Raw genomic sequence first — 112392 nt, 5'->3', positions numbered from 1 at the left:
GAAATGAAGCCCAGAACCAGAAGAAAGAGAGGAACTGCCATGAAGAAACTTGCCGCAACCACGCTCCTGCTCGCCGGCCTTGCCGCGGGCGCCGAAGCTGCCGACCCGGTTATCTACACCACCAATCCGGTGCCGGCCGTCGAAGCCGCGCAGGCCGTCATCAAGGACAAGGCCGGCCTGACGACGGGCATCATCACCGGCGGCAGCGGCGTGCTGCTGCGCCGCATCGAGGCGGAAAAGGCCGCCCCGCAGGGCGATGTCTTCTGGTCGTCCTCGGCCAACACGATGGGCGCCTTCAAGGACGTGCTGGAGCCCTATTCCTCGCCGGAGCTTTCCGCCGTTCCCGCGGATCTGCGCGTTGCCGACGACTATTTCCAGCCGGCGAACCTCCATGTCGTGACCGTGATGGTCAATACTGACCAGCTCGACGGCGCGCCCGCGCCCGCCGACTGGAAGGATCTTGCCGATCCCGCATGGAAGGGCCGCATCATCCTGCCCGATCCGGCAAATAGCTCGACCGGCTACACGATCGTCTGGGGTCTTTCCAAGCTCCTCGACGCGGAGACCTACAAGGCGCTCGTCGCAAACCTCGTCGTCTCCTCGTCGTCCTCGGCCGTGCCGAAGGGCGTCGCGATGGGCGAATATGCCGCCGGCATCACCTTCGAGACGAACAGCTACAGCTATGTGGATGGCGGCCAGACGGAGATCAGCATCGTCTATCCGTCGTCCGGCACTTTCACGACCCCGGAATATTCTGCTCTCGTCAAGGGCGCGCCGGCCGGCGACGATGCCAGGAAGGCCATCGACGCGCTGCTGTCCAAGGACTCGCAGATTGAGCTGCTGAAGGTCGCCTTCCGCCGCCCGAGCCGCACCGATATCAAGGTCTCCGACTACGTCAAGCTGCCGGAGCTTTCCTCGATCAAGGTCTTCAAGATCGATGAGGACGAGGCGGCGAAGAGCCGCGACGCCTTCCTCGCCGAATGGGCGGCCCTGCCGAAAGCCGGTTCGAGCGAATAACGGCCTCCCGCGCAGGCAAGCCGGCGGAGGTCCGCACTTCAAGGCGTCGGCTTTCCTGCGATCCGGGGCGGCGTGCCGGCAATTCTCCTGCCGCACGCCGCTTCGGTCTGTCGAATGCTACGCCGGCGGCGCCGCCAGCTTGCGGGCGATGTCGAAGAAGGCGTTCACCAGCTTGCCGTTGGCGCGCTCGCGCAGGCAGATGAGCGCTTCGTCCATCCGCATCTCGGGCGCGTCGATCTCGATCGGGATGAGGCGGTTGTCCTGCCCGAATTCCGCCGAGGAGACGAAGCCGACGCCGCCGCCGGCCGCCACGATCTCCCGCACGGCCTCGCGCCCTTCCGCCTCGATGAGCGGGACGAGCGGCACGCCGCATTGCGCCGCCATCATCTCCAGCTTCTGGCGGGTCTTCGAGCCCCGCTCGCGCATGACGAGGGGATGCTTTGCAAGCTCGGAGAACGAGAGCCGCCTTGCGTCGCCCAGCGGATAGTCGCGGCTGGTGAAGGCAATGATCGGCGTCGAGTTCAGCTTCAGGATATCGAAATCGCTGGATTGCGGCACCTCGCCGAGCACGCCGATATCGGCCTCGTAGGCATGCAGGCTGGTGATCACCGTTTCCGTATTGCCGGCGTCGATCGAGACCTGCACGGAAGGATAGGCGCGGCGGAAGGCGGCGAGGATGTGCAGGAGGTGATGGGCGGCGTCGGCGACGATGCGCAGCTTTCCAGCGCGCAGGGCCCGCGATTCCGACAGGAGGTCGAGCGCCTGCTGCTCGACGTCGAACATGCGGCGGGTGACCTCGAGAAGATGATGGCCCGCCTGGGTCAGCGTCACCTGCTTCTTGTTGCGGTTGAAGAGCAGGACATCGTATTCCTCCTCCAGCTTGCGCACCTGGTCCGACACCGCGGGCTGGGTGAGGAACAGCGCCTCGGCGGCGCGCGAAAAACCGCCATGGATCGCCACATTGTGAAAGGCGCGCAGTTGTACATAGCGCATGAGGACCGGCCTTCGATAAATTGAAGCTATGCGTTCATTAAGACGAACGATTTTGCTTATGTAAAGTGGCGGAGTCCATTTGAACCGTCCAGGCTTCCCGATAATCATAAATTCAATCGATAGATTGATACAAAAGAACGATTTTACATATATATCTTTCCGTCCCATTGTCGTCCCCGGATATGCCAAACGTGAGGACGGACCATGCCAACCACCGCTTCCGACAGGGCCAGCGCCCCCCTTGAGACGCCGCGACTCGGCGAGCCCTATCTTCTGACGCCCGGCCCGCTGACGACGGCCTATTCGGTCAAGGAGGCCATGCTCAGGGACTGGGGTTCCTGGGACGGCGACTTCCGCGCCATGACGGCGGAGCTGCGCGGCGAGCTGCTCGCCATCGCCGGCGACACGGCGGGTGAATTCGACTGCGTTCCCATGCAGGGCAGCGGCTCCTTCTCGGTGGAGGCCATGCTCGGCAGCTTCGTGCCGAAGGACGGCAAGGTGCTGGTGCTGAGCAACGGCGCCTATGGCAAGCGCATCGCCCAGACGCTTTCCTATCTCGGCCGCGCCCATGTGGTGATCGACAAGGGCGACTACATGCCGCCGCGCGGCACCGAGGTCGCCGCCGCGCTGGAAGCCGATCCGGCAATCAGCCATGTCGTCGTCGTCCATTGCGAGACCAGCTCGGGCATCCTCAATCCGCTGAAGGAGATCTCCGAGACCGTCTATGCGCATGGCCGCAAGCTGCTGGTCGATTCCATGAGCGCCTTCGGCGCGGTGCCGGCCGGCGTCAACGATTTCCGCTATGAGACGATCGTCTCCTCCGCCAACAAGTGCATCGAAGGCGTGCCCGGCTTCGGTTTCATCATCGCCCGCAAGAGCGAGCTGGAGGCCGCCAAGGGCCGCAGTCATTCGCTCAGCCTCGATGTCCATGCCCAGTGGGAACACATGAACAAGACCGGCCAGTGGCGCTTCACGCCGCCGACCCATGTCGTCGCCGCCTTCCTGGAGGCGCTGCGCATGCACCGCGCGGAAGGGGGCGTGGCGGCCCGCGGCGCGCGCTATGCCCACAACCGTGACGTCATGGTGGCGGGCATGCGCGAACTCGGTTTCGAGACGCTGCTCGCCGACCGGTGGCTCTCGCCGATCATCGTCACCTTCTTCAGCCCGGCCCATCCGGCCTTCGCCTTCGATCGCTTCTACGATCTCATGAAGGACAAGGGCTTCATCATCTATCCCGGCAAGCTGACGGTGGTGGACAGCTTCCGCGTCGGCTGCATCGGCCGCATGGACGAGCATGTCATGCGCCGCGTGGTGGAGGCCGCCCGCTCCTCGCTGGCCGAAATGGGTGTCGACAGCGCCGCCCCGCCGGCCATCGCCCTTGAAGAACGCAGCCGTCTCGCGGCCTGAAAGAGAATGGAAACCTCGATGAACCAGATGTCCAAGATCACCGTCACCGCCAACCGCCGCACCTATCCCTGGCCGAACGTCCCGGCCATCGCCATCTGCCTCGACGGCTGCGAGCCGGCCTATCTCGACGAAGCCATCAAGGCCGGCCTGATGCCGACGCTCGAGCGCATCCGCAAGACCGGCACGGAGCGCACCGCGCTCAGCGTCATCCCGAGCTTCACCAACCCGAACAACCTGTCCATCGCCACCGGCCGCCCGCCGGCGATCCACGGCATCTGCGGCAACTATCTCTACGAGCCCGCCACCGGCAAGGAAGTGATGATGAACGACCCGCGCTTCCTACGCGCGCCGACCATTTTCAAGGCCTTCTACGATGCCGGCGCCAAGGTGGCGGTGGTGACGGCGAAGGACAAGCTGCGCGCCCTTCTCGGCCATGGCCTGAAATTCGACGACGGCCGCGCGGTCTGCTTCTCCTCGGAAAAGTCCGACAAGTCGACCAAGGCGGAGCACGGTATCGAGAACGCCTCGGCCTGGCTCGGCCGGCCGGTTCCGGAAGTCTATTCGGCCGACCTCTCCGAATTCGTCTTCGCCGCTGGCGTGAAGCTCCTCAAGGAATTCCGCCCCGACGTCATGTACCTGACGACCACCGACTACGTGCAGCACAAATATGCGCCAGGCGTGCCGGAGGCCAATTCCTTCTACGAGATGTTCGACAGGTACCTGACAGAGCTCGACGCCCTCGGCGCGGCGATCATCGTCACCGCCGACCATGGCATGAAGCCGAAGCACAAGGCGGACGGCTCGCCGGACGTCATCTATGTGCAGGACCTGCTCGACGAATGGCTCGGCAAGGACGCCGCCCGCGTCATCCTGCCGATCACCGACCCCTATGTCGTCCATCACGGTGCGCTCGGCTCCTTCGCCACGGCCTATCTGCCCGAGATGGCGGACAAGGAGGAGATCATCGAGCGGCTGAAGGCGGTGGAGGGCATCGACGTCGTGCTCTCGCGCCCGGAAGCCTGCATCCGCTTCGAGCTGCCGGACGACCGCATCGGTGACATCGTCCTCGTCTCCTCGCAGAACAAGACGCTCGGCACCAGCGAGCACCGGCACGACCTTGCCGCGCTGAACGAGCCGCTGCGCTCGCATGGCGGACTCACCGAGCAGGCGGTGCCCTTCATCGCCAACCGCGTCCTGCCGGAACTCTCGTCAGCCGGCACGCTGCGCAATTTCGACGCCTTCTACTACGCACTCGTCGCGGCCGCCCAGCCGGCGCACTAGGGCATCCTGCGGCCGGGCGGAACCGTCCGGCCGCATCAGGGAACATAGAGCGTTGCCGCAAGAGGAGAAGCGGACGCGCTGCGAGGAGAAAGTCATGACGAAAGTGGAAACGACGTTCGCGATCCGCCATGAGCCCATGCGGATCGCCGGCAAGGCGGTCGATACCGAAGGGCGGATCGAGGTGCGCTATCCTTGGAACGATGCCGTCATCGGCACCGTTCCGGCGGGCCATGCCGAGCATGCGAGAAAGGCCTTCGAGATCGCCGCGGCCTACCAGCCGAAGCTGACGCGCTACGAGCGCCAGCGCATCCTCCTCAAGGCGGCCGAGCTGCTCGTCGCCCGCAAGGAGGAAGTCTCCGATCTCATCACGCTGGAACTCGGCATCTCCAAGCAGGATTCGCTCTACGAGGTGGGCCGCGCCTTCGACGTGCTGACGCTTTCGGGCCAGATGTGCATCCATGACGACGGGGAGATCTTCTCCTGCGACCTCACCCCGCACGGCAAGGCGCGCAAGATATTCACCACCCGCGAGCCGCTGACCGCCATCTCGGCGATCACGCCCTTCAACCATCCGCTCAACATGGTGGCGCACAAGGTGGCCCCGGCGATCGCGACCAACAATTGCGTCGTCCTCAAGCCGACCGAGCTGACGCCGATGACGGCGCTCGTCTTCGCCGACATCCTCTACGAGGCCGGGCTGCCGCCGGAAATGCTCTCCGTCGTCACCGGCTGGCCCGGCGATATCGGCATGGAGATGATTACCAATCCGAACTTCGACCTCATCACCTTCACCGGCTCCGTGCCGGTCGGAAAGCTGATCGCCGCCCATGCCCAATACAAGCGCCAGGTGCTGGAACTCGGCGGCAACGACCCGCTGATCATCCTCAACGATCTTTCGGACGACGACCTCGCCCGGGCGGCGGACCTGGCGGTGGCGGGCGCGACGAAGAATTCCGGCCAGCGCTGCACGGCCGTCAAGCGCATCCTCTGCCAGGAACGCGTCGCCGACCGCTTCGTGCCGCTGGTGCTGGAGCGGGCGAAGAAGCTGCGGTTCGGTGATCCGATGGATCGTACGACGGATCTCGGCACGGTCGTTCACGCCAGGGCGGCGGAGGTCTTCGAGCGCCGCGTGTACAAGGCGGCGGAGGAGGGGGCCGAGGTGCTCTACGATCCCGGCCGCAGAGGTGCGCTGCTCCCGCCGATCGTCGTCGACCGGGTTTCCCATGCGAGCGAGCTCGTCATGGAAGAGACCTTCGCGCCGATCATCCCGATCGTGCGCGCGCCCGACGACGACGACGCGCTGATCGCGCTCTCCAATTCCACCGCCTTCGGCCTTTCTTCCGGCGTCTGCACCAACGATTTCCGCCGCATGCAGAAATACATCGCGGGCCTCAAGGTCGGGACGGTGAACATCTGGGAAGTGCCGGGCTACCGCATCGAGATGAGCCCCTTCGGCGGCATCAAGGATTCGGGCAACGGCTACAAGGAAGGCGTCATCGAGGCGATGAAGAGCTTCACGAACGTGAAGACCTTCTCCCTCCCGTGGTGATCCGGGCCAGCCCCTGCGGGATCACCTTTTGCTGGGAGCCGTTTCGCGCGGCTCCCTTTTTTGCGTTTGCGGCAGGATTCTTTCCATCGTTTTTATTTTCCGAACGATAAGAATAATAAATTTTACTTACCGAAAACCCCTGCCAGAATGCCTCGTGAAGCCGATTGTAAACAAGGGTGACGACAGATCGCCCGCCGCGCTTCCCGGGTTTTTCCAGGTCTCCAGAGAGGATTTCAATCATGAACAGACGCATGCTTTTTATGCTTGCCGGCGCCATGTCCGCCGTGCTTCCGACCATTGCATTCGCCGAGACCGAACTGACGGTCTATACCGCCGTGGAGGCCGTCGACCTCGACCGCTACAAGGAGACCTTCGAGAAGGCCCATCCCGACATCAAGATCAACTGGGTGCGCGATTCCACCGGCGTCATGACGGCCAAGCTGCTCGCCGAGAAGGATAACCCGCAGGCCGACGTCGTCTGGGGCGTTGCCGCGACCTCGCTGCTCCTCCTCAAGACAGAGGGCATGCTGGAGCCCTACCAGCCGAAGGACGTCGAGGCGCTCGACAAGAAATTCGTCGACAAGGACACGCCGCCGAGCTGGGTCGGCATGGACGCCTATGTCGCCGCGCTCTGCTACAACACGGTGGAGGGCGAGAAGCTCGGTCTGACACCGCCGACGAGCTGGGAAGACCTCACCAAGCCGGAATACAAGGGCCATATCGTGATGCCGAACCCGGCCTCCTCGGGCACCGGCTTCCTCGACGTCTCCGGCTGGATGCAGATGTGGGGCGAGGAGAAGGCGTGGGGCTTCATGGACAAGCTGCACGAGAACATCTCCGCCTACACCCATTCCGGCTCCAAGCCCTGCAAGATGGCGGGCGCCGGCGAGGCGGTGATCGGCGTTTCCTTCGAATTCCCCGGCGCCAAGGCCAAGAGCGCCGGCGCGCCCATCGACATCATCTTCCCCTCGGAGGGCTCGGGCTGGGAAGCCGAGGCGACGGCCATCATCGCCGGCACGCCGAATCTCGAAGCCGCCAAGACGCTGGTCGACTGGTCGGTCACCAAGGAAGCCAACGAGATGTACAATGTCGGCTATGCCGTGGTCGCCTATCCGGGCGTCGCAAAACAGGTCGAGCACCTGCCGGCGGACATCTCCTCCAAGATGATCGACAACGACTTCGAATGGGCCGCCAACAATCGCAACGCGATCCTGAAGGAATGGCAGAAGCGCTACGACGCCAAGTCGGAGCCGAAGAGCTGACACCGCTCGGCCGGGCGGGGCGCCGTCGCGCTCCGCCCATCCCGTTCTCCTGAAATCCCTGAAGCCAGCGGAGCTTGCCGATGAGACATGCCCTGTCGATCGAACCGACGCCCACCAGCCCGTCCCGGGCTGCCGAACGTGCGGCGGACCAGCCGGCCCCTTATCTGGAGATAACGGATCTGTGGAAGGCCTATGGCGATTTCGTCGCGCTGCGCGACATCTCGCTGAGCATCGCGAAGGGCGAATTCATCTGTTTCCTCGGCCCCTCCGGCTGCGGCAAGACGACCCTGCTCAGGGCCATCGCCGGCCTCGACCTTCAGACCAAGGGCACCATCCTCCAAGACGGTCGCGACATCTCCACCCTGCCGGCCTCCAGCCGCGACTACGGCATCGTCTTCCAGTCCTACGCGCTCTTTCCGAACCTCACCATCGAGCAGAATATCGCCTTCGGCCTCGAGAACACCGGCCGCCCCAAGGCGGAGGTCGCTGCGCGGGTCGCCGAGTTGCTGGAGACGGTCGGCCTGTCGGCGCATGGCAAGAAGTATCCCGCCCAGCTCTCCGGCGGCCAGCAGCAGCGCATCGCGCTTGCCCGCGCCATCGCCATCTCGCCGGGTCTTCTCCTGCTCGACGAGCCGCTTTCGGCGCTCGACGCCAAGGTGCGCGTGCATCTTCGCCATGAGATCAAGGCGCTGCAGCGCAAGCTTGGCGTTACCACCATCATGGTGACGCACGACCAGGAGGAAGCGCTCGCCATGGCCGACCGCATCGTGGTGATGAACCACGGCGTCATCGAGCAGGTCGGCTCGCCCACCGAGATCTACCGCCATCCCGAAACCCTCTTCGTCGCCGACTTCATCGGCGAGACCAACCAGTTCCCGGCGAAGGTCGCCGCGGATGGCGAGGTTGAGATCGGCCATTCCGCCTTCCGCTGCCCGACGGGCGATTTTGCCCCCGGCGCGACCGCGACCGCCGTCGTGCGCCCCGTCGACATCATTCCGCACGGTGCCGACGCGCATGCGGCCAACGCCGTCGACCGGCCCTCGACGCCGCAGAACCTGATCGACGCCGAAGTCCGGGAAATGGAGTTCCTCGGCATGTTCTGGCGCACGCGGCTGACCGCGCCGCGGCTCGGCGAGCGCACGCTCGTCGCCGACTTCTCGGTCAATGCCGTGCGGCGTCTCAGCATCGAAACGGGCGGCGTCATCCAGGTGGAGATCCCGCGCGAGCGCCTGCTGCTCTATCCGAGGAGCGCATGACGATGAGCATCGCCCTCGAAACGCCCCATCTGCCGCTCGCCGGCAAGCGGCTGCGGCAGCAATCCTCCCGCGACGACCGCATCAAGCTCGGCTTCATGGCCGTCATCGGCCTCTACCTGATCGTCGCGCTCGGCGCGCCGCTCTTCGTCATGCTGTCGAAGTCGCTGTCGACCTACCGCTTCGACCTTGCGGCCTTCGAATTCCAGGTCAGCGACGAGACGGGGACCAACTGGGGGCCGGTCGTCAGCGCCGCGCAATTGAACGAGACGCTCGGCGCGGTGCCGGAAAGCGAGCTTTCCAGCAATTCCGACGGGCGGCTGGCGGCGACCAAGTTCTTCCCCGAATTCAAGTTCCGCAGCCCCGTGCACTACCGCATCCGCGGCACGACCGCCGATGCGGCCTTCCTCGTCGGCTCGACGCTGGAAAAGGGCACCGAATGGCGCGACTACGATTCCGGCACCTTCCGCCGCGTCGTGCTGCGCCCGGCACGCGGCCTCGGCCTCGATAACTTCGTGGCCTATTTCTCGACGCCGGCGCTCGCCCAGTCGATCTACAATTCGGTGCTGATGGCGGCCATCAGCACGGTCTTCACCGTCGCCATCGCCTTCGCGCTTGCCTATGGACTGACGCGGAGCTGCATGCCGCTGAAGGGCCTCTTCCGCGGCGTCCTGACGATCCCGATCCTCGTGCCCTCGCTGCTGCCGGGCATCGCGCTCGTCTATCTCTTCGGCAACCAGGGTGTCTTCAAGGACTGGCTGATGGGCTATTCCATCTATGGTCCGATCGGCATCGTCATCGGCTCGGTCTTCTTCACCCTGCCGCATGCCTTCCTGATCATCCTGACGGCGCTTTCCGTGGCCGATGCGCGCCACTACGAGGCCGCCGCCTCGCTGAAGGCCAGCAAGTGGCGCACCTTCACCACCGTCACCGTGCCCGGTGCGCGTTTCGGTCTCGTCTCGGCCGCCTTCGTCGTCTTCACGCTGGTCATCACCGATTTCGGCCTGCCCAAGGTGATCGGCGGGCAATATGGCATGCTCGCCGTCGACATCTACAAGCAGGTGATCGGCCAGCAGAATTTCGAGATGGGCGCGGTCGTCTCCGTCATCCTGCTCGTGCCGGCCATCCTCGCCTTCGCCGTCGACCGGCGCATGCAGAAGCGGCAGGTGGCGCTGCTGTCGGCCCGCGCCGTGCCCTATGCGCCGAAGCCCAATGCCCGCACGGATGCGATCTGCTTTGCCTTCGCCTGCCTCGTCAGCCTCTTCATCCTCGGCATGATCGCCATGTGCCAGATCGCCGCCCTGGTGAAATTCTGGCCCTACGACCTGACGCTGACGACGAAGAACTTCGCCTTCGACCTGATGGACGGCGGCGGCTGGGAAGCCTATGGCAACTCGATCAAGCTGGCTTTGCTGACGGCGCTGTTCGGCTCGCTCGTCGTCTTCGCCGGCGCCTATATGGTGGAGAAGGCGGACGGCTTCCGCCTCGGCCGCGGCCTCTTCCATTTCCTCGCGATGATGCCCATGGCGGTGCCGGGCATGGTGCTCGGCCTTGCCTATATCTTCTTCTTCAACAATCCGGCCAATCCGCTCCATCCCATCTACGGCACGATGGCGATCCTTGTCGTCTCCACGGTGACGCACTTCTATACCGTCGCGCACCTGACGGCGCTGACGGCGCTGAAACAGATGGATCCGGAATTCGAATCCGTCGCCGCCTCGCTGAAGCAGCCCTTCCACCGGCTGTTCTTCCGGGTCACGGTACCGGTCTGCCTGCCGGCGATCCTCAACATCGCGATCTATCTCTTCGTCAATGCGATGACGACGGTCTCGGCGGTGGTCTTCCTCTATTCCACCAACACCAAGCTCGCCTCGGTCGCCGTGCTCAACATGGACGATGCCGGCGACATCGCCCCGGCAGCCGCCATGGGCATGATGATCTTCTACACCAATGTCGCCGCCAAGCTTATCCACGCGCTGGTCGCCCGCGGCCTGCTGGCGCGGACCCAGGCATGGCGCTGACGCCGGCGTCGAAGGTTGCATGAAAAAGGCCCCTCTCCATCGCGGATGAGGGGCCTTTTCCTTGGGGATCTGTTTCAGGCGACGTGCCGTTCCTCGTCGCGGCGGCTTTCGGGAAGGGACCGCCGCTCCACTTCGGCAAGGCGCGTTCCCTGCGGCGTGCAGCCGTAGCGCTCGCGATAGGTGCGGGAGAAGTGCGAGGCGGTGGAAAAGCCGCAGGCCATGGCGATCTCGATGACGGGCAGCGACGAGGTGGCGAGCAGCAGATGCGCCCGTTCCAGCCGCAGGTCGAGATAGTAGCGCGCCGGGGTGCGGCCCATCTCGCGGCGGAAGAGGCGCTCCATCTGGCGGCGCGAAAGCCCGCTTGCCGGCGGCATGTCGGCGAGCCGCAGCGGTTCGGAAAGGTTGGCCTCCATCTGCTGGATGATGCGGATCAGCAGGGCATTGTCGATGCCGAGGCGGGCCTGCAGCGGCAGGCGCTGACGTTCGCCGGCTTCCCGCAACTGGCCGCAGAGCGCCACCTCGCAGATGCGGTTGGCGACGTCCTTGCCGAGGTCCTGCTCGATGATCTCAAGAAACATGTCGAAGGACGCATTGCCGCCGGCGCAGGTATGGAGATCGGCGTCGATCTCGAATGTCGTCTGGCGGGCCTTTGCGGCAGGAAAGCGCTCGGAGAAGTCCGGGAAATGCGCCCAGTGCACGGCGCAGCGCCGCTCGTCGAGAAGCCCGGCGCGGGCGAGCGGATAGAGCCCGCCGGCAAGGCCGGCCAGCGGGATGCGGCTGCGCCGGCAAAGCCGCAGCCACGCCTCCAGTGGCCGGTCGGGCGCGGGGATCGCGTTGCCGCCGCAGACCACGGCGAAGCGCGGCGCCATGCCCGGCCGGCAGAGCCATTCGCGCGCCTCGGCGAGGGAAAAGTCGGCGGCGACGCGCATGCCGCAGGCGGAACTTGCCGGCCGGCCATGCACCGTCACGACCTGCCAGTCGTAGACCGGTCGGCCGGCGACCTCGTTGGCGATGCGCAGGGCGTCGAGCGCTCCGGAGAAGGCATGCAGCGCGAAGCCGTCGACGAGACAGAAGATGAAACGGCTGCCGTCCATGCGTGCCTGTTGCATTGTCTCCTCCCGGTCGTGAAAAACGATTTAGGGCAGAATGGAAAGAATTATTACATAATGCAACATAAAAAGACATTCCGGCCGTGTGTTTTCGGCGAAATATGGTCTCGATTGTCACAATTCATCGCCCGAATGAGCCGGGCATGCACGGTCGATGTCGCGCCCGGCTTGTCAAAGCGACAAAAATGATCGCAGATATCGTCATGTCCGGTTCCCAGAACACCCGCGCCCTCGCTCCCCGCCGCCACGGCGAAATCCTGCGCCGCCTTGCGGCGGACGGCACGGTGAGCATCACCGAGCTTGCCGCTTTCTTCGACGTGTCGCGGCAGACGATCCGCCGCGACCTGAAGCTTCTCGCCGAGCGCGGCCAGCTCGACCTCGTGCATGGCGGGGCGACGCTGTTCGAGGCGACCGAGGCGGCCTTCACCGAGCGGCGCGAGGAAAATGCCGACGCCAAGGCGGCGATAGGCCGCGCCGCCGCCGGCCTGGTGCGCGACGGCATGGTCGTCTTCCTCGATTCCGGCACGACGACGCTCGCGGTGGCGCAAGCCCTTTCCGAGCGGAAAAACCTCACGATCTGCACCACTTCGCTATCTGTCGCGCTTTTGATGTGTCGGCAGCCGCAGGTGCGGGTGCACATGCTCGGCGGCGAGATCGACCCGGACGAGGAGGCCTCGGTCGGCATCGACGCACTGGAGGCGATCGCGCATTTCCGGGTCGATGTCGCCTTCCTTGGCGGCGGCGGCCTGTCACCGGACGGCGAGGTGACGGACTTCACCCGCAGCGGCGCGGAGCAGCGCTCGCGCATGGCCGAAACGGCAAACCGGGCCTATTTCGTGCTCGACAGCTCGAAATTCGGCCGGTTGACGCCGTTGCGCATTCCGCGCTTCGAGGCGGCAACCGGCGTGATCGTCGACCGCCGCCCGCCGGAGGCCATCGCCGAGGCGCTGGAGCGGAGGGGGCCGACCCTGATCGTTTCCATGTGACTAAATGTAATATTTTGTAACTTTCTGTCTTGTTCTTTGGCGATGTTTTGGTACCGTGCGGCCTTCCATGGTTTCGGGAGGTCGTTTCATGGCGCAGGAATTTCCAACACAGGCGCAGGTCGTCATCATCGGCGGCGGCATCATCGGCTGCTCGGTGGCCTATCACCTGACGAAGCTCGGCTGGCGGGACGTCGTCCTGCTGGAGCAGGGCCAGCTCAGCGGGGGCACCACCTGGCATGCCGCCGGCCTCGTCGGCCAGTTGCGCAGCCATGCCAACATGACGAGCCTCATCAAATATTCCACGCAGCTCTACAGCGAGCTGGAGGCGGAGACGGGGCTAGCCACCGGCTGGAAGAACTGCGGCTCGCTTTCCGTCGCCCGCAGCGCCGACCGGATGACCGTGCTGAAGCGCACCGCCGCCTCTGCCCGCGCGCAGGGCGTGGAGATCGAGGTGATCTCGCCGAAGGAGGCGCAGGACCTCTGGCCGGTCATGGCGATCGACGATCTTGCCGGCGCCGTCTGGCTGCCCGGCGACGGCAAGGCCAATCCGACCGACCTCACGCAGTCGCTCGCCAAGGGCGCGCGCAGCCGCGGCGCCCGCATCATCGAGCGGGTGCGCGTCACCGGCATCTCCACCGCGAACGGCGCGGTCACGGGCGTCGAGACGGATCGCGGGGCCATCGCCGCCGAGATCGTCGTCAACTGCGCCGGGCAATGGGCGCGCAAGGTGGGGCTGATGTGCGGTGTTCCGGTGCCGCTCCATTCGGCCGAGCACATGTATATCGTCACCGGCCGCATCGAGGGCGTGCATCCGGACCTTCCGGTGATGCGCGATCCCGACGGCTATATCTATTTCAAGGAGGAGGTCGGCGGCCTCGTCATGGGCGGCTTCGAGCCGGAAGCCAAGCCCTGGGGCATGGCGGGCATTCCCGACGACTTTGAATTCGCGCTCCTGCCGGACGACTGGGACCAGTTCGAGATTCTCATGCAGAGCGCCTTGCAGCGCGTGCCGCAGCTTGCGACCTCGGAAGTCAAGAAATTCTACAACGGCCCGGAAAGCTTCACGCCGGACAACAATTTCATCCTCGGCGAGGCGCCGGAGCTGAAGAATTTCTATGTCGGCGCCGGCTTCAATTCCATGGGCATCGCGAGCGCCGGCGGGGCGGGGCGGGCGCTGGCGGAATGGATCGTCAACGGCGCGCCGACCATGGACCTCTGGCCGGTCGACATCCGCCGCTTCGCAAACTTCAACAACAATCCGCGCTGGCTGCACGACCGCGTCAAGGAAACGCTCGGCCTGCACTATGCCATGCCCTGGCCGAACCGCGAACTGGACACGGCGCGCCCCTTCCGCCGCTCGCCGCTTTATGACCGGCTGACCGCCAGGGGCGCCTGCTTCGGCTCGAAGATGGGCTGGGAGCGCGCCAACTGGTTCGCCGCCGAGGGCGAGGCGCCGGTGACGGACTATGCCTTCGGCCGGCAGAACTGGCATGAGGCGGTGCGGCGCGAGATGAAGGCGACGCGCGAGGCCGCCGGCCTCTTCGACCAGACCTCCTTCGCCAAGCTGCTCGTGCAGGGCCGCGACGCCGCGATGGCGCTCAACCGCATCTGCGCCGCCGAGATCGATGTCGAGATCGGCCGCTCCGTCTATACAGGCATGTTGAACGAACGTGGCGGCTATGAAAGCGACCTGACGGTGATGCGCCTTGCCGCCGACCGCTTCCTCATCGTCACCGGCTCGGCGCAGGCCGTGCACGATGCGGACTGGATCCGCCGGAACATCCCCGCCGACGCCCATGTCACGCTCACCGACGTCACCTCGGCCTATGCGGTGCTGGCGCTGATGGGGCCGAAGTCGCGCGACATCCTCGGCCGGCTCACCTCCGCCGATCTTTCCAGCGAGGGTTTCCGCTTCGCCACCATCCGCGAGATCGATATCGGCTATGCCACGGCCTATGCCAACCGCATGACCTATGTCGGCGAGCTCGGCTGGGAGCTGATCGTGCCGACGGAATTCGCGGTCGGTGTCTACGAGGCGCTGCAGGAAGCCGGCCGGGACCTTGGGCTCGTCGATTGCGGCTACTATGCGCTGGAGGCGCTGCGCCTGGAGAAAGGCTACCGGGCGTGGAGCCGCGAGTTGACGCCGGATATCGACCCCTGTCAGGCCGGCCTTGCCTTCGCGGTCGCGCTGGACAAGCCCGGCGGCTTCATCGGCCGCGATGCCGTCGCCGCCGCAAAGGCGAGGGGAACGCCCTCGCGCCGCATCGTGCAGTTCACGGTGGACGATGCAGGGCCGATGCTATGGGGTGGCGAGCTGATCCTGCGCGACGGCAAGCCCGTCGGGGAGGTCCGCTCGGCAGCCTACGGGCATACGCTCGGCCGCTCGGTCGCGCTCGCCCTCATCGAGCATGCCGATGGCGTGGACAGGGCGTTTCTGGAGGGCGGCCGGTTCGAGGTCGAGCTTGCCGGTGAGCGCTTCGCCGTCACCGCCCATCTGGCGGCGGCGTACGATCCGAAGGGTCTGCGGGTCAAGGCATAGGCTTCGGGCGGGGTGCGCGCCACCCCGCCTTTCCTTCAGGCGAACCGCACATTGCTTTCCTGCGCCCGCAGGCGCGGATCGTGCGAGCGGATCTCGACGGGCTTTCCGTCCAGGATCTCGAAGCATCGCGCCAGCGTATCATCGGTGAGGCGCTGCATCGCCTCGGCGGTGAAGAACGCCAGATGCGGGAGGAGGATGGCGTCCGGGCGGCCGAAGAGCGGGCTCAGCGTATGCCCTGTCTTCGCCAGCGGCTCCTCCTCGTAGACGTCCAGCCCGACGCCGCCGAGACGGCCGGCCAGCATGGCCTCGACCAGTGCCGTCTCGTCGACCAGGGCCCCGCGCGAGACGTTGACCAGCACTGCCGACGGCTTCATGCAGGCAAGCGCCGCGCGGTCGATCATATGGCGCGTCGACGGGCTGAGCGCCATGTGCAGCGAGACGAAATCGCATTGTCGCAGCATGGCATGCAGGTCGTGCGCCTTCTCCACGCCGTGGCCGGCCATGGCGGACGCCTCGACATGCGGATCGAAGCCGAGGACCCGTGCCCGGACGCCGGCAGATACCATGCGCGCCATGCTGCGGCCGATCTTGCCCATGCCGATCAGCCCCACCGTCGCGCCCGCGATATCGCGGCCGAGCCAGCGGGGTTCCGGCCAGAGCCAGCCGTCGCGCTCCATCGCCCGGCCGATCTCGGGCAGGCGCCTGGCAAGGGCGATCATCAGGGCGAAGGCCGCCTCGGCCACGGTCTCCTGCGCATAATCCGGCACGTTGACGACGGGAATGCCCCGCGCCATGGCCGCCGGTATGTCGATGGCGTCGATGCCGACGCCATATTTGACGATGCCCTTCAGCCGCCGCGCCGCGGCGATGACGGGCGCGGTGATCGGCGTATAGCACATCAGGAGGAGATCGGCCTCCGCCACCTCCCGCATCAGTTCCTCCTGCGGAATGTCGGCCGGCAGGGTGACGAGGTCGACGCCCCGTGCCCGCAGGCCGGCGTCGATGTCGGGGCATTCGAGCTCCCGGTCCGTGCGGATGGCTTTCATGGGGTATTCTCTCGTGCTTCGTTGCATTCCGTCCTCCTCATCCCGCCAGGATCGCCGTTTCGACAATGGTCAGGGCCTGGTCGAGGTCCTCGCGCGCGATCACCATGGGTGGGGAGAGCGTCATGACGTTGCCCTGGCTGATCTTCAGGCTCAGCCCCGCCTCCAGGCAGCGATAATAGGCCCGTTCGGCGAGCCCGTTGTCCGGCGTGAAATCCGCGCGGTCCGATACGAGCTCAACTCCGAAGAGCAGGCCACGCCCGCGCACGTCGCCGACGGCGGGGCAGCGCTCCGCGAAGGTGCGAAGCCGCTCCATCGCGTAGTCGCCGAGTTCGGCGGCCCGCTCGGCAAGCCCTTCCTCGCGGATGATGGAGATCGTCGTGAGCGCCGCGCGGGTCGTCACCGGGTTCTTCTCATGGGTGTAGTGGCCGATGGCATAGTCACCCGCCACGTCGAGGTCCCGCCGGGCGACGACGCCGGCAATCGGCAGCACACCTCCGCCGAGCGCCTTGCCGAGCACAAGGATGTCGGGCACGACCTCGTCATGCTCGCAGGCGAAGAAACGGCCGGTCTTGCCGAGGCCCGTCGGAATCTCGTCGAAGATCAGCAAGGTCCCGTGACGGTTGCAGGCCTCGCGCACTGCCTTCCAGAAGCCCGGCGCCGGCGGATTGGGCGTCGCGCGCATCGGCTCGGCGACCAGCGCGGCGAAATCGCCCTCACGGCCAAGCACATAGGAGATCATGCCGGCGCAGGCCTTGGCGGAGCGTTCGAGATCGTCCTGGCCGTAGGCGCAGCGGCGGCTTGCCCAGGGCGCGACATGCTCGGCTCCCGGCAGGAGCGGCCCGGCGATGCCCGAGCGGAAGGTCGCCTCGCCGCCGACGCTCGACGCGCCGAAGCCCGCGCCGTGGAAGGCGTCCCAGAAGGAGAGTGTCTTGAAGCGCCCGGTCGCGGCGCGGGCGAGCCGCAGCGCGACCTCGATCGCATCGGAGCCGCCCGTCGTGAACAGCACCTTGCCGAGATCGCCGGGCGCCAGCCGGCCGAGCGTTTCCGCCAGCTCGACCGCCGGCTCGCAGGTGAAGCGGCGCGGTGCGAAGCTGAGTGTGTCGATCTGCTCCTTGATCGCCTGCCTCAGCCGCGGATGGCCGTAGCCGATATGGTGCACGCTGTTGCCATGGAAATCCATGTAGCGCCGGCCGGCGGTATCCTCGATCCAGATGCCTTCCGCCTTTGCGATGGCGCTGAGGCAGGGGCTGGAAAGGCTCTGGTGCAGGAAGGCGGCGGCGTCGCGCGAGACGAGGTCATGCGTTCGCCCGTCCCCGAGGCGCGCATTCCAGGCTCCGCGTGCGGCGGATGTATTGGCCTCGCCTTCCGTGTGAACCAGCGTGGATGCCGTGGTCTTCATCGCTATCTCCGATCCGTCTGCCTGCGACAGGAGAGCTATCGCATCGTTCGGTTTGCAAATAAAATCGATATTCTCGACAGCAATGAAGAATTCATCGATACTGTGGCCTCCACGAAAGGCTTTCATCCGCCATGCGCTATGTCCAGCTTCGGGCTTTCCATCATGTCGCCCTCGCCGGGAGCTTTTCCCAGGCGGCGCGCGACCTCTCCCTCACCCAGCCCGCCATTTCCGATCAGGTGCGCTGGCTCGAGGAGGAATATGACGTTCCGCTTTTCGTGCGCAAACGCCGGCAGCTCACGCTGACCCCGGCGGGCACGCGGCTGCTGGCGGCGACGCGCCGCCTGTTCGACGCGGAAGGCGAAGCCCTCGACGTGTTGCAGGAGGAACGCTCGCTGCGGGCGGGCGTGCTGCGCATCGCCGCCGATTCGGTAGATCACATATTGGATGTGCTCACGGTCTACCGGCAGCGGTTTCCCGGCATCCAGATCAGGATCGTCGGCGGCAATTCCAGCAGCATCGTCGAGGATCTGCTCGCCTATGACGTGGATATCGGCGTCCTCGGGGAGCTAGCCGACGAGCGGCCCTTCGAGGTCCTGTCGCTCAATGTCTCGCCGGTCGTGCTCTTCGTCGCGCGATCCCACCCGCTGGCGGGGCATGCGAGCCTGTCGCTGCAGGCGTTGAGTGCGTGGCCGCTGGTCATGCGGGAAGAGGGGTCGCGGACCCGGCTGATGGTGGAAAAGCTCGCCGCAGCGGAGGGCATCGCCCTTCGCTGCGCCATAGAGGCCGAGGGGCGCGAGGCCGTCCGGCGCATCGTCGCCGCCGGCGTCGGGGTCGGCATGGTCTCGCAGGCCGAGTTCGACAACGACCCGAGGCTGGTCAAGATCGCGCTCGAAGGCCAGCCGCTGACGATGCACGAGAAGCTGATCTGCCTGAAGGACCGCCGCAACGGCAAGGCGATCCAGGCCTTCTTCGCGACGGCCCGGAGACTGGCACAGGAATAGGTCCCGGTTTCAAGCGGTTGTAGTGGTGACGTCGATGAGCCAATCGCGAAAGGCCGTTACTTTCGGCAGCTTCGCCTTGCGCTGCGAAACGAGCAGCCAATAGGAACCGGCGGCCGGAAGCCGGGCGCGAAACGGCTCCACCAGTAGCCCGCTGGCCAGTTCCCGCTCCACCAGCGCGGCGCGGCCAAGCAGGACGCCCTTGCCCTCGACGGCTGCGCGGATCGCCATGATCGACTGGTCGAAGAACGAACCCGACGAGGTGTCGACGCCCCTGACCCCGGCATGCGCAAGCCAGGTGTCCCATTCCTCGGCATAACCGGGAACATGCAGCAGGTCACGGCCCCTGAGGTCCTCGGGAACGGCCAGCGCCTCGGCATAGGCCGGGCTGCAGACGGGGAAGGCCTCGTCCGCAAGCAACCGGGTGGCTTCGCATTTCGGCCATTGGCCCGCGCCGAAGGCAATCGTCGCATCGACCTTGTCCTCGCCCTGGTCGAGCGCCGTCAGCCTGAGGTCTATGTCGGGATGCCTTGCACGGAAGAGGTCGAGGCGGGGCGCGATCCACTGGCTGGCGAAGGATGTCGGCACGTGCACGACCAGCAGGTCGCGCGCGTTCCGTCCGGCGAACCTGCTGGTCGCCTCGTCGATCATGTCGAAGGCCTGGCCCAGATCCTCGGCATATCGCCGGCCCCGGTCGGTGAGCCGCACGCCATTGGCGTGGCGCTCGAAGAGGGGCTTGCCGAGTCTCAGTTCAAGCGCCCGAATGTGCTGCGAGACGGCCGAGGGTGTGACATTCAATGCCGCGGCGGCGGCGGCGAAACTGCCGAGGCGGGCGGCGGCCTCGAACGCGCGAAGCCAGTTCAGCGAGGGGCGCAGGGGAGACATGGCACCATTAGAAATACTTAAGCTTTCCCCAAGGTAATCGCGTTTGCGCGCGCAGGCAACAATGTCTCCTATGGCTTCAATCCGGCCTTTGGAGAAATCGCCATGAACGTTCACTGTCTGAATACCTATCGACCGGGCCACGGCCTTCCGGGCTCGTTCTATACCGATCCGGAGATATTCGCCGAGGAGCAGCGCCGCATTTTCCGCAACAGCTGGTTCTTTGCCGGTCACTCCATCGAGGTTGCCGGGCGGGGCGATTACCTGACGCTGGACGTTGGAGGTGTGCCGGTCGTTGTCGTCCGCGATCAGGACGGCGGGCTGCACGCCCACCACAATATCTGCCGTCACCGCGGCTCCCTCGTCTGCACGAAGGAAAAGGGCAAGGCTGCCCGCCTGGTTTGTCCCTATCATGCCTGGACTTACGGGCACGATGGCCGGCTGATCGGCGCGCCGATGATGGGAGAAGGGTTCGACAAGGAAGCGCATGGCCTGAAGCCGGCGCATGTGGGGGAATTCGACGGGCTGATCTTCGTCAACCTGTCCGAGACGCCGTCTCCGTTTCATGAACTGCGCGACCATCTTTCGCCGGTTCTCGCATCCCAGGGCATGACGCGGGCGAAGGTCGCCCTGATCCGCGACTACGATCTGGATGTGAACTGGAAGATCGTCGTGGAGAACAACCGCGAATGTTACCATTGCGAGGGCAATCATCACGGCTATGTCTCCGTGCAGTATGATACGGAGAACGACAATCCCGCTCTGAAGGGGGAGATCGCCGAGCGCCTGGGCGAGTGTCGCCGGCGCTGGGAAAGGGCCGGCCTCGACGTCGCGCGCGTCAACACCTCGTCCAACAACACGGCGGAATGGTTCCGCGCCAACCGGACCCCGGTCCGCAAGGGCATGGTGACGGAAAGCCCGGACGGTCAGCTCGTCTGCAAGGTGTTGATGGCCGGTTTCACCGACCCCGACATGGGAACGGCCCGCGCCAACACCAACATCAATTTCTGGTGCCATGCCAATTCCGACTATGCGCATACCGTGCGCATCACGCCGGTATCCCCGACCCGGACCATCGTGCGGGCCTATTGGCTGGTGGATGAAAACGCCGTCGAAGAGCGCGATTACGATCCCGAGGCGATTGCCGCCTTCCATCACCAGGTCATGTCCGAGGACTGGGATATCTGCCGCCGCCAGTGGCGCGGCGTCACCTCGCCCAGCTTCGAGCCGGGCCCCTATGCGCCGGACAAGGAGGCGAATGTCGACCGCTATGTGCGCTGGTATGTCGGGCGGATGAGCGCCTGACGCTCCCGCCCGCGCTCTCGATCACCGACAACAAGGTGGCGGCTTGCCCGCTGCCGGGAATTCAACGGGACCACGCGCAGTGCGGGTCGGCTTCGGAAAGACGGATATGTCAAAGCTTCCATCTCACGCCCGTATCGTCATCGTCGGCGGCGGCGCCATCGGCACCAGCATCGCCTATCACCTTGCCAAGGCGGGCGAGAAGGACGTCCTGCTCCTGGAAAAGCGTGCGCTGACGGCGGGCTCCACCTGGCATGCCGCCGGTCTCATGGGGCAGTTGCGCAGCAAGGTGAACCTGACGCGGCTGATGCAATACAGCGCCGACCTGTGCGCCAGGATCGGTGCGGAGACCGGTCAGGATGTCGGCTGGAAGAATGTCGGCAGCCTTCGGCTCGCCGCTTCCGATGCCCGCTGGGAGGAGTTGAAGCGGGCGCATACGGCCGCAAGAAGCTACGGTTTCGACATGGAGCTCGTCGGCCCGGACGAGGTCAAGCGCCTCTTTCCGCTTGTCGATACGAAGGGCTTGCGCGGCGCGACCTGGATCGCTTCCGACGGCCATGTGGATCCCTATTCGCTGACCCATGCCTATGCGAAGGGAGCCCGGGCAGGCGGCGTGCGCATCGTCGAGGGCGTCGCCGTCACCGGCTTCACGATCCGGGACCGGCGTATCACGGCGGTAAAAACGGCCGAAGGCGATGTCGGCTGCGAGATCGTCGTCAACGCCGCCGGGCTCTGGGCGCGGCAGCTCGGCGAACTGGCGGGCATCGATCTGCCGGTCACCGTGGTCGAGCATGAATATTTCGTGACCGAGAAGTCGCCGAAGGTGCCGGATGACCTGCCGACCTTGCGGGACCCGGACGCCAATTTCTACGTCAAGCCGGAACCGGGCGCGATGGCGATCGGCGGCTGGGAGAAACAGACGCGGGCCGCCTACGGGCTCGGCAAGCTGCCGCTGGATTTCGGCCAGGAACTGTTTACGGACGATCTGGAGCGCATCGCCGAGGTGATCGAAGGCGCTTCGAACCGTATCCCGCTGCTCGGCGAGCTTGGCGTGCGCTCCGTGGTCAATGGCCCCATCCCCATTTCGGCGGATGGCGAACCGGTCATGGGCCTTGCCGGCGGCTTCGAGAACTTCTTTGTCGCCTGCGGCTTTACATCCGGGATTGCCGCCTCGGGCGGAGCCGGCCGCGCCATGGCGAACTGGATTCTGGAGGGCGATCCGGGCATGGATCTGTGGGCCTTCGACCTGCGTCGCTTCGGCCACCCGCATGGCGGGCTCGCCTATCTGCGCGACAGCGCCATCGAGGCCTATTCCAAATATTATGCGATTGCGTGGCCGGAGGAGGAGCGCTCGGCCTGCCGGCCATTGCGGCGTTCGCCCCTCTACCAGACCCTGACAGCCGAGGGCGCCGTCAATGGCGCCAAGTTCGGCTGGGAGCGGCCCAACTATTTCCTGGCGCCCGGCGAGAACAGGCCGCCGCTGGAAACCTTCGAGCGGGCGCCCCACGCCGAGGTGATCGGCCGGGAGCACCGGGCGGTCCGCGAGCGCGTCGCGCTGATCGATCAGTCATCCTTCTCCAAGTTCGAGATTTCGGGGCCGGGAGCCCTTGCTTTCCTGCAATGGCTGGCGGCCGCGAATGTCGATCGTCGCGAGGACGCTGTCGTCTATACGCAGATGCTCAACAAGCGTGGCGGTATCGAGGCCGACCTGACCATCATGCGGCGGGGGGAAAGCCGCTTCCATGTCGTCACGGGCTCCGCCTTCGGCACGCGTGACGGAGACTGGATCCGCCGCCACATGCCCCGCGACGGATCCGTGACCATGCAGGACGTGACGGGTGCGTATGGGGTCATCAATCTCTGCGGGCCGCTGGCGCGCGATGTCCTAGCCGCCGTCACCGAGCACGATGTGTCGGATGCTGCCTTTGCCTACATGACATGCCGCGAGATCCGGATCGGATGGGCGCCGGTCTTCGCCGCCCGCGTGACCTATGTCGGCGAGCTCGGCTGGGAACTGCATGTGCCGAGCGAGTATCTTGCCTATGTCTACGAGATCCTGCGCGAAGCGGGAACGCCGCTGGGAATCGCCAATGTGGGGTACAAGGCGATTTCCAGCCTGCGCATGGAGAAACGCTACCTCTACTGGGGCGCCGACATCACGCCCGACGACACGCCGCTGGAGGCCGGGTTGGGCTTTGCGCTGTCGATGAAGAAGGGGGATTTCCAGGGCCGCGATGCCATCGCGGCGCAGAAGGAGCGTGGTATCGCGCGAAAGCTCGCCTGTTTCAGGCTCGACGATCCCCTGCCGGTCTATGGCGGCGAGGCGATGCTGGCGAACGGCCGTATCCTGGGAATGACCACCAGCGGCGACTTCGGCCACACCATCGGAGCCCCGCTCGTCTTCGGCTATCTCAAGGGGGAGGATATGGCATTGCGGGAGATCGAGGTCGAGGCGTTCGGTCGCCGCAGCAGGGCAACGGCGGTGGACCGTTGCGCCTACGATCCCGAAGGCAAGCGCATTCGGCTTTAAGGGCCTTGGCTGGGCATCCTGTCCAAGCCGGCTCGGTCCGGCCGTGCCGTTCGCAGACATTGCCCAGCCTATGCGAACGTCCAGTCTTTCGCCTGGCGACGGCTGTTCCAGTAGGTGGCGAAGCGGCCTCCGGCGGCGATCAGGTCGTCGCGGCTGCCCGCCTCGACGATGCGGCCGTGTTCCACGAAGAGGATGTGGTCGGCCTTCGCGATGGTCTCGATGCGATGTGCGACGACGAGGGCGGTGTGGTGGCCGAAGCGGGTGAGGGCGGTGGCGACGGCGACCTCGTTCAGCGTGTCGAGGCCGCTCGTCGCCTCGTCGAGCAGCAGGATCGGTGCGTTCTTGAGCAACGCGCGGGCGATGCTGACGCGCTGGCGCTCGCCGCCGGAAAGGTTGTTGCCGCCTTCGCCGACCGGCGCGTCCCAGCCGCCAAGGCGCTCGACGATCTCGTCGACGCAGGCCGCCGCTGCCGCCGCGCGCAGCGCCGCTTCATCGGCCTCGGGGCGGGCGAGACGGATGTTCTCGGCAATGCCGCCCTCGAAGAGCTGCACATTCTGGAAGACGACGGAGAGCTGGTCCATCAGGGTCGCGGGCTCATAGGCGCGCACGTCGTGGCCTGCGACGCGGATTTCTCCGGCGGAGACGTCGTGCAGGCGGGCGATCAGCGTGAGGATCGTGCTCTTGCCGGAACCGGACGGGCCGACCAGCGCGGTCATCCGGCCGGCCGGGACCGTGAAGGTAACCCCATTGAGGATCGGCGTGCCGTCGATGTTGAAATGCACATCGCGGAATTCGATGTCCGGGGTGCCGGGCGTGCTGTCCTGCGCGGGGACCGACTGGGCAGGGACGTCGAGCACGGCGAGGGTTCGCCCGGCGGCGGCGTGGGTGGATTCGAGCGCGGGGAAAAGCTCCGAGAGGGTATTCAGCGGCTCAAGAAAGCGGAGGACCACGACGATCAGTGCCACGGTGCGGGCGGCATCGACGGCGCCGTCCATATAGAGGAACGCCAGGACGGCCACCATGGCGATGAGCGTCGCCTGCATGGCGAGCGAGAAGAGTAGCATGCCGGGCAGGGCGAACCAGAGGACGCGCAGTCCACTGGATTTCTGGGCGTCGATAGCTGCTCCGAGTGGCGTACCCTCCATGCCGGTGCGGCCGGCGGCGCGCAGCACGATCTGGGCGTGGGCGAATTCCTCCGTGCGCTCGGCGGCCTCGCTGGAGGCGGCGGCGAAATCGGCCTCGGCGCGGCGCATCAGCCGCCCGCCGAGAAGGAGAGCGCCGAGCAGCATCGGTGCCGCGGCAAGCGCCGCAAGGCCGAGCGGCCAGGCGACGAAGAAAAGGCCGATGGCGATGGCGAAGGGCAGCGTGACGGCGATGGAGGCCTGTGTCGCCAGGTTGACCGAGCTTGCGAAGAGCTCCGGCACGGCGCCGGCGAGCGCGCGTTTGGCCTGCGATCGCTGCGTGGCACCGAACCAGCCGATCGGCACGGCGAGGAGATGATCGACGAGACGGGCGTTCATCGACGTCATCATGGCAAAGCCGAGATCGAAGGCGCGGATCACCAGAAAGCGCTCGAGCGCCCAGCCTGCGGCGACGCTTGCGGCAAGCAGGCCGAGCCAGGCAAGCGCGTCCTGCGGAACCGGCGAGAACAGCGCGCCGAGCAGCGGCACGAGGGCGAGGGCGGATGTCGCGCGCAATGCGGCCGCGACGACGACGAGAACGGCAAAGGGCGCGAGGCGCGGGCGGGTTTGCGGCGGCAGAAGGGCAGAGATGATCACGAGGCTTTCCTTTCGCCGGCCTGCCAGAGGTCGCGGTAGAGGCCGGGCTCGGCGATCAGCGCCGCATGGCGGCCCTGCTGCACGATGCGGCCGCGATCCATGACGACGATACGGTCGGCATGCACCACGGTGTGCAGCCGGTGTGCGACGACGAGGACCGTGCGCCTGCCGATGAGCGAGCCCAGCGCCTGCTGCACCAGATGTTCGGATTCCGGATCGGCGAAGGCGGTGGCCTCGTCGAGCACGAGGACCGGCGGATCGGCGATCAGCGCGCGGGCGATGGAAAGGCGCTGCGCCTCGCCGCCGGAGAGTTGGATATCCTCGCCGAGAATGCTGTCATAGCCTTTCGGCGCCTCTGCGATGCGCTCGTGGATATGGGCGGCACGGGCGGCCGCCTCGATTTCGCCTTGGCTCGCCTCGGGGCGGGCGAGCGCGATGTTTTCCCGGAGCGTTCCCCTGATCAGGCGTACATCCTGGAAGACGAAGCCGACGGTGCGTTGGAGGACCTGCGGGTTGACGTCGCGAATGTCGATTTCCGTCTCGCCCGCGATCAGCCGGATCGCGCCGCCCGTCACATCGTGGAAACGGCCCGGCAGGCCGGCAAGGGTGGACTTGCCCGCGCCGCTCGGGCCGACCAGCGCCGTCAGCGTGCCGGGCGCGAGCACGAGGTCGATGTCTTCGAGCACCGGCTTGCGCGGCCGGTAGCCGAAGCTGACATTCTTGAAGCGCAGGCCGAGCGGGCCCGGCGAGAGGGCGCGCAGCGAGCGGCTGCGATCGAGCTCCAGCTCCTCCAGCAGCGTGCCGATGCGGCTTGCCGCCTGCTTCGCCTCGCGCATCGGCACGAAGCCGTACATGACGGCGGTGATCTGCGTGCCGAAGGCGGTGCCGAGGAAGAGGAAGGGCAGGAGATCGGCGGGCGCCATGGCGCCGGAGAGGATGCGCCAGCAGCCGGCCGCCGTGATGAGCAGCAGGAAGGCCGGCGGCTGGATCGCAAGCTGCGAGGCGACCTTGCGGCCGGCCATCGGGCGCTGCCAGCCGTTGAGAAAGGCCGCCTGGCCGTTCAGCACCGTGCGCAACGCCCTGCCGTCGCCGCCGAAGACGCGCACGACGGGCAAGGCCTCGATGAAGGCGCTGGCCGCGGCATTGGCGCGCCTGGTCCAGTCGGCATGTTCCACCAGCTTGTCGGCGACGCCGCGCATCATGTGGGCGAAGAGGGCGACGAAGGCGATGAGCGGCAGGAAGAGCAGGCCGGCGAGCGCCGCATCCACGGTGAAGAGATAGACGATGACCGCGAGCGGCGTGACGATGCCGGCAACGACGTCGGGCACGGCATGGGTGACCATGTAATGCAACCGCCCGGCATCCTCCTGCACCGCCTGGTGCACGCTGGCGGTATTGCGGTCGGTGAACCAGCCGAGCGGCAGGCGGGCGAGCTTGGCGACGATCGAGCGGCGCAGCTCATGGCCGAAGCGGGCATCCACGGCATGTAGCCAGAACATCAGCACGGTCGAGAGCAGGGCGGCACCGCCGAAAAGGCCGAGCGCCCACAGGATCAGCGGCGTCAGCGTTTCCCGGCCGGCATCGCCCGCCAGCAGCCGGCGGCCGAGTTCGGCGAGCAGGACCAGCGGGGTGAGCTGCATCAGCGAGATGACGGCCTGCAGGGCGCCGGCGGCGCGCAGCTTCCAGCGCAGCGATGCGAGCAGTTCCTGCCCGCGCTGCGAGCGCCAGCGCGGCGCGGCCTTCCGAGGGGGCGCGGCGGGCGGTGGCGGAGCGGGTGCCGCCGCCTCTTCGCCCGCCTCCTTGCGCAGGCGCATCGCCTTGCCGCGGATCCAGTAGGCGGCGTGCTTGATGTCGGCGAGCGGGAAGCCGTGCACGCGGTTGAGGTTCGCGCGCAGGTCCTTGATCGCGGCGTTTTCCGCGGCAATCCAGGCATACCAGTTCGACCAGTCGCGGGCGGGCACGGCGGCGGCGAGCGCGCCGGTGCCTTCGCCGGTCCAGATCACCTCGGCGCCCGGATGGAAGGTGACGGGAATGTCCCGGTCCGCCGGCAGATGGGCCTGCAGGATGACGACGACGGCGGCGTCCGGCGGCAGGACGCCGAGGATGCCGTTGATGGCGGGGATGGCCGCGGGATCGCCCATCAGCAGGTAGCCTTCCGGGTTTTCCGGCGGCTCGAACTTGTGGAACATATAGTAGGACGCGTTGATCGTGTCGCCGGGCCTTGCCGCAGCCGCCCAGGCGGAGGCCGGCCCCATCGGCTCGTGCAGCACGAAATCGAAGCTGACCTCGCCGCGCGCCGGGTCCGGATCGACCAGCGTATAGCCGCGCTGGTGCACCTTGGCCGGATCGTCGGGATCGGGCGCCCAGAGGCGGACATAGCTTGCCGTCGGCGTCTCGCGCCCGTCGATCATGGTCGGGGCGGAAAAGCGGATGCGGCGGAAGCCGGGCGTGAGGTTCGTGGCCGAAACCACCGTCATGACGTGATCGGTGGCTCCGAGAGCCTTCATCATCGTCCGCTGGAAACGCGCGCCCATCAGCAGCCTCGCGAAAGAACGGAAAGATGCGGCCCGGCCGGCAAGACCGGGCCGCGCGAGAATGCTGCCGCGCTCCCTACCACTTGATTGTCGCCCCCAGGCCGACGACGCGGCCGCGGCCGATATAGGCGGCCGTCGTTCCCGGCGCGTAGGTGAAGGCGTAGGAGAGCGGGCGCTCGTCGAGCAGGTTTCGTCCGAAGGCGTAGACCTTCAGATTGTCCTTCTCCCAGCCGAGTTCCGCATTGACGATGTGGTAGGCCGCCATCTTCGCGCTGTTCTGGATGTCCGAATAGCGGGTGCCGACATACTGGTAGTTGGCGCCGACGAAGAATTCGCCGGCAAAGCCGAGCGCATCGGCTTCCGTCCGGTAGGTGACGCCGAGATTGGCGGAGAAGCCGGGCACCTGCGGCACCTTGTTGCCCTCCAGCGCCCCCGCGAGCGCCGATTGCGGCGTGACGTCGACGAGGCGGGAATTGATGAGCGCGCCGCCCACCGTGAAATCCAGCCCGTCGGCCACCGTGGCGGTCACGTTCGCTTCCACGCCGTAGCTCTCGAAGGCCTGGTTCGTCATGAAGGGCAGCAAGGTTCCCGGATCGAAACCCGTGAGCTGGCCGTCCTTCACGTCATTGTAGAAGATCGCGCCGCTGACGCGGATGGCATCGGTCAGCTCAGCCTTGGTGCCGATCTCGTAGGTCCATGACGTCGCCGGCAGGAAGGGCGTCGAGGGTAGGCCGAAGCCGGCATAGGCAGTCGTCTTCTCGAAGCCGCCGGAGGAATAGCCGCGCGCCACGGAGGCATAGCTCATGGCGCGGTCGTTCCATTTGTAGGAGAGCGCCATGCGGCCGGTCAGGTAGGTGTCGCTGAATGAATTGGTCTGCGCGAAGGCCGGGATGGTGCCGGGAAAGCCGTTGGAGACATAGTTGGCGTCGAGCGTCTGCCTGTCGTGGGCAAGGCGCAGGCCGCCCGAAAGGGTGAAGCGCTCGTCGAGCGGCACCGCCGCGTCGGCGAAGGCCGCGATCGTCTCGCTGTCGATGGCGTTGTCGAAGGTGCCGTTCAGCGTCGGCGAGTAGCTGCCGACATCCTGCACGCGATGGGTCGTGAAGTCCGATTTGAAATAGTTCGCGCCGACGACCCATTGCACGGCCGCGTCTTCATGCGAGTTGAGGCGGACCTCCTGGTTGAAGATGCGCTCGTGGTCGTCGAAGACCACCTTCTGCGCGTTGGGGTCGTTGAAGAAGGACGGCGGCAGGCCGGTGGCGTTGGAGAAGATGAAGGCGTCGGTGAAGTCGCCGGTATTGTGCAGCTTGATGTCCTGGTAGCTCGTCGTCGAGGTCAGGATGAAGGGCTCGAATTCCTTGGTGAGCTTGATCGAGCCGTGCGCGATCTGCTGGCGGTTGACCGGCGTGGTGTCCGCGCCGCTGATCGGGAAGTCGGGCGATTCCAGCAGGAGGAAGGCAGAGTTGTGCCGGGTGTCCCTGGAAAAGCCGCCGGTGATATCGATGGTGAAGCTGTCGTCCGGCGTGATGCGCAGCGTACCGCGCGCCGCGCCGAGCTTCGCGCTGCCCTCGTCCTTGCCGGTGATCGGGTTCGGAATGTCGCCATCGAACTTCTGGAAACGCAGCGTCGCGCGGCCGGCAACGAGGTCGTCGATCAGCCAGCCACCCGTCGTGCCCTCGATGAAGGCATGGCCATCGGAACCGATCTCGGTACTGACGATGGTTTCCTTCGTCCCGTCGGCCGGCTTGCTCACCACATTGATCGCGCCGGCGAAGGCGTTGCGACCGAAGGTCGTGCCCTGCGGGCCGCGCAGCACCTCGATCTGTTCGACATCGAGGAAGGGCGCGCCGATCGCCGAGAGCGTCGTCGGAACGCCGTCGACGGAAAGGCCGATCACGCTGTCGAGCGAGTTCATCGCCGAGCCGAGCGTCGAGAGACCGCGCATGGTCATGTAGCTTTCGCCGAAGCGGCCGAAATCCATGAAATTCGTGCCCGGCGTCTGGCGGGCGACGTCGCCGACCGGGTCGAGCGAGGAGGGTTTCACGTTTTCCGGGCCGAGGATCGTCGTTGCGACGGGCAGGGAGGCGTCGTCCTGCGGGCGCTTGGTGCCCGTGACGACGACCGCTTCGAGCGTCGTCGTTTCCTGTGCCTCCTGAGCGGCGGCCGGTTCGCCCGCCGCCACCGCGATGCCAAGAGCCGCGAGCGCCGTGGTGGAGATCAGCCGTGCGCGCGAGATGGTGTTCATATGCCTTGCCCCCTGGTCATGATGAGCGTCACAAATAGCGGGTCAGGTATTCTTGAGGATATAACTCGACTTTCGCGCGACGCAGGCAAACATTCGCGAAACGCAATAGTTCGCGGCGCCGTCAGCCCGGCCGCATTCCCGTGGACTGGCGGCGTTCCGAGCGCGGCGGGTGGCCGTAATGCCTGCGATAGGCGGCGCTGAAGGCCGAGGGGCGGGAAAAGCCGACGCGGCGTCCGGCCTCGGCCACCGAAAGCCGGTATTCCTGCAGCAGGATCTTCGCCATCATCAGCCGCTGCTCGCGCACATGGGCGAAGATGGTGCGGCCGAACACCGCCTTGAAATTGGCCTGCAGGGTGGTGACGTTGATGCCGACGCGCCGGGCGAGCTCCAGCGTGGTCGGTGTGTTGACGAGATCGCCGTCGAGGATTTCGCGGGCATGGACCACCCGGTCGTATTCGCGCCTGCCGAGAAGCGCGACGAGGCGCCGCTCGTCCTTCAGCGCCTGCGCCACCTCGATCACATAGGCCAGCGCATTGCTTTCGAGGAACAGCCTGCCGAGCTGGCCGCCATAGGGATGTTCGAGGCAGAGCCGCGCGATCTCGCCGATACGCGGCGAATGGGTGATGGTCGCCGTGCGGAAACCACCCGTCGTGAGTTCTCGCAATGCGCTCACGCCATCGTCGTCGATGTCTTCCGCGAAACGTTCGAAGAAGGCGGGCTGGAGCACGAAGCCGGCGGTGCGAAAGTTGCGCCCGCGCTCCAGCGGCGTCGTGTAGCGGATGGGACGGTCGAAACCCATGAGATTGACCTGGTGCGGGAGGCGGACGAAGCTGCCGTGGCCCTCGACCTCGGTCCGCACGGGCTGGCCGGAAAGCATGATGCCGCAGACGAGGGCCGGCGCCATCTCGACGGCGAAGCCCTGGTCGCAGATATAGGTCACGTCGCCGGCGCTGAGCATCAGGCCCGGCTGTACTTCATGCGCCAAAAGGCGTCCCGTATAGATGGGGGTGTCCAGAACCTGTGGCGCCATTTCGACAGGCTCCACTCCGAGCGCGAATTCGGCGCCGAGCCGAACGAGGTCGCTCGGCGTCATGCCACCCGGCGGGATCAGGTTTTCCAGCGTCATGCGAATAGGGTCCGCCTTGCGTTGAGGTCGGAGCATATTAACTTGAGTAATTAAGTCAAATTTATAATCGAACGGCAGAGGTGGCCGCGCAGGCTGAATGTGAGCCCATTCCGATGATACCGGTCAGGCCGCCGTCAGCCGGTCGACGATCATGTCGGCGATGGGGATTGCCGAGGTGGCGGCCGGGGAGGGCGCATTGCAGACATGCAGCATCCGGTCCGTTCCGGCGAAGAGGAAGTCGTGGATGAGGGCGCCGTCGCGGCTTACCGCCTGGGCGCGGATGCCCGCCTCGTGCGGCAAGAGGTCGGAGAGCGTGAGGCCCGGGCAGTATTTCCGGCACTCTTCCAGATAGCCGGGCTTCCACAGCGAGTTCTTCAGCTCGGTCATTGCCGAGGCTCGGTTGGCGAGGACGGTCTTCCAGAAGCCGGGGAAGAGGGCATAGTCGGCCATGTCCGCAAGGTTGAGCGAGAGCTTCGGATAGCCTTCGCGGGCAAAGCCGATCACCGCATTGGGGCCGACCGTGACGCTGCCGTCGATCATGCGCGTCAGATGAACGCCGAGGAAGGGCAGGGCGGGATCGGGGACCGGGTAGATGAGGTGGCGGACGATATCGTTCTTTTCGGCCGGCAGGCGATAATATTCGCCGCGGAACGGCACGATGCGATGTTCGATGGAAAGGCCTGCAAGGACGGCGAGACGATCCGACTGCAGGCCGGCGCAGGCGACGAGCTTCCTTGCCTGCCAGCTTTCGCCCTCCGCGGCGATCTCGACCGCGTCGACCGCTTCGGAAATGCCGATGACCCGCGTCGAGAGCCTGACCTCGCCGCCGAGCGCGGCGATGCGCCGTCCCATGGCAAGGCAGATCTCGGCATAGCTGACGATGCCGGTGGAGGGCACGAACAGCGCGCCGCGACCGCTGATGTTCGGCTCGCGCTCCTTCAGCTCGCCTTCACTGATACGATGCACCTCGATGGTGTTTTCCTTCGAGCGCGCATGCAGCGCTTCCATGCGCTCCACCTCCAGATCGGAGGTGGCGACGAGCAGCTTGCCGCAGACATCGAAGCGGATGCCGTTTTCCGCACAGAAGGCCTTCGTCGCCTCCGCGCCCTTGCGGCAGAGCTCGGCCTTCAGGCTGCCCGGCGGATAGTAGATGCCCGCATGGATGACGCCGCTGTTGTGCCCTGTCTGGTGCCGGCCAAGCGCCGCCTCCTTTTCCAGAAGCAGGAGGCTGCTGCCCGGCCGCCGCTCCAGAAGCCGCATCGCCGTCGCCAGCCCGACGATCCCGCCGCCCACGACGCAATAATCGAAAACCATGTCCCCTCCCTCGATGGCTTCCTGCCGCCTATCAGGATTCGCCCCGCAATCGAAGATGCGACACCTGCGCGGATGACGGAAGCCGCGCCGATGGCTATAGCGCGCATGGACATAATTTCGCGCCGCCTCGGCCGTAGTGCGGCGCGTGTTTCCCGCCGGAAGATGGCTCCGGCGGAGAAAGTTTCGGGAGAAGACGCGATGCGGCTCTGGTTCATTCTCGCTCTGCTGGCGCTGGCATCCCCCGCCGTCGCCAAGGATCTGCGCGAGCCGCGGCTGACGATCGCGAAGGGCGGTTCGGGCCACCCGCAGGTCGCCCTGACATTCGACGCCTGCAGCGGGGGCGTCGACGAACGCATCCTGAAAACGCTCGTCGACAACCGCATCCCGGCCACGCTCTTCGTGACGCGGCGCTGGCTCGTCCGCAACGGTCCGACCGTCAAGCTGCTGGCCGCCCATCCGGACCTCTTCGAAATCGAGAACCACGGCAGCAACCACGTTCCGGCGGTGGTGGGCGACAAACCGGTCTTCGGCATCAAGCCCGCGGGAACCCTCGCGAATGTCAGGGCGGAGGTCGAGGGCGGCGCCAGCGCCATCACGGCGGACTTCGGCGTGCAGGCCGGCTGGTATCGGGACGCGACCGCGCGCTACAGCTCCGATGCGCTGGACCTGATCAAATCCATGGGCTTTCGCATCGGCGGCTACTCGCTGAGCGGCGATTACGGCGCCACGGTGCCGGCCGCCAAGGCGGAGAGGATCATCGGCAATGCGCGGGACGGCGATGTCATCATCGCGCATATCAACCAGCCGGGCCGGGCCTCGGGGGCGGGTGTCGCCAGGGGCGTCCTGGCGCTCAAGGCAAAGGGCTATGCCTTCCGCCGCCTCGATGAGGTCGAGACGAAAGAGGACGACCGCCGCTGACACGGTGGGACATCCGCCTGTCTCGATGATAGGCTGCGGATCGGCAGGCGGGTCGGGCGCGATGGAACGCGTCCGGGGCCGCTAGCATAGAACAGGGAGGCGAGCATGACCGATGCAAGGATGATGGCGCAGATGACCGGCAAGGAGGGCTTTATCGCGGCCCTCGACCAGAGCGGCGGGTCGACGCCCGGCGCCTTGCGGCTCTACGGCATCGCCGATTCCGACTATGACGGCGAGGAGGCGATGTTCCGCCTCATGCACGAGATGCGCGTGCGCATCATGACGGCGCCCGCCTTTTCGGGGGACAAGGTAATCGGCGCCATCCTCTTCGAGAAGACCATGGACGGGGAGGCCGGAGGCAAGCCGGTTCCCGCCTATCTCTGGCAGGATCGCGGCGTCGTGCCCTTCCTCAAGGTCGACAAGGGCCTTGCCGCCGAGGAGAACGGCGTCCAGGTGTTGAAGCCGATGCCCGAGCTCGACGCGTTGCTCGCCCGCGCGGTGAAGAAGGGCATCTTCGGCACCAAGATGCGCTCGGTGATCGGCCATGCCGACAAGGCCGGCATCGCGGCCGTCGTCCGGCAGCAGTTCGAGATCGGCCGGCAGATCCTTCGCCACGGCCTCGTGCCGATCATCGAGCCGGAGGTTTCGATCAAGAGCCCGAGCAAGGAGGAGGCCGAGGCCATCCTGCGCGACGAGATCGCAAGGGAACTCGATGCCCTGCCTGCGGGCGAACGGGTGATGCTCAAGCTGACCCTGCCGAGTGTCGCCGGCCTCTACGAGCCGCTGGCCGCCCACAAGTCTGTCGCCCGCGTCGTCGCGCTTTCCGGCGGCTACAGCCGCGCGGTCGCCTGCGAGAAGCTCAGCCGCAACCGCAACATGATCGCCAGCTTCTCCCGGGCCCTGACGGAAGACCTGCGCGTGACGATGAGCGATGCGGAATTCAACGCCAGCCTTGCCGGGACGATCGACGAAATCTACGCCGCGAGCGTCGTGAAGGTTTGAGCGCGGCCTGGTCGGGAGCGGGTATCGCTACCTGCTCCCGGCGGTCATTGGCGTTGAAGCGTTATCTGGCTGGTGACGACGGTCTTTCCCGAGGCGGGGTCGCGGTCGGAGGTGGTGAGCTTCAACCCCCGCGCGCCGGTCTGCGCGACGGTGAGGCTGGCGCGGCGGTCGCCGTTTATCGGCTTTGCCCACTGGATGGTGAGGGCGAGGCTGTTGCCCTTTCGCCGGCCGGAAAGCGAGGCGGGGCCGGAGCCCGCGCCGATATAGGAGCCGCGATAGGTTCCGCCCGAGGCCTTGAGGTCGACACCTACCGCGCGCGATACGACGAGCAGGCCACGGCAGCGCCCCTTGAGCGAGAGGGAACTCGGCGACGTGGTGGAGGTGAAGGTGCAGCTTATATTGATCGGCTGCCGGTTGGTGCGGAGCCTCACCTGCCCCTTGCCGACATACTGACCTTTCAGTCCACCGAGGAACTGCGCCTCGCTGGCCTGGGCCGGCGTGAAAAGCAGCGCCGCGGCGCAGCAGATGAGACATCCCGCATTGACGTGACGCATCGCCTTTCTCCGAACCGGTTTCAAGGCAATACAACCATCGAACCTGCACGAAGTTCCCTCCGGCGGAGGGTGCCGTGTCCGCTCGGCATCGAGTGCCACCGCTGCATCCCGATATATCAGGGCATCGGTTGAATTTCAGGAATGAACTTCAGGATTTATTACGATTCTTCCCCTTACCATAGATTGCATATGCAGTCTGAGACCTGTCCATGTTGAGAGTCGTTTCCTGCCTGGCCTATGAGCACGACTACACCTTCGTCGTCGCGGCAGCCGTCATTTGCATCATCGCCTCCGTAATGACCGTGCGATTGTTCGACCGCGCCGGCCGCCTGCCCGCCGGGCGGCAGCTCTGGTGGATCGTTCTTTCCGGCATTGCCGGCGGTGCCGCGATCTGGACGACGCATTTCATCGCCATGCTGGGCTTCCAGATTCCCATAGCGCATACATTCGATCCCCTGATGACGGTCGGATCCCTGCTGATCGCCATCGCCTTCACCGCCGGCGGCTTCTGCCTGACGGTCGAACCGCCCCGCTGGCTGCCCGCCGAGGCCGGCGGCATCGTCGCGGGCATCGGCATCCTTGCCATGCATTTCACCGGGATGGCGGGGCTGGAAGGTTCCGCCCATATTGTGTGGGACGGCGGGCTTGTCGCAGCCTCGGCCCTCTTTGCCCTCGGCTTCGGAACCCTGACGGCCCATCTCCTGGCGCGGAAACGTTCGCGTGCGAGCCGCGTCACGGCAGTGTTCACGCTGGTGCTTGCGATCTGCGCCATGCATTTCACGGGCATGGGTGCGGCGACGATCGTGCCCGATCCGCTTGCCCCTTCCGCGTCGCACACCATTTCCAACGAGCTTCTCGCCGTGCTCGTCCTGTTGACGATGGCGATGGTCGCGGGGCTGATTTTCTATGTCATGGACACGCGTTATCAGCGCGACCTCATCGAAAACTTCCGCCATGCGGCCCGGCACGACCCGTTGACGGGCCTGCCGAACCGCGCCTATCTGTCGGAACATCTGCCTTTCGTCGTGAAACGGATCGGTGAGCAGGGCGGGCAGGCTGCCGTCGTCGTCATCGATCTCGACCGTTTCAAGGAAATCAACGACGTCCATGGCCACCATGCGGGGGATTACCTGTTGCAGGCGCTCGCCCGACGCTTCGCATTGCGGATGGGCAATGGTGAATTCGTCGCGCGCGTCGGCGGAGACGAGTTCATCGCGGTCAAGCATCCCGTCCAGGGCCGGAGCGACATCGACGCGTTCGTCCAGCGCCTCGTCGATTGCGTCCTCCAACCCGTCATACGCGGCGCGGACGCCTTGTCCGTCGGGGTGAGCGTGGGAATCAGCCTCTGCCCGGCCGATGCGGCGAGCGAGGAAGACCTGATCTGCCGGGCGGATCACGCGATGTACCGTGCCAAGCGTGCGGCGGGAAATGCGGTCCGCTATTACGAACCGTCGATGGACGAGGGCCGTCGCGCGCGCAGCGCGCTTGCCATGGAGCTGCGCCACGCCGTCGAGCGGGAAGAACTGGAGCTTCATTACCAGCCCCAGCTGGACCTGCGCACCGGCGCAGTGACAGGCTATGAGGCCTTGCTGCGCTGGCGGCACCGCGAACGGGGCCTGGTATCGCCATCCGAATTCATCCCGATCGCCGAGGAGACGGGGCTGATCGTGCCGATCGGCGAGTGGGTCCTGCGGACAGCCTGTGCGGACGCGGCTGGCTGGAACGTCACCCACCGGGTGGCCGTCAATATAGCGGCCGCCCAGCTCGCGCAGACGGATATCGCCGGGGACATTCACGAAATCCTGCTGTCCTGCGGGCTTTCCGCCGCTCGTCTCGAACTGGAGATCACCGAAGCGAGCCTTATCGAGGACCAGGCGCGCACGCTCCACGTCATTCGACGGCTGAAGGCGCTCGGCGTCACTATCGCCATGGACGACTTCGGAACCGGTTATTCGTCGCTGTCGACATTGCAGGTTTTCCCCTTCGACAAGGTCAAGATGGACCGCTCCTTCATCGAGAACGTGACGACCAACGCCGTCTCCGCGGCCATCGTCAAGGCGACGATCCTGCTTGCCGACAGTCTCGGCATGTCGGTGGTGGCGGAAGGCGTCGAACGGCAGGAACAGGCGGATTTCCTGCGGGCGGAAGGATGCCGCGAGGCGCAGGGTTTCCTTTACGGCCGGCCCCGCCCGATGTCGGAGCACCACCTCCTGCTCTGCGGATGACGGCGTCTTGCGAAGGACGTCGCGGATGGGAGCCCTTGCAGCAGCAGGGCTCCCGGTCGCGGTTCACGAGAGGCGCAGCAGGGTCTTGATCGCGCGCCGCTCGTCCATGGCGCGGTAGCCTTCGGCGACATCCTGCAGAGGTAGTTCCAGGTCGAAGACCTTGCCGGGGTTGATCTTGCGGGTCATGACCAGCTCGATCAGGTCCGGCAGGAAACGGCGCACGGGGGCCGGGCCGCCGAGCAGGTTCTTCTGGGCGAAGAACAGTTGCTGGCCGTCGATCTCCACGCCATGCGGCACACCGACGAAGCCGACCGAGCCGCCGGGGCGGGCGGAGGCGATTGCCTGCGACATCGATTCCTGCGTGCCGACGCATTCCAGCACCGATTCCGCGCCGACACCGTCCGTCAGGTCCCTGATGCGGGCGACGCCCTCGTCGCCGCGCTCGGAGACGATGTGCGTCGCGCCGAATTCGAGGGCGAGGTCCTGCCGGCTCTTGTGGCGGCTCATCGCGATGATCTTTTCGGCGCCCATTTGCCTCGCGGCCAGAACGCCCATCAGGCCGACCGCGCCGTCGCCGACGACGACGGCCGTGCCGCCCGGCCGCACGCGCGCGGCATCCGCCGCGTACCAGCCTGTGCCGAGCACGTCGGAGACCGCAAGCAGGCTCGGGATCAGGTCTTCGTCCGGCATATAGGGCGTCGCGACGAGGGTTCCGTCGGCAAGCGGCACGCGCAGCAGCGGCGCCTGCGCCCGCGTCATGAATTCACGGTTCTCGCAGGAGGACGGGAAGCCGAAGCGGCAATGCGGGCAGGTATTGTCCGAGCAGCAGAAAGAGCCGACGACGAACTGGCCGGGCTTGACGGTCTTCACCGCGCTGCCGACCTCGACCACCACGCCGCAATATTCATGGCCCATATGCATGGGGCCGTTCAGCGGCTGGAGGCCGCGATAGGGCCATAGGTCCGAGCCGCAGATGCAGGTGGCGGCAAGTTTCAGGATGGCGTCGGTGGGCTGGAGGATTTCCGGCTCCGCCACCTCTTCGCAGCGGATGTCGCCGGGGCTGTAAAGCACTGTTCCAAGCATGGGGTATTCCTTTCGCGTCGCGCCTGTCTCAGGCGCCGTATTCGGTGTCCGTGACATGTTCCAGCCAGTCGACGACCTTGCCGTCCTTGACCTCCTGGAGCGCGATATGGGTCATGGCGACATCCGGCGCTGCGCCGTGCCAGTGCCGTTCGCCGGGGGCGAACCAGACCACGTCGCCGGGCCGGATCTCCTCCATCGGGCCGCCTTCGCGCTGCACCCGGCCGAGGCCGGAAACGACGAGAAGGGTCTGACCGAGCGGATGGGTGTGCCACGCCGTCCTCGCTCCCGGCTCGAACGTCACCTGCGCGCCCTGCACCCGTTCGGCGTCGAAGGGATTGAAGAGCGGGTCGATGCGCACCGTGCCGGTGAACCATGCCTCCGGCCCCCTGGCGGATGAGCGCGATCCTGCGCGTGAGATATCCATGGTCATTCTCCTGTCTGTTATCGGATGATGTCGATCTGAAGCGGGAATTTTCCCCGCGCCAGCAAGGGTTCGAAGCTGCCGTCGATACGGCCGAGCCGGATCAGGCCGCGCGACCATTGGTATTCGCCGTAGAAGAGGGCGAGGTTACCCCAGGGGGCATAGTAGCAGACGTCGCCGGGGCGCTCGCCGGAAAAGCGGCCGCCGCCCGCTTCGGTGAGCTTGCGCGGCAGGTAGGCGATCTTCTCGTTATGGGCATAATCGTCGATCTGGAGATCATGGAGCGGGAGCATGGATGCGAAGTCGCGGACGGAGGAATTGTCCTCCAGCGCGGCGATCATCGTCCGGCCGGCAAAGGCGATGCGAATCTTCATGACGCGGTTTTTCCTGCATGGATGCGGATCGGGCGGCTTGTGATGCATCTTAGGTAGCAGCAGGCGATTGGGTTGATTAGCCGTTTTATTTCGTTTGAACTTATCGATGGAGACCATAAATGCGGTGGCGAGGCTCGAAATCGGGGCCGGATGTGCGGGGACTTTCAACGAATTTCTGCGGTTCCGCATGGTGGCGGAGACGGATCCCGGGGCTGTTCAACCGCAAGGCCAGCCCTAATTTAACGCCCATAATCCGGCTGATGGATGGCGAATGAGCCGGTGGTCGCTTTGAGCGGGACGATCCGGGTCGGGATTTTTTCTTGTCGGAACGTGGCGACCTTGTTCGTCCTCTGACCGAGTGGATCCGGCAATGGGGGAAGGCTTCAACCCGTGCCGGTGGCCGCTGGCAACGAACCGAGCGAAAGGAACCGACAATGTCAAAGAACGCTGTTTGCATCTGGTACGACAAGGACGCGGAAGACGCCGCACGCTTCTATGCGCAGGTCTTTCCCGACAGTGCGGTCACCGGTGTCTACCGTGCGCCGGGTGACTACCCCTCCGGCAAGGAGGGCGATGTGCTGATGGTCGAATTCACGGTTGCCGGCATCCCCTGCCTCGGGCTCAATGGCGGGCCGATCTTCAAGCATTCGGAGGCATTTTCCTTCCAGATTTCCACTGAAGACCAGGAAGAGACGGACCGCTACTGGAATGCCATCGTCGGCAATGGCGGGCAGGAAAGCGAATGCGGCTGGTGCAAGGACAGGTGGGGTATCTCCTGGCAGATCACACCGCGTGTCCTGATGGAGGCGATGGCGGCGGGGGGCGGCGAGGCGAAGCGCGCCTTCAGTGCCATGATGACGATGAAGAAGATCGACGTCGCCGCGATTGCAGCCGCCCGGCGCGGCTGAAGGCCGCCCCGCGGCAGCGCTTCAGACGACGCTGCGCAGCCACTCGGCAAACAGCGCGATCACGCGTTTGCGGGGATGGTCAGGCCGGTGCAGGAGATAGTAACCGAGACCCGGCAGCGAGAGTTCGTGCGCCTTCACCAGCTCGCCCACCTCGAGCTCCGGCGCGAGGACGACATCGCTGCAGATCGCCACGCCTTGACCGGCCAGCACCGCGGCGATGGCGTGTGCTTCCTCGCGGAAGCTGAGCCGGCAGGTCTCCGCGTCATGCGGCAGCCCCGGTTCCAGCGCGCGCGCCTTGCTCCACCAGTGGCGCCAGGTCGGAGTCTCGGGATCGATTTTCATCCAGTCATAGTGGATGCGCGGCAGGCGATAGATGTCGCGCGGCGTCGCGAGCGGTTTTCCAGCGGCAAGCAGATGGGGCCGGCAGACCGGAAAATAGGTGTCGCGAAACAGCTCCTGCCCGGCGCAACCATCCGGCATGCTCCGCGAATAGCGGATCGCGACGTCCGCCTCGCCGCTTTCGAGGCTCAGGGTTCGGTCCGTACCGATGATTTCGAGCGCGATCTCGGGCTGGGCCTCCTGCCACAGGGGAAGACGCGGTACGAGCCACCGGCTTGCGAAGGCATTCGGCGTGGTGACGCGCAGGACCTGGTGCGGCATCTCGCAGAGCGCCGCAAACGCCGCGGTGAAGGAGTCGAAGCCGCCGCGTAGCACGGGAAACAGCATGTTCCCTGCTTCGGTCAGGCGAAGGGGACGCGGCCGTCGGAAAAAAAGCGGCTGGGCGCAGATATCCTCCAGCAGACGGATCTGATGGCTGATGGCGGTGGGCGTGACGCCGAGTTCGACCGCCGCCAGCTGGAAGCTCAGGTGCCGGGCGGCGCTTTCGAAGGCTCGCAATGCGTTGAGGGGCGGCAGTTTCCTCATGGCGCGATCATAGATGAATTTATTTCATCCATCACCTGATTTCTTTGATTTTGCTAATGTTCGCCTCCCGTGAGAGCGTCCATCGAGCCAAGGATGGGAGAGCCAAGATGAGAGCCGACGCCCTGGAGCCTGCCGCAACTGTGGAAATGAGCCTGCCAGAGGAAACCCGGCTGCGTCGGGCACTTCGCGGTGAGCTGGTTCTCCGGGCAGATCCTGTCTACGAACGCGCACGGCAAGTCTGGAACGGTCTTGTCGACAAGCGGCCGGCTGCCATTGCCTATTGCGCCTGCGCGCAGGACGTGGTCGCGGCGCTTGCCGCGGCACGGGAGGGTGGCCTGTCGATTTCCGTGCGCAGCGGCGGACACAATGTTGCGGGAAAGTCGGTCTGCGAGGGTGGGCTCGTCATCGACCTCTCGCGGATGAAGAACAGGCTGGTGGAGGATAGCCGCCTCTTTGCTTCGGCCGAAGCGGGACTGACGCTCGCCGAATTCGATAGGGCCACGCAAGCCTGCGGCCTCGCGACGACCATGGGTGTCAACGGCGATACCGGCATTGCGGGCCTCACATTGGGCGGTGGCTTCGGCAAGCTCGGCCGGCGCTTCGGGCTCGCCTGCGACAATCTCCTTTCGGCACAGATCGTGACAGCCGACGGCAGGGTGCTCCATGCGAGCGCCGACGAGAACCCCGATCTCTTCTGGGGGCTGCGGGGCGGTGGCGGCAATTTCGGGATCGTCACCCGCTTCGACTATCGCCTTCATGCCATCGGCACCACGGTTCTTGCCGGCAGTGTCGTCTTCCCGGAGGCAAGGGCGCGGGAAGCCTTGAAATTCTATGACGAATTCGCCCGGAATGCGCCGGACGAACTCAGCCTCGATGCCGCGCTGTTCACGTCGGCGGGCGAACGGCTGTTCTCGATCTCCGTCTTCCATTCCGGCGTCCCGACACAGGCGGCGAGAGACATCGCGCCGCTTTTCGCCTATGCGCAGGGAAAATCCGTCAGCGCGCATGTCGAGCCGACGCCCTATCTCGCCGTGCAGTCGGCAGGCGACGCGGTGTTTCCGCGTGGCCGCCGCTATTCGTGGAAGGCCCAGTTCATGCGCGAGCTTACCGCGGACATGATCGACGCGCTCCTCGATGCCTACAGGAAGGCGCCGGGCGACAATGCCCTCCTTGTCCTGCAGCAGGTTGGAGGCGCAATCTCCCGCGTTCCCGTTGCCGCGACCGCCTATGCCGGCCGGGATGCCGAGTTCGACTGCTTCCCCATCGCGATATGGGACGACCCGGCTGCGGATGGCGAAAACCTCGCCTGGGTGCGCGACGTATGGACCGCCGTTCGTCCATTCTCGACGGGTGCGGTTTACGTCAACAACCTCGGAGACGAAGGACCGGAGCGCGTCAAGGCTGCTTATGGGCCCAACTACCGGAGGCTCGTCGAACTGAAGGACAAGTACGACCCTTCGAACCTGTTCTCGCTGAACCAGAACATCGCGCCCACCATGGCCGACCGACCGGAATGACCTTCGGCGTCGAACGACCGGATGACCCGGAGGCTAGCTCTCCAGGCCCAGCGGATCGGCGACGCGCGGCCAGATATCGAGCCGGGCCTTTCGGTAGGGCGTGGTCGCCGGGTCCGTCGGATAGGAGGTCGGGGCTGCGATATAGACGATCTCGGAGGAGACCGGCTGGAAGCCGGCATGGAAGTGGTTGGTCGACTTCACCAGCAGGAAGGCCTTTCCGGTAAAATCGACGCCCTGGTTGGAGAAGATGTCGGGCTCGTAGGTCTGGGTGCGGCTGGTGATCAGCACGATGTCGATGGTCGTGCCGACCGGGCGCACCACCGCCGTGCTGCCGAGCGTCACGCGGCTGTTGCGGAAGCTCTGCCAGCCGGCGTCGAAGACGCCCTCCACCGTGACGCGAAGGTCGAGCGGCTCGCCGCCCTCCGGCCCCGACTTGCCGCCGAAGCGCAGCGCCAGTTCCGCGCCTTGCCCGGCCGCATGGCAGAAGGAAACGGCGATCGGGTCCCAGATCGTCGCCACCGCGACATTCTCGAAGCCGCGCTCGATCATCCGGCGCAGGATGAAGGTCGCGTCACCCGCCACCCCGCCGCCGGGATTGTCCCAGACATCGGCGATGACGACGGGGCGGTCTGGCTGGGCGGTGCGAACCGCGAGCGCCCGATCGAGGCCGGCCTCCGTGTCCAGCATCGGCATGGCCGTCTCCCTGCGCAGGCGGTAGAGCTCATGGCCGAGCCTTTCCGCCAGCGCATCGCCCTTCGCCCTGTCGCCATCCGTGACGACGACGATGCGCGTGCCCATTTCCGGCACGTCCCCCGCCATGAAGCCGTGGATGACGGAAATCGACAGCACGCCGTCCTTGCCCTCCATGGCCTTCAGGTGATCGACGAAGGAGCGCATCGGTTCGCGGCTCGTCGGATAGATGGTGATCATGCGGCAGTCGAAGGTGGAGATGACGGGCCTGATCTCGCCCTTCAGGGTGCGCAGTGCGAGTTCCACGACATGCTCGCCGCGCTCCTCGAAATCCGTATGCGGAAATTCGAGGAAGGCGGCCATGATGTCGAGATTGGCGACACGCCTGGCGGTGAGGTGGCTGTGCGGGTCGAATTCCACGGCGATCAGCACGTCCGGCCCGACAAGCGCGCGGATGCGCGACAGGAAGTCTCCTTCCGGATCGTCATAACCCTGCGCCACCATCGCGCCGTGCAGGCCGAGCACGACGGCATCGACCGGCAGCGCGGCTTCGAGCTCGCCGACGATCCGGTCGCGCAGCGTCTCGTAGGTCTGGCGCTGGATGAGACCGGCGGGCTCGGCCCAGCAGGACGTGCCCTCGATGACGGTAAAGCCCTCCGCCCGGCCGCGCCGACGCAGGATCGGCACGACGGAAGAGCAGAGCGTCGGCGTATCCGGATGCTCGCCCGGGCCGGCATAGAAGGCGGCCTTGAAGGCATTCATGTCCGTCGGCACGGGGGAGAAGGTGTTGGTCTCGGTGGCAAGCGAGGCCGTGAAGATGCGCATGGTGACAGGTTCCGATGATATGGTCCCGGCTTCCGCCGGTTTCTTCTTGTTATTTATTTTCACTCATGCGACGGTTTGCAAGGGGTTTCTATGGGAATGGATGGCGAAAATGCCGAGATAGGAAATTTAATTTCACGCATGGCGTCGTATTGATGCGGTTTCCGCCTGTGCTATGACCGTTTGACACGTGAAATTCATTTTCAGGAAGGCGAGGGCGGCCTTGCCGGCGGAGATCGGATGGACCTCTTTCATGCATTGACGGACGAGGAGGGCGGCCTTTCGGGGTTGGACCGGACGCTTGCGGATTTCGTGCTGGAGAATGTCGATTTCGTCATGCATGCTTCCATCGGCGAGCTTGCCGGCCTGGCCGGCGTCTCGCCGCCGACCGTGACGCGCTTCTGCCGGCGGCTCGGATGCAGGGGCTTTCCGGATTTCAAGGTGCAGCTCGCGCGGCTGGCCTCCGTCGGCCTGCGTTATGTCCGGCCGGAAGTCCTGACCGAAACGCCGCAGGAGGTCGCCGACGACGTGCTGGCGAATGCGCAGGCCGCGCTCTACCAGTTGCACCGCCAGATCGACCTTGCCGCGCTCGAAAAGGCGGCCGGCCTGTTGCGCGGGGCGGATTTTATCCTCGCCTTCGGGGCGAGCGGCAATTCGTCGATGGTGGTCAACGAGCTGCACAACCGGCTGTTCCGGCTTGGCTGCCGCATCTGCGCCTCGAACGACCACAACATGAATGCGATGCTTTCCGCCGCCGCCCGGCCGGGCACGGTGGTCTTCGCCTCGTCCTTCACGGGGCGCGACACGGCCCTCGTCCACTGCCTCGACCTGGCGAGGCAGCGCGGTATTCCCACCGTCGTCGTCACCCAGAGCCATTCGCCGGTCGCCGAAGCGGCGGACGTGGTGATCGCGGTCGACCTGCCGGAGGGGACCAACGTCTTCCGGCCGACCTCGACGCGCTATGCCTATCTCGCCGTCGTCGACATGCTGGCGAACCTCGTCGCCTATGCCGACAGGCCGAAGGCGCTGAAGACCCTGCGCGCCATCAAGGAAGAACTCGTCAGCCACCGCGACGGCGACGACCGCCAGCCGCTCGGCGACTAGAAACTCAACGGTGCGAGGCCCAGGGCACGAGCCGCCGCTCGATCTGGCGCGCGATGGCTTCCAGCAGGATCGCCACCAGCGCGATGACGACAATGCCGGCGATCACGACATCGGTGACGAGGAACTGTGCCGCCGACTGGATCATGAAGCCGATGCCGCTCGTCGCCGCGACGAGTTCGGCCGCCACCAGTGTCGTCCAGCCCGCGCCGAGCGCGATGCGTATGCCGGTGAGGATCGAGGGGACCGCGCTCGGCAGCACCACGCCGGACAAAACCTGCCGCCGGCTCGCGCCGAGGGAACGGGCGGCGTTGACGTGATCCCTCGAGACCCCGCGCACGCCGGCCGACGTCGACAGGATGATCGAGGGCAGCATGGAAAGCGCGATGACGGTGATCTTCGAGGCCTCGCCGATGCCAACCCAGATGATGATGAGCGGCAGATAGGCCAGCGGCGGCAGCGGGCGCAGAAACTCCACCACCGGGTCGAGGATGCCGCGGCCGATCCGGCTCGTGCCGATGGCAAGGCCGGCCGGGATGCCGATCGCGATGGAGGCGGCGAGCGCGCCGAAGATGCGGGTGAGGCTGGCGCCGAGATGCTCGGCGAGGGTCGCATCGACGAAGCCGGTGACGACGAGATTGTAGATCGCGACCACCACCTGCCGGGGCGAGGGCAGGAAGACCGGCGAGACCAGCGCATAGGCGGCGGCCAGCGCCCAGAGCCCGACGAGCACGGCGACGGTGATCGCGGAGATGGCCGCGACGGGCAGCGGTCGCCGCTCGGCGCGCTCGCAGGGCGGGTCCTTCGCCGGAACCTCGGGCAGGGGCGTGACGTCGGTGGAGAGGGTCATGCGGCAAGCTCCTCGTCTGCGCCGGAATGGATGAGGCCGGTGAGGCCGGCATGCATGCGTTTGAAGAGGGGCGATGCCTTTACGGCGGATACCGAGGCGCCGTTCAGCACCTCCGCATTGAAGCCCGCCTCGATCTCGGCCGTCAGGCGTCCCGGATTGGGCGAGAGCACGACGATGCGCGTGCCGAGCAGCAGGGCCTCCTCGATGCTGTGCGTGATCAGGATGGCGCCCGCGCCGCTTTCGGCCTTTATGCGCAGGAGGAATTCCTGCATGCGCGTTCGGGTCAGCGCGTCCAGCGCGCCGAGCGGTTCGTCGAGCAGGAGAAAGCGCGGCTCCGCCGCCAGCGCCCGCGCAATGCCGACGCGCTGGCGCATGCCGCCGGAAAGCTCCCAGACGCGCCGGTCGCCGGCCTCCGTAAGCCCGACGCGGGCAAGAAGCGCATCGGCCCGCGCCCGGCGCTCGGCAAGCGGAATGCCCCTCAGCTTGAGCGGGAAGGCGATGTTGTCGCGCGCGTCGAGCCAGGGATAGAGCGCATCGTCCTGGAAGACGACCGCGCGGTCGGCGCCGGGGCCGCGCACCGGCTCGCCGTCGAGCGCGATAGTGCCGGCGCTCGGCGCGATGAAGCCGGCCGCAAGGTTGAGCAGGCTTGTCTTGCCCGAGCCGGAGCGCCCGATGATGGCGACCAGCTCGTCCGAAGCGACCTGCAGGTTGATGCCGTCGAGGACGAGCTTTTCGCCCGCGCTGCCCCGGCCCGGCCTTGCCGGGTAGCGCAGCGCGACGTTGCGGAATGTCAGGATGCTCATGGGCCCTCCAAGATTAATGCCGTGGTGGCAGTCGATGGCCCGGCAGCGCCTTCGCGCCACCGGGCCCGTCCGCCGCAAAGGTTCAGGCGTCAGTAGGCGAGCTTCGCCGCGTCCGTCACCCAGCGGGTGGAGACGTAGGGCGAATAGTCGGAAAGGGCCGCGGGGATCTTGCCCTGTTCCAGCAGGAAGGCCGAGGTGTCGGCGACCGCCTTCACCGTGCCCCCGCCGAGCAGCTTTTCGCCGGCCTGTTCCTCGAGCGTCGGGAAGATGTAGCCCTTCAGCAGCGCCGGCACCTCGTCCTGCTTGGCGCCGGTGAGGCGGGCGATCTTCTCGGCTTCCGGCGAGGTGGCGTTCCAGGCATCGGGATCGGCGCGATAGGCGGCCGTCGCATCGCCCGTCACCTTGACGAAGGCGGTCACGACGTCCGGGTGTTCCTCGGCGAATTTCTTGCTAACGATCCAGGCGTCGAAGGTCGGTCCGCCCCAATCCGCGACGTCGGCGGAGGTCGCGAGGACCTTGCCGCCCTTCTTCAGCTGGGCGAGCACCGGATCCCAGACATAGGCACCGTCGATGTCGCCGCGTTCCCAGGCCGCCGCGATTTCCGGTGGGCGCAGGTTGAGGATCTCGACCGATTTCGGATCGACGTTCCAGTGCTTCAGCGCGGTCAGCAGGCTGTAATGGGCGGTCGAGACGAAGGGCGTCGCGATCTTCTTGCCGGCAAGGTCCTCCGGCTTGTCGATGGATTTCACCGCGAGCGCTTCCGCCTCGCTGATGAGGCCGACGACGAAGATCGTCTCGATGGGAAGCTCGCGGCTGGCGGTGGCGGCAAGCGGCGAGGAGCCGACATAGCCGATATCGAGCGAGCCGGAGGCGATAGCGGCGATCACATCCGCGCCGCCGTCGAATTTCTGCCAGTTGATCTTCGCGCCGGTCGCCTTCTCATAGGTGCCGTCGGCCTGCGGAACGCGGGACGGCTCGACGATCGGCTGGTAGCCGATGTTGAGTGTCACGTCCGCGGCATGCGCCGCGCCGAGGGAAGCCGCCATGGCAAGGGCGGCGGTCGCGGCGAGCAGGGCTCTGCGGGTAATGGTCATGGTCCTCTCCTCAAGTTGCCGTCGCCCGAAATCTCCGCGGGCCGGTTTCTCAAACCTATATAATCAATAAATTTAGTAGAGAAATTTTCACCTCAATTTACCGGCCGTGCGGCAATTGCTTTTGCGTTTCGGACGGAATGATCGAAATGACGACTCCCCGGGCTGCTCTCTGCGTGCCGGTGAGATCGGCCGGATCTGCATCACGATATGTTTCAGCGGGGAACGACCGCCCGCCGTTTCGGTTGACTCCGCGCAAGCGAATGAACGCCTGCATTTGAAACCCAGGAGAAGCATTATGCCGAGCCAAGGCGGAACCCATGAACAGCATGTGAAGGCTGGCCAGCAGAGCCACAAGAACGAGGACCGCAAGGTCGAGGCCTCCGGCAAGCACGACCAGAACGACGGTCAGCGCGGCGGCAAGGGCAACTTCGCGGAAGACCGTGAACGGGCCTCGGAAGCCGGCCGCAAGGGCGGCAAGCACTAACCTTCAACTCCAGAGGGTCCGCCGCCGCAAGGTGGCGGGCCTTTTGGCGCCTATGTGCCAAACCCGGTGCGAATCGATGCGAAAAGCGGCGCTACGCCGCAGATGAAAGCCATTTGCCGCCGGAGGGCATCGAAAATGATGCCTATTGGGCACGTTCAAGGCCAAAATGGCCGGAAAACGGCGGTCTGGGGGCTGAAATTCCTTGGTATTTGCCGCTCTGATAAATTATACCGTTTTTATATGTTTTTCGCACTTCGGTGCCTAGAATGAGCCGGAATCACCCGTCATGGGTGAGCCGATCGATCTTCCCGAAGACGACGGATGAAATCGCCGGGCGCCAGCGTGCGTCCACGCTGCCGCACATGCCGATGGAAAGCAGGCCGAAATGCTGACGAAAAAGGGAAAATACGGGTTGAAGGCGCTGGTCGACCTGGCGCGCCTCGCCCCGGGCGAAACGGCTTTCGTCAGCGAGATCGCGCTACGCAACAACATTCCGAAGAAGTTTCTCGACACCATCCTTCTCGAACTGCGCAATGCCGGCATGCTGCGCTCGAAGAAGGGGCCGGGCGGCGGCTATTCCCTGTCCCATCCCGCCTCGGAAATCCGCATCGGCCACGCCATCCGCGTCCTCGACGGGCCGCTGGCGCCGATCCGTTGCGCAAGCCGCACGGCCTATGAGGCCTGCGAGGACTGCGCCGATCCGGAAGGCTGTCAGGTCCGGCGCGCCATGACCGAGGTGCGCGACGCCATCGCTTCCATCCTCGATACGATGACGCTCGAACAGTTCGTCGCCGTGCCGGGTGCCGCCGCGATGATCGAGGAAGAAGAACTGGAAAAGCGGGTCGGCTGACCCGCCGCCTTACGGATCCAGTTCGGGATAGTGGCGGAAGAGGTCGCTCTCGTTGGGCGCAAGGCGCCTGTCGCTGGCGAGATAGGCCGCGATCCTCGGCAGTTTCTCCACCCTTTTGCAGACCGCGTCGATCTTGCCGTATTTCGGCCCGAGCCGCTTCATGAGGTTCGGAAAGGCATAGGTCAGGCCACTCATCGCCTGGAAAAGCGAAAGATCCGCATAGGTGAGATGGCTACCGACCAGATGCGCCGGCCCTTCGGGGTTGCGCGCGAGGATCGTCTCGAACCAGTCGAGGAATTTGGGAACGCGCTCCTTGCGGAATTCCTCCGCCCGCCGAAGCGATTCCGGCTTCTGCTCCTCGTAATATCGTCCCGCGCCGATGGGGTGGTGCACGTCATGCCCTTCCAGCACGAAATCGGCGATGGTCAACTGGATCTGATGCGTCCATAGCCGGAGGCGCTCGTCCTTCGGCGCGAGGTCCAGCCTGTCGCCGAGATAGAGAAGGATCGCCGCCACCTGTCCGACGACCAGCGAACCGTCTTTCAGGAAGGGCGGGGCGAAGGACGGCGTCGCAAGCTTCCTGCCGACCTCCGCGATCACATGGTCGCCTTCCTCCCGGGCGACGTCGCGGTAGGGCGCCCCGGCCGCTTCCAGCGCCAGGCGGATATATTCGCCGCGGCCCTGGATGCCGGTCCAGTAATAGAGTTCGTAGGTCATGGCGCAGGAATGCGGCAGCGGGCTTTCGGTTCCACCTTGTCGCCTCAGACCTCGACCGGTCGTGCCGTCTGCTCGGTCACGCCGAAGACGTGGCGGTAGCGGGCGATTTCCGCCGGATCGCCGGTCGCCTTGACCGGATTGTCGGAGAGCTTGACCGCGGGGCGGCCGTTAGCGCTCGTCACCTTGCAGACCAGCGAGATCGGATCGAGCCCGTGGCCGCCATCGGGATCGCAACCGCGGAAGTCGTTGGTGAGGTTGGTGCCCCAGCCGAAGCTCATGCGCACGCGGCCGTGGAAGTGCCGGTAGGTTTCCTCGATGGTGTCGACATCCATGCCGTCGGAGAAGATCAGCAGCTTTTCGCGCGGATCGCGTCCCCTGGCGCGCCACCAGTCGATGATCTGCTCGCCGCCCTCGATCGGCGGCGCACTATCGGGGCGGAAGCCCGTCCAGTCCGCCACCCAGTCCGGTGCATTGGCGAGGAAGGCGGTGGTGCCGAAGGCGTCGGGCAGGGCGATGAGGAGGTTGCCGTTATAATGCTGTTGCCACTCCTCCAGCACCCGGTATGGCGCGTGAGCGAGCGCGTCGTCGCCTTCGGCGAGCGCGGCGGCGACCATCGGCAGCTCATGCGCATTGGTGCCGATGGCCTCGAGATCGGCATCCATGGCGAGGAGCACGTTCGACGTGCCGATGAAGCGGTCGCCGAGCCCTTCCTTGAGGGCGTCCACGCACCAGCGCTGCCACAGGAAGCCGTGCCGGCGGCGGGTGCCGAAGTCGGAGATGACGAGGTCCGGCAACTGGCGCAGCCGCTCCACTTTCTCCCATAGCCGCGCCTTGGCGCGGGCATAGAGCACGTCGAGTGCGAAGCGACCGCGATCGCGCATCGCCGCGCGCGACTTCAATTCGTTGATGATGGCAAGGGCGGGGATTTCCCACATGGTCGTGTGCGTCCACGGCCCGTCGAAATGCAGCTCGTACTGGCCGTCGACCTTGCGCAGCTCGTATTCCGGCAACTGGAAGGTCGAGAGCCAGGCGATGAAATCCGGCCCGAACATGCGCGCCTTGCCGTAGAAGCTGTTGCCGGCGAGCCAGATCAGCTCCTTCTTGGTGAAGCGAACGCCGCGGGCATGGTCGAGCTGGGCGCGAAGCTCGCCTTCGTCGATGATGTCGGCGAGCCGCACGCTCGTCGTGCGGTTGATCAGCGAGAAGGTGGCATTCACGTCCGGATGGAGCTGCCGGATCATCTGGAGCATCAGCAGCTTGTAAAAGTCCGTATCGAGCAGGCTGCGGACGATCGGGTCGAGGCGGAAATTGTGATCGTAGGTGCGGGTCGCGATATCGTTGACGGCCATGCCGGCTCCTGGCGATGGGACTGGGCTTGCCGGCTGGGAGGGACCGGCGGGTTCGCGCCAACCTCGTTGATCGACGCCCCGATTGCAAGCCGCAGGCCGCTTCATCCGCCGGATGTGCAAAGGAAAACGGCCCGGAGATGTCTCCGGGCCGTTCGTATCGAGTGCCGATCAGGCCGCGTCCGGCCGGTGTACCGTCTTCACTTCAAGGAAGTCCTCGAGGCCGAACATGCCGCCTTCGCGGCCGTTGCCGGACTGCTTGAAGCCGCCGAACGGGCTGCCGTAGCGGTGCGGGCCGCCATTGATGTGCACCATGCCGGCGCGAAGGCGGGCGGCGACGCGCTCGGCGCGGTCCGGATTGCCCGTCTGCACATAGGCGGCAAGGCCATAGGCGGTGTCGTTGGCTATCGCGATGGCTTCCTCTTCCGTGTCGAAGGGAATGATCGCGAGAACCGGGCCGAACACCTCTTCACGCGCGATGCGCATGTTGTTGTTCACATCGGCGAAGATCGTCGGCTTGACGAAATAGCCGGTTTCGAAGCCATCGGGCTTGCCGGGGCCGCCGACGAGAAGCCGCGCGCCTTCGGCAACGCCCGCCTCGATCAGCGCCTGCACGCGACCGAACTGGATGTGCGAGACGAGCGGGCCGATATGGCCGCCTTCCTCTTCCGGGTTGCCGACGGTGGCTTCCTTGCCGGTGCGCTCGGCGATCTCGACAACCTTATCGTAGACCGAGCGCTCGACAAGCATGCGGGTCGGTGCGTCGCAGGACTGGCCGGAATTGTTGAAGCATTCCAGCACGCTGCCGGCGACGCGGTCTTCCAGGTCCGCGTCGGCGAAGACGATGTTCGGCGACTTGCCGCCGAGTTCCAGCGTCACGCGCTTGACCGTGTCGGCCGCGTCCTTGCTGACGGCGATGCCGGCGCGGGTGGAGCCGGTGAACGACATCATATCGACGTCCTTGTGCTTGGAAAGCGCCGCGCCGCATTCGATGCCGTCGCCGTTGACGAGGTTGAACGTGCCCGCCGGGAAGCCCGCCTCATGCACCATCTCGGCATAGAGCATGGCGTTGAGCGGCGTGAATTCGGAGGGCTTCAGCACGCAGGTCGAACCCGTCGCCAGCGCCGGAACCACCTTCAGCGCGATCTGGTTGATCGGCCAGTTCCAGGGCGTGATGAGACCGCATACGCCAATGGGCTCGCGGCGCACGACGTCGCCGTTCGGCAGCACTTCGCGGCTCTTGAGGCGCTTCAGCGCATCGATGAAGCCCTGGAGGTGGCCGACGCCGACATCCGCCTGCTGCTCTGTGCTCATGCTGATCGGCGCGCCGAGTTCGAGCGTGATGGTACGGGCCATCTCGTCATAGCGGCGCTTGTAGATTTCCAGCAGCTTTTCGAGCAAGGCGAGGCGCTCGTCCACGCTGGTCTGGCTGTAGGTCGCAAAAGCCTTCCTGGCGGCGGCGACGGCGCGGTCGATATCGGCGGCGGTGCCCATGGTGATGACCGCGACCGGCTTTTCCGTCGCCGGGTTGATGACCTGGAGGTCATTGGGCTTCAGCGGATCGACCCACTGGCCGTCGATGTAGAATTTGCGCTTGTCGAGCATGCTTTTCTCCCGTCACTTCTGTTTTTCGTCGAGCCAGGCCCTTATGAGCTGGCGATAGCGTTCCCCGCCGAAGCTTGGAAAATGGCCGCCATGCACCAGCCGCACCGGCAGGGTCAGGAGCCGTTCCATCGAGGCGATATAGTCCGTCAGGTCGGAATGGTAGGTGTCCTCGATCAGCGGGCCATCGTAGACGATGTCGCCCGAGAAGAGAATTTCGGTTGCCTTCTCGTAGAGCGCAATACCCCCTGGGGAGTGGCCCGGCGTGTGGATGACCTCGAACTGGCGGTCGCCTAGATCGATCAAGTCGCCATCTTCGAGGATGCGCGTCGCGGGGGCCTTCTTCACGGCGTAGCATTTCGAGCAATAGGGCTCGGGCGGCAGCGCGTCGAAGATCTCGTCGGTGACGTAAGGGTCGGCCAGCGTGTTCTCCCGCGTCGGATTGGCGAGAAGGCGGGCCTCGGCCGAATGCACCGCGCGGCACTCGAATTCGTGGTGGCAGCCGATATGGTCGAAATGCGTATGGCTCGCCACCGCGATCAGGTCGCGCTCCGTGACGAGCGGCACCCATTGCCGGAGCGAGACGACACCCATGCCGCTATCGACCAGCATGTCGCGGTCGCGCCCGCGGATGTGCCAGACGTTGCAGCGATAGAATTCCTGGATGTAGGGTTCGCAGATATAGGTCACGTCGTCATCGAGACGGCGAACGCTGTACCAATCCTCCGGCCGGATGCGTCGCATCGATTCTAAACTCCCGCCCCGTCCTGAAGCACGACGATGCTATCCGCCTTCAGCCGCAGGTCAAGCTCGGCGCCGACTTCGGGCGTCTCGGTCTGCGGCAGATGGGCGGTGAGCGTCGCGCCGTTGGCCGCGACATGGCAGCGATGATGCGTGCCGAAGAAGGCGCTGCCGGTGATGCGGCCGTGGCCGAGCGAGAGGGTGGGCACATCGGCATTGGCCGAGCGGAAATGCTCCGGGCGAATGCAGAGCGTCACATCGCTTCCGGCAATGGGGAAGCCGGAAACGAAGGTGGAGGCCGGCAGCACGGCGCGGCCCAGCGCGGTCTCCAGCTCGGCTTCGCCGGCGGCGGTGCGCACGACCTTCGCCGGCAGGAAATTGGCCTCGCCCATGAAGCCGGCGGAAAACAGCGAGCGCGGGCGCATATAGATCGAGGCCGGCGTGCCGACATCCTCGATACGGCCCTTGTTCATCACGACGATGCGGTCGGCGATCGCCATCGCCTCCTCCTGGTCGTGGGTGACGTGCACGAAGGTCGTGCCGACACGCTTCTGGATCGCCTTCAATTCGTCCTGCATCTGTCGGCGCAGCTTCAGGTCCAGCGCGCCGAGCGGCTCGTCGAGCAGCAGCACGTCGGGATCGACCGCCAGAGCGCGGGCGAGCGCCACGCGCTGGCGCTGGCCGCCCGAAAGCTCATGCGGCTTCTTGGCCGAGGACGCCCTCAGGCCGACGAGATCGAGATAGGAGAAGGCCTTCTCGTAGCGCTCCGCCTTGCCCATGCCGCGCATGCGCAGGCCGAAGCCGACATTGTCGCGCAGGCACATATGCGGGAAGAGCGCATAGTCCTGGAACATGGTGGTGGTCGGCCGCTTGGCCGGCGAGACATATGTCATGTCGCGCCCGCCGATGGAAACCGTGCCGGACGTCGGCTCGATGAAGCCGCCGAGGATGGAGAGCAGCGTGGTCTTGCCGCAGCCCGACGGACCGAGCAGCACGATGAACTCGCCGGCCGCGATATCGAGCGAGACATCGTCGAGCGCCCGGAACGCGCCGAAGTCCTTGGTGGCGTTCTTGATGGAAACGTCGGCGGTCATGAGGATTTCCCGGTTTTTCTGAAGACCGTGAGTTCCATGAGGATGAGGAACACGACGGAGATGAGGAAGACGACGCTGCCGATGGCGTTGGTCTTGGGGTCGAGGCCGGAGCGCAGCATGCTCCAGATCTCGACCGGCAGCGTCACGTCGAAGCGCGACAGCAGGAAGGCGACGATGAACTCGTCCCAGCTGAAGGTGACGGAGAGGAAGAAGGCGGCAAGGATCGACGGCAGCAGCATGGGCGCGGTGACGAGCAGCATGACCTGCCAGTCCTTCGCCCCGAGGTCGCGCGCCGCCCGCTCGATATTCACCTGATGCCCGCCCATCGAGGCGTAGATGATGGCAAAGCAGAGCGGCAGGTTGATCACCACATGGCCGATGCCGACCGTCAGGAGCGAAAGCCGCATGCCCGTCACGTTCAGCATGGAGAGGAGGCCGAGGCCGATGATCAGCGTGCTGACGGTCATCGGCGCGACGATGAGGCCGCGCAGAAGCGCGGAGGCCGGCAGCGTATAGCGCGCGAAGGCATAGGCGGCGAGGAAGCCGAGGATGCACGCGACCGCCGAGGAGATCACCGCCACCAGCAGCGAATTGCCGAGCGCCGCCATCAGCTTGCCGTCGGAGAACACCGCCTCGTACCAGCGCAGCGTCAGCCCGTTCAGCGGCGGCACTGGCAAGGTGCCGTCCTGGAAGGAGAAGAGCACCAGCACGACGACGGGCAGGAAGATGAAGAGATAGATGAGGCCGGCATAGAGCGCGGCGAGCGCGGTGGAAAGGTGCCGCATGGATCAGGTCCTTTCCATCTTCAGCCAGCGGGCGCAGACGATATAGGCGAGCGTGACGACCACCATCAGCACCAGCGAGAGCGCCGCGGCCATCGGGAAGTCTGCCCGTCGCCCGAGCTGCAGCATGATGACCTGTGGCAGCACAAGCTCGTTGTTGCCCCCGAGGATCTGCGGCGTGATGTAGTCGCCGATGCACAGGACGAAGGTCAGGAACGCGCCGACCATGATGCCCGGCAGCGTCAGCGGCAGCACGACATGCCAGAAGGTCTGGAAGGCGTTCGCCCCGAGATCCGCCGCAGCGCGGCGATAGTTCGGCGAAAGCTGGATGAGGTTGGCGTAGATCGTCAGTGTCAGCAGCATGACGAAGAAATGCACGAAGCCGATCACGGTGCCGGTGCGGTTGGCCGAAAGCTCCAGCGGTTCGGCGATGATGCCGATTGAGAGCAGCGCCTGGTTGACGACGCCGCCCTTGGAGAGCACCAGCAGCCAGGAATAGGAGCGTACCACATAGGAGGTCCAGAAGGGCAGGATCGCCATGACGAGGGCGAAGCGCTGCCATTTCTTCGGCACCCGCTCGGCGATGATCCAGGCAAGCGGATAGGCGAGCAGTACCGAGATGACTGTGACGGTCGCCGTGATCTCCAGCGAGACCACCAGCCCCTTGAAGAAATGCGCCTTGGCGAAGAAGGCGACGTAATTGTCGAGCGTCCAGGTCGCGACGATCTCGCGCCCCTGCCGCGTCCAGAAGCTGATCGCCACCATGTAGGCGAAGGGCACGAGGAAGAACAGCGCGGTCCAGAGCAGCCCCGGCAGGGCAAAGGCCCATGCCTTGCGGCGCTCCGCGCGTTCGAGGGCTGTGGCGGTCATGGGGTGGTTCTCCGTTCGCGCTTCGTGGGCGTGCCGTGCGGCTTCGCCCCTCATCCGCCTGCCGGCACCTTCTCCCCGCAGGCGGGGAGAAGGCATATGCCGTGCTGTATCCCACCCTTTGACAGTTCGCAGGGCAAGTCCCCTCTCCCCGCTTGCGGGGAGAGGGTTAGGGTGAGGGGCAACCGTGTGGAGCAATACGCGGGCGTGATGTCACGCCACAAACCTTACTGCTGCAGCATTTCCGTCCAGACATCCTGCATCGCCGCATCCATGTCGGTATCCGCCACCGGATAGAGCTGCGAATTCTTCAGGTATTCCGGCTGCTTGTCCCAGCGCAGCGCCGTCTTCTGCTGGTCGGTCAGGTGCTCGCCGGCCTTGGCATTGGAAGGCATGGCCCAGTAGCACGAGGACGTGGCAAGCCGTGCCTGCCCTTCGGGGCTCACGATATACTGCACGAATTTCAGCGCCAGATCCTGCTTTTCGGAGTTCTTGAACACGCCGATCGACTGCGCCCAGCGCAGCGCACCCTGTTTGGGGATCGTCCAGTCGAGGTTCGGCTTTTCCGCCGAGAGCCCGGCCGTCAGCCATTCGCCGCCACCGACGACGATATCCACTTCGCCGGTCGCCAGCGCCGTCTGCGAGGCGACGACGTCGCTCACCTGACGGGAGACCTTCTTCATCTCGAAGAGCTTTTCCTTGATTGCCGGCAGGTCGTCCTGCTTGAGATCGGCCGTCTTCTTGCCGATGGCGACGCCCGTCAGGCCGACCATGGGCAGATAGTAGTCATAGAGCGCGATGCGGCCCTTGTACTTGTCCGACCACATGACCGAGAGGTCTTCCATGTCGGCCGGGTCGACCTTCGTCTTGTCGTAGGAAATCGTGTTGTAGCCGAACTTCTCCGTGACGGCGTAGACCTTGCCGTCGCGGGTCGTCGTCGCGTCCATGCGCACCTCGGGGAAGAGGTCGCCGAGTGGCAGCTTGTCGGCCGGCATTTCGCCGAGAATGTCCATGTCGATGGCGCGCGGCACGTCGACGGCGTCGATGACCAGCACGTCCCAGTCGCCCGGGCGGGATTGTTCGATGATCGAGATCGCCGCGCCCGTACCCTCGTATTCCTTGAGGTTCACCTTGACGTTGTTGGCCTTCTCGAAGGGCTCGACCAGCGCCGGGTCGGTGTGGTCGCACCAGACGAGGGCGTTCAGCTCGTCCTGCGCCATCGCGCCGGCGGGCGAAAGGGCAATGGTGGCGGCGGTGGCAAGAAGCATGCGGCGGGCAAGGCCGCCGGAAACGGTTTTCGTCATCGTCTTTCCCTCTGGCTGAAGGCGCATGGCCTTGCGGATGGCGCTCGTCATGGCGCCTTGAGAAAAAGATTGAACGAGTTCATTTTTTAAGTCAATCTCATTTTTGAAGAGATTCAGCGGAGGGGCCGATGGCCGGATTGCGGGCAAAACAGAAGGCGGACAAGACGCGCCGCATCCTCGATGCCGCGGCCACGCTGTTTCGCCGCGAGGGCTACGACAACGCCCGCATCGAGGTCATCGCGGAGATGGCCGAGGTCTCCGTCGGCACGCTCTACAACTACTACCAGAACAAGGGCGACATCCTCGTCGCCACCGTCGCGATGGAAGTGAGCGAGGTGCTGGAAGGCGGCGCGCGCATCGTCGCGAGCCCCCCGCTCAACGTCGCCGAAGCGCTGCGCACGCTGATCGCGCAATATTACGACCACTCCCTCGTCTATCTCTCCAAGGAGATGTGGCGCACGGCGATGGCGATCTCCATCCAGCAACCCGAAACCCCGCTCTCCCGCCGCTATACCGAGCTCGACGGCCAGCTTTCCGCCCAGGTCGTGCGGCTCGTCGAGACGCTGCAGGCGCGCGGCGTCGTGCATGCGACCGTCGACGCCAAGGCCATGGGCGAGGTTTTCTTCAACAACCTCAACATGATGTTCATCGAGTTCTGCAAGGTCGATACCATGCCGCTCGAAGAACTGAAGGCGCGTGTCGAAGCCCAGCACGCGCCCATCGCCGCCCTCATCAGCACCGTCAAGATCGTCTGACCCCGGAAAAAGCATGACCGACACGCAAGCCGCCGTCCTCTCCGCCGCCGACGCCCTCGTTGCCGCCTTCGCCCGCCACGACCGCGACGCCTATTTCGCCGCCTTCGCCCCGCAGGCGACTTTCCTATTCTACAATCTCGACCGCCCCCTCGACGGCCGCGCCGCCTACGAGGCCGAATGGGCGCTCTGGGAGGAACGCGACGGCTTCCGCATCCACGCCTGCCGCTCCACCGACCGCCGCGTCCAGCTCCTCGGCGACGTCGCCATCTTCACCCACGCTGTCGAAACCGAACTTTCGGTGGGCGGCGAAAGGCTGACCAACAACGAACGCGAAACCATCGTCTTTTCCCGCGACCCCACCGGCCACTGGCTCGCCGTACACGAACACCTTTCGGCGGTGGCCTGAGTACATACACAGGTGTGTACGTTGCGCGGCTTTTGTGCTATTCCTCTGTCAAAGGAGCAGGCGATGCACAGAACCCGCGTTTTCAGGAACGGCAATTCCCAGGCGGTCCGCATCCCATCGGACCTCGCCTATGAGAATACCGAAGTCGAGATGGAGATCGAGCGCGTCGGCGACGAACTGCGTATCCGCCCGGCACGACGCTCGCTTGCCGGCGTTCTCGATCGCTTCGCGCGTTTCTCGCCGGATTTCATGGCCGAAGGACGCGGCGACCAGGAGCAGGCTGAGCGGGATACGCTCTGATGCCGCGCTACATGCTCGACACGAACATGTGTATCTATCTCATGAAGAACCAGCCGGAGCAGGTGGCGCGCCGTTTCGCGGCGTGTCAGGTCGGTGATGTCGCGATGTCCGCCATCACCTATGCCGAGCTGCAATACGGTGTCGCCGCTTCCAGCGATCCAGCGCGGGAGGGCAGGAATCTGAGCGATCTGGTCGAGCTCATTCCCGTCCTGCCGTTCGACCGGTTGGCGGGAGGCGCCTACGGGCCGGTGCGCATGGCGACGCGCGAGCGGAAGTCCGATCATCTCGACAAGCTCATCGCCGCCCACGCCATCGCCGCCGATGTCGTGCTTGTCACCAACAACCTTCGCGACTTCGCGGTCTATCCGGGCCTCCGGCTTGAGAATTGGCTCGATAGCTAGGCGCTAGCAGCACGCCTCTTCGCTTTTCCCGCTCGCCAGCTGCTCGAGGATCGGGCAGTCCGGCCGGTCGTCGCCGTGGCAGTGGGCGGAGAGGTGTTCCAGCGTGTGGACCATCTCCTGCAGCAGCTGCATCTTGGCCCGCATCTCGTCGATATGCTCGCTGGCGATGCGCTTGACGTCGGAGGAGGCGCGGGCGCGGTCCTGCCAGAGGGTGAGAAGGTCGCGGATCTGGGCGATGGAGAAGCCGAGGTCGCGCGCGCGGCGGATGAAGGAGAGCGTGGAGAGGTCCTTCGGGCCGTAGACACGGTAGCCGGAGCCCGTGCGGCCGGCCGCGCGGATGAGGCCGATCTGCTCGTAATGCCGGATCATCTTGGCGGTGACGCCCGTCGCCTCCGCCGCTTCGCCGATATTCATGCCGCACCTCCCTTGAAACGCTTCAGCCGCAGCGCGTTCGTAACCACGAAGACGCTGGAGAGCGCCATGGCGCCCGCCGCCAGCGCGGGCGAAAGCTGGATGCCGAAGGCCGGGTAGAACAGGCCGGCGGCGAGCGGAATGAGCGCGACATTGTAGCCGAAGGCCCAGAAGAGGTTCTGGCGGATGTTGCGCATCGTCGCCCGCGACAGGGCGATGCCGGTCGCAACCCCTCGCATGTCGCCGGCCATCAGCACCACGTCGGCGCTCTCGATGGCGACGTCCGTGCCGGTGCCGATGGCGATGCCCGTATCGGCGGCGGCCAGTGCCGGCGCATCGTTGATCCCGTCGCCGACGAAGGCGACCTTCTTCGCGCCATTGGCCGAAAGCTCGCGCACCGCGGCGACCTTTCCGTCCGGCAGCACCTCGGCCATCACCCTGGTAATGCCGAGCTTCGCCGCCACGGCCTCGGCGGTGCGGCGGTTGTCGCCGGTGATCATCGCCACCTCGATGCCGAGCGCCTTCAGGGCCGCGACCGCTGCCTTCGTCGTCGGCTTCACCGGGTCGGTGACGGCGAAGAGCGCGGCGAGCTTGCCGTCGATGGCGGCATAGAGAGGCGAGGCGCCCTCGGCGGCCAGTCGCTCGACATCCCCTGCAAAGGGAGCGACATCGAGGCCGCGCGCCTGCATGAAGCCGACCGAACCGGCCTCCACCCTGCGGCCGGAGACGTCTGCGGAAATGCCCTGTCCCGAGGTCGCCACGAAGCCGGACGCCGCCGGCAGGTCGATGCCCTCCGCCACGGCCGCCTCATGGATGGCCATCGCGATCGGATGCTCCGAATGCACCTCGGCGGCGGCGACCAAGGTGAGGACGTCGGCGCGGCCAAAGCCCGCCGCCGGCACGATCTCCGTCAGTGACGGATGGCCGAGCGTCAGCGTACCGGTCTTGTCGACGGCGACGATCTCGGTGCCTTCAAGCGTCTGGAGCGCCGTGCCCTGGCGGAAGAGCACGCCAAGCTCGGCGGCCCGCCCGGTGCCGGTGATGATGGAGGTGGGCGTCGCAAGCCCCATGGCGCAGGGGCAGGCGATGATCAGCACGGCGACGGCATTGACCAGCGCATGGGCGAGGACCAGGTCTGGTCCCAGCGCCAGCCAGAGGCCGAAGGTCACCAGTGCGACGGCGATGACCGCTGGCACGAACCATTGCGTCACGCGGTCGACCAGCGCCTGGATCGGCAGCTTCGCCGCCTGTGCGTCCTCCACCATGCGGATGATTTGCGAGAGCACGGTATCGGCGCCGACGCGGGTCGCGCGGAAGGTGAGGGAGCCGGTCGTGTTCACCGTGCCGCCCGTCACCATGTCGCCCGCCGTGCGCGCTACCGGCATCGGTTCGCCGGTGATCATGGATTCGTCGACATACGAGCTGCCGTCCGTCACCTCGCCATCGACCGGCACCTTTTCGCCCGGCCGCACCAGCACGATATCGCCGGGCACGACGCTTTCCAGCGGCACGTCCTCCGGCTTGCCGTCGCGCAGCACGCGGGCGGATTTGGCGCGCAGGCCGGCAAGGTGCCGGATCGCCTCGCCAGTGCGCCCCTTGGCGCGGGCCTCCAGATAACGCCCGGCAAGAATGAGGGTCACGATGACCGCGGCCGCCTCGAAATAGACATTGGCCGTGCCGCCTGGCAGCAGGCCCGGCGCGAAGGTTGCGACGGTGGAAAAGCTCCAGGCGGCGAAGGTGCCGATGACGACGAGCGAATTCATGTCCGGCGCAAGGCGCAACAAACTCGGAATGCCCTTGCGGAAGAAGCGCAGCCCCGGGCCGAGAAGCACCAGCGTCGCGAGCACGAACTGGATCACCCGGCTCGTCTGCATGCCGAGCGTTTCATGGATGTAGTGGCCGAAGGAGGGGAAGGCATGTGCCCCCATCTCCATGACGAAGAGCGGCGCCGTGAGCACGGCGGCGATCAGAAGATCGCGCCGCAGCGTCCTCGCCTCGGCGGCGCGCCGATCCTCCTCGGGCGCGGCGGCCGTTTCGCGAATGGCCTTGTAGCCGCTGCGCTCGATGGCGGCGGCCAGTTCCTCGAAGGACGTGACCCCCTTGGGAAAGCGCACGCGGGCACGCTCCTGCGCAAGGTTGGCGGTGGCCTCCAGCACGCCGGGCACGGCCTTCAGCGCCTTCTCGACGCGGCCGATGCAGGAGGCGCAGGTCATGCCCTCGACGGGAAATTCCAGCACCTCCTCCGCAACGCCATAACCCGCCTTGCGCACGGCATCGGCGACGGCCGCGATATCGGGCGTGCCGGCAAAGGTCACCTCGGCCTTTTCCGTCGCGAGATTGACGGCGGCGCCGGCAACGCCCGGCACCTTCTCTATGGCCTTCTCCACCCGGCGCACGCAGGAGGCGCAGGTCATGTCGGAGATGGAAAGCTTGATGGTCTGCCGGTCGGTTTCGGTGAGCATGGTGCACCTTTCATCCTAAGTCGGATAGATCGTGCACCTTCCCATCGTGTCAAGGTCAAGTGCCAACTTGACGCATCAGGCGTCAACCGGCGAATAGCCCTCGGCCGCGATGACGGAAGCGACGGCGGCGCGGTCGCCGGCATTCTCGACGGAGACGCGCTTTGCGGCAAGATCGATATCGACCCTGGCGGCAGGGTAGGCGGCAAGCACCGCGCCGGTGATCGTCCTGGCGCAGTGCCCGCAGGTCATGTCTTCAACGGTGAAGGCGAGGGTCTTGTCGTCGCTCATGGGCAATCTCCTGATGTTTGCGCCATGCTGAACCCTTCCCCTGTGGGAAGGTCAAGGCCGATTTCTTCACAACGCCGCTTAGCCGAAATTGGAGAGGCGTTCCCTTAGCCGCGAAATGGTCTCGACATCCGCATTGGCGAAGGCGAAGCGCAGGTAGCCCTCCTGCCGCTCGCCGAAATAGCTGCCCGGAAGGCAGAGAATGCCCGCCTCCTTGGCGAGCCTTTCCGCGACGCGCGCGGAGGGCGTACCCTCGAACGGATGGCCGATGAAGGCGAAATAGGCGCCGACCGCGCCGACGCGCCAGGCCGGGACGCCCGCCATGGTCGTCCGTAGCGCCTCGACGCGCCGGGCGATCTCGCGGCGATTCTCCTCGCGCCAGTCGGCCAGCAGCGGAAGGGCGGTGGCGACGGCGGCCTGGGCGGAGCGGGGCGGGCAGATCTGGAGATTGTCCATGATCTTCGCCACCTGTTCCACCACGGCGGGGCCGGCGGTGATGGCGCCGAGGCGGTGGCCGGGAATGCAGAAGGATTTCGAGAAGCTGTAGAGGCCGATCAGCGTCTCCTCCCAGCCCTTGCGGGCGAAGAGATCGTGCGGCCGGCCGGCGCCGATCGGCAGGAAATCGCGATAGGTCTCGTCGAGGATCAGCCAGATGCCGCGCGCCACGCAGAGGTCGTAGATCGCCGCGATCAGTTCCGGCGGATAGACCGCGCCCGTCGGGTTGTTCGGCGAGACGAGCGCGATGGCCCTGACATCCGGCGTGATGGCGGCGGCAAGCGTCTCGACGTCTGGCAGGAAGCCGTTCGCCGGGTCGCAGGGCGCAAAGCACGTCCTCACGCCGAGCATGGCGAGCGTGGTCTCCTGGTTGAAGTAATAGGGATCGGTCATCAGCACGGCATCACCCGCCCCGGCAATCGCCATGGCGGCGCAGATGAAGGCCTGGTTGCAGCCGGCGGTGATATGGACGTTGCCGGCGGCAAGAGTGGTGCCGTAGGTCTCGGACAGATGTGCGGCATAGGCCTTGCGCAGGCTCTCCTCACCTTCGATCGGCCCGTAGCCGGTATAGGCGCGCGAGGCGGCGTTCTCGCCGAGCAGGCGCAGCATCTCGGGATGCGGCGGATAGCCGGGCACGGCCTGCGACAGGTCGATCATCGGCCCGCTGCTGCCGTCATAGGCGGAGGCCCAGGCGAAGACCGAGGGGATCGGCGGGGCGGAAAGGTTTGCGACAAGCGGGTTGAAACGGGGCATGGTCTTCTCTGACGTTCAGGCGCGGGTTTTGCGCGGTTGGCTGGAAGCGGGCCGGCGCGGGGCCGGTGCCGAAAGGGGGCGATGGGCATCGGCCGCGCGGCCGCCGCGCCCGCGCATCGGCATGCGGGCGGAGGCCTGTGGCTCGGGAAGGGCCTCCTCGAGCGTGGCGAAGAGCCAGTCGATGAAGACCTTGACGATGGGCGTCTGGCGCGCCGCCTGCCGGCAGGCGACGTAGAAGGCATGGTTCGCCGGCACGGTGAGGCCAAAGGGTACGACGAGATCGCCGCGGGCGATCAGGCTGCTGGCGGTGATCGTGTCGCCGAGCGCGATGCCCTGGCCATGCAGCGCCGCCTCGGTGGAAAGGCGCGCATCACTCATGAAATGCTGCGGGCCGCGCGGCATGTCGATAGCGTCCGCCGCCGCAAGCCAGGTATTCCATTCGCGCCCGTCGTCGCCGTGGAACAGCGTATGGTCGGCAAGGTCGCGCACCGAGCGCAGCGGCCGGCTGTTGAGCAGCGTGGGGCTGGCGACGGGGAAGAGCTGCAGGTTCGACCAAAGCCGCGTCCAGCAGTCCGGCCAGTTGCCGTCGCCGTAGAGCACGCAGACATCCGTGTCGAGCGAGCGCAGGTGCTCGGGATCGTTGGAGGCGACCAGCTTGAGGCGCACGCCGGGATAATGCTCGGTGAAGGAGGGAAGGCGCGGGAGCAGCCAGAGCGAGAGGAGGGCGGGCACGCAGGCGATGGAAATGTCGCCGCGCGTTTCCGGTTGCTTCATCAGCGCGGTCGCCGCCGCGATCTCGCCGAAGGCGTTGGTGACGGCCGGCAGAAGCAGCGCGCCCTGCGGCGTCAGCTTCAGCCGCTTGCCGCCGCGCTCGAACAGCGCCGTTCCGAGCGCTTCCTCCAGCGCGCGGATCTGGTGGCTGATCGCGCCATGCGTGACGCTCAGCTCGCGCGCCGCGGCGGAGACGGAACCCCGGCGGACGGTGGCCTCGAAGGCGCGCAGGGGATTGAGCGGCGGCAGGCGCGAGGCCATGAAAGCGGGAAACCTGTTTCGTGAGTTTTTCTCACGGCAAACGCTATAACAATGCCAATTGCTTTTCCAGGCGTTTTATTACGATACTGGCAAAAACGAGGGCGAAGCCCTGGGGAACGATCGGGAGGCTCCGGCCGGATTGGGAATGCGCGGCGACGCTCCGCGCCGGCCGCATGCAGGTTTCTTCACGAAAATCCGACCCTGACGGCTTTCGGCCCTTCCGTGGCGCCGACGGCCTGACATAGAATGACGACAACGGGAACACTCCCGGCCGGATCGACCGGCCGGCCTATAAGGAGAAAGACGACCATGCGTGACATCCTCAAGACCAATGTCAGCCGCCGCGCCGTACTGGGTGCGGGCGTTGCCGGCGCTTCGCTGCTCGCCATGCCGGCGGTCCTTCGCGCGCAGGACAAGTCGCTGAAGGTCGGCGTCTACGGTGGCTACTTCAAGGATTCCTTCGACAAGAACATCTTCGCGGACTTCACCAAGGAAACGGGCATCGCCGTGGAATCGGTCGCCGAGCCGACCGGCGAGGCCTGGCTCGTCCAGCTCGAGCAGGCCGCCCGCGCCGGCCAGGCCCCCGCCGACGTCTCGATGATGTCGCAGGTCGCCATGCTCAAGGGCCAGTCGACCGAGCTCTGGGCGCCGCTCGACATGGCGAAGATCCCGAACGGATCGAACCTCATCGACCATTTCGTCAACAAGTATCCGGACGGCCGCGTCGCCGGCATCGGGGCGGTCGCCTGGTACATCACGCTCGTCACCAACACCAATGTCTATCCGGAAGCGCCGACCTCTTGGGCCGCGCTCTGGGATCCGGCGAATGCCGACAAGCTCGGCCTGCTCGCGCTCGTCTCCAACTCCTTCCTTCTGGAAGTGACGGCCAAGACCCATTTCGGCGGCACGAACGCGCTCGACACCGAGGAAGGCCAGATCAAGGCCTTCGAGAAGCTCGCCGAGGTGAAGCCGAACGTCCGTCTCTGGTATCGCGACGAGGCGCAGTTCGAGCAGTCGCTGAAATCGGGCGAAATCCCGATGGGCCAGTATTACCATGACGTGACGGGCCTTGCCGCCAAGGACGGCCAGCCGGTCCGCTCGACCTTCCCGAAGGAAGGCGGCATCATGGATTCGGGCTGCTGGGCGCTGTCGCGCGCCTCGCAGAAGACCGAGGAAGCCCACACCTTCATCAACTATATGTGCCAGCCGCAGATCCAGGCGATCCTGTCGCGCAAGGTCGGTACCGCGCCGACCGTCAAGCGGGACCTGCTCGACCTCTCGGCCGAGGAATTCGCCGCCGTGTCGTCCGATATCGAGCCGATCATTCCGCGCTACGATCTCTACACGACCAAGGCCGACTGGCTGAACCAGAAGTGGACGGAGATGATCGCCGGCTGATAAAAGCCTGCGATCGAAGAATGCCCGCCCGGCCGCCCGCATGCGATATGCCGGCGGCCGGGCGTCATCACAACGAACGCGCCGAGCGGAGAACCAATGTCCGGGCTGACCCTTCAGAACGTCACCAAGCAATTCGGCACGTTTACGGCCGTCAAGAACGTGCAGCTCACCGTGCCGCACGGTACCTTCGTCTGCCTTCTCGGCCCGTCCGGCTGCGGCAAGACCACGCTGATGCGCATGGTCGCCGGCCTCGACCTGCCGACGAGCGGCGAGATCCGGCTCGACGGCGCGGACATCACCCATGTCCCGACGCACAAGCGCGACCTCGGCATGGTCTTCCAGTCGCTGGCGCTCTTCCCGCATCTCACGGTTGGCGAGAACATCGCCTATTCGCTGCGCATCCGCGGCGTCGGCAAGGAGGAACAGAAGAAGCGCGTCGACGAGCTTCTGTCGATGATCCACCTCACGGGCTACGCCGACCGCCCCGTCGCGAAGCTCTCCGGCGGCCAGCGCCAGCGCGTCGCCATCGCCCGCGCGCTCGCCATCTCACCGAAGCTCTTCCTGCTCGACGAACCGCTCTCCGCGCTCGACGCCAAGCTGCGGGAGGCCATGCAGGTGGAACTGCGCCAGCTCCAGCAGCGCCTCGGCATCACCACCATCGTCGTCACCCACGACCAGCGCGAGGCCATGACCATGGCCGACACCGTGGTGGTGATGAACGGCGGCGAGATCCGCCAGGCCGCCCCGCCGGTCGAGATCTACCGCCGCCCGGCCGATACCTTCGTCGCCGACTTCATCGGCATGACGAACCTCATCGATTTTTCCGCGGATGCCTCCGGCGCCTCGGTTCTCGGCAGCCCGGTCGCCGGCCTTGCCCTCCCGGCCGGCCTTTCGTCCGGCATCCTTTCGGTTCGGCCCGAGGATGTGCGCCTGACTGCTCCCGGCAACGGCGCAATCACCGGCAAGGTCACCTTCATTCGCGATCTCGGCGGCACGATCGAGACCTTCGTGGAGGCCGGCGGCAAGCAGATCGTCGCCGTCTCCATGCCGAATGCCCGGCCTGACGTCGCCATCGGGCAGGAGGTCGGCATCGGGCTCGACCCGGCCGATTGCGTGGTGCTGAAGTCATGAGACGCGAGCCCCCGCAGAAACTCTCGGACTATGCGCCGCTGGTCTTTCCGGCGGGCATGCTGATCGTCTTCTTCGTCGTGCCTTTCGCGACGATGATCGCGGTCTCCTTCTTCAAGCGCGATCCGGCCGGCTTCTATTCGGCCGATTTCGTCTTCGACAACTACGCCCGCTTCCTCAGCCTGTTCTTCGGCAAGGTGCTCGGCTTCTCGCTGTTCCTGGCGATCGCCGTCGCCATCTGCTGCGTCGTTCTCGCGGTGCCCTTCACCTATCTCCTCTCGCGCGCCGGGCGGCGCGCGCAGGTGCTCTGGCTGGTGGCTCTGCTCTCGGTGCTGTCGCTGTCGGAGGTCATCATCGGCTTTGCCTGGTCGACGCTCTTCTCGCGCACGGCCGGCATCACCAACATCCTCGTCGCGCTCGGCATCCTGAAGGAGGCGGTGGCGCTGAACCCGAGCTTCGGCGCGGTGCTGACCGCCATGGTCTACCAGGCGCTGCCCTATACGGTGCTGGTGCTCTATCCCGCCCTCGTGCGGCTCGACCCGACGCTGACGGAGGCGGCGCGCACGCTCGGTGCCTCGCCCGTCAAGGCCTTCTTCACCGTCGTCGTGCCGGCGCTGCGCAACACTATCGTCGCGACCTTGATCATGGTCTTCATCTTCGCGCTCGGTTCCTACCTGCTGCCGCAGATCCTCGGCCGGCCGCAGCACTGGACGCTCTCGGTGCTCATCACCGACCAGGCGATCTACCAGTCGAACATGCCCTTCGCCGCCGCTATGGCCGTCTTCCTCGTGCTCGTCACGCTCGGCCTCGTCGCGCTCACCGTCTATGCCGGCCGCAAGGGGGAAGCTGCATGAACACGCTGCTGCAACGGCTCTATTTCTGCCTGGTCGGCCTGTTCCTTTCGCTGCCGATCATCGTCGTCGCCGGCGTCTCGGTGAACGAGAAGCAGACGCTCGCCTTCCCGCCGCAGGGCTTTTCGCTCGGCTGGTACGGCGAGATCTTCGCCAATGTCGAATGGCGCAACGCCCTTTTCGCCTCGATCACGCTCGCCGCGCTCTCCGCCGCCGTGGCGCTCCTGATCGCGCTGCCGCTCGCCTGGTTCCTGTGGCGGCGCGATGCGCCCTGGGCGAATATCTTCCAGCTTCTCGGCATCGCGCCCTTCACGCTGCCGCCGGTCATCACCGCGCTTGGCCTCCTCACCTTCTGGGCGACGACGGGCTTCTACGGTCAGCCGGCGACCGCTGTCATCAGCCATGCCATCTTCTTCGTGACGCTGCCGCTGGTGACGCTCTCGCTCGGCTTCTCCTCCATCGACCGCTCGCTGGTGGAGGCGGCCGCGACGATGGGGGCGGACGACCGCACGATCTTCCGCACGGTGGTCCTGCCGCTGATCCTGCCCTATCTGATATCCGGCTATGCCTTCGCCTTCGTCCTGTCGCTCAACGAGTATATCGTGGCCTACATGACGATCGGCTTCACGATGGAGACGCTGCCGATCAAGATCTTCAACGCGCTGCGCTATGGCTACACACCGACGATGGCCTCGGTCACGATCCTCTTCGTGGCGATCGCCGCCACCATTTTCGGTCTCGTCGCGCGCTTCGGCGATCTGCCCAAGCTGCTCGGCGCCATGTCGTCGCGGGATTAGGACGAAACCCATGCGGATAGCCGCCCTCCAGATGCATGCCATCGCCGGCGATGACGAAGCCAACATCCAGCGCATCGCGGCCGCGGCTGCCGATGCGGCCTCCGCCGGCGCCAAGCTACTGATCGTGCCGGAGCTTGCTGTCACCGGCTACGGCGCGGGCGATGCGGCCTTCGCGCGGCTCGCCTCGCCGGCGACGGGCGACGTGGCGACGCGGCTGAGCGCCATCGCGCAGGAGAACAGGCTTGCCATCGTGGCGGGCTTCGCCGAGCGGGAAGGCTCGCATGTCTATAACAGCGCGCTCTTCACCGACGGCATCGGCACCAATGCCGTCTATCGCAAGTCCCATCTTTACGGCGATTACGAGCGGCATGCCTTCCGGCCCGGCGTGCCGGCCTCCGTCATGGTGGAGCTCGGCGGCGTCCGGCTCGGCATGCTGATCTGCTACGACGTGGAATTCCCCGAGAACGTCCGCCGCCTGGCGCTTGCCGGCGCCGAGCTCGTCATCGTGCCGACCGCCCTGCCAAAGGGCGCTGCCGGCACCTTCATCGCGGGCCACATGATCCAGGTCCGCGCCTTCGAGAACCAGGTCTTCGTTGCCTATATCAACCATTGCGGCGCCGACGACCGCTTCAGCTATGCCGGCCTCTCGCGCATCGCCGCCCCGGACGGCATGCTGCTCGCCGAGGCCCCGGCGGAGGGCGAGACCCTGCTCTTCGCGGAAATCCGCCCTGAGGACTACGCAGTGTCGCGGGCGGAAAACACCTATCTGGTCGATCTCGGCCGGACGGGATGACAAGCCGCCCCGCCCGGGCCCGGTTCGGTCAGGCCTGGTAGGTGATGCGCCCGTCGCACATGGTCGTGACCGGGCGGATGGCGGCGAGGTCTGCGAAATCGGCGGCCTCCACATCGGCCGAAAGCACGACGATGTCGGCGAGATAGCCGGGCTTCAGCACGCCCTTGCGGTCCTCCATGAACTCCACCCAGGCGCTGGTCCGCGTATAGGCGGCGAGCGTCTCGTGCAGCGAAAGCCGCTGATCCTGCATGCCCTCCTTCCAGACGGTGCGCGTCATGGCGCACTGGATGCAGTGCATTGGATCGAGCGGCGAGACCGGCCAGTCGGTGGCGAACACGATGGGCGCGCCGGCATCGGTGAGCGTGCGCCAGGCGAAGGCATGGGGCCAGCGTTCCTCGCCGATATAGGACAGGTAAGGCTCCAGCGGCAGGCCGGCACTGCCCGGCGGGTGCGTCGGCTGCATGGAGGCGATGGTGCCGAGTTCCTTGAAGCGCGGAACGTCGTCCGGATGCACGACCTCGATATGCTCGATGCGGTTGCGGCTGTCGCGCCTGCCATTGGCCTCGATGGCGGCCTCGTAGCCGTTCAGCACCATGCGCACCGCGCCGTCGCCGATGGCGTGGACGGCGACCGGCAGGCCGAGCCTGTCGGCGTCGATGGCGATCTCGTCGAAATGCGCCTGCGAGAACAGCGGCTCGCCCTTCCAGCCGGGCTGGTGGCTGTAGTCGTCGACGAAGACGGCGGTGCCCGATTCCGTCACGCCGTCCATGAAGAGCTTGACGAAATCCGAGCGCAGGCGATCCGTATTGAAGCGCTCGCGCCACGCCGCCGCCTTGGCTTCGAGGTCCGAGAGCGGCATGAAGTTCTTCATGTGGAAGGGCATGCGCACCCGCACGGGTAGGCCCGCCGTCTTCTCGATCTCGTCCAGCATTTCGAGCTGGTAGAGGCTGCCATCCATGTTCTGCAGCGAGGTGATGCCGAGCGAGGCGACATAGGCGAGACCTTCCCTGATGATCTCGATGTCGGCTGCCCGTTCCTCCGCCGTTACATGGTCGGGATCGCCGCCGGTACCGACGCCGAGCATCTCGCGCGCGCCGGTTTCGCCGAGCGCGGAGACCGGGCGGATGGCGTTGCTTTCGCGCAGCTCGCCATTGGCAAGCCCGTCCTCGCCCATGACGATCTCGTTGCCGATGCCGACGTCGCGGCCTTCGAGGATGCCGCCCATCTTCAGCGCCAGCGTGTTCGCCCAGGCGGTGTGATGATCCGGCGCGAAGATCAGCACGGCCCGGTCCGGCAGGATGCGGTCGAGATGGTGGCGCGTCACGCGCTCGTCGTCGGACAGGATCGTGTAGTCGGCATGCTGGGCGATCAGCAGGTCGCGCTGCGGATAGTCCGCCGCATAGGCCTTCAGCGCCTTGTCGAGGGCGTCGAAGCCCTTGACGCCCATCAGCGACAGTTCGCGCAGCTCGGCCGAGCCGCCGAAAATGTGCATATGCGCTTCGTTGAAGCCCGGCAGAACGGTCGCGCCCTTGGCGTCGATCACGTGGGTATCGGGGCCGGAATAGGCGTCGATCTCGGCCTCGGACCCGACGGCCAGGATGCGGTTTCCCGATATGGCGACGGCAGCGGCGCGCGGGTTCGCCTCGTCCATCGTCAGCACCCGCGCATTGCGGATAATGAAGCTTGCTTCGGCCTGCATGTGCGTTCCTCAGACAGCCCGGCGGCAGAGCGCGCGGAAGAAAGTGAAGATGTCCTGGTTCTCCTCGTCGCCGAGCGGTTCGGGCTGGGAGGAGAGCTTGACGATGACGGTTTCCGTGCTCGGATCGACATAGAGCCACTGGCCGTGGATGCCGATGGCGCAGAAGGCCCCATCCGCTTCGCCGGACTGGTACCACTGGCTGCGGTAGCGTCCGTTGGGCAGGTCGACATTGCGGCCCTGCTGCCAGGCCTCCCGGTCGCCGTTTTCCTGCATGTCGCGGATCCAGCCCTCCGGAACGACCTGCCGGCCGTTGCGGACACCGTGATTGCGCAGGAGCTCGCCGAGGCGCGCGAGGTCGCGCGCCGTCATGGAGACGCCGCCGGCCGTGCGCGGCGTGCCGATGGCATCCACCGTGATATCGGCATTGCCCCTGGCGCCCATCGGCTTCCACAGCAGATCGGACGTAAGATCGCAGAAGCGGGCGCCCGTCGCGCGCTCGATGACGACGCCGAGCAGGTCGGCGTTCGGGGAGGCATAGTAGAAGGGGCCGCCATGCGGCCGCTCGGCCTTCTGCAGCGTCAGGAGGAAGGAGGCGAGCGTCTCCGGCTCGGCGTCCTTCATCGGCGGGTTCCACAGCATGGCGCGGCGGTAGCGCGCAAAGGCGCCATAGGGATCGAGATAGGCCTCCTCGAAATCGAGGCTGACGCGCATGTCGAGCACGTCGCGATAGGTGCAGTCGCCGTAGACGCTGCCCTTGGCCTCCGGCAGGTAGTCCGTCACCGGTCGGTCGGGATCGATGAGGCCCTGCGCTTCCAGGATGCCCGAGAGGACGGCGGTCAGCGACTTGGAAATGGAGAAGACGAGATGCGGCGCATTGGGATCGGCATGCGGCGCGTAATATTCCGCGACGATCTCGCCCCGGCGCATCATGACGAAGGCGTCCGTCTGCGCGAATTCGAGGAAGGCGCGCGCAGTCGAGGCCCCGGCAAGGCCGGTCTCCATCGCCATGTCGAGGAAGAAGCCGCTGGCAAGCGGCACTTCGGCCGCCGCGTTCTCCGCGGCGATCACCGCGGTCGGCACGAAGTCGCGCACGTTCTGGAAGGTCCAGCGGCTGTAGGGGGCGGTGCGCCAGTTGGCGAGGGTCACATCGGCGCGGGCAAAGCCGTGCCTGTCCTTGAAGGTCCTGATCATGAAAAATTCAGCCGAAGCGCGGGAAGGCCGAAGCCTTCCCGCCCGGGGCTGTCCTCGTATATTGCGCGGCCTTGCCGCTTACTTCTGCAGTTCGGTCCAGATCTTCGTGTAAAGCTGCTGCGTCTCCGGCTCGCAGGTCGCGAGGAATTCGCCGGCCTTCTCGAATTCAGGCGGCACGACCAGTTCGGGCGCCGACTGCATTTCCGCCGGCAGGAACTTTTCCGAGCCCTTGATGCCGTTGGCATATTTGGCGAAGGCCGAGATCAGCGCCGCGTTCTCCGGCTCCATGATGAAGTTCATGAAGAGCTTGGCATTTTCGGTGTTCTTCGCGTCCTTTAGCAGCGCGACACTGTCCATGAAATAGGGAAAGCCTTCCTTCGGATAGCCGAACTTGATGTCCGGGTTCTTCAGGCGCGAGCGCATGATGGCGCCGTTCCAGTAATAGACCCCGGCATAGTCGCCGGCCGGCAGCTTCTCCGTCACGCTGTAGTCCATGGCGAGCCACTTGGCCTTCGCCTCGACCAGCTTGTCGCGGACCTTGCGCAGGACCTCCTTGTCCATGGTGCACCAGTCGCCGCCGAAATACTTGATCGTGGCGAAGAGCACGTCGTTCATTTCCGGCGCGACATTGAGCTTGCCGACCAGTTCCGGCGGCGGATCGAGGAAGATCGCCGAGGTGTTGATGTCGCCCTTGTAGACGGAGGTGTTGACGCCGATGCCCGTCAGGCCCCACTGCCACGGAACGGTGTAATGGCGGCCCGGATCCCACGGAACGTCGACCCAGCGCTCGTCGACATTCTTGAAGTTCTCCATCTGGTCTGGACGGGCTTCCTGCAGGAGGCCTTCCTTCACCCAGATCTGCACGTAGTTGGCCGAGGGCACGACGAGGTCGAAGCCATGGCCGCCGGCGCGGACCTTGGCGAGTGCCGTGTCGTTGGAATCGTAGTCGGTGACCGTGACCTTCACGTCGTACTTGGCTTCGAACTTCTTGACGAGTTCCGGGTTGGTGTAATCACCCCAGTTGTAGATGTTGAGCTCGCCGGCAGCCGAGGCGGCGTTCGCAAGGGCAAGCAGGCCGACCGCCGCCATCGCCGTCGTCGTCATCCATTTCGTTTTCATTTCCGTTCCTCTCTGTGGTTTGTCCGATGCTTATTGCTTTTTTCTGTTGATGAAGAAGAAGACCACGACCAGCGCCGTGGAGAGCGCAAGGAAGACCGTGGCAATCGCGTTGATCTCGGGCGAGGTCTCGCGCCGGAGCTGCCCCAGCATGTAGGTCGGCAACGTGTCCTGGCCACCGGACTTTACGAATTCGGTGATGACGACGTCGTCGAGCGAGATGACGAAGGCCAGCATGAAGCCCGCGATGATCGCCGGCCGCAGCAGCGGCAGGGTGACATAGCGGAAGGTCTTCCACGGCGTCGCGTAGAGATCGGCCGCCGCCCGCTCCAGCGTCAGGTCCATGCTTTCGAGGCGGGCGCGGATCGGCAGGTAGGCGAAGGGAATGCAGAAGGCGGTGTGAGCGGCAATCAGGTAGCCGAGGCCGGAATAGCCGGTCCAGACCTTGATGCGCGAGAAGACGATCAGCAGCGCGACCGCCGTGACGATCTCCGGCACCATGAGCGGCTGGTTGATGAGCGCATATTTGAAAGTGAGGCCGCGATAGGGCTGCGTTCGCGTCGTCGCGAGCGCGGCCATGGTCGCGGCGACCGTCGCAAGGAGCGCGGCCCATACGGCGATGACCATCGAGCGGACGGCGGCGTCCTGCACGGCGGCGTTCCGCCATGCCGCCACGAACCAGCGCGTCGAAAACCCGTCCCAGCGGGAAAGCGACTCCGCCCCGTTGAAGGAGTAGATGACCAGCGCGGCGATCGGCAGGTAGAGCGCGAAGAAGGTGAAGAGGGTGATGAGCCCGAAGCCGGGCTGGGCACGGACGTCGAAACGCGATCTAAGCATGACCGGCTCCTCCGCGCGAGGCGTTGCGGACATAGACGATGAGCGCGACCATGACGAGAGCCATCAGCGTGATGGACATCGCCGCGCCGAGCGGCCAGTTGCGGCCCGAGCCGAACTGCATCTCGATCAGGTTGCCCAGCATCATGTTCTTGCCTCCACCCAGCACGCGCGGAATGACATAGGCGCCCAGCGAGGGGATGAAGACGAGGATCGAGCCGGCGATGAGGCCGGGCTTGACCAGCGGAATGACGATCCGGCGGAGCACCTGGAAGCGCGTGGCATAGAGATCGTATCCGGCTTCCACCAGCCGGAAATCCAGCTTCTCGATCGACGCATAGAGCGGCAGCACCATCAGCGGCAGGTAGACGTAGGTCATGCCGAGGAGGTTGGCCGTATCCGTGTACATGATCTGCAATGGCTGCTTGATGATGCCGAGCCAGATGAGGGCGTTGTTCAGGAGCCCCTCGTTGCGGATGACCTGCTGCATCGCGAAGGTGCGGATCAGGAGGTTCGTCCAGAACGGAATGGTGACGAGGAAGACCCAGATTTCGCGGGTATGCGGCGGCCGCGTCGCGATGAAATAGGCCGTCGGGAAGCCGAGGACCAGCGTCAGGATGGTCGTGAAGAAGGAGAGTTGCAGCGAGCGCCAGATGATGGAGAGATGCGCATCGGCAAGCCCGAGCGTGTCGTCGAAGATGTCGCGCTCGAAGAAGACCGAGGTCCAGCCGTCCAGCGAGAATTCGCCGAACCGGACGTCGCCATAGTCGCCCTTGGCCATGAAGGAATAGAGCAGCATGACCAAGAGCGGCCCGACGGCCGCGACGAAGATGATGATGAGGGCCGGCGCGCTGAGCAGCCAGCGGGAGCGGATGTCCTTTTTCCTGGCCGCGACGGCGGCTTCTTGGGCGTCGTTCATCGTCAATCCCTCAGGATTTGGGCGACGTCGTCGCTGAAGCCGATGCCGATCGGGTCGCCCTTGGAGAAACCGCAATGGCCGCTGCGGGCATTCTGCTGGCGCACCATGAAGCTCTTGCCGTCGTCGAGGTGGACGTGAAGATGCGTATCCGTGCCGAGATAGACGATCTCGTGGACGATACCGCGCAGCAGCGCGGCGGGCGAGGGGGCGCCGGCCTGTGCGTGTTCCGGGCGGACGACGATGGTGACCTTGCCCGCCGGCGTCAGGGTGGCCGGGAAGGTGGCGGAGATTTCCGCGCCGGAGGAGAGGCGCACGCGCGCCTTGCTGTCGGCGACGGAGACGACGTCGGTCTCGAGGAAATTCGTCTCGCCGATGAAATCAGCCACGAAGCGCTCGGCCGGGCGGTCGTAGATCTCCCAGGGCGAGCCGACCTGCCGCACCGTGCCCGTCGACATGACGGCGATGCGGTCGGACATGGTGAGGGCTTCCTCTTGGTCGTGCGTCACGAAGACGAAGGTGATGCCCGTTTCGAGCTGCAGGCGCTTCAGTTCCATCTGCATGGACTTGCGCAGCTTGAGGTCGAGGGCCGAAAGCGGCTCGTCGAGGAGCAGCACCTTGGGCCTCGGCGCAAGGGCCCGGGCGAGGGCCACGCGCTGCTGCTGGCCGCCGGAAAGCTGCGTCACCGGATTGTCGCCGCGCCCTTCGAGATGCACGAGCTTCAGCATGTCGGCGACGACGCCGTCGATCTCCGCCTTCGGCTTGCCGAGCATCTTCAGGCCGAAGCCGATGTTTTCGGCGACGGTCAGGTGCGGGAAGAGGGCGTAGTTCTGGAAGACGGTGTTGACCGGGCGCTGGTTCGGCAGGAGCCGGGAAATGTCCGTGCCGTCGAGCAGGACCTGCCCCTCGGTGGGCAGCTCGAAGCCGGCGATCATCCGAAGGAGCGTGGTCTTGCCGCAGCCCGAAGGCCCCAGAAGGGTAAAGAACTCGTTCGGGCGGATATCCAGCGTCACGTCATTGACTGCCTGGAAGCTGCCGAACCACTTCTTGATGCCATGCATGCCGATGGCACCGCCATGGGCGGCGGTCGTTCGGGTCTCAGTCATCGGTTCCCCGTTTTTCGACCGGCGCCCGAGCTTCCTCTGCCCAAACCGCCGGCTGTTTCTGTCCGACCGCTGATCACGGCTCTTATGTGATAGGCTTGACTTGCTTATGATCACAACAAATCATAATTTGATCAAATCTGTAAAGGGCGATTTTGGGCTTTGCAGATTTATCCGCCCTGCGTGCAAAAGCCCGGAAATTCAGCCCTGAGACGATGACCGCCGGGAGAGCGGCGTCGTGCGGAGGGAGGGTTTCAGCATGCTGGTTGCACGCGGCCGGGAGGCGTCCGAATCCGCCAAGCAATGGGTCTACCGCGTCCTGCGGCGCGGCATCATGACGGGCCAGTTCGAGCCCGGAGATCCCGTGACGATCAACGGCCTTGCCGAGACGCTCGGCGTCAGCGCCATGCCGGTGCGCGAAGCGCTCCACCGTCTCGTGGCGGACGGGGCGCTGGAACTGCTCGACAACCGCCGCGTCCGTGTTCCCGATCTCGACCGCCAGAGCTTCGAGGAGGTGCTGGAAGCCCGCCTCGCGCTGGAAACGCGGGCCGCCGAGCGGGCCATGCCCTTCGTCGACGAGGCGCGGCTTTCGCGCCTGCGGGCTTTGGACCGGCTTGCCGACGAGGCGCTGGCCGCCGCCGATTTCGGGCGGCTGGTGGAGGCCAATTTCGACTTTCACCGCTGTCTCTACGAGGCGCGGCCGGGCACCGTCATGCTGCCGCTCATCGAATCCCTCTGGCTACGTCTCGGCCCCTTCATGCGCCGGGCCGGCGAGACCCTGTCGGAAACCTATCAGGTCGACCGGCATGCCGAGGCGCTCGCCGCCATCGTCAACCGCGACGCCGCCGCGCTGAAGGCCGCGATCGCCGCCGATATTCGCGACGGTGCGGGCCATCTCGGCCGGGGGCATTTCGAGCGGGTCGCCGCGCGCGGCAGGAGCGCTTAGGCCGGCAACCGTCCGAGCCCGACGTGAATTGCAAAGAATTTTTATGGATTTTGCAGACTGGAGCAGCGCCTTCCTTACGCCCGGCGACAGTCACGCGCATCATTCCGGCAGATCGCGTCCCGCAAAGGAGGCCTGCCATGCCGTCGCTCGATCATCCCGTCGATACGCTCATTCTTCCCGGCCTCAACGGCTCGCCGGAGGGGCACTGGCAGCGCCATTGGGCGCGCGACAATCCGGAGAGCCGCGTCGTCGAGCAATATGACTGGGCCTGCCCGGATCGCGGGCGCTGGCTGGGGGAACTGGCCCGGCAGGTCGAGATGATCGGCCGGGACGTCTGGCTCGTCGGTCACAGCCTCGGCTGCGTGCTGGCGGCGCATTTCGCGGAAAGCCCGCTCGCCGCGCGCATCCGCGGCGCGCTGCTTGTCGCGCCCTGCGACCTCGACGCCACCGAGACGCTGCATCCCTGTATCGTCCGCTTCGGTGCGATGCCGCTCCGCCGCCTGCCGTTCCCGACGCTCGTGGTCGGCAGCCTCAACGATCCCTACATGCCGCTCGACCGGCTGCGCCGGACCGCGCGAGCCTGGGGCAGTGACCTGATCGATATCGGCGCGGCCGGCCATATCAATGTCGCGAGCGGTTTCGGCCGGTGGGCGGCGGGCCACGACTTCCTCGAACTGCTGAAGGAGCGGTCCGCCCTTGCTCCCGTCGGAGATAGTCGGCTTTTCACCCGCGCCGTCGCCGACGCTGGACTCGCGCTCAATTGAGAAGGTTTTCGTCCGGGGCGGCGCTGCGAGGCAGGCCGCCCCCGATGATGTCAGATTCGCGCGATGTGAACCGTGCGCGGGAGGGAGGAAAGGACTTCCGGCCCGTTCTCGCGCAGGATCACGATGTCCTCCAGGCGGATGCCGAAACGGCCGGGCAGGTAGATGCCGGGCTCGATGGAGAAGACCATGCCTTCCTCCAGCACCGTTTCGGAGGTCGCGGTGATGTAGGGCGGTTCATGCCCGTCGATGCCCATGCCGTGGCCCGTGCGGTGCACGAAATACTCGCCATAGCCCGCATCGGCAATGACCTTGCGGGCCGCGGCATCCACCTCGCGCGCCACGACGCCCGGGCGGGCGGCCTTCAGCGCGGCCTGCACGGCCTTCTCGACGATGGTGTGGATCTCGCCATAGCCTTCCGGCGGCATGCCGACGACGGCCATGCGGGTGATGTCGGAGGGGAAGCCCTGCTTGCGCCCGCCGATGTCGATCACCACCGCATCGCCCTCCCGGATGACCCGGTCGCTGGCCGAATGGTGCGGGAAGGCGCCGTTGCCGCCTGCGCCGACGATCCAGAATTGCGGTGAAGCGCCTTCCGAGGAAAAGTGCGCGCGGATTTCGGCGGCAAGCTCCTTCTCGGTCATGCCCGGCCTGATCGCCGCGAAGGCCGCTTCCATGGCGCGGTCGGCGATGCCGGCATTCATCTTCAGCCTGGCATATTCGCTGCCGTCCTTGCGCATGCGAAGGCCGCCGAGCGTTGCCGGCGTGAAGTCGCGGCGCGTGTCGGCGGGCAGCGCGTCGAGGAGCAGCAGGGCGAAGTCCGCCCGCATCGTCTCGTCCAGCGCGACGAGGCCCGGCGCTTCAGCGCCGATGGCCGACAACGCCGCACGCAGGGCCGAATCCGGGCCTTCCTCATCCGCCCAGTTATGGAAGGCGATATCGGTGAATTCGCGGGTGCCCTCGGCATTCAGCGCCGGCATCAGGAAGGCCTCCTTCTCCGGGCCGATGAGCAGCAGGCAGGGGCGCTCGTCGGGATGCGGATGGAAGCCCAGAACCCAGTCCATGTGGGAGCCGGGCGCGACGGCGACGAGGCCGGTACCGGTCTCCGCCATGCGCTGGCGCAGGGCCTTGAGTCGGGCGGCGGTCTGTTCGTTCATGGTCTTGTCCTCGTTCAGGTGGCGGGAATGACGATACGGCTGCCGAGGGCGTTTCGCGCGAGCCCGGCGGCTCGGCACACCAACCGTATTGCACTCGTAAAGCGCGGCATACTCTGCCCGCGGCAAGGCTGCAATGGAGAGGCGGGAAGCCTCGAAGGCCGACCCGCAACAATTTGTTCTTGCAAGGCGGGTCGAGAGAATTTCCTCTCTGTCATCGAGGGCGATTCGCCACCACTATCGCGAACGACATGTCGAAGCAGGAGAGAGAGATGCTGACCGTGACCCCAACCCGGCGTACCTTCTTGCAAGCCGCGGCGGCGCTGCTGGCCTCCACGGCCCTGCCGACCCTTGCCTTCGCTCAGGATGCGCCGTCCGGCGGCCGGCTGATCGTGGCGGCCGATTCCGAGCCGAAGAACCTCAACCCCGCCATCGTCGCCTCCAACGGCGTGTTCTTCGTCGCGAGCAAGGTGGTGGAGCCGCTGGCAGAAGCGTCCTTCGACGGCAAGGATGGGCTCGCGCCGCGCCTTGCCACCGCCTGGGAGGGTTCGGAAGACGGGCTTTCGGTGACGTTCCGCCTGCGCGAGGGCGTGACCTGGCACGACGGCAAGCCCTTCACCTCCGCCGACGTCGCCTTCTCGGCGCTCGAGGTCTGGAAACCCTTGCAGAATCTCGGCCGTATCGTCTTCGCCAATCTGGAGGCCGTCGAGACGCCGGACGCGGCGACCGCGATCTTCCGCTTCTCCAGGCCCACGCCGCTCCAGCTTATCCGCAACGCGCTGCCCGTCGTCAGCAGCGTCATCCCGAAGCACCTCTACGAGGGCACGGACATCGCCGCCAACCCGGCGAATATCCAGCTCGTCGGCACCGGCCCGTTCCGCTTTGCCGAATACAAGCCCGGCGAATATTACCGCCTGACCCGCAACGAGGCCTATTGGGACAAGGGCCAGCCGAAGCTCGACGAGATCATCTTCCGCGTGCTGCCGGACCGCGCCGGTGCGGGCGCGGCGCTGGAGGCCGAGGAGATCCAGCTCGCCGCCTTCTCCGCCGTGCCGCTCACCGATCTCGACCGCATTTCCAAGGTGCCGGGCATCGAGGTCATCACCAAGGGCTACGAGGCGCTGACCTACCAGCTCGTCGTGGAGATCAACCACCGCCGCAAGGAGCTGGCCGACCTCAAGGTGCGTCAGGCCATCGCCCATGCCATCGACAAGAAATTCGTGGTCGACACGATCTTCCTCGGCTATGCCGCCGCCTCCACCGGCCCCGTGCCGAAGAACGCGCCGGAATTCTACGATGCCGACGTGCCGGCCTACGATTTCGATGTCGCCAGGGCCAACGCGCTGCTCGACGAGGCCGGCTATGCCAAAGGCGCGGACGGCAAGCGCTTTTCGCTGAAGCTGCGCCCCGCGCCCTATTTCAACGAGACGCGCCAGTTCGGCGATTACCTGCGCCAGGCGCTCGCCGAAATCGGTATCGACGCGGCGTTGGTCAATGCCGATGCCGCCGCGCACCAGCAGGCGGTGTATACCGACCACGATTTCGACCTCGCCGTCGCCCCGCCGGTCTTCCGCGGCGATCCGGCGATCTCCACGACCATCCTCGTGCAATCCGGCATTCCCGCCGGCGTCGGCTTCTCCAACCAGGGCGGCTATGCCAATGCGGAGCTCGACGCCGTCATCGCCAAGGCGGCGGAGACCATCGACACTGCTGCGCGCACTGAACTCTACCGGCAGTTCCAGAAGCTGGTCGTCTCCGACCTGCCGCTGATCAACGTCGCCGAATGGGGCTTCATCACGGTCGCGCGCGATACGGTGCTGAACGTCGCCAGCAATCCGCGCTGGGCGGTTTCCAACTGGGCAGATACCGCGCTCCAGTCGTGATAGGGTCGGCCGAGAACAGCGCAAGGTCTGTCGCAGCGTGAACCGAGCCCTTCGATTGCTGAGACGCCGCGCGATCGGCAGCATTCCCGTGCTGCTGATCGTCGTCGTCCTGACATTCCTGCTGCTGGAGACGGCGGCGGGCGATGCCGTCGATGCCTATCTCCTCTCCATCGGCGGCGGGGATGCGGCCATCGCCCAGTCGCTGCGGGCCTCCTACGGCCTCGACCAGTCCGTGGCGGCGCGGCTCTGGCTCTACCTCTCCTCGCTCGCAAGGCTCGATCTCGGCTGGTCCGTCGCCTTCGACCGGCCGGTGCGCGACCTCATCCTCGAGCGCCTGCCCAACACGCTGCTTCTGATGGGCAGCGCCACGGCACTCTCTTTCGCCATCGGCTCGGCGCTCGGCATCGTGGCCGGCGCGAGGCCAGGCAGCGGCCGCGACCGGGTGCTTTCGACTCTCTCGCTCGTCCTCTACGCCATCCCCAGCTTCTGGCTCGGCCTCGTCCTCAGCATCGTCTTCGCCGTGCAGTTGCGCTGGCTGCCGACATCCGGCATCGAGACCATCGCCTCCGGCCGCACGGGCCTTTCCCGCGTCGCCGACATCGCCGCCCATCTGGCCCTGCCGGTCGCGACGCTGACGCTGGTCTACATGGCGCTCTTCCTGCGCGTCATGCGGGCGGGGATGGCGGAGGTGTGGGGGCTGGATTTCGTGCTCTTCGCGCAATCGAAGGGCCTGTCGCGGGCGCAGATCGTGCTCCGGCATGTAGCGCGCAATGCCCTTCTGCCGCTCGTCACCATGCTCGGCCTGCAATCGGCCGCCATGCTCGGCGGCAGCGTCGTCATCGAGAGCATCTTCGCCATTCCCGGCTTCGGGCGGCTCGCGCAGGAGGCGGTGAGCGGGCGCGATACGGCGCTGCTCACCGGCATCATCGTCGTAAGCGCGGTGCTGGTCATCCTCGTCAATCTCGCGATCGACATCGTCTATGCCGCGCTCGACCCCCGCGTCGGGGCCTCGGAGCGCGGCGCATGAGGCTGCTGCGGAAACTGCTGCGCACGCCGGAGGGCGCCATCGGGCTCGGCCTTCTCGCTGTGCTCGCCCTCGTCGCGCTGTTCGCGCCGGTGCTTGCCCCCGGCGATCCGCTGCGCATCGCCGGCCGCGCGCTGACCGCGCCCTTCACCGATCCCGCCTTTCCGCTCGGCACGGACAGGCTGGGGCGCGATGTGCTGGCGGGGATCGTGCATGGCGCGCGCACCTCGCTCCTCGTCGGGCTCGCGGCGGCGTGTGCCGCCCTTGCCATCGGCCTTTGCGTCGGCCTTGCGGCGGGCTTTGCCGGCGGGATCGTCGACGAGGCGCTGATGCGTGTGGTCGATGCCTTCCAGATCGTGCCGAGTTTCCTCCTGGCGCTCGCCTTCGTCAGCGTGATCGGCGCGTCCGTGCCGGTCGTGGTGCTCGCCATCGCGCTCGGCGCCTGGGCCGATCCGGCGCGGCTGACGCGGGCGCAGGTGTTGTCCGTGCGCGAGCGCGACTATGTCGCCTCCGCCCGCGTTGTCGGCATGCATCCGATGGAGATCGCCTTTCGGGAAATCCTGCCGAACGTCCTGCCGCCCGTTCTGGCGCTTGCGGCCATCATAGTCGCCGCGGCGATCCTGACGGAAGCCGCGCTCTCCTTCCTCGGCCTCGGCGATCCGAACATCGTCACCTGGGGATCGATGATCGCCGAGGGGCGCAACGTCCTGCGCTCCTCGCCCTTCCTCTCCATCTTCCCCGGCCTCGCGCTGGTCGTGACGGTCGTCGGCGTCTATCTCCTCAGCGAAGGATTGGGCAAAGCGCTCTCCAGCCGGGGAGGGGCGGCATGACGGTGCTGTGCGAGATACGGCGACTCGCCGTCACCTATCGCGGCGAGACCATGCCCGCCCTGAAGGCCATCGATCTCGATATCCCCGGCGGCGAGCGGCTGGCGATCATCGGCGAAAGCGGATCGGGCAAGAGCACCTTCGCGCGGGCGCTGGCCGGCCTGCTGCCGGATGGGGCCTCCGTTGCCGGGAGCCTCCGCTGGTCGGCGGACCGCCCTCCGCGCGCCGGCCGCGATATCGGCTTCGTCTTCCAGGACCCGTCCGCCAGCCTCAACCCGGTGCTGACCGTCGGCGAGCAGGTCGCCGAAGGCGCGCGCCGGCATCTTGGCCTTTCCCGCAGGCAAGGGGAGGCCCGCGCGCTGGAAATGCTGGAGCGGGTGCATATCCCCGATCCCCACAAGGCCCTGCACGCCTTCCCGCACCAGCTCTCCGGCGGCCAGCGCCAGCGCGTGGCGATTGCCGCCGCCCTTGCGGCAAGGCCGGGCCTCCTGATCGCCGACGAGCCGACCAGCGCGCTCGACATGGTGGTGCAGGCGGAGATCGTCGCGCTGCTCGACGAACTCGTGCGCGAGGGCGGCATGACGCTGGTCTTCGTCACCCATGATATCGCGCTCGCCTCCGGCTTCGCCGACCACGTCGCGATCTTCCGCGACGGCATGCTGGTCGAGACGGGCGCGACGGGCAAGGTTCTCGCGAGGCCGCAAGCCGCCTACACCGCCGCCCTGATCGCCAGCCACCGCGATCTCGCAACACCGCCGCTGATCCGCGAGGCGGGCCGATGACCTTGCTCGACGTGAAGAACCTCGACAAGCGCTACGCTTCCGGCGGCCGGGTCGTGACGGCGCTCGACGGCGTCTCGCTGATCCTTTCGGCCGGTGAGACGCTCGGCCTTGCCGGCGCATCGGGAAGCGGGAAATCGACGCTGGCGCGCGTCCTCACGCGCCTCGTTCCGGCCGATGCCGGCACGGTCCGTTTCGGCGGAGAGGACTGGCTGGCACTGTCCGGCGGCGAACTGCGCCGGCGGCGGGCCGGGATGCAGATGGTCTTCCAGGACGTGCTCGGCGCCTTCAATCCGCGCGCCACGGTGGGTTCGGTGATCGAGGATCCGCTGCGCATCCACGATATCGTGCCCAAAGCCGGGCGGGAGAAGGAAGTGGCGGCGCTGCTCGACCGCGTCGGCCTGCCGGCCGCCTATGCCACCCGTTCGATCCGCGACGTCTCCGGCGGCCAGCGCCAGCGCATCGCCATCGCCCGGGCCATCGCCTCGCGGCCGGCCATGATCGTGCTCGACGAGGCGGTCTCGGCCCTCGACGTCTCGCTGCGCGAAAAGGTGCTCGAACTCCTCGTCGCCCTGCAGGAGGAGCGCGGCATCGCCTATCTCTTCGTCTCGCATGACCTTGCGGTGCTCGCCGCCGTTTCCCATCGCATCGCCATCATGGATTCCGGCCGGATCGTGGAGAGCGGCCCGGCGGCCGAGGTGATCGGCGATCCGCAATCGCCCGCCGCCCGCGCGCTCGTCGGCGCCGTGCCGCGCCTCATCAGACAGGAAGACCGAAATGCCGTTTGACCGCTGGAATGCCCTGAACGACGCCCCCGTCTTCCCGCCCGAACGCTTCGGCCTCGTCGCCGACCGGCTCGGCCGGATATTGAAGACGCGGAACGATATCCTGCTCTTCCAGACGGAGGCCGTGGTGGCGCTGGAGGCGGTGACGGCAAGCCTTGCCCGGCCGGGCCTGAAGGCGATCAATATCGTCACCAGCCCCTTCGGCGCATGGTTCGGCGGCTGGCTTCGGCGGGGCGGCGCGGAGGTCGTGACGCTTATGGCCGAGCCCGCCCGGCCCATCGATGCGGAAACCGTGACGGCTGCCTTCGACGCCCATCCGGATACGAGGGTCGTCATCTTCTGCCATGCGGAATCGGCCAATGGCGTGCTCAACCCGCTGGAGGAGATCGTCGCGGCCGCCCGCGTCCGCGGCATCGTGACGGTGGTGGATGCCGTCGCCTCGGTCGGCGGCCATCCGCTCGACGTCGATGCGCTCGGCGTCGACATCGCGGTGATCGGTCCGCAGAAATCGCTGGCGGGGCCGGCGGGCGTCTCGGCGGTTTCGGTCAGCCCCGCCGCGTGGCGGCTGGTGATGGCCGAAGGGGCCTCAAGGGAATCGACGCTATCGCTGCTCGACCGCAAGGCCTGGCTCGATGCCGGGCGCGGTGCGCTGCCCGGCACCTCGGCCTCGCTGGAGTTCTTCGCGCTGGAGGTGGCGCTCGACCGTTTCGAGGCGGAAGGCCCCGATGCCGTCCTCGCCCGCCATGCCCGGGCGGCGAAGGCGGCGCGCGACGGGCTTGTCGCGCTCGGCGCGGCGCCCTCGGCCCCGGCCGGCCGCGCCTCCCATCTCGTCACGACGGCAAGGCTGCCCGATGGCGTCGGGATGGATGCTTTCCTCGCCGCCGCGGCACATCTCGAAACGGACATGTCGCCGGGCGTCGGCCCGGGCGCGGAAAATCTCGTGCGGCTCAACCATACCGGCCAGCGCGCCCGCTTCGAGGCCGTGCTCGGCAACGTCGCGGCCTATGGGATCGCCCTCCGCAATCTCGGTCTTCCGGCGGATATCGCGGCGGCAGCGGTGGCCGTCGCCGCGCATTATGCCGGCTGAGAAAAGCGGTAGTGCAGGCGCACGCAGCCCCGGTCCAGCGCCTGTACGCCGATCAGCTCGGGGCTGGCGCGAAAGCCGGTCGGCGGAAAGAGCGGCCGGCCGCCACCGAGCATTTCCGGGATGACATAGATCTCGATCTCGTCCAGCGCGCCCCGTTCCAGAAAGGCCATCTGCAACTGCCCGCCGCCGAGCATCCAGACATCGCCATCGTCGAGCGCGCGCAGCTCGGCAATCAGTGTGTCGATGTCGTTGCGGATTTCCAGAGGACCTTTCGGATTGTCGATGGGCGTTGAGGTGACGACGAAGGTCCGCTGGTCTCCATAGGCCCAGGGGGAGGGGTCCCTTGCGATGAAATCGTAGGTGCCGCGCCCCATCACCACCGTGCGGATGCGCTTGATGAAGGTGCGGTAGTCGTGTTCGCCGAGGTCCATGCCGTCATATTCGAACAGCCAGTCGAGACTGTCGTCAGCCGTGGCGATCATGCCGTCGAGGCTTGCGGCGATGTATCCGAGAATACGGGCCATTGGAAATCCTCTTGATTAATAAATAAACGAACATTTATATATAGCCATGGCAAGACACAAGACAATCCCCGACGAAGCGGTGCTCGACACGATTCTCGAAACCTTGCGGGAGACGGGACCGGCCGGCCTCACCTTCGCCCGCGCGGCGAAGGCATGCGGCCTTTCGCCGGCAACGCTCGTGCAGCGCTACGGCGACCGCGAAGCCTTGCTTGAGGCGACGCTATTGCGCGCCTGGGACCGGCTGGACGAGGAAACCGAAGCGGCGGACAGGGAGACGCCGCCGACGCCCGCGGGTGCGGTCGCCTTCCTCATGCGCCTGATGCCTGCCGCGAGCGCGGAAGAAGCGGCCACCGACGGGCTGCTCCTGTTGCGGGAAGATGTCCGCAATCCCGTGCTTCGCAGCCGCGGCGCGGTTTGGGGGCACCGGATCGCGGCCGCTCTTGGCCGCCGCCTTTCAGTCGAGGTGGAGGAAGGCAAACGTCTCGGCTGGCAGATGGCGAGCGTCTGGCAGGGCGCGCATATCTGGTGGGCTTTCACGCGCGAGCGGCCGGCGGAAGAGGCGATCCGCGGCGCGCTCGAAGCGTGGATGGAGCGGGCACTCGACGGCGGCAGCGGGACGGTTTCCTGACGGCAGGCTAGGCGGGCGCCGCCATAGCCGTTAGAAAGCTTCCTCATGGCAGAGGAGGGATGGATGTCGTTTTTCGAGGCGGAAGAGGCCGTGTTTTCGAGTTTCGTGCTGGGCAATGCCCCGCTGAAGAAGCTCGCCGGAGGGTTCGACTGGACGGAGGGTCCCGTCTGGTTCGGCGATCACGATTGCCTGCTGTTCTCCGACATTCCCAACAATCGCATGCTGCGCTGGAGCCCGGCGCTCGGGATAACGACGTTCCGCGAGCCGTCGAATTTCTCCAACGGCAACACGCGTGATCGGGAAGGCCGGCTCGTGACCTGCGAGCACGGCACCCGCCGCGTGACCCGCACCGAGCACGACGGCGCGATCACCGTTGTCGCCGACAGCTATGAGGGCAAGCCGCTGAATTCGCCGAACGACGTGGTCGTGACCTCGGACGGGGCGATCTGGTTCACCGATCCGCATTACGGCATCGTTTCGGATTACGAGGGCACGCGCAGCGAGCAGGAGCTTGCCTGCCACGTCTACCGCGTCGATCCGCATTCCGGCCATGTCCGGGCGATGCTCACGGATTTCAACTGCCCTAACGGCCTTGCCTTCAGCCCGGGTGAAAGGCGCCTCTATGTCGCCGATACCGGGCGTATTCACACGGACGATCCGCGCCATATCCGCGCCTTCGATGTCGCCGGCAACTGGAGCCTTTCGGGCGGCGAGGTCTTCCACACCATCTCGCCCGGCTGCGCGGATGGCATGCGCGTGGACGAGAACGGCAATCTCTGGTCCTCGGCCGGTGACGGCGTGCACTGCATCGCGCCGGACGGCCAGCGCCTCGGCAGGATCCTCGTGCCGGAGACCGTGTCCAACATCTGCTTCGGTGGGCGGGGCGGCCACCGCCTCTTCATCACCGCGACTACCTCGCTCTATGCCGTGTCGCTGGCCGTGCGGGGCGCCCGCCGGCCCTGATCCTTCCACAAAGCGAAGGCAGGGAATGGAGAGGGGCCGGGAAATCTGCTATGGCTCTTGCGAGGGCCTTGCCGGTGACGATATTCTCCGGCGAAACGGTTTGGGAGGACTGGATGGCGGTTGAGGTTCGGACGTCGAAGGAGATGAATGCCGCGTCGGCCCCTAAGGCGTTGCGCGTCGGCTTCATCCTGTCGAAGAGCTTCACGCTCTCTGCCTTTGCCTTGTTCGTCGATACGCTGCGGCTTGCCAGCGACAGCGAGGACCGCTCCCGCCGTGTCAACTGCGACTGGGAAGTGCTCAGCAGCACGCGCAATTTCATTTCCTCCTCGAGCGGCATCCAGGTCGCGCCGACTGCGCCCTTCGCCGACCCGTCCTGTTTCGACTACATCGCCGTCGTCGGCGGCCTCCTCAGCGTGGAGGAGCCGATCGACAGCTATGCGACGACCTATCTGCGCAAGGCGGTCAATGCCGGCGTCGGCCTGATCGGGCTCTGTACGGGCAGCTTCATCCTTGCCGAGGCGGGCCTGCTCAAGGGGCATACGGCCTGCGTGAGCTGGCTGCATCATCGCGATTTCCGCGCCCGCTATCCCGATATCGATGCGACGTCGGAACAGATATTCCGCTTCGACGGCAAGGTGGCGACCTGCGCCGGCGGCAGCAGCGTCGCGGATCTTGCGGCAACGCTCGTGCGCCATCATGTCGGCGAGGCGGCCGAGCGCAATGCGCTGGAGATCCTGCAGATTCGCCACCGGCGCGACGCCACGGACATCCAGCCGCGCAATCCGCTGGGCCTGGAGGCGCGCGACCGGCGCGTGCATCTCGCCATCATGATGATGGAGCAGCACACCGAGGACCTCCTGTCCATCGACAGCATCGCCACGATGACGAATGTCTCGCGCCGCCAGCTCGAGCGGCTGTTCGAGAGCGACATGGGCGCCTCGCCGAGCGCGATCTACATGAAGATCCGCATGGCGGCCGCCTTCACCATGGTGGTGCGCACCAACAAGCCGCTGATCGAGATCGCGCTGGAAACCGGCTTCGAGAGCCTGTCGCACTTCACCCGGCGCTTCCGCGCCGCCTTCGGCGACACGCCGTCGCAGATCCGCCGCGACGGGCGGCGTCAGGCGGGCTGAGCGCAATTCTCCTTGCGGCTGGGAACCAAGCCGCGCGCCATTCGTTCGGTCTGGATTGCTGACAAGGAGACCGCAATGGCAAGCAACGACGTCCAATCCCAGATTTCCGCCCTGCGTGACGAGATCGCCCAGCTTCAGAAGGATCTCGGCGAGCGGAGTGCCGAGGCCTATGAAACCGTGCGCGAGCGCGCCGGCAGCGCCATGGAGGCGGCCCGTCCCGCCGTCCGCTCCGCGACGAAATACGTGCGCAACGAGGGCGCGGCCGTCGCGCAGACCGCGCGGGAGCATCCCGCCGCCCTTTCCACGCTCGTGCTGGGCGCGGGGCTGGCCGGCATCGTGCTCGGCTATCTGCTCGGGTCTCTCGAAAGCGAACCGCCGCGCCGCCAGCGCTGGTTCTGAACGTATAAGAAAGCCCGGCATTGCCGGGCTTTTTCATGGCATCGGGAAAGATCGCCTACCGGTGGCGCAGGCCGCAGAGATAGCCGATGAGGGCAGCGCCGGCGAGGGCGGCGATCGGATTGGCCTGAATGGTCTGGCGCAGGTCCTCGCGCAGCGATTCCGCCTTGGCGACCGCAAGCTGGCCCGTGCCTTCGGCGATCAGGCCCGCGGATTCCTTCAGCCGGCTGATCTCCGCCTTCAGCGCCTCGATCTGCTCGCTGACCGCGGCCTCCGCGGCGGCGGTCTTCGCTTCCTCCGAAATGGTGTCGCGACCTTCAACGACGCCGAGCGTGCGCTTGCCGGTGCTCTTTTCGTCAGCCATGGGCATGTCTCCTGCATTGGTGGGAATGGCGGGAGGAGAAACTTCCGCCGTGCCAGTTGGTTCCCGCCGATGATTCAATCTGTGATCTCGCCGACCGGCAAGACCGATTGACTCTTTCGGAAATTGAGAACAAATAGAGAACAATTATCCGTCAGCAGGAGCCGAAAAGCCATGTCCGCCTCCGTCCATGCCGTTGTCGCAGACCTGCGCGACCGCATCCGGCAGTTCGACGGCCGTGCCTTGCGCGACCGGGCGGTGCTGCCGTTCGGCGTGCCGGAGATCGACGACCGGCTGCCCGGCGGCGGATTGGCGCTCGCCAGCCTGCACGAGGTCTGCGGCGGCGGCAACGACGCCGTGGAAGGGGCGGCCGCCATGCTCTTTGCCGCCGGCATTGCCGCGCGCACCAAAGGGCAGGTGCTCTGGTGCCTGACGCGGCCGGATCTCTTCGCCCCGGCGCTGGCGCAGGCGGGGCTTGCCCCCGGCCGCGTCCTCTATGTGGAGGCCGGCGACGAGAAGAGCCTGCTCCTCTGTTTCGAGGAGGGGCTGCGCCATGGCGGGCTCGGCGCGGTGGTGGCGGAAGTCGCGCGCCTGTCGATGACCGCCTCGCGCCGCCTGCAGCTTGCCGCGGAAGCCGGCGGCACGCTCGGCATCGCCCTGCGCCGCGTCCGGCAGAGAGGGGGCACCGATGCCTTCGCGCTGCCTTCCGCCGCCGTGACGCGCTGGCGGGTTTCCATGCGGCCGTCCGTGCCGCTTGCCGTGCCCGGCATCGGCCGGGCCCGTTGGCTGCTGGAGCTGGCCCGTTGCCGGGCCGGCGAGGCGGCTAAGTTCGAAGTGGAGGCATCCGATGCCGAGGGTCGTATCGCTTTTTCTTCCCGGCTGGCCGATCGACCGCCTGAGACGGGCGCTTGGCGCTTCGGCGCCTCCGCCTGACCGGCGGCTCGTTCTCGTCGGGCGGGATGGCCCGCGCCGCATCGTGACGGCGGTGAGCCGCCCGGCGGAACAGGCGGGCCTGCGCGTCGGCATGCCGCTGACCAAGGCGCATGCCCTGCTGCCCGACATCCTGACCATGCCGGCCGATCCCGTGGCCGATGCCGCGGCGCTCGCCCGCCTTTCCCTCTGGGCCTTGCAGCACTACGCGCCCATCGTCGCGCCGGACCCGCCGGATGGCCTCGTCATCGACACGACCGGCGCCGACCACCTGCATGGCGGCGAGGAGCGCATGCTGACGGGCCTCGTCAACCGCCTTGCCGCCTCCGGCATCGCCGCTCGCGCCGCGGTGGCCGACAGTTGGGGCGCGGCCTATGCCGTGGCGCGCTTTTTGGCCGATCCGGTTTGCGTCGTGCCGCCCGGCGCGGCGAGTAAGGCCGTGTCGCCGCTGCCGCTCCAGGGCCTGCGCATTCCGCCGGAAACGGTGACGGGCCTGCATGTCCTCGGCTTTGCCTGCATCGGCGATGTGCTGGCCGTGCCGCGCGCGCCGCTCGTCCTGCGTTTCGGGGCGCTCCTCGGCCGCCGGCTCGACCAGCTGCAGGGCATCGTCTCGGAGCCCGTCGATCCGCTGCGCGACCCGGAACTCGTGACCGTCCGCAAGGTCTTCGGCGAGCCGATCGGCGCGCCGGAGACCATCGCGCGCTATACGGCCGCCCTCGTGGAGGATCTCTGCCTTGCGCTGGAAAAACGCGGGCTCGGCGCGCGGCGGCTCGACCTCGTCTTCCACCGCGTCGATGCTTCCCTGCAGGCGATCCGCGTCGGCACGGCCCGGGCGGTGCGGGAGGAAAAGCGGCTCGTCCGGCTCCTCTGCGACCGGATCGAGACGATCGATCCGGGCTTCGGCATCGAGATCATGGACCTGACCGCCACGCTCGCCGAACCGCTCGTCCTGCAACAGGCCGTTTCCTCTCTGGTCGAGGAGGAGAGGGCGGACCTTGCCGGGCTCGTCGATGTGATCGCCAACCGCATCGGCGCGCGCCGCCTCTACCGCATCGCGCCGGTCGAAAGCGACGTGCCGGAACGCTCCATCCAGCGCATCGCCCCGCTTGCTCCCGATGGCGGGGCCACATGGCAGGGGGACTGGCCGCGCCCCGCCCGTCTCCTGGCGCGGCCGGAGCCCGTTGAGGTCGTGGCGCTCCTGCCCGACCACCCGCCTGCTTTCTTCACCTGGCGCGGCATGCGCCGGCGCGTCAAGCGTGCCGACGGGCCGGAGCGCATCTTCGGCGAATGGTGGAAGCGCGACGCCGAGCTTGCCGCCGTGCGCGATTATTTCCAGGTGGAGGACGAGGCCGGCGAGCGCTTCTGGCTCTTCCGCTCGGGCGATGAGGCCGAGGCCGCGAACGGCGCCGGCCGCTGGTTCCTGCACGGGATTTTCGCATGAAACCGCGCTACGCCGAGCTTCAGGTCACCTCCCATTTCTCGTTCCTGCGCGGGGCGAGCAGCGCGGCGGAATTGTTCGCGCAGGCAAGCGCCCTCGGCATCGATGCCCTCGCCGTGGTGGACCGCAACAGCCTCGCCGGCGTCGTGCAGGCCCACAGGGCGGCGAAGGAGCTGCCACCGGACATGCCTCGGGTGCGCCTCGTCGTCGGCTGCCGGCTGGACCTTGCCGACGGCATGTCGCTGCTCGTCTATCCCACCGATCGCGATGCCTATGCCCGTCTCTGCCGCCTGCTCACCCTCGGCAAGAAGCGGGCGGGCAAGGGCAAGTGCCATATCGACTGGGCCGATGTCGTGGAATGGAACGAAGGGCTTCTTGCCGTGCTGGTGCCGGACGAGGCGGACGAGACCGCCGCCTTCCAGCTTCGCCGCCTTGCTGAGATCTTCCGTGACCGCTGCTATCTCGCCCTGACGCTGCGCCGCCGACCGAACGACCAGCTCCGCCTCTTCGAATTGTCCAACCTCGCAGCACGGTACCGTGTGCCCACCGTCGTCACCAACGACGTGCTCTACCACGAGCCCGGCCGCCGCATGCTGCAGGACATCATGACCTGCATCCGCCACAATGTCGTCATCGACAATGCCGGCTTCCTGCGCGAGCGCCATGCCGACCGCTACCTGAAGCCACCGCAGGAAATGCACCGCCTCTTCGTCCGCTACCCGGAGGCCCTACGCCGCACACTGGAGATCGTTGAGCGCTGCCGCTTCTCGCTGGACGAACTGCAATACCAATATCCCGACGAGAAGGAATATGCGGACCTCACGCCGCAGGAGGCGCTGGAGAAATATACGTGGGAAGGTGCAAATTCCTTTTATCACAATGAGATACCGGAAATAGTTCGTAAAAAGCTTCTGAAGGAGCTCGGCTTGATCCAGAAGATGAACTATGCGCCCTATTTCCTTACGGTGAATGCCATTGTCCGGCATGCCCGCTCGATCGGCATCCTCTGCCAGGGGCGCGGCTCGGCGGCCAACAGCGCCGTCTGCTTCGTTCTCGGCATCACCTCCATCGAGCCGACGGTGAACGGCTTGCTCTTCGAGCGGTTCGTTTCCGAGCAGCGCGGCGAACCGCCCGACATCGACGTGGACTTCGAGCACGAGCGCCGGGAGGAGGTGATCCAGTGGATCTACGAGACCTATGGAAAGGACCGTTCCGCTCTCTGCGCCACCGTCATCCGCTATCGCTCGCGGGCGGCCATGCGCGATGTGGGGCGGGCGCTGGGCCTGCCCGAGGATGTGCTGAAATCGCTGTCCTCGCAGGTCTGGGGCTGGTCCAACGACATTCCGCAAACCCATGCGGGCTCGGCCGGCCTCAATGTGGATGACCGCCGCATTAAGCTGCTGTTCGAGCTCGCCCGGCAACTGATCGACCGGCCCCGTCACCTCTCGCAGCATCCGGGCGGCTTCGTTCTGACGCGCGACCGGCTGGACGATCTCGTGCCCATCGAGCCGGCGGCGATGGACGACCGGCAGGTGATCGAATGGGACAAGGACGATATCGAATATCTGAACTTCATGAAGGTCGACGTGCTGGCGCTCGGCATGCTCACCTGCATGCGCCGCGCCTTCGACTTCCTGAAGGAGCACAAGGGCGAGGCCCATGACCTCAAGACCATCCCGCAAGACTCGGCGACCTATGAGATGATCTCGAAGGCCGACACGATCGGCACTTTCCAGATCGAGAGCCGGGCGCAGATGTCCATGCTGCCGCGCCTCCGGCCGAAGGAATTATACGACATCGTCATCCAGGTGGCCATCGTGCGGCCGGGGCCGATCCAGGGCGACATGGTGCATCCCTATCTGCGCCGGCGGCAGGGGCTGGAAGAGGTCGAATATCCCCAGCCGGCTTTCGAAAAGGTCCTGAAGCGAACGCTCGGCGTACCTCTTTTTCAGGAGCAGGCCATGCAGGTCGCCATCGAATGCGCCGGCTTCGAGCCCGGCCGTGCCGACCAGTTGCGCCGGGCGATGGCCACGTTCAAGCAGACGGGCGGCGTGGATAAATTCCGCGAGGAACTGATCACGGGCATGGTCAGGAACGATTACACGCGCGAATTCGCCGAGCGCATGTGCCGCCAGCTCGAAGGCTTCGGCTCCTACGGCTTCCCGGAAAGCCATGCCTACAGCTTCGCCATCGTCGCCTATGCCTCCGCCTGGGTGAAATGCCATCACCCGGATGTCTTCTGCGCGGCGCTGCTCAATTCCCAGCCGATGGGCTTCTATGCGCCCGCGCAGATCGTGCGCGATGCGCGCGACCATGGGGTGGAGGTGCGGCCGGTCTGCATCAATGAAAGCCGGTGGGACTGCACACTGGAGCCGACGGAGGAGGCGGGCCGCTTTGCCGTGCGTCTCGGGCTGCGGATGGTGAAGGGACTGAAGAACAAGGAGGCGAGCGACCTGATCAACGGCCGGCAGGACGAGCCCTTCGCCTCGATCGACGATTTCTGGCGCCGCGCGGGACTTACGACCGATGTGCTGGTCCGTCTTGCCGAGGCGGATGCCTTCCGGCCGTCACTCGGCCTTTCGCGCCGCGAAGCGCTCTGGGCGATCCGCGGCCTCAGGGACGAGCCTCTGCCGCTCTTCACCGCGGCGGCCGAGCGCGAGGCGGCGCTCGTTGCCGAGATCGAGGAGCCGATCGTGGCGCTCCGCCCGATGGCGGCGGGGGGAGAAGTCGTGCAGGATTACGGCCATGTCGGCCTGACGCTCCGCGCCCATCCGGTGAGCTTCCTGCGCGAAAGCCTCTCGCACCGCCGTTTCCTCACCTGCGCACAGGCGATCGATCTGAAGGACCGCCAGAAGGTCGAGACCGCCGGCATCGTGCTGGTGCGGCAACGGCCGGGCTCGGCCAAGGGCGTCATCTTCGTGACCATCGAGGACGAGACGGGCATCGCCAACCTCGTCGTCTGGCGCAAGATCTTCCTCGCCTACAGGCCCATCGTCATGGGCTCGCCGATGATCGGCGTCAGGGGCTATGTCCAGCGGGAAGGCGAGGTGGTGCACATCGTCGCGCAGCAGCTCATCGACCTGTCCGCCGATTTTTCCACCGTCGGCCGCCGCGGCATCGATCAGAAGCTGGAGGAGGCAGATCGGCGGGAAACGATCCGCATCAAATCCCGCGACTTCCATTGATTGGTTAAAGCATCACATGAAGTCGCGCGGGATCGCCGTCCCGAATGACTTCTCGAAGATCTGCACCTCGCCCTCGAAGGCGCGGACATGGGCCGAGATCACCCAGTCGCGCGCGGTGCAGGCGATGGTGGCGGTCGAGACGGTGCGCACGAACCAGCCGGGCCGCTGCATGTCGCAGGTCCAGACAGCGGTTCCGGTCATCGAGAGCGGATCGTTCCCGGCAATCGACCACAGCTCGTCGCGCACCTGGCGCGTCGCCAGTCCCGTGCCGGGATGCTCGTAGAGGCCGGTATCCTCGTAGATCGAATATTCCGTGAGGCCGTTCGTCAGATCCCGCTCGACGCCCCGCGCGGTCTCCGGCGGGGAGAGTTCGATATAGGCCGGCAGGGGATTAGGATTTTCCGGCTCGGGAAGGGAGACGACCCGGTGCTCGCCGAGCTTCGGCAGGGCAAGGTCGAGCGAGGCGAGGTCGAGCGTCACGCCGGCGTCGACCGGCGGCGGCAGGACCATCGGCCAGTAGGAGGTCGAGAGCGACAGGCGGATGCGGTGCCCCGCGCGGAAGCGGTAGCCCATCGCGTCGAGCACGAGGCGGATGCGCACCTTCCTACCCTTGGGCATGGCATAGGGTTCCGCATTGCCGTTGCGGTGGGCAAGGTTGATGACGCCGAAGGTGACGCGCGTCGCCGTCCCGTCCGGGTGGATATCGACGAGGCGGGCGCAGAGATTGGCGACCTCGACCTGCGTCGCCACCTCCAGCTCCAGCACCGGCTGGCCGAGAAAATCCTGCGCCTCGGCAAGCGGCGCGGTCTCGACGACGAGGGAGCCGGCATCGTCGAGGCGCTGGTCGAGCGCCATTTCGGCATCGGGTTTCAGCGTGAACCACTCGCCGGCCATGATGCCGGTGTCGAGCGGCGATTTCAGGAAGCGGTCGTCGGCCGGGGTGTCGGCAACCGGCTGGCCGGGCATGAGCGCGCCGTGTCGGTCGACATGAAAGGCTGCCATGTCCGGCGCCTCCCAGCGATCCTTGGCGATCCAGAAGCCGGGATCGAAATCGCGGCGCAGCGCCGGGCGGGGAGCGTCCTGGATATAGGCGCGCACCTGCGGGATGTCCTCCGCGCCGTTCTCCTCGCCGCGCAGCCAGCGGTTCCACCACGCGATGGCCTCGGCGTGGAAATCCATGCGGGGCTTCGGCCAGGCGAAGTGCGGATACTTGTGGACCCACGGTCCGATCAGCGCCTTGGCCTTCCCGCCGATCCCCTCGACAGCCTTCAGCGGCGTGCTGCGGTAGCCGTCCGCCCAACCGGCGATGACGAGGGCGGGAACGGGAAAGCCGGCGAAGTCCTCGCAGATGGAGCCGTGCTCCCAGAAGGCGTCGCGGCGCTGATGCTGCAGCCATTCCTCCAGGAAGAAGGGCTCGTTCTCCAGCCGCTCCATCCACATGTCCCGCCAGCGCGCGCCGACGATCTCGGGATCTGGCGAGCGCGACTGGTAGGCCAGCATGGTCGCGGCCCAGGAAAGCTGGGCGGAAAGGTGCGTGCCGTTCTTGTAATGGATGTCGTCGTTGTAGCGATCGACGGTGGAGGCGATGGAGATGACCGCCTTCAATGCCGGCGGCTTCAAGGCCGCGACCTGCAGGCAGTTGAAGCCGCCCCAGGAGATGCCCATCATGCCGACGGAACCGTTCGACCAGGGTTGCGCGGCGATCCAGGCGATCAGCTCGCAGGCATTGGCAAGCTCCAGCGGCGTATATTCGCCGTCGATGACGCCGTCGGATTCGCCCGAGCCGCGGATATCGACGCGCACGCCCGCAATGCCGGCCGCGGCGAAGACGGGATAGGTCGATTCGTCGCGTGGGCTGGTTCCGTCGCCCTTGCGATAGGGCAGGAACTCCAAGACGGCGGGAACGGGATCGGCCTGCGCGCCCTCCGGCATCCAGATGCGCGCGGCGAGCCGCGTGCCGTCGGCGAGCGTGATCCATTCGTTTTCGATGGTGGTGAAGGCGCGAGGCGTCATGAGAAATCCTTTTCCGCCGGTCTTTATGACGGTCGTATGACGGCCGGGCAATAGGGCGGTTCTGGCCGTCCACGGTGCTTTCGCCCTGCCGCCCGGCGGCTTGCCCCCCTTCGAAATCTCGCCTACGAAGGCGGAAAGGGCAGGGAGGGGCGCCATGCAGGATCAGCAAGCAGCTTTTGCGGACGAAGGACGGCTGGACGATCCGCGGCGCGCCTACAAGGTCCTGATCGCCGACCTGATCGGCCTGCGCTTCGATGCGGAAGGCAAGCCCGATCCGGGCGAGGTCCGCGCGCATATCGAGGCGAAGGGCGGCGCGTTCCACGAAGCCGCCTACCAGCGTGAGGAATTGCCACCCGGCATCCACTTCTTCTACCAGCCCGACCTCAGCGGCGAGGCCGAGATCATCGCCCAGACCGCGGACGGCCGCTATGACGCGCTGATCGCGGCGGCGACCTTCATTCCGCGGCAGGCGGTCTTTGCGCTCGGCGGCGTGCGCATCGGCGCGGGCACGGGCAATATGGGCTCTGCCTCCTGGGGCGGCGGCAACGGCGAGGGCGGCACGGCCGCCCTGATGAACACGCCCGGCATCAACAGCCGCGCCACGGCGCAGATGGTGATGAAGGCGATCCTCAAGGTGACGCCGGACCTGCCGGTGGAGCTTCTGCACCAACGCGTTGCCGCCGGCGATTTCGATACCGGCCGCGACCTCAAGTCCTATCCCACCGCCAAGCTGGAGGGGCAGCGGATGGCGGTGCTCGGCTACGGCAATATCGGTCGCGAGGTGGCGAAGCTCGCCCGCGCCTTCGGCATGCATGTGGTCGTCCATGCCCGCGCCCGTCACCGGCAATGGATCGAGGCGGAGGGCTTCGATTATGCCGGGACGCCCGTCGCGGCGGCGAAGGGCGCGGACGTGCTCTCCGTCCATGTCGGCCTCGGGCGGCTCGACGAGGAGACACGCCTTTACGCCAATGCCGGCATGATCGGCGAGACCGTACTCTCGGCGATGAACCGCGGCGCCGTGCTCGTCAACTACGACCGCGGCGAGGTGGTGGATACGGCGGCACTCGACCGGGCGCTGGCCGCAGGGCAGATACGCTACGCCGCCATCGACGCGGACCTCTTCCGGAATGCGACGAGCGGCGCGCTCAGCGGGCCGATGCTGCCCTATCTGAAGCTTGCCGAGCGTCATCCCGGCAAGCTGGAGCTCCTGCCGCATGCCGCGGCCGATACCGACCATCCCTCCCGCGTCGCCGGCGCCTGCCAGGCGGTCGACCAGATTATCGATGCCATCCGCTACCGGCGGATATGCAATCTCAAGGGCGACCTGCCGGATGGCTATGTCGATGCCGGAGCGAAGGTGCCGCAGGGCATAGGCCGGGTCACGGCGGCGACCCTGACCGCCGCGGCGAGCGATCCGCGCTTTGTCGAACTGCACGATGTCTCTCGCGAGATCACCGATACCCTGGAGGCCATCGTGGAAGCGGTGGCCGAAGGCATGACGCACCAGCCGGCCAAGGGTGACGTTGCCGCGCTCGCCCAGCTCCTCCTGCGCCAGCGCCGGCTGCTCGAAAGCCTGGGGCTGGACGGCCCGGCGGAGGCCTGAAAACGGGAACTTTTCTGCTTCACGGCCAGTTTCTTCCCCGACCGAACGACCAGGGAGTACAAGCCATGACCCACCAGCAGGACGAGCGCGGCGATCCGCTGACCCGCACCCACGACCCCGAGCGCAAGGAATATGCCGCGCGGGAGGTCCGGCAGGGCGGCCCCGGCTGGCCCGTGCTGAAGGTGCTCGGCGTCAGCCTCGTGCTCGTTTTCCTCGTCTGGGGCGCGGTCGAGTTCTGGGGCCAGAAGACCGATCCCTCCGCCCCGACCGACGCGTCGCAAACCTCCTCGACGACCGATGGCAATCAGGTGCCGGCCGGCGGAACGACGGACAACAGCACCGGCAACGGCCAGGCCGCGCCGACGGACCGTGACCCCACTCCGCAATCCAGCACCGGCGGCGACAGCCAGAGCGTGACGCCGGACGGTACGGCCAACTGACGCAACGCTACCCGATTTCGCCTTGCTTCAACCGGACAGGGTTGGGCGAGGCGCATGCGCGAGGCGATCTGATCCATATGAACCGAAGAGGTGAGGTCGCCAATGCACCATGCCGATTGCCGTTCATCCCTCTTCGTCCCCGCGATGACTCCCCGTCACACCCACGTCATTCCGGCCGCTTAAAACGAGCCGCGGATAGTTGCGGAAAGCGATGTGTCTGCCTTCGAAGGCAAGTCGGATGCGGTCGTATGGGCGCGGAATGACGGCCTTTCGATCCGGTGGGGAAATGGCCATACTGCTTCACAGCAGTGCTGCGCCCGTCGCCATGCGACGCTATTGGTGCCGCCCCGGATCATGTCCTTCGTTGTCTCCCGGACACATTATTGCTGGGAATCGAATGCCCATTCTGCAACGATCATCGGGGCAGGACTCAAACTTTGGACCGGTGCGCACCCGTGCGAACAGGGAGACGGTTACTCCACGGTGCTTCGAGTCCCGGCTCCTCGGCGGCATTTCGAATGTCTTGCGCCACCGACTGACGGCACGCCGGCGCATTGAATGCGTGGCGGCATGATGCTGCCACGGATGACCTTTCAGATTCGGAACCGTCTCCGGGCGGCACCGAACGAGCATTACAGGAACGAGCCCTTGCGTTACGCCCTCTACTTCACGCCCCCTGCAAGCGACCCGCTCACCCTTGCCGCCCAGCGCTGGCTCGGGCGCAATGCCTTTACCGGCTCGGCGCTCGATCAGCCGGCGGCGGCAGGTTTCGATGCGGCTTCTCTAGCGGGCTTGACCGCCGATCCGCGGCGCTACGGCTTCCACGCGACGCTGAAGGCGCCCTTCACGCTGGCCGAGGGCCGCAGCGAGGCCGAACTCGTGGCCGAGCTCGGCCGTTTCGTTTCCGAAGCCGACCCCTTCGATATTCCCGAAGTCGTCGTCGGCCGGCTCGGCTCCTTCTTCGCGCTGGTGCCTGGCGATCATTGCGATGAGCTGCAAAGTCTTGCCGGCGAGGTGGTGCGTCGCTTCGAGCGTTTCCGTGCGCCGCTCACCTCCGCCGACATCGCCCGCCGCAAGCCCGACGAGCTGAATGCCGCCGAGCGCCAGAACCTCGTCCAGTGGGGTTACCCCTACGTCTTCGACGAGTTCCGTTTCCACATGACGCTGACGGGGCGTGTTCCCGCCGAGCGCCGGGAGGCCGTTGCAAGCGTGCTGCTCGATCATTTCGCCGAATTCCACGGCCGTCCGTTGCCGGTCAGCGGCCTCGCGCTCTTCCGGGAAGCTGCGCGCGGCGCCGATTTCACCGTCCATTCGCTCTTCCCGCTCGGCGGAGCCGTCAGCAGAAAGACCGCATGACATGACCCGCGAAACCGTTCTTTCCAATGCCCGTATCGTGCTGGAGGACCGGATCCTCGATGGCACGCTGGTGCTGCGGGACGGCCTCGTCGCCGACATTTCCGAAGGTCCCTCCACCGCCGGCGAGGACATGGAAGGCGACTACCTTCTTCCCGGCCTCGTCGAGCTCCATACCGACCATCTCGAAGCCCATTACTCGCCGCGTCCCGGCGTGCGCTGGGAGAAGACGGCCGCGATCCAGTCGCATGATGCCCAGGTCGTCACCTCCGGGATCACCACGGTCTTCGACTGTCTGCGCATGGGCTCGGACGGGGAGAGCGGCTTCGAGAAGGGCGAGATGCGCGCCATGGCCGATGCGATCGCCGGCGCGCAGAACGAGGACCGTCTGCGCGCCGAGCACCTCATCCACCTGCGCTGCGAGGTCTCGACCGACAATGTGCTCGACCATTACGAGGAGTTCGAGGACGACCCGCTCGTGCGCCTCGTCTCGCTGATGGATCACGCACCCGGCCAGCGGCAGTTCCAGACGCTGGACCAGTACATCCTCTACCACAAGAAGAAGCGCGGCCTCACGGACGAGGAATTCGACGCCTTCTGCAAGCGCCAGCAGGACCTTTCCGCCCGCTATGCCAAGCCGCATCGCGACGCCATCGCCGCTTCCTGCGCCGCGCGCGGCATCTCCATCGCCAGCCATGACGATGCGACGCTGGACCATGTAGAGGAGGCCATCGGCTACGGCATCCGCCTTGCCGAATTCCCGACCAGCATCGCGGCGGCGAAAGCCTCGCACGGGGCGGGCATGAGCGTCCTGATGGGCGCGCCCAACGTCGTGCGCGGCAGGTCGCATTCCGGCAATATCGCCGCCCGCGACCTTGCCGGCCTCGGCGTGCTCGACGTTCTCTCCTCGGATTACGTGCCCTTCAGCCTCATGCACGCGCCCTTCATCCTCGCCGATGAGGGCATGGGCCTGCCGAAAGCGATCGCCATGGTCTCGACGACGCCGGCCCGCACCGTCGGCCTCGACGACCGCGGGGCCATCGCGAAAGGCCTTCGCGCCGACATCGTGCGCGTCCGCCGGCCGTCCGGCGTTCCCGTTGTCCGCTCGGTATGGCGCCAGGGCAGGCGAGTGGCATGAGCGTGACGGCTGCAGCCGGCACCATGGTCGTCGTCGTCGGCCCGAGCGGGGCCGGCAAGGACAGCGTCATGGCCTATGCCGCACGCCATTTTGCCGGCGAGACCCGCCTCGGTTTCGTGCGGCGGGCGATCACCCGCCCGGCGGATGCCGGAGGCGAGGCGCATCAGGCCATCGACGCCGACAGTTTCCGCCGCCTCGAGGCCGAGGGCGGCTTCGCGGTCTCGTGGGATGCGCACGGCCTCTCCTACGGCATTCCCGGCGAAACGCATGCGCGGCTTGCAAGCGGCGTGACGCTGGTCGCCAATGGCAGCCGCTCCGCGCTGCCGGCTTTTGCCGATGCCTATCCGCGCCTGAAGGTCGTGCTGATCACGGCGCGGCCGGACGTTCTTGCCGCAAGGCTCGCCGCCCGCGGGCGGGAAAGCGCCGAAGCGGTCGCGAGGCGGCTGGAACGGGTCGCGCCGGAGATCGTGGTGGCGGCCGATACGGTCGTGATCGACAATAGCGGGCCGTTGGCGGCGGCGGGGGAGGCGTTCGTCTCCTTCATCGCGTCGGTGCTCGACGACCGCGATTAGGTCAATCGCTTTTCAGCGCCTTGTAGGCGGCGAGTGCCCGCTGGCGCGCGCTTGCATGGTCGACGATGGGCTTCGGATAGGTCCTTCCGAGTTCCACGCCCGCCTCGGCGAGCGCGCTTTCCGGCGCATCGAAGGGCTTGTGAATCCAGGCGGAGTCCAGTTTCCGCAGCTCCGGCACGAAGGTGCGGACATATGTGCCGTCCGGATCGAATTTCTCGCCCTGCAGGATCGGGTTGAAGATGCGGAAGAAGGGCGAGGCGTCCGCGCCGGAGCCCGCCACCCATTGCCAGTTCGCCGGATTCGATGCGGCATCGGCATCCACCAGCGTGTCGCGGAACCATTTCTCGCCGCGCCGCCAGTCGATCATGAGATGCTTGACGAGGAAGGAGGCGGTGATCATGCGCACGCGGTTGTGCATCCAGCCGTGCCGCCAGAGCTGCCGCATGCCAGCGTCGACGATGGGATAGCCCGTCATGCCCTTCGTCCAGAGATCGAAGTCCCTGTCGCTCCCCTCCCACGGAAAATCGTCGAAGCGATCGTTCCAGTTCCTTTCCGCCAGCGCCGGGAAATGGAAATGCAGGTGGTGGCAGAATTCCCGCCAGACAAGTTCCTTGCGGAAATGGATCACATCATCCCGCGGCGCTCCGAGGCCGCGCGTCGCGTGCCAGATGCGGGCAGGGGAGATCTCGCCCGATGCGAGATGCGGCGATAGCAGGGATGTCGCGTCGATGGCGGGGCGGTCCCGGTCGGTCTTGTAGTCCTCGATCGGGCCGTCGACGAAAGTGTCGAGCCGCTTGCGCGCCGCCTTCTCGCCGGGCGTCCAGACCTCGCCGAAGGCGGCGGCCCAGTCCGGCTTTGCGGGCAGTAGCGCCCAGTCGTCCAGGGCTTCGGATTGCGGGAGCCGCTTCGGAGCGTGGAGCCTTTCCGGTGCGTCGACGGGCTCGTGCGGCTCGCCCTCGCGCTCCAGCGCCTTCCAGAAGGGGGGGTAGACGCGGTACGGCTTCTTCTCGCCCGTCATGAGGCGCGTCGGATCGTGCAGCAACTGGCCCGCAAAGCTCCTGACGGCAAGGCCGCGCGCCTTCAGGGCCGCCTTGATGGGCGTATCCACGGCGATGCCCGCCGGATCGTGCCGGCGGTTCCAGTGGACAGTGTCCGCCCCCGTCTCTTCGATGACGTGGTCGAGCACCGCATGTGCATCGCCGCTGCGAAGGACGAGTGGTGAACCGAGCTCCTCCAGCGTCGCGGCAAGGGAGGCCAGCGCATGGTGAAGCCACCAGGCCTGCGCCGCACCGAGCGGCCCCGTCCCAAGTTCCGCAGGCTCGCGGATATAGAGCGCGATCACGGGACGGCCCGTTTCGGCCGCGGCCGAGAGGGCGGCATTGTCATCGGCGCGCAGGTCCTTGCGGAACCAGACGATGACGGGCGCGTCGTCCTTCCCCGTCATGCCCTCAGCCCTTCTTCGGAAGGGGACGGGTGAGAATGAAGAGCGCGCTTGCCGAGAGGATGAGCCCGACGCTGACCGCGAGCACGGGCGAGGGGTCCGTGCGATACCAGAAGAAGCCGTAGCTTGCGACGATGAGACAGATGGCAATGGCCTTGGCGCGGCCCGCGATCGCGCCCTCCCGCCGCCAGTTCGTCAAAGGCGGGCCGAGCGTGGGGTGGTCGAGCAGCCATTGCTCGAGGCGCGGCGAGGAACGTGAGAAGCACCAGACGGCGACCAGCAGGAAGGGTGTCGTCGGCAACAGCGGCAGGAAGGCGCCGATAATGCCGAGCACCGTCATCAGCAGGCCGGCGGCCATATAGAGCGAGCGCACGGGCACCTCGTGAAAGAACGTTTTGCCGCTCAGATAGAGTGCTTTGCGCCCGGCTCCAAGAGGCCAAGTGCCGCGGCCGGATTCAGATCGGCTTGCTGTTCGCCGCCGTCTTGAGCGCCTTTGCCTTTGCCTGCCTGGCGGAGGCCGGCTTTTCTGCGGTGGAATCTGCCTTCTTTTTCGGCTTGGCGGTCTCGGTTTTCTTTGCCTTCGCCGAGATTTCGATCAGCGGTTTCTTCGCGGTCGCGGTCCTTGCCTCCGGTGCCAGGCGTTCGAATTCCTCGCGCTCGCGCACGGCTTGTGCCCAGTGCTCCCCGTCATGTCCATGCGGCCGGCCGGTCTCTTCCCAGATGGCGTAAGCCCGTTTGCTGATCCATTCCCTTCGCGCATCCGTCATCGCTGATCCCCTTCAAGAGTGAACTGACGCCGCGCCGGCAGGAGCCCGGCACGGTACTCGCCGGGCGGCCGGGATGGTCCGGCAGGCCCGGATATTCGGCGCGCCATGTCTCCGGGCGAAGAGCTCGTGCGGAGCAGGTCTGCCTCATGCGATTCGCAAAAACAGGATGCGCCCAAAGAGGCGTGCCTTCAAGCCGAAGGCCGCGCCGCGGGCCGGCCATTGTGTCGCAGAGAGAAAAATCATCCAACCGACGCAGAAAATCGGCACAATTTTGGAAAAGTTTCACGCTTTCGGGTGGACAGCGTCAATCCCGCCAACGTATTGTCCGGATGAAGGAATCTTCAAGACGGACGGCGATATCGAGAGGCAAGGCGTTTGGCAGCAACAGGGCAACAGCATCGACCATTCAGTCGGGCTTTCCGCCTTCTCTGCACCGCGCTAACCTGTCTTCTGCTGCTGGTGTCCGCCCTTTCGATTCCGCCTGCCGCCAGCGCCGCCTCGATACTGTTTCGCACCGGCACGCTGAAGACTGTGGGCCAGTCATCCGTTCCTGTCGAAAAGGACTGCCGCAAGCGTGCGGTCGCCGGCAAGATCGTGTCGTTCGACGGCGCCGGCCTCGACCACGCCTGCATTCCCGCGGAGACGGCGCACCGGTTTGCCAGCCCTCGTGCGGTGCTAGCCGTGCTTGCGCCGTTCCGGCCGCGCAATGGCGGTCTTGAAGCGCGAGGGGCTCGTGCCCCTCCGACGGAATTCGCCTGACGGCCGCCAGATCGACCCTCGATCGCGCGGTCTTCCCGATGCGGCCGGTCCGCGGCCGAGAGAAGCTCTGACGTTCGAAAGCGATCGATCAAACGATGACAGGTGAAACCATACTGGTCCTGCTGGTCTGCCTTCCCTTCCTGGGAAGCCTTGCCGCGACCATTCTGCTGCGGACGGATTCCCGCGTGCTGGCGGCCCGCATGTCGGGCGCCGTGACCCTTGCGGGCTTCGTCATGACCGCGATGCTCTACCCCGCGGTGCGCAACGGCGGGAAGGTGCGGCTCGACCTCGAATGGCTTCCCCAGCTCGGCCTGAACGTCACCCTGCGCATGGACGGCTTCGCCTGGCTTTTCGCCATGCTCATCACCGGCATCGGCTGTCTGGTCGTGCTCTATGCGCGCTACTACATGTCGGAAGAAGACCCCGTTCCGCGCTTCTTCTCCTTCCTCCTCGCCTTCATGGGCTCGATGCTCGGCATCGTCGTGTCGGGCAATATCATCCTGCTCTCGGTGTTCTGGGAACTGACGAGCATCTTCTCCTTCCTCCTGATCAGCTACTGGCACCACAACGCCGCAGCCCGCGACGGCGCGCGCATGGCGCTGACGATCACCGGCATCGGCGGCTTCTGCCTGCTCGCCGGGCTGCTGGTGCTCGGCCATATCGTCGGGAGCTACGATCTCGACGCGGTGCTGGCGGCGGGCGACAAGATCAAGGCCCACCCGCTCTATCTCACCGCGCTGCTGTTGATCCTGATCGGCGCGCTGACCAAGAGCGCGCAGGTGCCGTTCCATTTCTGGCTGCCAAACGCCATGGCCGCGCCGACGCCTGTCTCGGCCTATCTTCACTCGGCAACCATGGTGAAGGCGGGCGTCTTCCTGCTGGTGCGGCTGTGGCCCGCGCTTTCCGGCACCTATGAATGGTTCATGCTGGTCGGCATCGCCGGCATCAGCACGCTGCTTCTCGGCGCCTATTTCGCGATGTTCCAGCAGGACCTCAAGGGCCTGCTCGCCTATTCGACGATCAGCCATCTCGGCCTCATCACCACGCTGCTCAGCCTCGGCAGCCCGGTCGCGGCGGTCGCTGCGATCTTCCACATGATGAACCACGCCACCTTCAAGGCCTCGCTCTTCATGGCCGCGGGCATCATCGACCACGAGACCGGAACGCGCGACATGCGACGATTGAGCGGCCTCTTCAGATACCTGCCGATCACCGGGACGCTCGCCATGGTGGCGAGCGCGGCGATGGCGGGCGTCCCGCTGCTCAACGGCTTCCTCTCGAAGGAGATGTTCTTCGCCGAGGCGGTGGAGACCCATGCCGATTCTGTGCTCGACCGCATCCTGCCCTATGTCGCCACGCTCGCCGGCGCCTTCTCCGTCGCCTATTCGCTCCGCTTCATCCACACGGTCTTCTTCGGCCCCGCGCCGACGGACCTGCCGAAGCCGAAGCCGCACGAGCCGCCGCACTGGATGCGTTTCCCCATCGAGTTCCTCGTGCTCGCCTGCCTCGTCGTCGGCATCATCCCGAGCCTGTCGATCGGGCCTTTCCTGCATTCCGCGGTGGTGTCCGTCCTCGGCGATCGCACGCCGGAATACAGCCTCGCCATCTGGCACGGCATCAACACGCCGCTCATCATGAGCCTGATCGCGCTGGTCGGCGGCGCGGCGCTCTATGCGGTGCTGAAGGATTATCTCGCCAGATGCGACGACGGCCCGCCGCTCTTCCGGCACCTTGGCGGCCAGCGCATCTTCGAGCGCGTGCTGGTCACGGTCTCGTGGAAGTGGGCACGTTACCTCGAAAGCCATCTGGGCACGCGCAACCTCCAGCCGCAGCTTCGCCTCGTCGCCGCGGCCGGGCTGCTCGCCGGCGTCGTTCCGCTCTACCTGGCGGGCTTTTCGCCCAAAGCCCCGGTCTTCGGCGATGCCGACCCCATCTTCGCGGCGGTCTGGTGCATCGGCGCGTTCTGCGCGCTCGGCGCGGCCTATCAGGCGAAGCATCATCGCCTCGCGGCGCTCGTTCTTCTCGGCGGGGCGGGCATCACCACCTGCATCACCTTCGTGTGGCTTTCGGCGCCCGACCTTGCCATCACCCAGCTCGTCGTGGAGATCGTCACGACGGTCCTCCTGCTGCTCGGCCTGCGCTGGCTGCCCAAGCGCTGGGAAAAGATCGACAATGCCGTCTCGCTCGCCGCGCGCAGCCGCCGCTTCCGCGACTTCGTGCTCGCCATTTCCTGCGGCTTCGGCATGTTCCTCTTCTCCTATGCCATCATGAAACAGCCGGTTCCCGACGCGATCGCCAGCTATTTCCTCGAAAAGGCCTATACGGAAGGCGGCGGACGCAATGTCGTCAACGTCATCCTCGTCGACTTCCGCGGCTTCGACACGATGGGTGAGATCGCGGTGCTGGCCATCGTGGCGCTGACGGTCTTCGCGCTGCTGCGCCGCTTCCGTCCCGCGCCCGACAGCGTGGAAAAGCCCGAGCAGCAGCGCATCCAGGCGGCTTTCGACGCCGAGCGCCCCGAGCGCTCGGCCGGCGACACGGTGCGGGACTACCTTTTGGTGCCTTCGGTGATCATGCAGTGGATGTTCCCGGTCATCATCACCTTCGCGATCTACCTCTTCCTGCGCGGGCATGACCTGCCGGGCGGCGGCTTCGCGGGCGGCGTGACGATGGCCATCGCCTTCCTCCTGCAATATCTCGCCGGCGGCGTGCGCTGGGCAGAGGACCGACTGCGCATCCTGCCGCTGCGCTGGATGGGCTTCGGCCTGGTGATCGCCGCCGCGACCGGGCTCGGCTCCTGGCTCTTCGGCTATCCGTTCCTGACCACCCATTCGCAATACATGGAGGTGCCATTCATCGGCAAGGTGCCGGCCGCCAGCGCCCTGCTGTTCGATCTCGGCGTCTTCTCCCTCGTCGTCGGCGCGACGGTGCTGATCCTCATCGCGCTCGCCCACCAGTCCATACGAACGCATCGGGTCCGCAGTCTCGAAGCCCCCAAGGCGGAGGACGCCTGATGGAACTCATCCTTTCCCTCGGTATCGGCATCATGACGGGCTCTGGCGTCTGGCTCATCCTGCGCCCGCGCACCTATCAGGTCATCATCGGCCTCTCGCTGCTGTCCTATGCGGTCAATCTCTTCATCTTCGGCGTCGGGGGCGTGAAGTCCAATGCGGCGCCGCTGCTGGAAGAAGGCGTGCCGATCTCGACGATGACGGATCCCGTGCCGCATGCGCTCGTTTTGACCGCCATCGTCATCGGCTTCGCCACCACGGCGCTCTTCCTCGTCGTGCTGCTCGCGGCCCGGGGCCTCACCGGCACGGACCATGTCGACGGCAGGGAGCAGCCGAAATGAGCGGCTGGCAGCAACACCTCATCATCGCGCCGATCCTCATCCCGCTCGTCGCGGGCGCGCTCCTGCTCTTCTTCGACGAGCGCGAGCGCGTCGTGAAGGCGATGATCAGCGTCGTCTCGTGCCTTGCGCTCGCCGCCGTCGCCTTCAGCCTCTTCCGGCTTGCGGGCAATGGCAGCGGCGCGGACAGTTTCGAGGGCGTCTATCTCCTCGGCAACTGGCCGGCGCCCTTCGGCATCGTGCTCGTCGCCGACCGGCTTTCCGCCCTGATGCTCGTACTGGCCTCGATCCTGGCGATCCCGACGCTCGTCTATGCGCTTGCGCGCTGGCACACGGCGGGCGCGCATTTCCACTCGCTGTTCCAGTTCCTGCTGATGGGGCTGAACGGTGCGTTCCTGACCGGCGACCTCTTCAACCTCTTCGTCTTCTTCGAGGTCATGCTCGCCGCATCCTACGGCCTCCTGATGCACGGCTCCGGCTCCATGCGCGTCAAGGCGGGCATGCACTATATCGCCGTCAACCTTGCCGCCGCGCTCTGCTTCCTCATCGGCGTCAGCGCGATCTACGGCTCGGCGGGAACGCTCAACATGGCGGACCTTGCCGTGCGCATCGGCGAAATCGAGGGCGAGCGGCGCATGCTGCTGGAGGCGGGGGCCGCCATCCTCGGCGTCGTCTTCCTCATCAAGGCCGGCATGTGGCCGCTGAACTTCTGGCTGCCGGGCGCCTACAGCGCCGCGACGGCCCCGGTCGCCGGCATCTTCGCCATCATGAGCAAGGTCGGCATCTATGTCATCCTGCGCCTGTCGCTGCTCGTCTTCGGGCAGGGGGCGTCCGCCGGGCTCGGCCTCAACGTGCTGCTCTATGGCGGCATGGCGACCATCGCGTTCGGCACCATCGGCGTGCTCGCCTCGCAGGCGCTCGGGCGGCTGGCGAGCTATTCCGTGCTCGTCTCCTCCGGCACGCTGCTGGCGGTGCTCGGCCTCAACAACGGCGTGGTGACGGCCGGCGCGCTGTTCTACATGGTCAGCTCGACGCTGACGATCGGCGCCTTCTTCCTGCTCATCGAGCTCGTCGAGCGCGGCCAGGACGCGGGCGCCTCGGTTCTCGCCGTCACCATGGAAGCCTATGGCGATGCGGACGAGGAGGATCAGGAGGTCGAGGTCGGCGTCACCATGCCGAGGACCATCGCGGTGCTCGGCATCTGCTTTGCCGCCTGCGGCATCCTCCTGTCCGGCCTGCCGCCGCTGTCCGGCTTCGTGGCGAAGTTTGCCATGCTGACCGGCATGATCGGCACCAATGTCGCGGCGGAGGGGCCGATCCCCGCCTCGGTGTGGTGGATCGTCGGCCTGCTGATCCTTTCCGGCCTTGCCGCGCTGATCTCCATGACCCGCGCCGGCATCCGCACCTTCTGGGCATCGATGGAAGGCACCGTGCCGCGCGTGCTCGTCATGGAGATGGCGCCGGTCATGCTGCTGATCGCGTTGACGCTGGCGCTCACCGTCAAGGCCGGCCCCGCCATGAGCTACATGGAGGAGACCGTCCGCAACCTGCAGCAGCCCGCCACCTATATCGACGCCGTGATCAATGCCCGCCGCGCCGGGATTGCCGAACCGGGCGGGCCGGACGGCGGGGGAGGGATCTGACATGCTGCCCTATCCGCTCCTTTCCGCCTCGCTCGTCGTCATGTGGCTGGCCCTCAACGGCTTCACGCTCGGCCACCTCATCCTCGGCTGCATCGTCTCGGTCTTCGCCTCCTGGGGCATGGCGGCGCTGCGTCCGGTCAAGCCGCGCCTGCCGAAATGGTACCTGCTGCCCAAGCTGATCGGCATCGTGCTCTACGACATCGTGCGCTCGAACATCGCCGTCGCCTCGATCCTCGTCAGCGGCAGGAAGCCGCATCACAAGGCCGGCTTCATCACCGTTCCGCTCGAGCTGGAAAATCCGACGGCGCTGGCCGTGCTCGCCGTGGTGGTGACGAGCACGCCGGGCACGGCCTGGCTCGAATACAACTCGCTGAACCGGACGGTGCTGATCCATGTGCTCGACCTCGTCGACGAGGCGGAATGGCAGGCCCTGATCAAGGGCCGCTACGAGGCCTTGCTGCTGGAGATTTTCGCATGAGCCAAACGATCCTCGCCTGGTCCGTCACCTTCGCGCAGATCTGCCTGGCGCTCGCCATGGCACTGGCGGCGCTGCGTATGTCCCGCGGCCCGCGCGCGCAGGACCGCGTGCTGGCGCTCGACACGCTCTATGTCAATTCCATGCTGCTCCTGATGGTATTCGGCATGCGCACCGGCAAGGTCATCTATTTCGAGGCCTCGCTGGTCATCGGCATGCTCGGCTTCGTCGCGACGGTCGCGCTCGCCAAGTTCCTGATGCGCGGGGAGGTGATCGAATGAGCACCATCGAGCATGCGGGCGACCTGCCGGACTGGGCGGCGCTCCTCGTTTCCCTCTTCCTCGTCATCGGCTCGGGGCTGACGCTGATCGGCACCATCGGCTTCCTGCGCCTCAAGACGTTCTACGAGCGTATCCATGCGCCGACCCTCGGCACGAGCTGGGGTACGGGCGGCATCGTCATGGCCTCGATGATCTTCTTCACGGTGCTGGCGACACGCCCCGTCGTGCACGAGATCCTCATCGGCATCTTCGTCACGGTCACGACGCCGGTCACGCTGATGCTGCTCGCCCGCGCGGCGCTCCACCGCGACCGGGCGGAGGGCAATCCGGACGTGCCCCCCGAGGCGCCGGGCGAGCCGGAGGCAGCCGAAGGCCAGCCTGCCGCCGGGGAGTGATCCGAGCCGCGTCCCATATCGTCGTGCAGGCCGGAGAAATTTTTCCGGTCGGCGTAAACGCCCATAGCGACCGGACGCGGGGACTTTCGGCCCTCCGGAGCGATGGCGGAAGGTGCCTCGACGCGGGAATGCAAACAGATTTTGCCGCTCTCCAAAGACATTGTTAACCTTCATTTCCTAACCATCTACGCATCCCCATCGGCAATGATCGTCGAGATTTCAGGTTCATGCGTATTTCCAGAACAAACTTCTATCCCGTCCTCGAGACCGAAGGGGAAAACGACGATGCGTCGTCGCATTATCCATATGAAAACAACGCCGTGACCGAGACGCCTCCGGAAGAGGAAGCGTGGCACGGCGAAAGCGAACCGGTCGCCAACGACGACCACTACCGGCCGCGCTTCCGCTCGCCGGCCCTGCGCAGCTACGATCCCGGCCAATATGCCGACGGGACATGGGAGAGCCACTTCTATCTGGCGCCGAATGTCCGCTTCACGCGCACGCCCGACAAGGCCGCCGCCCGGATCGAGGAGGCGGCCGCCGAGGAGGTCACCAAGGCCGAGCCGATCATCGAAGAGCCTATCCAGCCGGC

General features: G+C 66.2%; 102 protein-coding genes and 2 pseudogenes (2 of these 104 cut by a window edge). 58 read left to right on the top strand and 46 right to left on the bottom strand.

Annotation, left to right across the window (positions count from 1 at the left end; genetic code table 11):
- Together DSD28_RS08075 and DSD28_RS08070 are read left to right on the top strand one after the other, a co-directional pair.
- Positions 1-7 carry the 3' portion of an ABC transporter permease gene (locus DSD28_RS08075; protein ID WP_119255862.1) on the top strand. It extends 1634 nt beyond the left edge of the window, so 7 of the gene's 1641 nt are visible here — the last part of the coding sequence; its start codon lies beyond the left edge, outside the window; its stop codon occupies positions 5-7.
- Positions 8-39: 32 nt separating this feature from the next.
- A complete protein-coding gene (locus DSD28_RS08070) occupies positions 40-1017 on the top strand; it encodes an ABC transporter substrate-binding protein (RefSeq protein WP_162911296.1) in 978 nt (325 codons plus the stop codon).
- A 117-nt stretch (positions 1018-1134) separates the two neighbouring features.
- On the opposite strand, the gene DSD28_RS08065 is transcribed toward DSD28_RS08070, so the two are convergent.
- A complete protein-coding gene (locus DSD28_RS08065) occupies positions 1135-2010 on the bottom strand; it encodes a LysR substrate-binding domain-containing protein (protein ID WP_119255860.1) in 876 nt (291 codons plus the stop codon).
- Positions 2011-2214: 204 nt separating this feature from the next.
- On the opposite strand from DSD28_RS08065, the gene DSD28_RS08060 reads away from it, so the two are divergent.
- The 3 genes from DSD28_RS08060 to phnY all read left to right on the top strand — a co-directional run bounded on the left by DSD28_RS08060 (position 2215) and on the right by phnY (position 6247).
- Positions 2215-3417: a 2-aminoethylphosphonate--pyruvate transaminase gene (locus DSD28_RS08060; protein ID WP_119255859.1), complete on the top strand. Its 1203-nt coding sequence runs from the start codon at positions 2215-2217 to the stop codon at positions 3415-3417.
- Between the two features lie 18 nt (positions 3418-3435).
- Entirely contained in the window at positions 3436-4698 is a 1263-nt protein-coding gene (phnA, locus tag DSD28_RS08055) for a phosphonoacetate hydrolase (protein ID WP_119255951.1), read from the top strand.
- A 94-nt stretch (positions 4699-4792) separates the two neighbouring features.
- Entirely contained in the window at positions 4793-6247 is a 1455-nt protein-coding gene (gene phnY / locus DSD28_RS08050; RefSeq protein WP_119255858.1) for a phosphonoacetaldehyde dehydrogenase, read from the top strand.
- Here phnY and DSD28_RS25815 read toward each other — a convergent pair.
- The gene (locus tag DSD28_RS25815) at positions 6213-6500 is read right to left on the bottom strand and encodes a hypothetical protein (protein ID WP_162911295.1); all 288 of its coding nucleotides are present in this window, start codon (positions 6498-6500) and stop codon (positions 6213-6215) included. The genes phnY and DSD28_RS25815 overlap by 35 nt on opposite strands.
- Between DSD28_RS25815 and DSD28_RS08045 the strand changes: the two genes are divergently transcribed.
- From DSD28_RS08045 to DSD28_RS08035, 3 genes are all read left to right on the top strand, one after another.
- Entirely contained in the window at positions 6487-7509 is a 1023-nt protein-coding gene (locus DSD28_RS08045; protein ID WP_119255857.1) for a putative 2-aminoethylphosphonate ABC transporter substrate-binding protein, read from the top strand. The genes DSD28_RS25815 and DSD28_RS08045 overlap by 14 nt on opposite strands.
- Positions 7510-7589: 80 nt before the next feature.
- Positions 7590-8765, top strand: a complete 1176-nt coding sequence (locus DSD28_RS08040; protein ID WP_119255856.1) for a putative 2-aminoethylphosphonate ABC transporter ATP-binding protein — start codon at positions 7590-7592, stop codon at positions 8763-8765.
- A gap of 2 nt (positions 8766-8767) precedes the next feature.
- Positions 8768-10783, top strand: coding sequence for a putative 2-aminoethylphosphonate ABC transporter permease subunit (locus DSD28_RS08035; RefSeq protein ID WP_432430844.1), 2016 nt, complete (start codon positions 8768-8770; stop codon positions 10781-10783).
- 74 nt (positions 10784-10857) lie between these two features.
- Here the strand turns inward: DSD28_RS08035 and DSD28_RS08030 are convergent, their stop codons facing one another.
- Positions 10858-11892, bottom strand: a complete 1035-nt coding sequence (locus tag DSD28_RS08030; protein ID WP_119255854.1) for a GlxA family transcriptional regulator — start codon at positions 11890-11892, stop codon at positions 10858-10860.
- Positions 11893-12095: 203 nt separating this feature from the next.
- On the opposite strand from DSD28_RS08030, the gene DSD28_RS08025 reads away from it, so the two are divergent.
- Together DSD28_RS08025 and DSD28_RS08020 are read left to right on the top strand one after the other, a co-directional pair.
- Positions 12096-12878, top strand: coding sequence for a DeoR/GlpR family DNA-binding transcription regulator (locus DSD28_RS08025; protein WP_119255950.1), 783 nt, complete (start codon positions 12096-12098; stop codon positions 12876-12878).
- Between the two features lie 88 nt (positions 12879-12966).
- The gene (locus tag DSD28_RS08020) at positions 12967-15417 is read left to right on the top strand and encodes a GcvT family protein (RefSeq protein WP_119255853.1); all 2451 of its coding nucleotides are present in this window, start codon (positions 12967-12969) and stop codon (positions 15415-15417) included.
- 35 nt (positions 15418-15452) lie between these two features.
- On the opposite strand, the gene DSD28_RS08015 is transcribed toward DSD28_RS08020, so the two are convergent.
- On the bottom strand, positions 15453-16463 hold the full coding sequence (locus DSD28_RS08015; protein WP_119255852.1) for a 2-hydroxyacid dehydrogenase: 1011 nt from the start codon (positions 16461-16463) through the stop codon (positions 15453-15455).
- Between the two features lie 37 nt (positions 16464-16500).
- Positions 16501-17862 carry a (R)-1-hydroxy-2-aminoethylphosphonate ammonia-lyase gene (gene pbfA / locus DSD28_RS08010; RefSeq protein WP_119255851.1) on the bottom strand — a complete coding sequence of 454 codons (1362 nt, stop codon included), beginning with the start codon at positions 17860-17862 and terminating at the stop codon, positions 16501-16503.
- Between the two features lie 131 nt (positions 17863-17993).
- Between pbfA and DSD28_RS08005 the strand changes: the two genes are divergently transcribed.
- The gene (locus DSD28_RS08005) at positions 17994-18863 is read left to right on the top strand and encodes a LysR substrate-binding domain-containing protein (protein ID WP_119255850.1); all 870 of its coding nucleotides are present in this window, start codon (positions 17994-17996) and stop codon (positions 18861-18863) included.
- 9 nt (positions 18864-18872) lie between these two features.
- On the opposite strand, the gene gcvA is transcribed toward DSD28_RS08005, so the two are convergent.
- The gene (gene gcvA / locus DSD28_RS08000; RefSeq protein ID WP_119255849.1) at positions 18873-19745 is read right to left on the bottom strand and encodes a transcriptional regulator GcvA; all 873 of its coding nucleotides are present in this window, start codon (positions 19743-19745) and stop codon (positions 18873-18875) included.
- A gap of 102 nt (positions 19746-19847) precedes the next feature.
- Here gcvA and DSD28_RS07995 point away from each other — a divergent pair, with 102 nt between their 5' ends.
- Positions 19848-21047, top strand: a complete 1200-nt coding sequence (locus tag DSD28_RS07995) for an aromatic ring-hydroxylating oxygenase subunit alpha (RefSeq protein WP_119255848.1) — start codon at positions 19848-19850, stop codon at positions 21045-21047.
- A gap of 106 nt (positions 21048-21153) precedes the next feature.
- On the top strand, positions 21154-23574 hold the full coding sequence (locus tag DSD28_RS07990; protein ID WP_119255847.1) for a GcvT family protein: 2421 nt from the start codon (positions 21154-21156) through the stop codon (positions 23572-23574).
- Positions 23575-23642: 68 nt separating this feature from the next.
- Here the strand turns inward: DSD28_RS07990 and DSD28_RS07985 are convergent, their stop codons facing one another.
- The 5 genes from DSD28_RS07985 to lhgO form a co-directional block, all read right to left on the bottom strand.
- On the bottom strand, positions 23643-25352 hold the full coding sequence (locus DSD28_RS07985; RefSeq protein ID WP_119255846.1) for an ABC transporter ATP-binding protein: 1710 nt from the start codon (positions 25350-25352) through the stop codon (positions 23643-23645).
- Positions 25349-27886, bottom strand: coding sequence for an ABC transporter ATP-binding protein/permease (locus DSD28_RS07980; RefSeq protein WP_205536187.1), 2538 nt, complete (start codon positions 27884-27886; stop codon positions 25349-25351). The genes DSD28_RS07985 and DSD28_RS07980 overlap by 4 nt, the downstream gene beginning before the upstream one ends.
- A 76-nt stretch (positions 27887-27962) precedes the next feature.
- Positions 27963-30128: a TonB-dependent receptor gene (locus tag DSD28_RS07975; protein ID WP_119255845.1), complete on the bottom strand. Its 2166-nt coding sequence runs from the start codon at positions 30126-30128 to the stop codon at positions 27963-27965.
- 121 nt (positions 30129-30249) lie between these two features.
- A complete protein-coding gene (locus tag DSD28_RS07970; RefSeq protein ID WP_162911294.1) occupies positions 30250-31254 on the bottom strand; it encodes a helix-turn-helix domain-containing protein in 1005 nt (334 codons plus the stop codon).
- Between the two features lie 123 nt (positions 31255-31377).
- Positions 31378-32568 carry an L-2-hydroxyglutarate oxidase gene (gene lhgO, locus DSD28_RS07965; RefSeq protein WP_119255843.1) on the bottom strand — a complete coding sequence of 397 codons (1191 nt, stop codon included), beginning with the start codon at positions 32566-32568 and terminating at the stop codon, positions 31378-31380.
- 198 nt (positions 32569-32766) lie between these two features.
- Between lhgO and DSD28_RS07960 the strand changes: the two genes are divergently transcribed.
- On the top strand, positions 32767-33486 hold the full coding sequence (locus tag DSD28_RS07960; protein WP_119255842.1) for a polysaccharide deacetylase family protein: 720 nt from the start codon (positions 32767-32769) through the stop codon (positions 33484-33486).
- Positions 33487-33591: 105 nt separating this feature from the next.
- Positions 33592-34488, top strand: a complete 897-nt coding sequence (locus DSD28_RS07955; RefSeq protein ID WP_119255841.1) for a fructose bisphosphate aldolase — start codon at positions 33592-33594, stop codon at positions 34486-34488.
- Positions 34489-34532: 44 nt separating this feature from the next.
- On the opposite strand, the gene DSD28_RS07950 is transcribed toward DSD28_RS07955, so the two are convergent.
- On the bottom strand, positions 34533-35042 hold the full coding sequence (locus tag DSD28_RS07950) for a hypothetical protein (RefSeq protein ID WP_119255840.1): 510 nt from the start codon (positions 35040-35042) through the stop codon (positions 34533-34535).
- A 209-nt stretch (positions 35043-35251) separates the two neighbouring features.
- On the opposite strand from DSD28_RS07950, the gene DSD28_RS07945 reads away from it, so the two are divergent.
- Positions 35252-37267: a putative bifunctional diguanylate cyclase/phosphodiesterase gene (locus DSD28_RS07945; RefSeq protein WP_119255839.1), complete on the top strand. Its 2016-nt coding sequence runs from the start codon at positions 35252-35254 to the stop codon at positions 37265-37267.
- Positions 37268-37330: 63 nt separating this feature from the next.
- On the opposite strand, the gene DSD28_RS07940 is transcribed toward DSD28_RS07945, so the two are convergent.
- Genes DSD28_RS07940 through DSD28_RS07930 form a run of 3 tightly spaced genes read right to left on the bottom strand, consistent with a single transcriptional unit; the run spans position 37331 to position 39145 of the window.
- Positions 37331-38350, bottom strand: coding sequence for a zinc-dependent alcohol dehydrogenase family protein (locus DSD28_RS07940; protein WP_119255838.1), 1020 nt, complete (start codon positions 38348-38350; stop codon positions 37331-37333).
- A gap of 28 nt (positions 38351-38378) precedes the next feature.
- Entirely contained in the window at positions 38379-38774 is a 396-nt protein-coding gene (locus DSD28_RS07935; RefSeq protein WP_119255837.1) for a (R)-mandelonitrile lyase, read from the bottom strand.
- A gap of 17 nt (positions 38775-38791) precedes the next feature.
- Complete coding sequence (locus DSD28_RS07930; protein ID WP_119255836.1) at positions 38792-39145, bottom strand: cyclophilin-like fold protein; 354 nt, start codon at positions 39143-39145, stop codon at positions 38792-38794.
- Positions 39146-39579: 434 nt separating this feature from the next.
- Here DSD28_RS07930 and DSD28_RS07925 point away from each other — a divergent pair, with 434 nt between their 5' ends.
- Positions 39580-40053: a VOC family protein gene (locus DSD28_RS07925; protein ID WP_119255835.1), complete on the top strand. Its 474-nt coding sequence runs from the start codon at positions 39580-39582 to the stop codon at positions 40051-40053.
- A gap of 21 nt (positions 40054-40074) precedes the next feature.
- Here DSD28_RS07925 and DSD28_RS07920 read toward each other — a convergent pair whose 3' ends face one another.
- Positions 40075-40977 (bottom strand): LysR substrate-binding domain-containing protein, encoded by a 903-nt coding sequence (locus DSD28_RS07920; protein WP_119255834.1) that lies wholly within the window; start codon positions 40975-40977, stop codon positions 40075-40077.
- Positions 40978-41084: 107 nt separating this feature from the next.
- Here DSD28_RS07920 and DSD28_RS07915 point away from each other — a divergent pair, with 107 nt between their 5' ends.
- Positions 41085-42494, top strand: coding sequence for an FAD-binding oxidoreductase (locus tag DSD28_RS07915; protein ID WP_205536186.1), 1410 nt, complete (start codon positions 41085-41087; stop codon positions 42492-42494).
- A gap of 33 nt (positions 42495-42527) precedes the next feature.
- Here DSD28_RS07915 and DSD28_RS07910 read toward each other — a convergent pair whose 3' ends face one another.
- Positions 42528-44009, bottom strand: a complete 1482-nt coding sequence (locus DSD28_RS07910) for a M81 family metallopeptidase (RefSeq protein ID WP_119255832.1) — start codon at positions 44007-44009, stop codon at positions 42528-42530.
- Between the two features lie 237 nt (positions 44010-44246).
- On the opposite strand from DSD28_RS07910, the gene DSD28_RS07905 reads away from it, so the two are divergent.
- On the top strand, positions 44247-45110 hold the full coding sequence (locus tag DSD28_RS07905) for a MurR/RpiR family transcriptional regulator (RefSeq protein ID WP_119255831.1): 864 nt from the start codon (positions 44247-44249) through the stop codon (positions 45108-45110).
- A gap of 4 nt (positions 45111-45114) precedes the next feature.
- Here the strand turns inward: DSD28_RS07905 and DSD28_RS07900 are convergent, their stop codons facing one another.
- From DSD28_RS07900 to tauA, 3 genes are all read right to left on the bottom strand, one after another.
- Complete coding sequence (locus DSD28_RS07900) at positions 45115-45957, bottom strand: ABC transporter permease subunit (protein ID WP_119255830.1); 843 nt, start codon at positions 45955-45957, stop codon at positions 45115-45117.
- The gene (locus DSD28_RS07895; protein ID WP_119255829.1) at positions 45954-46760 is read right to left on the bottom strand and encodes a taurine ABC transporter ATP-binding protein; all 807 of its coding nucleotides are present in this window, start codon (positions 46758-46760) and stop codon (positions 45954-45956) included. The genes DSD28_RS07900 and DSD28_RS07895 overlap by 4 nt, the downstream gene beginning before the upstream one ends.
- An 89-nt stretch (positions 46761-46849) precedes the next feature.
- Entirely contained in the window at positions 46850-47854 is a 1005-nt protein-coding gene (gene tauA / locus DSD28_RS07890; RefSeq protein WP_119255828.1) for a taurine ABC transporter substrate-binding protein, read from the bottom strand.
- Between the two features lie 295 nt (positions 47855-48149).
- On the opposite strand from tauA, the gene DSD28_RS07885 reads away from it, so the two are divergent.
- Together DSD28_RS07885 and DSD28_RS07880 are read left to right on the top strand one after the other, a co-directional pair.
- Positions 48150-48338 (top strand): KGG domain-containing protein, encoded by a 189-nt coding sequence (locus DSD28_RS07885; protein WP_119255827.1) that lies wholly within the window; start codon positions 48150-48152, stop codon positions 48336-48338.
- 385 nt (positions 48339-48723) lie between these two features.
- Entirely contained in the window at positions 48724-49188 is a 465-nt protein-coding gene (locus DSD28_RS07880; RefSeq protein WP_119255826.1) for an RrF2 family transcriptional regulator, read from the top strand.
- Between the two features lie 9 nt (positions 49189-49197).
- Here DSD28_RS07880 and DSD28_RS07875 read toward each other — a convergent pair whose 3' ends face one another.
- The 8 genes from DSD28_RS07875 to DSD28_RS07840 form a co-directional block, all read right to left on the bottom strand.
- Positions 49198-49905 (bottom strand): glutathione S-transferase, encoded by a 708-nt coding sequence (locus DSD28_RS07875; RefSeq protein WP_119255825.1) that lies wholly within the window; start codon positions 49903-49905, stop codon positions 49198-49200.
- 44 nt (positions 49906-49949) lie between these two features.
- Positions 49950-51254, bottom strand: a complete 1305-nt coding sequence (gene pncB, locus DSD28_RS07870; RefSeq protein ID WP_119255824.1) for a nicotinate phosphoribosyltransferase — start codon at positions 51252-51254, stop codon at positions 49950-49952.
- 168 nt (positions 51255-51422) lie between these two features.
- Positions 51423-52856: an aldehyde dehydrogenase family protein gene (locus tag DSD28_RS07865; protein WP_119255823.1), complete on the bottom strand. Its 1434-nt coding sequence runs from the start codon at positions 52854-52856 to the stop codon at positions 51423-51425.
- A gap of 12 nt (positions 52857-52868) precedes the next feature.
- Positions 52869-53597: an MBL fold metallo-hydrolase gene (locus tag DSD28_RS07860; RefSeq protein ID WP_119255822.1), complete on the bottom strand. Its 729-nt coding sequence runs from the start codon at positions 53595-53597 to the stop codon at positions 52869-52871.
- A 5-nt stretch (positions 53598-53602) separates the two neighbouring features.
- The gene (locus DSD28_RS26435; RefSeq protein ID WP_119255821.1) at positions 53603-54688 is read right to left on the bottom strand and encodes an ATP-binding cassette domain-containing protein; all 1086 of its coding nucleotides are present in this window, start codon (positions 54686-54688) and stop codon (positions 53603-53605) included.
- Positions 54685-55473 carry an ABC transporter permease gene (locus DSD28_RS07850; RefSeq protein ID WP_119255820.1) on the bottom strand — a complete coding sequence of 263 codons (789 nt, stop codon included), beginning with the start codon at positions 55471-55473 and terminating at the stop codon, positions 54685-54687. Before DSD28_RS07850 ends, DSD28_RS26435 begins: the two co-directional genes overlap by 4 nt.
- A 3-nt stretch (positions 55474-55476) precedes the next feature.
- On the bottom strand, positions 55477-56340 hold the full coding sequence (locus tag DSD28_RS07845) for an ABC transporter permease (RefSeq protein WP_119255819.1): 864 nt from the start codon (positions 56338-56340) through the stop codon (positions 55477-55479).
- A gap of 224 nt (positions 56341-56564) precedes the next feature.
- Positions 56565-57641 carry an ABC transporter substrate-binding protein gene (locus tag DSD28_RS07840; RefSeq protein ID WP_119255948.1) on the bottom strand — a complete coding sequence of 359 codons (1077 nt, stop codon included), beginning with the start codon at positions 57639-57641 and terminating at the stop codon, positions 56565-56567.
- 128 nt (positions 57642-57769) lie between these two features.
- Here DSD28_RS07840 and DSD28_RS07835 point away from each other — a divergent pair, with 128 nt between their 5' ends.
- From DSD28_RS07835 to DSD28_RS07820, 4 genes are all read left to right on the top strand, one after another.
- The gene (locus tag DSD28_RS07835) at positions 57770-58396 is read left to right on the top strand and encodes a TetR/AcrR family transcriptional regulator (protein WP_119255818.1); all 627 of its coding nucleotides are present in this window, start codon (positions 57770-57772) and stop codon (positions 58394-58396) included.
- A 13-nt stretch (positions 58397-58409) separates the two neighbouring features.
- Entirely contained in the window at positions 58410-58802 is a 393-nt protein-coding gene (locus DSD28_RS07830) for a YybH family protein (RefSeq protein ID WP_119255817.1), read from the top strand.
- Between the two features lie 63 nt (positions 58803-58865).
- Positions 58866-59102 carry an antitoxin gene (locus tag DSD28_RS07825; protein ID WP_119255816.1) on the top strand — a complete coding sequence of 79 codons (237 nt, stop codon included), beginning with the start codon at positions 58866-58868 and terminating at the stop codon, positions 59100-59102.
- On the top strand, positions 59102-59503 hold the full coding sequence (locus DSD28_RS07820) for a type II toxin-antitoxin system VapC family toxin (RefSeq protein ID WP_119255815.1): 402 nt from the start codon (positions 59102-59104) through the stop codon (positions 59501-59503). Before DSD28_RS07825 ends, DSD28_RS07820 begins: the two co-directional genes overlap by 1 nt.
- 3 nt (positions 59504-59506) lie before the next feature.
- Here the strand turns inward: DSD28_RS07820 and cueR are convergent, their stop codons facing one another.
- The 5 genes from cueR to DSD28_RS07795 form a co-directional block, all read right to left on the bottom strand.
- Complete coding sequence (gene cueR / locus DSD28_RS07815; protein WP_119255814.1) at positions 59507-59917, bottom strand: Cu(I)-responsive transcriptional regulator; 411 nt, start codon at positions 59915-59917, stop codon at positions 59507-59509.
- Positions 59914-62376: a heavy metal translocating P-type ATPase gene (locus tag DSD28_RS07810; RefSeq protein WP_119255813.1), complete on the bottom strand. Its 2463-nt coding sequence runs from the start codon at positions 62374-62376 to the stop codon at positions 59914-59916. Before DSD28_RS07810 ends, cueR begins: the two co-directional genes overlap by 4 nt.
- 75 nt (positions 62377-62451) lie before the next feature.
- The gene (locus tag DSD28_RS07805; protein WP_119255812.1) at positions 62452-62664 is read right to left on the bottom strand and encodes a heavy-metal-associated domain-containing protein; all 213 of its coding nucleotides are present in this window, start codon (positions 62662-62664) and stop codon (positions 62452-62454) included.
- Between the two features lie 78 nt (positions 62665-62742).
- Positions 62743-63909: an aminotransferase gene (locus DSD28_RS07800; protein ID WP_119255811.1), complete on the bottom strand. Its 1167-nt coding sequence runs from the start codon at positions 63907-63909 to the stop codon at positions 62743-62745.
- 15 nt (positions 63910-63924) lie between these two features.
- Positions 63925-64941 (bottom strand): LysR substrate-binding domain-containing protein, encoded by a 1017-nt coding sequence (locus tag DSD28_RS07795; RefSeq protein ID WP_119255810.1) that lies wholly within the window; start codon positions 64939-64941, stop codon positions 63925-63927.
- Positions 64942-65250: 309 nt separating this feature from the next.
- Between DSD28_RS07795 and DSD28_RS07790 the strand changes: the two genes are divergently transcribed.
- The 5 genes from DSD28_RS07790 (at position 65251) to DSD28_RS07770 (ending at position 69908) form a co-directional block, all read left to right on the top strand.
- Positions 65251-66339: an ABC transporter substrate-binding protein gene (locus DSD28_RS07790; protein ID WP_162911293.1), complete on the top strand. Its 1089-nt coding sequence runs from the start codon at positions 65251-65253 to the stop codon at positions 66337-66339.
- Between the two features lie 96 nt (positions 66340-66435).
- Positions 66436-67470: an ABC transporter ATP-binding protein gene (locus tag DSD28_RS07785; protein WP_119255809.1), complete on the top strand. Its 1035-nt coding sequence runs from the start codon at positions 66436-66438 to the stop codon at positions 67468-67470.
- Positions 67467-68321 carry an ABC transporter permease gene (locus DSD28_RS07780; RefSeq protein WP_119255808.1) on the top strand — a complete coding sequence of 285 codons (855 nt, stop codon included), beginning with the start codon at positions 67467-67469 and terminating at the stop codon, positions 68319-68321. Before DSD28_RS07785 ends, DSD28_RS07780 begins: the two co-directional genes overlap by 4 nt.
- Positions 68318-69115, top strand: coding sequence for an ABC transporter permease (locus DSD28_RS07775; RefSeq protein WP_119255807.1), 798 nt, complete (start codon positions 68318-68320; stop codon positions 69113-69115). The genes DSD28_RS07780 and DSD28_RS07775 overlap by 4 nt, the downstream gene beginning before the upstream one ends.
- 10 nt (positions 69116-69125) lie before the next feature.
- Positions 69126-69908 (top strand): carbon-nitrogen hydrolase family protein, encoded by a 783-nt coding sequence (locus tag DSD28_RS07770; RefSeq protein WP_119255806.1) that lies wholly within the window; start codon positions 69126-69128, stop codon positions 69906-69908.
- A gap of 28 nt (positions 69909-69936) precedes the next feature.
- On the opposite strand, the gene DSD28_RS07765 is transcribed toward DSD28_RS07770, so the two are convergent.
- The 6 genes from DSD28_RS07765 to DSD28_RS07740 form a co-directional block, all read right to left on the bottom strand.
- Positions 69937-71607 (bottom strand): amidohydrolase, encoded by a 1671-nt coding sequence (locus tag DSD28_RS07765; protein WP_119255805.1) that lies wholly within the window; start codon positions 71605-71607, stop codon positions 69937-69939.
- Between the two features lie 9 nt (positions 71608-71616).
- On the bottom strand, positions 71617-72798 hold the full coding sequence (locus DSD28_RS07760; RefSeq protein ID WP_119255804.1) for a serine hydrolase domain-containing protein: 1182 nt from the start codon (positions 72796-72798) through the stop codon (positions 71617-71619).
- A 78-nt stretch (positions 72799-72876) separates the two neighbouring features.
- On the bottom strand, positions 72877-73917 hold the full coding sequence (locus DSD28_RS07755; protein WP_119255803.1) for an extracellular solute-binding protein: 1041 nt from the start codon (positions 73915-73917) through the stop codon (positions 72877-72879).
- Positions 73918-73947: 30 nt separating this feature from the next.
- Positions 73948-74751 carry an ABC transporter permease gene (locus tag DSD28_RS07750; protein WP_119255802.1) on the bottom strand — a complete coding sequence of 268 codons (804 nt, stop codon included), beginning with the start codon at positions 74749-74751 and terminating at the stop codon, positions 73948-73950.
- On the bottom strand, positions 74744-75667 hold the full coding sequence (locus DSD28_RS07745; protein ID WP_119255801.1) for an ABC transporter permease: 924 nt from the start codon (positions 75665-75667) through the stop codon (positions 74744-74746). The genes DSD28_RS07750 and DSD28_RS07745 overlap by 8 nt, the downstream gene beginning before the upstream one ends.
- Positions 75668-75669: 2 nt before the next feature.
- Positions 75670-76770, bottom strand: a complete 1101-nt coding sequence (locus DSD28_RS07740) for an ABC transporter ATP-binding protein (protein WP_119255800.1) — start codon at positions 76768-76770, stop codon at positions 75670-75672.
- A 256-nt stretch (positions 76771-77026) separates the two neighbouring features.
- Here DSD28_RS07740 and DSD28_RS07735 point away from each other — a divergent pair, with 256 nt between their 5' ends.
- Positions 77027-77713 carry a GntR family transcriptional regulator gene (locus DSD28_RS07735; protein ID WP_119255799.1) on the top strand — a complete coding sequence of 229 codons (687 nt, stop codon included), beginning with the start codon at positions 77027-77029 and terminating at the stop codon, positions 77711-77713.
- Positions 77714-77850: 137 nt separating this feature from the next.
- Entirely contained in the window at positions 77851-78477 is a 627-nt protein-coding gene (locus tag DSD28_RS07730) for an RBBP9/YdeN family alpha/beta hydrolase (protein ID WP_119255798.1), read from the top strand.
- A gap of 50 nt (positions 78478-78527) precedes the next feature.
- On the opposite strand, the gene DSD28_RS07725 is transcribed toward DSD28_RS07730, so the two are convergent.
- Positions 78528-79631, bottom strand: coding sequence for a M24 family metallopeptidase (locus DSD28_RS07725; RefSeq protein ID WP_119255797.1), 1104 nt, complete (start codon positions 79629-79631; stop codon positions 78528-78530).
- Positions 79632-79900: 269 nt separating this feature from the next.
- On the opposite strand from DSD28_RS07725, the gene DSD28_RS07720 reads away from it, so the two are divergent.
- The 6 genes from DSD28_RS07720 to DSD28_RS07695 are packed head-to-tail and all read left to right on the top strand — an operon-like array spanning position 79901 to position 86013.
- Positions 79901-81511 carry an ABC transporter substrate-binding protein gene (locus DSD28_RS07720; protein ID WP_119255796.1) on the top strand — a complete coding sequence of 537 codons (1611 nt, stop codon included), beginning with the start codon at positions 79901-79903 and terminating at the stop codon, positions 81509-81511.
- 37 nt (positions 81512-81548) lie between these two features.
- Positions 81549-82538 carry an ABC transporter permease gene (locus DSD28_RS07715; protein ID WP_119255795.1) on the top strand — a complete coding sequence of 330 codons (990 nt, stop codon included), beginning with the start codon at positions 81549-81551 and terminating at the stop codon, positions 82536-82538.
- The gene (locus DSD28_RS07710; protein ID WP_119255794.1) at positions 82535-83365 is read left to right on the top strand and encodes an ABC transporter permease; all 831 of its coding nucleotides are present in this window, start codon (positions 82535-82537) and stop codon (positions 83363-83365) included. The genes DSD28_RS07715 and DSD28_RS07710 overlap by 4 nt, the downstream gene beginning before the upstream one ends.
- Positions 83362-84144 carry an ABC transporter ATP-binding protein gene (locus tag DSD28_RS07705; RefSeq protein ID WP_119255793.1) on the top strand — a complete coding sequence of 261 codons (783 nt, stop codon included), beginning with the start codon at positions 83362-83364 and terminating at the stop codon, positions 84142-84144. The genes DSD28_RS07710 and DSD28_RS07705 overlap by 4 nt, the downstream gene beginning before the upstream one ends.
- Complete coding sequence (locus DSD28_RS07700) at positions 84141-84929, top strand: ABC transporter ATP-binding protein (RefSeq protein ID WP_119255792.1); 789 nt, start codon at positions 84141-84143, stop codon at positions 84927-84929. Before DSD28_RS07705 ends, DSD28_RS07700 begins: the two co-directional genes overlap by 4 nt.
- A complete protein-coding gene (locus DSD28_RS07695) occupies positions 84919-86013 on the top strand; it encodes a pyridoxal-phosphate-dependent aminotransferase family protein (RefSeq protein WP_119255791.1) in 1095 nt (364 codons plus the stop codon). The genes DSD28_RS07700 and DSD28_RS07695 overlap by 11 nt, the downstream gene beginning before the upstream one ends.
- Here the strand turns inward: DSD28_RS07695 and DSD28_RS07690 are convergent.
- Positions 86001-86537 (bottom strand): dihydrofolate reductase family protein, encoded by a 537-nt coding sequence (locus DSD28_RS07690; protein ID WP_119255790.1) that lies wholly within the window; start codon positions 86535-86537, stop codon positions 86001-86003. The genes DSD28_RS07695 and DSD28_RS07690 overlap by 13 nt on opposite strands.
- Before the next feature lie 46 nt (positions 86538-86583).
- On the opposite strand from DSD28_RS07690, the gene DSD28_RS07685 reads away from it, so the two are divergent.
- From DSD28_RS07685 to DSD28_RS07670, 4 genes are all read left to right on the top strand, one after another.
- Complete coding sequence (locus DSD28_RS07685; RefSeq protein WP_119255789.1) at positions 86584-87165, top strand: TetR/AcrR family transcriptional regulator; 582 nt, start codon at positions 86584-86586, stop codon at positions 87163-87165.
- A gap of 63 nt (positions 87166-87228) precedes the next feature.
- The gene (locus DSD28_RS07680; RefSeq protein ID WP_119255788.1) at positions 87229-88128 is read left to right on the top strand and encodes an SMP-30/gluconolactonase/LRE family protein; all 900 of its coding nucleotides are present in this window, start codon (positions 87229-87231) and stop codon (positions 88126-88128) included.
- A gap of 113 nt (positions 88129-88241) precedes the next feature.
- Positions 88242-89261, top strand: a complete 1020-nt coding sequence (locus DSD28_RS07675; protein WP_119255946.1) for a GlxA family transcriptional regulator — start codon at positions 88242-88244, stop codon at positions 89259-89261.
- 75 nt (positions 89262-89336) lie between these two features.
- Complete coding sequence (locus tag DSD28_RS07670) at positions 89337-89660, top strand: hypothetical protein (RefSeq protein ID WP_119255787.1); 324 nt, start codon at positions 89337-89339, stop codon at positions 89658-89660.
- Positions 89661-89715: 55 nt separating this feature from the next.
- Here DSD28_RS07670 and DSD28_RS07665 read toward each other — a convergent pair whose 3' ends face one another.
- On the bottom strand, positions 89716-90021 hold the full coding sequence (locus tag DSD28_RS07665; RefSeq protein ID WP_119255786.1) for a hypothetical protein: 306 nt from the start codon (positions 90019-90021) through the stop codon (positions 89716-89718).
- 171 nt (positions 90022-90192) lie between these two features.
- Here DSD28_RS07665 and DSD28_RS07660 point away from each other — a divergent pair, with 171 nt between their 5' ends.
- The 3 genes from DSD28_RS07660 to DSD28_RS07650 are packed head-to-tail and all read left to right on the top strand — an operon-like array spanning position 90193 to position 95571.
- Complete coding sequence (locus tag DSD28_RS07660; protein ID WP_119255785.1) at positions 90193-90951, top strand: ImuA family protein; 759 nt, start codon at positions 90193-90195, stop codon at positions 90949-90951.
- Positions 90866-92389 (top strand): DUF6504 family protein, encoded by a 1524-nt coding sequence (locus DSD28_RS07655; RefSeq protein ID WP_119255784.1) that lies wholly within the window; start codon positions 90866-90868, stop codon positions 92387-92389. Before DSD28_RS07660 ends, DSD28_RS07655 begins: the two co-directional genes overlap by 86 nt.
- Positions 92386-95571 (top strand): error-prone DNA polymerase, encoded by a 3186-nt coding sequence (locus DSD28_RS07650; protein WP_119255783.1) that lies wholly within the window; start codon positions 92386-92388, stop codon positions 95569-95571. Before DSD28_RS07655 ends, DSD28_RS07650 begins: the two co-directional genes overlap by 4 nt.
- 12 nt (positions 95572-95583) lie before the next feature.
- Here the strand turns inward: DSD28_RS07650 and DSD28_RS07645 are convergent, their stop codons facing one another.
- Positions 95584-97584, bottom strand: a complete 2001-nt coding sequence (locus DSD28_RS07645; protein WP_119255782.1) for a CocE/NonD family hydrolase — start codon at positions 97582-97584, stop codon at positions 95584-95586.
- A 190-nt stretch (positions 97585-97774) separates the two neighbouring features.
- Between DSD28_RS07645 and DSD28_RS07640 the strand changes: the two are divergent.
- The 5 genes and pseudogenes from DSD28_RS07640 to phnN all read left to right on the top strand — a co-directional run.
- A pseudogene (locus DSD28_RS07640) lies at positions 97775-99187 on the top strand (NAD(P)-dependent oxidoreductase); the annotation flags it as partial.
- 65 nt (positions 99188-99252) lie between these two features.
- A complete protein-coding gene (locus tag DSD28_RS07635; RefSeq protein WP_119255780.1) occupies positions 99253-99627 on the top strand; it encodes a hypothetical protein in 375 nt (124 codons plus the stop codon).
- A 648-nt stretch (positions 99628-100275) separates the two neighbouring features.
- Positions 100276-100983, top strand: a complete 708-nt coding sequence (locus tag DSD28_RS07630; protein WP_119255779.1) for a DUF1045 domain-containing protein — start codon at positions 100276-100278, stop codon at positions 100981-100983.
- A 1-nt stretch (position 100984) separates the two neighbouring features.
- A complete protein-coding gene (locus DSD28_RS07625; protein ID WP_119255778.1) occupies positions 100985-102118 on the top strand; it encodes an alpha-D-ribose 1-methylphosphonate 5-triphosphate diphosphatase in 1134 nt (377 codons plus the stop codon).
- Entirely contained in the window at positions 102115-102690 is a 576-nt protein-coding gene (phnN, locus tag DSD28_RS07620; RefSeq protein WP_119255777.1) for a phosphonate metabolism protein/1,5-bisphosphokinase (PRPP-forming) PhnN, read from the top strand. The genes DSD28_RS07625 and phnN overlap by 4 nt, the downstream gene beginning before the upstream one ends.
- Before the next feature lies 1 nt (position 102691).
- Here the strand turns inward: phnN and DSD28_RS07615 are convergent, their stop codons facing one another.
- From DSD28_RS07615 to DSD28_RS26480, 3 genes and pseudogenes are all read right to left on the bottom strand, one after another.
- On the bottom strand, positions 102692-104134 hold the full coding sequence (locus tag DSD28_RS07615) for a cryptochrome/photolyase family protein (protein ID WP_119255776.1): 1443 nt from the start codon (positions 104132-104134) through the stop codon (positions 102692-102694).
- 4 nt (positions 104135-104138) lie between these two features.
- Positions 104139-104504 (bottom strand): YbaN family protein, encoded by a 366-nt coding sequence (locus DSD28_RS07610; RefSeq protein WP_119255945.1) that lies wholly within the window; start codon positions 104502-104504, stop codon positions 104139-104141.
- 265 nt (positions 104505-104769) lie between these two features.
- Positions 104770-104898 (bottom strand): annotated as a pseudogene (locus tag DSD28_RS26480) (DUF2934 domain-containing protein); the annotation flags it as partial.
- A 375-nt stretch (positions 104899-105273) separates the two neighbouring features.
- Here DSD28_RS26480 and DSD28_RS25810 point away from each other — a divergent pair.
- The 8 genes from DSD28_RS25810 to DSD28_RS07565 all read left to right on the top strand — a co-directional run.
- A complete protein-coding gene (locus DSD28_RS25810) occupies positions 105274-105657 on the top strand; it encodes a hypothetical protein (RefSeq protein ID WP_162911291.1) in 384 nt (127 codons plus the stop codon).
- A gap of 95 nt (positions 105658-105752) precedes the next feature.
- A complete protein-coding gene (locus tag DSD28_RS07595; RefSeq protein ID WP_119255773.1) occupies positions 105753-108671 on the top strand; it encodes a monovalent cation/H+ antiporter subunit A in 2919 nt (972 codons plus the stop codon).
- Complete coding sequence (locus tag DSD28_RS07590; protein WP_119255772.1) at positions 108671-109009, top strand: Na+/H+ antiporter subunit C; 339 nt, start codon at positions 108671-108673, stop codon at positions 109007-109009. Before DSD28_RS07595 ends, DSD28_RS07590 begins: the two co-directional genes overlap by 1 nt.
- Positions 109006-110649 (top strand): monovalent cation/H+ antiporter subunit D, encoded by a 1644-nt coding sequence (locus DSD28_RS07585; RefSeq protein WP_119255771.1) that lies wholly within the window; start codon positions 109006-109008, stop codon positions 110647-110649. Before DSD28_RS07590 ends, DSD28_RS07585 begins: the two co-directional genes overlap by 4 nt.
- Before the next feature lies 1 nt (position 110650).
- The gene (locus DSD28_RS07580; protein ID WP_119255770.1) at positions 110651-111127 is read left to right on the top strand and encodes a Na+/H+ antiporter subunit E; all 477 of its coding nucleotides are present in this window, start codon (positions 110651-110653) and stop codon (positions 111125-111127) included.
- The gene (locus tag DSD28_RS07575) at positions 111124-111405 is read left to right on the top strand and encodes a K+/H+ antiporter subunit F (RefSeq protein ID WP_119255769.1); all 282 of its coding nucleotides are present in this window, start codon (positions 111124-111126) and stop codon (positions 111403-111405) included. The genes DSD28_RS07580 and DSD28_RS07575 overlap by 4 nt, the downstream gene beginning before the upstream one ends.
- Positions 111402-111800, top strand: coding sequence for a monovalent cation/H(+) antiporter subunit G (gene mnhG / locus DSD28_RS07570; protein WP_119255768.1), 399 nt, complete (start codon positions 111402-111404; stop codon positions 111798-111800). The genes DSD28_RS07575 and mnhG overlap by 4 nt, the downstream gene beginning before the upstream one ends.
- A gap of 227 nt (positions 111801-112027) precedes the next feature.
- Positions 112028-112392, top strand: the 5' end (the start) of a protein-coding gene (locus tag DSD28_RS07565; RefSeq protein ID WP_119255767.1) for a DNA translocase FtsK. It continues 2392 nt past the right edge of the window; 365 of the gene's 2757 nt are visible here — the first part of the coding sequence; its start codon is at positions 112028-112030; its stop codon lies beyond the right edge, outside the window.

Origin of the sequence: Shinella zoogloeoides (genome assembly GCF_003574625.1) — a bacterium.
Taxonomy (GTDB): Bacteria; Pseudomonadota; Alphaproteobacteria; order Rhizobiales; family Rhizobiaceae; genus Shinella; species Shinella zoogloeoides_A.
This window is presented reverse-complemented; position numbering and strand designations above follow the sequence as displayed.

Excerpts from the sequence above, each read along its gene's own strand:
- gcvA (WP_119255849.1), bottom strand. The coding sequence starts at position 19,745 with ATGTCTCCCCTGCGCCCCTCGCTGAACTGGCTTCGCGCGTTCGAGGCC.
- DSD28_RS08030 (WP_119255854.1), bottom strand. The coding sequence starts at position 11,892 with ATGCAACAGGCACGCATGGACGGCAGCCGTTTCATCTTCTGTCTCGTC.
- DSD28_RS07720 (WP_119255796.1), top strand. The coding sequence starts at position 79,901 with ATGCTGACCGTGACCCCAACCCGGCGTACCTTCTTGCAAGCCGCGGCG.
- phnY (WP_119255858.1), top strand. The coding sequence starts at position 4,793 with ATGACGAAAGTGGAAACGACGTTCGCGATCCGCCATGAGCCCATGCGG.
- DSD28_RS07590 (WP_119255772.1), top strand. The coding sequence starts at position 108,671 with ATGGAACTCATCCTTTCCCTCGGTATCGGCATCATGACGGGCTCTGGC.
- DSD28_RS07655 (WP_119255784.1), top strand. The coding sequence starts at position 90,866 with ATGCCGAGGGTCGTATCGCTTTTTCTTCCCGGCTGGCCGATCGACCGC.
- DSD28_RS07920 (WP_119255834.1), bottom strand. The coding sequence starts at position 40,977 with ATGAGGAAACTGCCGCCCCTCAACGCATTGCGAGCCTTCGAAAGCGCC.
- DSD28_RS07800 (WP_119255811.1), bottom strand. The coding sequence starts at position 63,909 with ATGCCCCGTTTCAACCCGCTTGTCGCAAACCTTTCCGCCCCGCCGATC.
- DSD28_RS07750 (WP_119255802.1), bottom strand. The coding sequence starts at position 74,751 with ATGCTTAGATCGCGTTTCGACGTCCGTGCCCAGCCCGGCTTCGGGCTC.
- DSD28_RS07700 (WP_119255792.1), top strand. The coding sequence starts at position 84,141 with ATGACCTTGCTCGACGTGAAGAACCTCGACAAGCGCTACGCTTCCGGC.
- DSD28_RS07585 (WP_119255771.1), top strand. The coding sequence starts at position 109,006 with ATGAGCGGCTGGCAGCAACACCTCATCATCGCGCCGATCCTCATCCCG.
- DSD28_RS07930 (WP_119255836.1), bottom strand. The coding sequence starts at position 39,145 with ATGAAGATTCGCATCGCCTTTGCCGGCCGGACGATGATCGCCGCGCTG.
- DSD28_RS07785 (WP_119255809.1), top strand. The coding sequence starts at position 66,436 with ATGTCCGGGCTGACCCTTCAGAACGTCACCAAGCAATTCGGCACGTTT.
- DSD28_RS07675 (WP_119255946.1), top strand. The coding sequence starts at position 88,242 with ATGGCGGTTGAGGTTCGGACGTCGAAGGAGATGAATGCCGCGTCGGCC.
- DSD28_RS07995 (WP_119255848.1), top strand. The coding sequence starts at position 19,848 with ATGAACGTTCACTGTCTGAATACCTATCGACCGGGCCACGGCCTTCCG.
- DSD28_RS07900 (WP_119255830.1), bottom strand. The coding sequence starts at position 45,957 with ATGACCCTCTCCACCGACGTCACGCCCCTGCCCGAGGTTCCGGCGAAG.
- DSD28_RS07960 (WP_119255842.1), top strand. The coding sequence starts at position 32,767 with ATGCGGCTCTGGTTCATTCTCGCTCTGCTGGCGCTGGCATCCCCCGCC.
- DSD28_RS07770 (WP_119255806.1), top strand. The coding sequence starts at position 69,126 with ATGCGGATAGCCGCCCTCCAGATGCATGCCATCGCCGGCGATGACGAA.
- DSD28_RS07825 (WP_119255816.1), top strand. The coding sequence starts at position 58,866 with ATGCACAGAACCCGCGTTTTCAGGAACGGCAATTCCCAGGCGGTCCGC.
- DSD28_RS07845 (WP_119255819.1), bottom strand. The coding sequence starts at position 56,340 with ATGACCGCCACAGCCCTCGAACGCGCGGAGCGCCGCAAGGCATGGGCC.
- DSD28_RS07670 (WP_119255787.1), top strand. The coding sequence starts at position 89,337 with ATGGCAAGCAACGACGTCCAATCCCAGATTTCCGCCCTGCGTGACGAG.
- DSD28_RS08060 (WP_119255859.1), top strand. The coding sequence starts at position 2,215 with ATGCCAACCACCGCTTCCGACAGGGCCAGCGCCCCCCTTGAGACGCCG.
- DSD28_RS07775 (WP_119255807.1), top strand. The coding sequence starts at position 68,318 with ATGAACACGCTGCTGCAACGGCTCTATTTCTGCCTGGTCGGCCTGTTC.
- DSD28_RS07875 (WP_119255825.1), bottom strand. The coding sequence starts at position 49,905 with ATGACCTACGAACTCTATTACTGGACCGGCATCCAGGGCCGCGGCGAA.
- DSD28_RS07645 (WP_119255782.1), bottom strand. The coding sequence starts at position 97,584 with ATGACGCCTCGCGCCTTCACCACCATCGAAAACGAATGGATCACGCTC.
- DSD28_RS07830 (WP_119255817.1), top strand. The coding sequence starts at position 58,410 with ATGACCGACACGCAAGCCGCCGTCCTCTCCGCCGCCGACGCCCTCGTT.
- DSD28_RS07755 (WP_119255803.1), bottom strand. The coding sequence starts at position 73,917 with ATGAAAACGAAATGGATGACGACGACGGCGATGGCGGCGGTCGGCCTG.
- phnN (WP_119255777.1), top strand. The coding sequence starts at position 102,115 with ATGAGCGTGACGGCTGCAGCCGGCACCATGGTCGTCGTCGTCGGCCCG.
- DSD28_RS07865 (WP_119255823.1), bottom strand. The coding sequence starts at position 52,856 with ATGCTCGACAAGCGCAAATTCTACATCGACGGCCAGTGGGTCGATCCG.
- DSD28_RS07915 (WP_205536186.1), top strand. The coding sequence starts at position 41,085 with ATGAGAGCCGACGCCCTGGAGCCTGCCGCAACTGTGGAAATGAGCCTG.
- DSD28_RS07625 (WP_119255778.1), top strand. The coding sequence starts at position 100,985 with ATGACCCGCGAAACCGTTCTTTCCAATGCCCGTATCGTGCTGGAGGAC.
- DSD28_RS07790 (WP_162911293.1), top strand. The coding sequence starts at position 65,251 with ATGCGTGACATCCTCAAGACCAATGTCAGCCGCCGCGCCGTACTGGGT.
- pbfA (WP_119255851.1), bottom strand. The coding sequence starts at position 17,862 with ATGAAGACCACGGCATCCACGCTGGTTCACACGGAAGGCGAGGCCAAT.
- DSD28_RS07795 (WP_119255810.1), bottom strand. The coding sequence starts at position 64,941 with ATGGCCTCGCGCCTGCCGCCGCTCAATCCCCTGCGCGCCTTCGAGGCC.
- DSD28_RS07690 (WP_119255790.1), bottom strand. The coding sequence starts at position 86,537 with ATGGCCCGTATTCTCGGATACATCGCCGCAAGCCTCGACGGCATGATC.
- DSD28_RS08025 (WP_119255950.1), top strand. The coding sequence starts at position 12,096 with ATGTCCGGTTCCCAGAACACCCGCGCCCTCGCTCCCCGCCGCCACGGC.
- DSD28_RS08015 (WP_119255852.1), bottom strand. The coding sequence starts at position 16,463 with ATGAAAGCCATCCGCACGGACCGGGAGCTCGAATGCCCCGACATCGAC.
- DSD28_RS07660 (WP_119255785.1), top strand. The coding sequence starts at position 90,193 with ATGTCCGCCTCCGTCCATGCCGTTGTCGCAGACCTGCGCGACCGCATC.
- DSD28_RS07945 (WP_119255839.1), top strand. The coding sequence starts at position 35,252 with ATGTTGAGAGTCGTTTCCTGCCTGGCCTATGAGCACGACTACACCTTC.
- DSD28_RS07835 (WP_119255818.1), top strand. The coding sequence starts at position 57,770 with ATGGCCGGATTGCGGGCAAAACAGAAGGCGGACAAGACGCGCCGCATC.
- DSD28_RS07950 (WP_119255840.1), bottom strand. The coding sequence starts at position 35,042 with ATGCGTCACGTCAATGCGGGATGTCTCATCTGCTGCGCCGCGGCGCTG.
- DSD28_RS07925 (WP_119255835.1), top strand. The coding sequence starts at position 39,580 with ATGTCAAAGAACGCTGTTTGCATCTGGTACGACAAGGACGCGGAAGAC.
- DSD28_RS07820 (WP_119255815.1), top strand. The coding sequence starts at position 59,102 with ATGCCGCGCTACATGCTCGACACGAACATGTGTATCTATCTCATGAAG.
- DSD28_RS07680 (WP_119255788.1), top strand. The coding sequence starts at position 87,229 with ATGTCGTTTTTCGAGGCGGAAGAGGCCGTGTTTTCGAGTTTCGTGCTG.
- DSD28_RS07695 (WP_119255791.1), top strand. The coding sequence starts at position 84,919 with ATGCCGTTTGACCGCTGGAATGCCCTGAACGACGCCCCCGTCTTCCCG.
- DSD28_RS08035 (WP_432430844.1), top strand. The coding sequence starts at position 8,768 with ATGAGCATCGCCCTCGAAACGCCCCATCTGCCGCTCGCCGGCAAGCGG.
- DSD28_RS08040 (WP_119255856.1), top strand. The coding sequence starts at position 7,590 with ATGAGACATGCCCTGTCGATCGAACCGACGCCCACCAGCCCGTCCCGG.
- DSD28_RS07580 (WP_119255770.1), top strand. The coding sequence starts at position 110,651 with ATGCTGCCCTATCCGCTCCTTTCCGCCTCGCTCGTCGTCATGTGGCTG.
- DSD28_RS08065 (WP_119255860.1), bottom strand. The coding sequence starts at position 2,010 with ATGCGCTATGTACAACTGCGCGCCTTTCACAATGTGGCGATCCATGGC.
- DSD28_RS25815 (WP_162911295.1), bottom strand. The coding sequence starts at position 6,500 with ATGCGTCTGTTCATGATTGAAATCCTCTCTGGAGACCTGGAAAAACCC.
- mnhG (WP_119255768.1), top strand. The coding sequence starts at position 111,402 with ATGAGCACCATCGAGCATGCGGGCGACCTGCCGGACTGGGCGGCGCTC.
- pncB (WP_119255824.1), bottom strand. The coding sequence starts at position 51,254 with ATGGCCGTCAACGATATCGCGACCCGCACCTACGATCACAATTTCCGC.
- DSD28_RS07745 (WP_119255801.1), bottom strand. The coding sequence starts at position 75,667 with ATGAACGACGCCCAAGAAGCCGCCGTCGCGGCCAGGAAAAAGGACATC.
- DSD28_RS08045 (WP_119255857.1), top strand. The coding sequence starts at position 6,487 with ATGAACAGACGCATGCTTTTTATGCTTGCCGGCGCCATGTCCGCCGTG.
- DSD28_RS07740 (WP_119255800.1), bottom strand. The coding sequence starts at position 76,770 with ATGACTGAGACCCGAACGACCGCCGCCCATGGCGGTGCCATCGGCATG.
- DSD28_RS07990 (WP_119255847.1), top strand. The coding sequence starts at position 21,154 with ATGTCAAAGCTTCCATCTCACGCCCGTATCGTCATCGTCGGCGGCGGC.
- DSD28_RS08005 (WP_119255850.1), top strand. The coding sequence starts at position 17,994 with ATGCGCTATGTCCAGCTTCGGGCTTTCCATCATGTCGCCCTCGCCGGG.
- DSD28_RS07805 (WP_119255812.1), bottom strand. The coding sequence starts at position 62,664 with ATGAGCGACGACAAGACCCTCGCCTTCACCGTTGAAGACATGACCTGC.
- DSD28_RS07575 (WP_119255769.1), top strand. The coding sequence starts at position 111,124 with ATGAGCCAAACGATCCTCGCCTGGTCCGTCACCTTCGCGCAGATCTGC.
- DSD28_RS07905 (WP_119255831.1), top strand. The coding sequence starts at position 44,247 with ATGGACCTCTTTCATGCATTGACGGACGAGGAGGGCGGCCTTTCGGGG.
- DSD28_RS07910 (WP_119255832.1), bottom strand. The coding sequence starts at position 44,009 with ATGCGCATCTTCACGGCCTCGCTTGCCACCGAGACCAACACCTTCTCC.
- DSD28_RS07980 (WP_205536187.1), bottom strand. The coding sequence starts at position 27,886 with ATGGGCGCGCGTTTCCAGCGGACGATGATGAAGGCTCTCGGAGCCACC.
- DSD28_RS07975 (WP_119255845.1), bottom strand. The coding sequence starts at position 30,128 with ATGAACACCATCTCGCGCGCACGGCTGATCTCCACCACGGCGCTCGCG.
- DSD28_RS07935 (WP_119255837.1), bottom strand. The coding sequence starts at position 38,774 with ATGGATATCTCACGCGCAGGATCGCGCTCATCCGCCAGGGGGCCGGAG.
- DSD28_RS07860 (WP_119255822.1), bottom strand. The coding sequence starts at position 53,597 with ATGCGACGCATCCGGCCGGAGGATTGGTACAGCGTTCGCCGTCTCGAT.
- lhgO (WP_119255843.1), bottom strand. The coding sequence starts at position 32,568 with ATGGTTTTCGATTATTGCGTCGTGGGCGGCGGGATCGTCGGGCTGGCG.
- DSD28_RS07880 (WP_119255826.1), top strand. The coding sequence starts at position 48,724 with ATGCTGACGAAAAAGGGAAAATACGGGTTGAAGGCGCTGGTCGACCTG.
- DSD28_RS07665 (WP_119255786.1), bottom strand. The coding sequence starts at position 90,021 with ATGGCTGACGAAAAGAGCACCGGCAAGCGCACGCTCGGCGTCGTTGAA.
- DSD28_RS08070 (WP_162911296.1), top strand. The coding sequence starts at position 40 with ATGAAGAAACTTGCCGCAACCACGCTCCTGCTCGCCGGCCTTGCCGCG.
- DSD28_RS07595 (WP_119255773.1), top strand. The coding sequence starts at position 105,753 with ATGACAGGTGAAACCATACTGGTCCTGCTGGTCTGCCTTCCCTTCCTG.
- DSD28_RS07885 (WP_119255827.1), top strand. The coding sequence starts at position 48,150 with ATGCCGAGCCAAGGCGGAACCCATGAACAGCATGTGAAGGCTGGCCAG.
- DSD28_RS07760 (WP_119255804.1), bottom strand. The coding sequence starts at position 72,798 with ATGATCAGGACCTTCAAGGACAGGCACGGCTTTGCCCGCGCCGATGTG.
- DSD28_RS07650 (WP_119255783.1), top strand. The coding sequence starts at position 92,386 with ATGAAACCGCGCTACGCCGAGCTTCAGGTCACCTCCCATTTCTCGTTC.
- DSD28_RS07895 (WP_119255829.1), bottom strand. The coding sequence starts at position 46,760 with ATGAGCATCCTGACATTCCGCAACGTCGCGCTGCGCTACCCGGCAAGG.
- DSD28_RS07940 (WP_119255838.1), bottom strand. The coding sequence starts at position 38,350 with ATGCTTGGAACAGTGCTTTACAGCCCCGGCGACATCCGCTGCGAAGAG.
- DSD28_RS26435 (WP_119255821.1), bottom strand. The coding sequence starts at position 54,688 with ATGACCGCCGACGTTTCCATCAAGAACGCCACCAAGGACTTCGGCGCG.
- DSD28_RS07635 (WP_119255780.1), top strand. The coding sequence starts at position 99,253 with ATGACCCACCAGCAGGACGAGCGCGGCGATCCGCTGACCCGCACCCAC.
- DSD28_RS07710 (WP_119255794.1), top strand. The coding sequence starts at position 82,535 with ATGAGGCTGCTGCGGAAACTGCTGCGCACGCCGGAGGGCGCCATCGGG.
- DSD28_RS07615 (WP_119255776.1), bottom strand. The coding sequence starts at position 104,134 with ATGACGGGGAAGGACGACGCGCCCGTCATCGTCTGGTTCCGCAAGGAC.
- cueR (WP_119255814.1), bottom strand. The coding sequence starts at position 59,917 with ATGAATATCGGCGAAGCGGCGGAGGCGACGGGCGTCACCGCCAAGATG.
- DSD28_RS07810 (WP_119255813.1), bottom strand. The coding sequence starts at position 62,376 with ATGCTCACCGAAACCGACCGGCAGACCATCAAGCTTTCCATCTCCGAC.
- DSD28_RS07725 (WP_119255797.1), bottom strand. The coding sequence starts at position 79,631 with ATGAACGAACAGACCGCCGCCCGACTCAAGGCCCTGCGCCAGCGCATG.
- DSD28_RS07730 (WP_119255798.1), top strand. The coding sequence starts at position 77,851 with ATGCCGTCGCTCGATCATCCCGTCGATACGCTCATTCTTCCCGGCCTC.
- DSD28_RS07780 (WP_119255808.1), top strand. The coding sequence starts at position 67,467 with ATGAGACGCGAGCCCCCGCAGAAACTCTCGGACTATGCGCCGCTGGTC.
- DSD28_RS08020 (WP_119255853.1), top strand. The coding sequence starts at position 12,967 with ATGGCGCAGGAATTTCCAACACAGGCGCAGGTCGTCATCATCGGCGGC.
- DSD28_RS07765 (WP_119255805.1), bottom strand. The coding sequence starts at position 71,607 with ATGCAGGCCGAAGCAAGCTTCATTATCCGCAATGCGCGGGTGCTGACG.
- DSD28_RS07970 (WP_162911294.1), bottom strand. The coding sequence starts at position 31,254 with ATGACGCTGGAAAACCTGATCCCGCCGGGTGGCATGACGCCGAGCGAC.
- DSD28_RS07735 (WP_119255799.1), top strand. The coding sequence starts at position 77,027 with ATGCTGGTTGCACGCGGCCGGGAGGCGTCCGAATCCGCCAAGCAATGG.
- DSD28_RS07955 (WP_119255841.1), top strand. The coding sequence starts at position 33,592 with ATGACCGATGCAAGGATGATGGCGCAGATGACCGGCAAGGAGGGCTTT.
- DSD28_RS07840 (WP_119255948.1), bottom strand. The coding sequence starts at position 57,641 with ATGACGAAAACCGTTTCCGGCGGCCTTGCCCGCCGCATGCTTCTTGCC.
- phnA (WP_119255951.1), top strand. The coding sequence starts at position 3,436 with ATGAACCAGATGTCCAAGATCACCGTCACCGCCAACCGCCGCACCTAT.
- DSD28_RS07705 (WP_119255793.1), top strand. The coding sequence starts at position 83,362 with ATGACGGTGCTGTGCGAGATACGGCGACTCGCCGTCACCTATCGCGGC.
- DSD28_RS07685 (WP_119255789.1), top strand. The coding sequence starts at position 86,584 with ATGGCAAGACACAAGACAATCCCCGACGAAGCGGTGCTCGACACGATT.
- DSD28_RS07850 (WP_119255820.1), bottom strand. The coding sequence starts at position 55,473 with ATGCGGCACCTTTCCACCGCGCTCGCCGCGCTCTATGCCGGCCTCATC.
- tauA (WP_119255828.1), bottom strand. The coding sequence starts at position 47,854 with ATGACCATTACCCGCAGAGCCCTGCTCGCCGCGACCGCCGCCCTTGCC.